A 114,710-nucleotide genomic window follows, 5' to 3' on the forward strand; every position below is an offset into this window, starting at 1 on the left:
CGTCGTCGTCGGCCGGGGCCAGCACGCTCACCTCGTGCCCCAGTTTCAGCAGCGCCTCGGCCAGGTCCCGGACGTGGTTCTGCACGCCGCCGGGCACGTCGAAGGAGTACGGGCACACGATGCCGATGCGTGGGTGCGCCAAGAACAGCCAGCCCATTGCCGTGAAGAAGCCGGGGATGAGCACGCTCAGGGTCATGGCGGCGGTGGTGGTGGTGGCGGTTACGGCGGTGGCGGTCGCTCCGGCGGCGGCCGCGGCGGCTGGTAATCCCCCGCACCGGTCCCCTGACCGGGCCTGACTGCAGTCTTTACGGACCTGGGCCCCGCGGCGAACCCGCGGGGCCCGGTCTTTTTTTGAACCCGCTTGCCACCGCTGGTACGCTGAGGCGGTATAGCCCGGGAGTCCGCATGTAGTCGGAGGGGGTTCGCGTGCACGACCGCCGACAAGTGAATGCCCGAACCGCCTTCACGCTCATCGAGCTGCTGGTGGTCATTGCCATCATTTCGCTGCTGATCAGCATCCTGCTGCCCAGCCTGGGCAAGGCGCGGGAGGCGGCGCGGTCGATCAAGGACGCGGCGAACATCCGCAGCATGCTGCAGGGGATGTTCATCTGGTCGGGCCAGCACGACGACTGCTACCCCTTGCCCAGCCAGGTGGACCGGGCGAACACGACGATCAACCCGGGCGCGCAGCCGAGCATCGTGAAGGACAACACGGGCAACATTTTCTCGCTGATGATCTACAACGGGTTCATTCCGCCGGAGCTGGCGGTGTGCCCGTCGGAGGTCAACGGGCGGATCATCAAGGACCCGCGGTACGAGTACAGCTTCCCCTCGACGGCGGTGAACCCCGCGGCGGCACTGTGGGACCCCGGCTTCGGCGGGTACCCGGGCGAGACCGGTAACGGCACACCGATGGGCGGGCGGCGGACGTACGGCGGCGGAGTGATGGGCTACGTGAGCTACGCGCACACGCCCGCGTTCGGTGAGCGGGCGCAGATGTGGAAGGGCACGCTGGACTCGCGCCAGGCGGTGCTTGGCAACCGCGGCCCGCAGTACGACGGCACGCCGGGGGCGTGGGGCCTGCGGCCGGGCGTCGGCGGGATCGAGAGCAACCGGCTGAAGATCTTCGGCGGGCCGCGCACGTGGGAGGGGAACCTGGGGTACAACGACGGGCACGTGACGTTCACGAACGTGCCGGACCCTGAGGGGATTCCGATGTCGTTCATGTCGCCGATCAACGGGATGCGGACGCACCGCGACAACGTGTTCGTCAACGAGGACCGGACGACGGGGCTGCCGCTGGGGGATCAGTTCGCGGACACGGGGTTCAACTGCTACCTGCAGGTGTACGGGGACGTGTTCGTGGTGCCGTCGGGTGTGGCGATCACGCCGTATATCGACTGAGCAGGAATAGGACTCATAGGAGTCATAGGACTCATAGGAGCCGGGGAGCTACTCGAAGCTCATTGCTGTGGTGTCGCCCTTTGGTGCGCGCTGGGTGAGCCAGCGGAGTTCGGGGAGTTTGAGGAACGCGGCGAACGCGGCGTAGATGATGCCGCCGGTGCCCACGAGCATGCAGAGGCGGAGCAGGTGCTTGGGCCAGGTCTCGTGGCCCGGGGGGATGCGGGTTCCACGTTCGACCACCCAGACGGCCGCGCCCATTATGGCGGTGGTGATGGCGATGCGTGCGAAGGCGGCGGTGGTGGCGCGGTCGAAGGGGCGAACGGCGAGCTTGCGGGAGCAGAGCGTTGCGAGGATGACGCACTGGATAATCGCCGAGATGGCGGTGGACCAGGCGAGGCCGGCCTCGCGCAGCCACCAGATGAGCGTGCAGTTGAGGGCGAAGTTGAAGGCGACGGCGAGCATCGCGAGGCGCATGGGCGTAAGGGTGTCGCCCTTGGCGTAGAACGCGCGGGTGAGGACGTGGTTGAGGGAGTAGGCCCAGATGGCGGGGGCGAAGCCGGCGAGGACCGCCGCGGCGCGGGTGATGTCATCGTGCGAGAAGCCGTGACGGCCGCCGCCGTAGATGACGGTGAGGATGTTCTGGCGGATGAGGAAGAGGCCGACGGTGGCGGGCAGGCCGATGAAGAGCGAGAGGCGCAGGCCGCGGCGGAGGTGCTGGACGAAGTCGGTGTTGTTGTCGCTGCTGCGTGAGAGGAGCGGGAACACGGCGGTGGCGACGGCGATGCCGAAGACGCCCAGTGGGAACTGGTAGATCGTCTGCGAGTAGCGGAGCACGGCGTTGCTCTTGTCATCGAGCGTGACGGCGAGGCCGAACGCGGTGGGGCCGACCCACACGGGCCACATGGCGAAGAGCAGGTCCATGAGGCTGTTGAGCTGGATGGTGCCCAGGCCGAGCATCGCGGGGATGAAGCGCTTGAGCACGCGGCGGGAGCTTTCCTCTGCGGTGTGCCAGGCGCGGGTCCAGGCGACCTTGCCCCTGAGGGCGTGCAGGGACCACAGGATCTGCACGATGCTGGCGAGCACGGCGGCGGAGCCGACGATGTAGGCCGCGGGGTTGGCGGCGTACCAGCCCCAGAAGAAGCCGGCGCCGGCGGCGATCTGGAAGAGGTTGAGGATGATGGGCGCGGCGGCTGGCGGGCCGAAGCGGCCGTGGGCCTGGAGTATGCCGCCGAGGATGGCCGTGGCGCACACGGCGGGCATCATCGGGAGCATGAGCATCATGAGGCGGAAGGAGAGGGCGCGCTCGGGGTCGGCGGGTGTGAGCAGGAGGAGCGCGAGGAGGATGAGCTCGATGACGAGCGTGAGGCCGCCAGTGACGAGCATCAGCGACCAGAGGGTGATGGAGGCGAGGGCGGAGGCGCGGGCGGGGTCGTCGCGGCGCAGGAGGGTGTACTCGGGGAGGAACGCGGCCGAGAGAGCGCCCTCGCCGAAGAGGCGGCGGAAGAAGTTGGGGAAGGCGTAGGCGGCCTGGAAGGCGGAGCCCAGCAGCCCCGCGCCGAACATGCGGGCGGTGATCACGTCGCGGGCGAGGCCGGCGAAGCGGGAGACGAGCGTGAGGCCGGAGACGACGCGGACCGCGCCGGCGAGGGGGGCGGCGGCGTGCCTGTCGTCGGCCGCTCGCGCGGTGGCGTTGGGCGCGGCGGGTTGTGGCGGCTCGGCAGTAATTGTGGCGGCCTCGTCCATGAGTCTCTGTGAGACTCTATCGGATCAGCAGCAGCCAGTGCACGGCGAGAATGGGCAGGAGGATCACCACCGCCCATCCGAGGTAGCCGAAGAAGGAGGGCATCTTGACACCCGCGGCCTCGGCGATGGCGCGGACCATGAAGTTGGGGCCGTTGCCGATGTAGGTCATGGCGCCGAAGAAGACCGCACCGGTGGAGATGGCCACGAGGGTGCGGTGGCCGCCGGGGAGGGCGAGGAGCTCCTGCACGCCCTGGGCGTCGATGGCGCGACCGCCGGGCATGGCGACCTGGAGGAAGTTGAGGTAGGTGGGGGCGTTGTCGAGCACGGCGGAGAGTGAGCCGGTTCCCCAGTAGAAGGATGAGGCGGAGTCGATGCCGAGTTTGGCGCCGTTGGCGGCGAGGTACCCGAGCGCGGGGATCATGGTGAGGAAGATGCCGATGAAGAGGAGGCCGACTTCCTTGACGGGCTCGAAGGTGAACTCGTTCTGCGAGAGGAGGGGCTTGGGGGCCATGAGGTAGGCGCCGATGGCGACGAGGGCCTGGAAGGTGGCGCCGATGGGGATGCCATGGATGCCGAACTGCTTGTCGAGGAAGGGATCGATGAAGACGCCGGCGATCATGAGGAGGAGGCAGACAAGGCCGGTGCCGCCCTCAATGCTGAGGCGAGCGGAGCCGTGCTGAGCGGGCTCGGTGCGGCGCTCGATGATGGTGTCGTACACGAAGAAAACGGCGAGGAGCAGGCCGACGGTGAGCAGCCAGTCCTGCCAGAGGGCGGTGAGGGTCCAGAAGAACGGGACCCCCTTGAGGTAGCCGAGGTAGAGGGGCGGGTCGCCGATGGGGGTGAGGCAGCCGCCGCAGTTGCTGACGATAAAGATGAAGAGGACGACGTGGAGCGGCTTGAGGCGGCCCTCGTTGAGGCGCATGAAGGGGCGGATGAGGAGGACGGACGCGCCGGTGGTGCCCACGAGGTTGGCGAGCACGGCGCCGAAGGCGAGCAGGAGGGTGTTGGTGAGGGGGCGGGCGCGTCCGGTGGTCTTGATGAGGATGCCGCCGGAGACGACGTAGAGGCCGCCGACCAGGGCGATGAAGGCGTAGTACTCGATGAGGCTGTGGAGGAGGGCGTGCCGGCCGTGGGCGCCGAAGCCGGCCAGGTAGTAGCCGGCGACCATGCCCCCCAGGGCGAAGGCGAAGTCGGGGTAGTGGCGGTGCCAGATGCGCTGGCTGACGAAGGGCATGAGGGCGATGCTGGCGAGCAGCGCGGCGAAGGGGGCGACGAGATACAGCGGGATGTGGGGGTGGCCCGCGGAGTCGAGGTGTGGCGGCAGGGCTTTGATGGCCAGTGCACCGGCGAAGAGGCCGAGCACGGCGGCGATGGCCCAGATGACGGGGCCGTGCCGGAACCTCAGACCTGACTCGTTGAGTGTGTCGTCGCCCTTCATGAGGGCAGGAGTCTAGGGAAGAGCGCGGCGAGCGGCTTGCGCAGGAGGAGCAGGAGCAGGGTCGCGCCGATGCAGCCGATGAGGTTGGCTCGCATGTCGGCCCACTCGCAGCTGCGGTTGACCCACTCGATAGCCTGGCCGAGCTCGTCCACGACGGCGTAGGCGCAGGAGACGAGGCAGCTGAGGACGAGGTTGCGCCAGGAGAGCGGGGGGCCGAACCAGCCGCAGGCCGCGCAGAGCACGGCCCACACGGCGAAGACGACGACGTGGATGGCCTTGTCGGTGCCCTCGGGGCCGGGGGCCTGGAGCTTGGGCCAGTGGGTGCCGATGCACAGTGCGATGGCGTAGGCCCAGAAGAGGACGAGGACCCAGCGGTGGCGATTGAACGGCGCGGCGGGGGAGGTCACCCGCCGACCTTGGCGACCGCCGGCATGGGCGTGGGCACCACCACGATGTTGGGCGCGGCCATCTCACGGCGCTTGGCGAGCATCTGGTCCCACTCTTTCAGCAGGACGTCGGCGAGGGCGTTGTAGTCCTCGGCGCCGCTGGCCTGCGGGGCGTACTCGAAGATGGTCTTGCCGAAGCTGGGGCACTCGGCGAGCTTGATGTTGCGGCGGACGGCGGGGCGGAGCACGCGGGCGTACTTCCACGGGGCGTCGCCCTTGCGGGCCTCGTCGAAGAAGCCGTCGAGGTCGGCGACGACCTCGCGGGTGTGGGTGCTGGCCGCGTCGTGCATGCAGAGGACGACGCCGGTGACCTTGAGGCGCGGGTTGACGCCCTGGCTGACGAGCTTGACCGTCTCGAGGAGCTTCCCGACACCCTGGAGGGCGAGGAAGTGGGCCTGCATGGGGATGAGGACCTCGCGGGCGCAGGCGAGGCCGTTGATGGTGAGCAGGCCGAGCGAGGGCGGGCAGTCGAGCAGGACGAACTCGAAGCGGTCGCCGAGCTTCGCGAGGGCACGCTCGAGGCGGCGCTGACGGTCGGGGGTGCCGGCGAGCTCGCCCTCGACGGCAGCGAGCGCGGTTTCGGCGGGGAGCACGGCGAGGTTCTTGCTGCGCTCCTGGACGATGCGGCCGATGTCGGCGTTCTCGTCCATCATCACGTCGTAGACCGAGCCCTTGAGGTTCTCGGGGTCGACGCCGAGGTGGAGGGTGGCGTGTGCCTGGGGGTCGAGGTCAACGACCAGGGTCGAGCGGCCGGCCTTGGCGAAGGCGGCGGCGAGGTTGACGGTGGTGGTGGTCTTGCCGACGCCGCCCTTCTGGTTCATCAGGGCGATGAGGCGGACGGGCTTGCTGGTCGGCTCGGGCATGGGCCGAGTATATCGGCAAGGTCGGCAGAAACTGCCGAGTTTGGAGGCGCAGGAATTCTCAGGAAGCTGTCGGTTCCTCGACGGGCTCGGCGGCGGCGTCTGCGACGGGGACGTTCGCGGTGACCGTGGTGGGGGAGGTGGCGGGCGATTGCGTCGCCACGGGGGTGGGGGCGGGCACCACCGGCGAAGTGATGGTGGTCTGCACCTTGGGCTCGGGCTTCTTGTCGTAGGCGGCGGCCTGGGCCTCGATGGCGCGCCGGCGGGCGATCTTGATGGCGGTGACGCCGATGTAAGCCGCGAGGATCATCGCGAGGAGGTAGATGATGCGGGCGCGGACGAGGCTCATCCCGACGCCCAGTGCGGCGAAGGAGGCGGCGATGCCGTAAAGGCAGAGGACCGCGCCCTTGACGCCGAAGGCGCGCCGGAGCATGTGGTGGAGGTGCTGGTCGTCGGCGGCGGAGATGCTCTTGCCCTCCATCTTGCGACGGACGATGGCGAGGGCGGTGTCGAGGATGGGGAGGGCGTAGATGATGAGCCCGGCGACGACGAGGTGTGTCTGACCCTTGTCGCCCAGGGTGAGGATGATCACGCAGGTGCAGAAGCCAAGGAGCAGGGAGCCGGCGTCCCCCAGGAAGATGGTCGCTGGGTTGAAGTTGTGGGGGAGGAAGCCCAGGCAGGCGCCGAGCACCGCGAGGCACATGATGATGCGCTGGGAGTCCCGCGGGCCGTCGTCGACCACTGCCAGGCCCAGCGCGACCACGAGCAGGCCGGCGGAGGAGATGGCGGTGGTTCCCGAGAGCAGGCCGTCGAGGCCGTCGATGAGGTTCGAGGCGTTGCAGAGGGCGAGCACTGCGACGGCGATGATTGCGGTGCCGGCCCAGTAGACGACGTCGATGGGGATGGTGTCGGCGCCTGCGATGGGGAAGGGCAGCGGGATGTTGAGGAGGATGGTGGGGGAGCCGCCGATGACCTTGGTGGCGATGCCGAGGGAGTCGGCGAGGGGGATGAGCAGTCCGGCGGCGAGCTTGACGCCGACGTTCTCGTAGGCGAGGGCCGCGGCGGCGAAGAGCTGGCCGCCGATCTTGACACGGGGGCTGATGCCGAAGACGTCGTCGAGGAAGCCGACGATCATGATGACGGTCATGCCCAGGAGCACGGAGATAGGCACGTGCTGGTGGTAGACGCCGTACTTCTCCTCGAGGTGGGCGGGCTTGACGGGGTGCCACTCAATGAGCCAGGGGAGCTTGAGGGCGAGCAGGCTGTAGAAGATGCCGCCCACGATGCCCACGAACACGGCGACACCGCCGAGGTAGGCAATGGGGATGCGGTGGACCTTGCGGGGGTCGCTGGGGCGGTCGATCACGCCGTTGGCGACTGCCAGCTTGCGCATGATGGGCGTGGCGAAGAGCGTGAGGACAAAGGAGACGATGAGGACGCCGATGTAGCCCTCGAAGACCGACAGGCGGGTGAGGAGGTTGGAGGCGGTGGTGGCGGCGTCGGTCGCGGTGTGTGTGGCGGCCTCCGCGGCGTCCGCGGTGGTCTCAGTCGCTGCTTGTGCCAGGATGGCCCAGACGCCTGTCACTGCTTGCCTCGCTTGAAGTCGGTAGAGAATGAAGCGGCAACGTCGAGGATGGTGCGTTCCAGAGGGATGCGTGGGGCGAAGCCGACGGCGGCGCGGAGGCGGGAGAGGTCGGGCCGGCGCTGGCCGAGGTCCTCGAACCCGCGGGTGTAGGCCTGAGTGTAGGGGATTTTGCGGACGCCGGAGGTGGAGCGCAGAGTGGTGATGACGGAGCTTGCAAGTTCGCCGATGGTGATGGGGGTGTCGGCGCCGACGTTGAAGACCTGGCCGTGGCAGGCGGGGTTGGCCATGAGGCGCGGCAGGACCTCGACCACATCGCGCACATCGCAGAAGCAGCGGGACTGTGTGCCGTCGCCGTAGACCTCGAGGTCGCGGCCTTCGAGCGCGGCCTGCACGAAGCGGGGCAGGACCATGCCGTACTCGCCGACCTGGCGCGGGCCGACCGTGTTGAAGAAGCGGGTGACGACCGCGGGCAGGCCCTGCTGGGCGTGGTAGGCAAGGGCGAGGTACTCGTCGACGGCCTTGGTGCAGGCATAGGACCAGCGCGACATCGTGGTGGGGCCGTAGACAACGTCGTCTTCTTCGGAGAAGGGCGAGCGGGTGGACTTGCCGTACACCTCGCTGCTGGAGGCGATGAGCGTGGGGACGCCGCGGCCTTCGCGGGAGCGGGTAGCGGCGAAGCGGAGCAGGGCGGAGGTCTGCTCGATGTTGGTCTCGATGGAGCGGATGGGGTCGGCGATGATGAGCTTGACGCCCACTGCGGCGGCCAGGTGATAGATCTCGTCGAAGGTCTCGCCCTTGCCGAAGGCGGCGAGGGCGTCCTTGAGGTCGGCCTCCACGAAGCGGAGGCGCTCGTGCATCGCGGGAAGGTTGCTGCGGCGGCCGGTGGAGAGGTTGTCGACGACGGTTACGTGGTCGCCGCGGGCGAGGAGGAGCTCGGTGAGGTGGGACCCGATAAAGCCCGCACCCCCGCTCACCACCACCCGGCGGTGTTCACCTGGGGTCGTGCTGGCGGGCGGGGGTGGGGTCATGGCTGAAGATTACCAGTGGGCCGGGCGCGGTGCTCAGGCCTGCTGGTACTCGTGGGCGGCGCGGATGTTGCCCTTCATGTAGCCGCCGCTGGAGGAGCGGACGGCGTTGACGACGACGCCCAGGAACTCGCTGCGGCCGTCGCTGAGCTCGTTCTTGACGCGGGCGATCATGCCGCGCTTCTCGGCGAGGGCGCGGACGACGAGGATGGAGGCGTCGCAGCGGTGGGCGAGGGCGACGCCGTCGCCGGCGACGATGGCGGGGGCGCAGTCGATGAGGATGAGGTCGTAGTCCTGGCGGGCGCGGTTGAGGACGTCCGTCATGGCGTCGGTGGCGAGGCGCTCGAAGACGCGGTGCTCCTTGCTGCCGGCGCTGAGGACGTCGAGGTTGGGCGTGGAGGTTGCCTGGATGGCGTCGGTCAGCTCTACGCTGCGGGCGAGGACGTCGGCGAGGCCCTTGCCCTCGCTGAGGCCCATGACGCGGTGCAGCGAGGGGCGGCGGAAGTTGGCGTCCACGACGAGCACGCGCTTGTCGGCGGCGGCGAAGGCGAAAGCGAGGTTGGAGACGGCGCTGGTGGCGCCGCTGCCCGGCATGCCGGCGATGACCAGGAGCGTCTTGTGGTCGGCGGCGGCGACGCGCTTGGCGACGCTGCCGCGGATCTGGCGGAAGCTCTCGGCGACGATGCCGCGGGGGCGGTCGCGGAAGGCGGTCTCGGTGGCGCCGACGCCCGAGGGGTCTTCCGACGCTTCGGGGACCCAGCCCAGGAGCTTGGTGCGCGGGATGATGGAGATGTCGGAGGGGCCCTTGACGCGCTGGTCGACGACCTCGCGCAGGACAACCAGGCCGCCGACGAGGCCGACGCAGAGGATCATGCCCGCGGGGAGCATGAGCTTCCACTTGGGGAAAGACATCTCGTTGGGGGTCTTCTCGGGCTGGAGCAGGACCACGCGGTTGAAGCTGCCCATCTGCTGGAGGCTGAGCAGATTCTGGAAGGATGCGGTGGTGTCCGCCTTACTCGCCATGATGGTGCGGATCTGGTTCTCGATGTCGTCGAGCTGGCCCTGCGCGGTGGTGAGGTCGGTGAGGCGACGCTTGTAGGCGCCGCTCTCCTGCACGAGCTTCTCCTCCTGGCTTTCGAGCTGGGCGACGCCCTTGGCGAGCTCATCGAGCTCGCCGGCGAACATCTTGGCGAGGCGCTCGCTCTTCACGCGCTCGAGGTTCTGGCGGGCGCCCTCGAGGTTGGCGTCCACCATGCGGACTTCGCGGTGGTCGGGGGAGAGGCCGCGGTTGAGCAGCATCTGGCGGGTGGTCTCGAGCTTGGAGATCATGGACTGGACCTCGAGCACCGCGGGGTCCTTCTCGATGTTGGCGAGCAGCTCAGGGGAGAAGCCGCCGGCCTGCTGCTGCTCCTGCATCTGGGTCAGGCGCTTGCGGGCGCTCTGGAGGGAGAGCGAGACCTGCTGGAGCTCTTCCTCGGTGTTGGCCAGGAGCATGCGCGTCGCGTTGGCGGCGTCGCGGATGGCGTCAAGGCTCATGGTGGTGACGAGGCCGTCACGCTTGCGGGCGAGGTTCTTGAGCTCGATGTCGTAGCGGTCGATCTGGTCGCGGATGGCCTTCACGCGGTCGTCGGAGAGGTCCTGCGTCTGGCTCTTGAGGACGAGGGTGTACTTCTCGCGCACGAGGCGGAGGATCTCGGTGGCGTCTTCCTTGTTGCTGTCGGAAACCGAGAGCTCGATCAGGTTGGTCTGGGGGAGGACGCGGGCGCCGACGATGTCGCGCAGCTCCTCGGTCATCTTGTCGTAGCGGGGGGCCTGCATGCCCGTGGAGCCGTCAACCTCCAGGAACTGCTTGGCCCAGCCGGAGGCCTTGTTGATCAGCTGGGGGTCCTCGGCGACCTTGGCGAGGACGATGTCGGAGGTCATCATGCGGACCTGCGTCTGCATGAAGCGGTCCATCTCCTGACCGCCGACGTACTGGGCGTTGGCGCCGCCGACGTCCTCCTGCGGGGGGAGGCAGTTGAAGATCGCGACGGGCGACCACTTGGGGGCGACGGTGCGCAGGACCAGGTGGGCGCCGACGCCCAGCACCGCGCCGGCGACGGCGGCGCCGCCCAGCACGAGCTTGTACTTGTTGAGCAGCTTGAGCGGATCGATGCTGCCGGCCTGCGCCGCGAGGGCGGCGGGCGGCGTTGCGGTCGAGCCCATGCGCGCGGGCTGGTTCATCACGGGTGCTGCACTGGCCGGAAGCGTCGTCATAGGTACATTCCTCTACTGCCCATCGCGGCCGGGTGACCGCCCCCACGCGCCGCGGCCCCGCAACAGGGCGCAGCGATCACAAACTGGCGTGAGTCTGCCTCGATACTGTCGGTCCGATACTCCCCTGACTTGCGTGAAGTTCGGATTCTCAGGCCGAACCGATCCGTTTCCTGACCTCTTCGAGGTCGGTCTTTGATTGGGCGGGAATAGCGGATGGGTTGTTTTCCTGGATTTTGACCGCGTCGGCGATCGCCTTGCGTGCGTCATCCTTGCGGCCGAGGGCGTCGAGGATCTCGGCCTTGTGCATGAAAACAGAGACCGCCGTGAGCGGCGACATCTGCATGCCCTCGGCGCGGGCGATGGTGGCGAGGGCCTTGTCCTTGTCACCGGTCTTGAGGTAGCACACCGCGAGCGTGTCGAGCACGTCGGCGGTGGGGTTCTTCTCGGCCACCTGCTGGGCGAGCTTGAGGGCCTCGGCGGGCTGGCTGGTGCGCTTCACCAGGGTGTAGGCAAGATTGTTCATCACCTCGAGGTCGTCGGGGAACTCGGCGAGGCCGGCCTGCATGGCGGCGGCGGCCTCGGGGTAGCGCTCGGCGGCGTAGAGGTTGCTGCTGTAGGTGCGGTGGACCATCTGACGCAGCGGCTTGTTCTGGGAGGTGCGGAGGAGCTGCTTCATCACCTCGAAGCCCTGCTCACGCACGGCGGTGTCCTCCATCATGAGCATGCCGCGGAAGAACGAGGCCCACTCGGTGGAGCGGCCGGAGTTCATGAGGTCCTCGAGGAAGCTGCGCTGGGCGGAGCGCTCGGGGAGGATGCGGCGGAGCTCGCCGTACCACTGGAGCATCATGCGAGGATCGTCCGAGGGGACGATCGCGAGGGCGTCGGCAGCGGAGCGGAGGGCCTGCGCCGACTTGTTCTGCAGCATGGCGATGCGGGCCTGCACCATGAGGAGGCCGGGGTTGCTGGCAACGCGGGCCTTGAGCTGGGCGGAGTTGAGGACGCGCTCGGCGTCGGCCGCAAAGGGCTGGGGCTTGGCTGAGAGCAGCGTGTCGAGGTAGCGGAGGGCGGTGGTGTCGCTCGGGTCGATGCTGTAGGCCCGCTCCATGAAGCGGACGGCCTGCGACCAGCGGTCGCGGATGGCGAAGACCTGCGCCACCATGGTGAAGGCGCCCACGTCGCGCTGACGCTTAGTGAGGGCGCGGTCGGCGACCTCCAGGGCCTCCTGCTCGCGGCTGTTCTCGAGCATGTAGGCGATGAGGCCGCTGAGCAGCTCGTTGTCGTGCGGGTAGATGTCGAGCGCGGCCTTCAGGTCGTTGATGGCCCTCTCGGGATCGCTCAGGTCCTTGTACACCATGGCGCGGAGGCGGAGGGCCTGCCAGAGCTGCGGGTTGAGCTTCACGGCCTGCGTCAGGTCGGCCTCGGCGGCGCGGAAGAGCGGGCGGGCCTCGTCGGCCTGCTTGCCCGCGGCCGACTCCATGATCGCCTGCCCGCGGCGCATGAACACGGAAGCGTCCTGGGGGAAGCGCGCCACGGCGCGGTCGAGCAGGTCCATGCGGCCCTTGGCGTCCTTCTGCTGGTTCTTGATCTCGGCGGCGACGAGGATGGTCACTGCGTCGAGGTCAGGGGCCGTCAGCATGGGGGTGACGATGGCCGAGGCTTCGGTGAACTTGCCGAGCTGGAGGTAGCACTCCGCGAGGCGCTTTTCGTAGATGCGGTTGGGTGTGTCGGCCTTGGCCGCGAGGATCTGGCGGCAGGCCTCGGCGGCGCGGTCGAGCTTGTTGAGGGCCATGCACGAATCGGCGATGGCGCGGTCGATGTTGGCGGTGGCCTTGTCCTGGAAGGGGCGGGCGCGGTCGAGGATCGCGAGGCCGCCCTCGACGTCCTGGCGCTGCATGAGGAACTGGGCGTAGGCGACGAACGAGTCGGCGTTGAGCTTGCCCGCGGCCTCCTGCTGCTTGATGTAGTTCTCGAAGACCTCACGGGCCCTGGCGGCGTTGCGGTCGGCCCAGTGCCACGCGGCGTCCAGGCCGACCACGTCAAGCCCGGGCGCGCGCTGCATGAGGTCGTCGATGATGGGCCGGGCCTTGGTGCGGTCGCTGTCCATGTGGATGGACGCGAGGGCGATGGCGTTGTCGCGGTCCTCGGGGGAGACCTGGTAGAGCTGCGTGCGGCGCTGGAGGGCCTTGGCGCGGTCGCCGCCGGGCACGGTGGCCTCGAGGATGAGCCACATGTGCACGAAGTCGCCGTCACCGCTGGCGAACTGCTCGTAGTTGCGGGCGCTGGTGAGGGCGTCGTCGAGCTGTCCCGAGCGCATCTGGGCGCTCACGAGGTCCTTGATCGCGCCGACGTCATCGGGGCGGAGGGCAAGGGCCTGGCGGAAGGAGGCGATGGCATCGGTGACACGCCCCGCCTTCAGCTGAAGGTGGCCGAGGAGGCGCCAGGTCTCGGGCTGCACGCCGCCTCGTCCTGTGGCCTGCTGCAGGACGGTGACGGCGGTTTCGGCGTTGCCCTTGGCGGATTCGAGGCGTGCGCGGAAGGTGGCCCCGTCGATCGCGTCTACGTTCTCGCGCTGGCCGCGGGCGGCGAGCTCCTCGGCGCGTGTCCAGTCCTTGTCCTCGACGGCGCTGATGAAGTCGATCTCGACCACGCGCTTGTCGTTGGGGGCTGTCTGCTTGGCCTTGTCGAGCGCGGCGCGGGCGTCGGCCTTCTTGTTGAACTCGGTGTAGATGTTGTACTCGTTCAGGAGGCGCTCGACCTCGTCATTGGCGGTGGCCATCCTGTTGAGCTCGAGGCGCTGCTTGAGCGGGTCGTTCTCGGCGAGGCTGACCTCGAAGTACCGCAGTTCGGCGTGGCCCGGGTTGGCTTCAAGGCCCTTGCGGATGGCGTCGAGTGCGCCGGCCTTGTTGTTGTTGCGGATCTCCGCCATGGCCAGCGTGCGGTACAGACGCGGGTCGGTGGACTTGAGGCGGTCCATGTCAGCTCGTACCTTCGCGACGACCTTGGCCGGGCCGGTGGGATCGTTTGAGAGCTCCCTGGTCATCTTGTCGACTTCGAGGACGACCTGGAGGATGGGGTCGGAAACCTGCTCACCCTTCACGTGGCCGCGGAGGACCTCGAGCTGCTGCTTGATCGCCTGGTTGTTGGGCTGGGTGCTCTGGACCCACGTGAGCAGCTGCTCGGCGCGGGCGTAGTTGCGGAGCATCATCTCCACCTCGGCGAGGCGGGCCACGGCGAGGATGTTGTTGGGCTGAGCGCGGACGACGTTCTCGAGCTGGGTCTTAGCGGCGCCGGGCTCGTTGCGCATGACCGAGACCTCTGCCGCGAGCATCATGGCATCGATCATCGAGCCGCGGGTGTCGCGGTTGAACTGCGTGAGCAGGCGGTCCGCCTTCGTCAGGTCGCCCTCCATGATGGCGAGCTGGGCGTCGGTGAGCATGGCGCCAGGCGTCGAGGCGTCTACCTGCGCGACGAGCTCATCGCGGAGCTTGCGCATGCGGGCGATGGACTTGTCGCGATCAGCGGCTTCGGTGATGCCGCGGTAGACCTGGAAGATCGCCTGGCCCTGGCGGACGCGGGCGTCGGCCTTCTTTGAGAAGAGCAGCTGGCCCTCCACCGAGAGCGGGGGCACGGGCATGTCGATGACTTTCTGCAGGATCCCGATCGCGTCCTCGTGCTCCTTGCGGGTAGAGGCGAAGTCGGCCAGAAGCATGTGCAGGTCGGCGTCGGCGGGGCGGGCCTGCAATGCGGCGCGGACGATGCCCTCGGTGCGGGAGAAGCCCGCGGCGGCGTCGATCGAGCCCTCGAGCTCGCGGAGCATCTGGATGCCGCGGAGTGGGAGCGTCGTGGCCTGGGCCCTGGCGAGCTCCGCGGCGGCCTCGATCCTGGGCTTCATGGCGGCGACGAGCTGGCGGTTGAGCTCCCGGACTTCGTCGGCGCTGGGCTTGTCGGTGCGCTGGGCGAGCTCGCGCATGCGGCGGTCGAGCTCCTGGCGGGTCTGCACGATAGTGGCGAGGGCGTTGCCGGGGTTCTTCGCGAGGAAGTCGGTGATGACTTTCTCGGCGCTCGCCATGTGCTTGTTGGCTTCATCGAGGTTGTTGGCGGTCGCGGCCTTGTTGGCGGCGAGGCCGTGCCAGACCGCGAGCCACTGGGCGGAATCCTGATCACCGGGCGCTGCGGCGAGCGCTGCCTCGAGGTCGGCCTTGGCGCCCTCGACGAGCTCCTTGGGAGCATCGGGGGTGTTAAGGGCGATTCGGAGTCGGGCCATGCCGCGGTAGCGACGGAGGGATTCGGACTCGGCGGAGGGGGCCGGGTACTTGGAGAGGATGAGGTCCGCGTCGGCGATGACGTCCTCGTAGCCCTCCTTGTAGAAGGGCATGGACTCGAGCATGTCCTGGCGGAGCTCGAAGTACTCGCGCTTGTCGGCGATCTGGTCGCTCACCAGGGCGAGCTGGCGGACGGAGAGGGCGAGCTCCTTGTGGAAGGCGTCGGAGTAGGAGCGCTGGGACTCGCGGTTGGTCTGCTTGAGGGCCGTGATCCACTTGCGGAGGAACTCGGTGTTGGTCTTCTCTTTGTTGACGGCCTTGGCGTAGGTGTCCGCGGCCTCCTTGTACTGCTTGGCGGCCATCTTCTGGTCGCCCATGCGGGCCAGGTCGGCGCCGGAGTTCTGAAGGAGGACGTAGGCGGTGTAGGACAGCCCGCCGATGACGACGGCGGCGCCGGCGGTGAGGCCAACCACGAACTTCGTATTCACGTTCCCGGCCATGGACAATGCTCCTGCCGGCGCGTCAGGTGCGCCGGTTCTCGAATCTCGCGCTCAGGCGTTGCCGCCGGGCGGTGTGCTTCCGTCGGTATCGGTGGGGGGTGGGTAGCGTCCGGCTTCGACCTCGACCCAATCGGGGGTGCAGCGCATGAGGTCGCCGAAGAGCTCGTCGAGCAGCTGGGCCGAAAGCGCGGCCAGCTCCTCCTGAGAGGTGACGTCGGGCGTGGTGACCTGCACCTTCATGTAGAACGCGTAGGTGGCGGAGAGGTTGAAGGCGAGCAGGCGGACGTCCTCGGCGCGGGCGACGCACCCGCCGTTGGCCACGAAGAAGTACCCCGCGTAGAGGTCCTTCCCGTGGTCGATGAACTTCATCGTGTGGATCTTGATGGTGTCAGGGTCGCGAGGCATGCGGACGTACACGCCGTCGCTGCTGCGGACTTTTGTGATGCGGCCCTTGAGCTGCTCGGGCACGTCGCGGTCGGGCATGAAGCGGGTGCGGTCGAGGGGCAGGGGGAGGTCCTGCGTGAGCGTGCCCAGCTGCATGCCGCCGGCGACGAAGCAGCGGTCGGCGACGTGGGGCACGGTGTCGATCATGCCGGTGTAGTACGCCGCGTGGAGGCTGATGCTGCGGGGCTTCTTGCCCTGGGCGGGAAACTTCTCGAGGTAGACGCGGGTGATGTAGTTCTTGGTGCCGAGGGTGGCCTCGACCTCGGCGGTCTCGCGGTGGTCGCCGGTGGTGCACACCCAGGAGCTGGTCTCAAAGGGGACGGAGGTGAGCAGGCGGCCGCCCTCGGGGTGGATGGGCAGCTTCTTGATGGAGATCTTGAAGTGGTCGATGGCGAGAGGCATCGCGATGGCGGCGATGGTGAGCAGGCCGAGCGCGACCACGAAGGGGACGGTAAAGAAGCGGCGGATGGGCTCAGGCACGGGTCACCCCGGCTTTCTTGATGGGCTTCTTGGCGTCGGGAGCCTCGCGGACGATACGGCTGAGGAGCCACTGGATGCCCATGAACATGGCGAGGCCGACGCCCAGCAGGACGGTGCCGATGACCATGTGGGCGTCGCCGGTGGCGAGGTCGGGCTTCCACAGGCTGAGCAGGCCGAGCACGGCTACGCGGAGGATGTTGTTGAACACCGCGACCGGAATGGCCAGCAGCATGAGGGAGACGCGCTGCCACCAGACCTTGGTCGTGAGGAGTGCAACCGCGCCGGCAAGGGCCATGAAGGCGACGACCATGCGCATGCCCGAGCACGCCTCGGCGACGTTGAGGGCCTTGCCGCCGACGGTGAGCGTGTTGCCGTCGATAAACACGACGAAGTCGGCGCCCAGGGCGCTGATCACCCGGAGCACGAGCCACGCGCCCTGCGCGGCGATCTGCTGTAGGGCGAAAGTGATCTTGATGATCACCTGCTCGGAGTTCGACACCGCGAAAACGAGGTAGGCGATGGGCAGGAAGATGACCTGGAAGATGGAGGGGCCCAGCAGCAGCAGGCAGAGGCCGGCCAAGGTCAGCACCATCGAGAACCCCATGAACATGTGGTTGGGGAACCCGACGATGAAGAAGAAGTAGCAGACGATCCCGAGGATGAGGGGGAGCAGGCCGGGCCAGAAGGTGCTGGCGCGGCGTTTCTGGAGCTCGGCCCGGTTCTGCCAGATCGCCCATGCGGAGATGAGCGGGACGACGAACGCGTGGCCCCAGTCCTCCATCGCGCCGGCGCTGTGGCGGGCCTGGCGATCAAAGAAGACCGCGAAGAGGCCTGCAAACGCGGTGAACAGAAGGACACCCTTCACCCATGCGAGGATGGTGAGGCCGGCGATGCCGGAGGCCCCTTGAGGGGCTGTGATCGCTTGAGTACCGCTGGTCGCCATAACGGGGGATCGACAGGAGGCCCGGACTACAACCCTGACAAACGCAGGCCGGGGTCCGCCATCGTACGTGCCCGTGCGACCCTCTGGTTCGCCCGGAGCCGCGCCTTGTGGCGAAACCCCCGCCCGTTCGGTCAGGTGTTAGGTAGTTCGGCCTACTGGCCCAGCGCGTTGAGCGGAGGCGGCCCGAACAGGTCGTTGCTGATGTTGCGATCCAGCACAAACCCGAACCCGTAGCTGGCGCGGAAGCCGTTCCGGATAACCGCGAGGGGCAGGGCCCACCATGTCGTGCCGACGTTGATGCGGTCGTTTGGCTTGAGCCAGACGTCGGGCTGGGTCTTCTGCCCGATCGCCTTGCCATCGAGCATGATCGTTGCCTCGCGGTTGTGGTCCAGGAGGCGGGTGAGGTCGATGCGCTCGGGGATGGCGAGGTTGCCGAAGCCGCCGGCGGAGTCGATCGCACGCATCAGCGTCAGACCGCCGCTGGTGGGCAGCTGGTAGGGGCCGGGGCGGGCGACCTGTCCGCTCACGTACACAAGGCCGCTGGGGGGCGCTGGGACGCGGATCACGTCGCCCGGGCGGATGATGATGTTGACGCGCTGCTCGCCCGCGAGGAGGTCGCGCATGCGGATGCGGATGACGCGCTGCGTGATGAGGTTCTCGGTCTCGCCTCCGGGGGCCGCGGCCTGGCGGGCGGTGCGTCCGCCGGAACGGACCCACTTGCCGTTGACGAAGATCCAGGCACCCTCGTCGGCGGTCTGCGGGATGCCCTCGGGCGCGGGCTGGGCGGTGCGGGCCGCGTCGTTCTCCGGGAGGTTGACGATGGGGGCCTGGCCGGTGGTGCTGGGGGTCGGTTCAGGCTGGAACATCCCGGGCGAGGTCGGGCGGGGAGCAGGGTCAGACCCGGGCAGCGGCACCGCCGGGGCCGGCGCCGGCGGCTGGGCCGGCTGCGCTGGATCCGCCGGCGCGGGCTGCGTCGGCTGCGGCGCGATCTCATCGATCAGGCGGTTGAGGTCCTGACCGGTGGGCTGCTGCGGCTGCGTCGGCTGCTGCGGGTTGGTGGGGGCCTGCGGGACCTGGCCCTGCGTGACCTCTTCCGACAGCGGCACCTGACGGATCACGTAGATCTCGTCGACGTTCTGGTCGAAGCGGCCGCCGGAGGTGAGGGCCTCGAGAAGGCGGTAGTCGGCACGAGGAATGAAGTACGGGCCGGGGCTCTGGACCTCGCCGATGATGTTGTACGTCTGCTGACGCTGGCCGCGGGCGTCGACGAGCACGAGGGGCTCGGCGACCAGGCGCTTCATGGCGTTGCGGATGACCTCGGTGGCCTCGTCGGTGGTAAGGCCGCCGATCTGGAGGCGGCCGAGCTGCGGGAGCTCGATGGTGCCGCGGGGGTCGACGGTGCGCTGGTAGGTCTCGGGGCGGCCCGTCTCGATGAGGTCATAGAGGGTGATGTCGAGCTGGTCGCCGGGGCCGATGCGGTAGGCCTGGGGCAGCGGGATGAGATCGGCCGGCACGGGCTCGCTGGTCTCGACCAGCTCCCCGGTATCGTCCTCGATCGCGGCGAGGCGGTCGAGGATGGGCATGACGGTGGGGGTGGGGTCCCACCGCCCGTTGACGCTGGGGTCCATGAAGGAATCGGCGCAGCCGCCGAGGAGGCCGGCGGCGGCGATGGCCGTGCCGGCGGCGATGCGGAGAACCTTGGCCTGACTCTTCACCTGACCGATCTCATTCTTCAAGACCCGCTCCTTTGACTTGGCCGCGGCCGCGTGACCCCTGGTCGCTAGCGTCCGCTCACCGGGCGTCCTACCCCGTCACTATGCCCCCGACTTGGTCGCCTTGCCGGACGACCTGGCGGAGGAGCCCATCATAGATCCCCCACCCGGTGTTTCCCCTTCCCAGAGGGAGGGGCCGACAACTACCGATCGTCCGATAGAGGCGGCTTCATGAGTTCGCCTGCACAGGCTATCGGAATGGGCGGCCTGACGGGGCGACCTGGTGAGGGGCCCGGGCGGGGGGACCGGCTGAGGGGACGGGGAACCCGGCAGGTACGCTGCCCGGGTCCAGCTGGTTTGCCCTAGAGTCCTTTCACATGACCGCCGGCCAGCCCTCTGCTCAACCTGATGTCGCTTCGCCCGCGGGCGCAAGTCCTGCCGACCCAATCGCCCGGACGCTCGCGCGTCACCCGCGCCCGCTGGGTGGCGATCCGCTGAAGATGGTCGATCGGCCGGTGCTGTCGCTTTCGGACCGGATCATCAACAACCAGGGCGGGGCCAAGGACCAGATCGCGGTAAAGCGCAAGCCGCCCTGGCTGCGGGCGAAGGTGCCGGGGGGCCCGGGGTACAACCGCCTGCGCGGGATCATGAGCGAGCACAAGCTGCACACCGTGTGCGAGGAGGCGGGCTGCCCGAACATGGGCGAGTGCTGGGCCCGCGGGGTCGCCACAATCATGATCCTGGGGGACACGTGCACGCGGGCGTGCGGGTTCTGCAATGTGAAGACGGGGCGGCCGCAGCCTCTGGACAAGGACGAGCCGCGCCGCGTGGCCGAGAGTCTCGCCCTGATGGGGCTCAAGCACGTGGTAGTGACGAGCGTCAACCGCGACGAGCTGCCCGACGGGGGCGCGGGGGTCTGGGCCGAGACGATCATCCGGAGCAAGGAGGCGTGCCCGGAGATGTCGATCGAGGTGCTGATTCCGGACTTCGAGGGGAACTGGGCCGCGCTGCAGATGGTGATCGATGCGCGGCCGCACATCATCAACCACAACCTGGAGACGGTGCGGCGGATGTACCCGGCGGTGCGTCCGAGCGCGAAGTTTGACCGGAGCGTGGAGCTGCTGCGGCGGGTGAAGGAGCAGGGGATCGTCGCGAAGACGGGGATCATGGTGGGGATCGGGGAGCGAGATGACGAGGTGCTGGCGCTGATGGAGGACGTGCAGGCCCGCACTCGCACGCGCGTGAACGGCGGGGCCGAGGACACGATGGACATCCTGACCATCGGGCAGTACCTGCAGCCGACGCGCAACCACCTGCCCCTGGACCGCTGGGTGACTCCGGAGCAGTTTGAGATGTTCCGGCGGGAGGGGCTGGCGCGGGGGTTCAAGGTGGTGGAGTCGGGGCCGCTGGTGCGGTCGAGCTACCACGCGGACCACCAGGCGGATGTGCTGACGGACATCATGAAGATGCGCTGCTGAGCCGTACGCCGATAGGACGCATAGGACTCATATGAGGCATAGGAGAGGCCATGGATGATGGTGCCTTCCTGAGGGCGTTCCGTGCGCAGCAGATTCCGGCCGTGGAGTGGACGCACCGGGCGCACGTGTGGGCCGCGTACCTGATGCTGCTGGAGATGCCGCTGGGGGATGCAGTCGCCGCGATGCGCGAGGGGATCAAGAAGCTGAACGCGGCTCATGGCCTGGTGGAAACGCCCGAGCGCGGGTACCACGAGACTCTGACGCGGGCGTGGGTGACGGTGATCGATTCGACTGTGCGATCGCGGGGGCGGGCGGAGTCCTTCGAGGCGTTCGCGGCGGAGCACCCGCACCTCTTGTGTGTACGACGCTGCGGCTGTTCTATTCGCCGTCGGGGATGCCGGCGCGGGCGCGGTATGAGTGGGTGGAGCCTGACTTGGCGCCGCTGCCGCGGTGAGCTCCGGTTTGGTTAGTAAGGGTCTGATCTGAACCGGGTTGCACCGCGAGGCGCTGCACGCTTGACTACGCAGGCCCGTTTGGCTAGTGTGCACTAACCCGCATCTCTCTCTGGAGAACACCGATGAAGACGCTGCTTGCTGCTTTGCTCGTCCTTGCCGCGATGATCGTGACCGGTTGCTCGACGCCCTCGCTGAACGCGCTGGCGTCGGATGAGACGGTCGTGGCTGACACGGGGATCGTGGGCACGTGGGAACCGGTGAACGAGGACGGCAAGGAGGCGGAGGAGTACTACGTCGTCTCGGATGCGGGCGAGAAGACGTACACGGTCAAGCTCGTCAAGGAGGGTGAGGAGAAGGGCATGCAGTTCTCGATGCAGCTGGTGAAGCTTGGGGATCACCAGTTCATCGATCTGACGATGACCAGGACCGACCGCGACGAGGTGGGCGAGCGGTTCGGCACCATGGCTGCGCCGATGCACAACTTTTTCCGCTGCAAACGGAATGGTGATGCCCTTCAGATCTGGCCCCTTGAGCACGACGCGCTCGAGAAGGGGCTGAAGGATGGGACGTTCAAGCTGGGGCACGCGGAGCACGGCAAGGAGAAGAAGGTCGTGCTGACGGCGTCGACCGAGGACCTGCAGGCGTTCTTCAAGGCCAACGCCGAGCACAAGGACCTGTGGGGCGACATCGGAACGCTCAAGCGGAAGGCGGCGAAGAAGTAAGCGGGTGGCTCGGAGCGCGCGGGCCTACAGCCCAGCCCGCTCGCGGATCAGCTTGTCCATCGTGGGCGGCACAGGCATCGCGCTCAGGCGGGACTGTTTGACCAGTGCGAATGACGCGAAGTGCTTGTCCGCCTTGAGCTCGGCGAGCGTGACCGGCGTCATCGCAGCTTTGACGGGCTTGAGGTCAACTACGGCGAACTTGGGCGATCCCTCTGGCGTGAGGCCGGGGCGATCAGGGTCCTCGTACGGGTTGCTTACCGCTTTCGCGAGACCGACCACGGCCTTCTCGTCCCCGGTGTGGTAGACGAGCACTTCGTCGCCCTTCCTGATCGAGCGGATCGCCTGCAAGGCCGCGGGGTTGGAGACACCTGACCAGCAGGTCTTCCTGTCTGTGACGAGGTCGGCGAAGCTGTACTCGCCGGGCTCTGTCTTGAGCAGGAAGGTTGGCATGGGCTGAGTCTAAGCGCAACGAAAAGGGCCCGCCTTGCGGCGGGCCCTGGGAAGAAGCTCAGGTCAGGTCAGCGGATCAGCAGTTGCCGCCGCCCAGGACGCGGAAGAAGGCCTCGATGTCCTGGTCGGTGCCGGCGTCGCCGTCGGCATTGAAGTCGGACCCGAGGTGCCAGCAGGTCTGGCAGCAGGTGCCGCCGATGCAGGCGAAGAAGGCCTCGATGTCCTGGTCGGTGCCGGTGTCACCGTCGCCGTTGTAGTCGGCGGTGCCGCAGGTGGCGGGGCAGGGGTTCTGGGCGGGCACGTTGTTGACGGTCCGCGTGGTATTGCCGGTGCCGATGGTGGAGCCGGCGACGCTCACGGCCACCGTGCCGTTGGCGTTCTCGATACCGACAGTGGCGCCGCTGATGGCGGCCGCCGCGACGGTGCCGTAACGGAACTCAACGTGGCCGGTGCCCTCGTGCAGCACGGCCTGGAAGGTGCTGCTGTTGTTGGGGGTGATGTTCCACTCGGTCACGTTGTTCCACTCGACGGTGAAGCGGCGGTTGGGGGCCACGCCGTCGGTGCGGTAGTAGCAGTCGCCCTGGTCAGCGAGGTCGTAGTCGTTCCAGGCGACGTAGATGGCGTTGTTGGGCACGTTGGCGTTGGGGATGGCGCCGTTCTGGTAGGAGACGTTCGCCGTTGTGCCGAACTGCAGGTAGCCGTTGGAGTGGATGTGCACCGAGCCGTAGTTGGTGCCGTAGAAGGGGAACGAGAAGGGCAGGCCGACCTGCTGCGAGCACTCATCGCAACCGCTGACGGTCGCGGCGGCGGTGGTGCCTGCCTGGCCGACGATGGTCGCGAAGCCCGAGCCGGTGCTGGTGATGGTGTAGGTGGCTGCTCCGCAGTTGCTGGCGTCGCCGCGGTAGGTGCCGCCGGCCTGGGTGCACTGGTAGGCGCTCTGGATGGAGCAGTTGCCAGCGATGCAGCAGCCGCCGCTGGGGGCGGCGGTCAGGTTGAAGTTGATGCTGCCGGTCGCGATCCGCGACTGGGCGTCGCTGGCGGTGAAGGTGACGCTGCGAGCGCCGGCGGTGAGGGGCTCGGGCAGGGTGGCCAGGAAGCTGAAGACGTTGTCCCCGGCGGTGACGTCACCATGGGTGCCGTCGTCGTAGAAGGCCTGCTCCGCGGAGCCGTTGATGTTGGTGAGGTTGCCGACCACGGTCACGCCCGTGCTGGTGGGATTGGTGGCGGGGATCACGTTGACGGTCAGCAGGGTGCTGCCGGTGATCTGGACGGTGCTGGGAGTGGCGGTGCCGCCGCCGTCGAGCGGGGCGGGGAAGGAGCCGGGGCTCTGGGCAGAAGCCAGGAACTGGCTGGGCGAGCCGGAGCGCCACAGGCCCATCTTGACGTTGCCCACGCCCGCGGGGGGGACGTTGGTGTCGAAGCGGAAGTTGTACAGCGTGCTCCAGCGGAGGGCGTTGGCGCGGATGTTCTGTGCCTCGGTCTCGCAGGCGAAGGTCAGGGCATCGTTGGCGCGGGTGGTGGTCCACGGCGCGTCGCTGAAGTTCTGGTTGCCGTCGCCGTCACCGCTGTGGTACTTGGGGCAGGTGAAGCCAATGTTGGTCACGGTCGCGGCGTCGGGAACCGGGATCGAGAAGCTGCCGCCGCTGCGGTGCGAGTTGAGGTTGAAGATCGCGTACTCGTAACGCCACATTCCGCCGCCGAGGTCGTAGGCCTTGGAGCCGACGATGAAGCGGCCGTCATTGGCGACGTCGACGTTGGTGAGGGTCACGCCGGGCTCGCACACGGCCCAGGCGCGGATCGCCGGGTTCATGCGCGACGTGTTTGCGACCGCGCCGGTCGCGGTGGAGAAGGCAACGCTGCGGTCCGTCGCGGTGCCGGTGATGGCGAGCTCGCGGTAAGAGGCGTTGTTGTTCTTGTTGCCGGCGGCGGCGTCATCCTGGGAGACGTATTGCGATTCACCGAAGTAACGCTCGGCGGCGGCGGTGCCGCCGGCGGAGTTGGTGACCTCCGAGAGGGCGAACTGGAGGCGGCGGTAGACGCTGCCGCTGCCGCCCGTGCCGGTGGCGGGGCCGCCGGTGGGGAACCAACCGGTGGAGGCGTTCACCTGGTACTTGGGCCCGAGGCCGTTCTGGCTCGCGTTGCGTTCGGCGGTGTAGGGGTCGGAGCAGCCGACGCCCAGCAGCGAGCCGCTTCCGGGGTTGTTGCAGGTGCAGCAGACGTTGCCGGTGAGAGCGGTGAAGCCGTGCTTCAGCCAGCTCTGGCCGATCTGCTCGAAACGGCCGGTGCCGTTCACCACTTTGTAGCGGTACATGTTCTGGGTGATGGCGGGGTGGGTGTTCGCCGGGAAGGCGTTCCAGAGCAGGTTCTGGTTGCCCAGGTTGCAGGAAGTGGTGGCCATCGAGAATGCATCGATGCCGCCGACGGGCGTGTAGTTCGAAGTGTTCGGGAGGTCGCCAACGATCACGTCGGGCCCCTGCGAGGGGGCGCCGCAGGTCTGCCCCATGGCCTGACCGGCGAGCGTGGTGAGCGTGGCGGCAACACACAGACCCAGGTAACGCGTGCTCTGATCCATCGATGCGACCTCTCTTGCAGGGCCCTCGGCTCACAGTGGACCAGCGCACCCCTGACGTCAGGCGACACTGCTTCCCTTGGGCAAACTCAATTGGCGAACGCCCGGGCGACTGCCCGGCGGTTCCAGCGTACCGCAACCCGGAGGCGGGCACAACAGGATTCGGTATCGGGTCTCGCCCCGTTCCGCTGGAGAGTGAAACTGGAGAATCCTGCAAGGGCGCCGATAACCGGCGACAGGGGCCCGGCTGGGTGGATACCCGGGTCGGGGGGCGTTCAGGTCACAGGTTGCCGCGACGGCCCTGCTCGATCTCCAGGGCCTCGAAAAGGGCCTTGAAGTTGCCCTTGCCGAAGGACTGGCTGCCGCGCCGGCAGATGATCTCGAAGAAGAGGGTGGGCCGGTCCTGGAGCGGTTTGGTGAAGAGCTGCAGGAGGTAGCCCTCGTCGTCGGCATCCACCAGGATGCCGAGCTTCTTGATGGCCTCGTGGTCCTCACGGACAGCGGGGTGCCCGTGGCTGGTGAGCATGGTGTTCACCCGGTCCCAGACCTTCTCGTAGTAGGCGTCAGGCAGGGTGAGGAAGTCCACGCCGCGGGAGCGGAGGGCGGCGATGGAGTAGAGCTCGTCGTCGGTGCGGAGTGCGAGGTGCTGGACGCCGGGGGTGTTGGCGTGCCAGTCGAGGTACTCCTGGATCTGGCTCTTCTTCTTACCCGGCGCGGGCTCGTTGATGGGCATCTTGATGAGGTGGTTGCCGCTGGCCATCACCTTGGACATGAGGGCCGAGTACTCGGTCGAGATGTCGGCGTCGTCGAAGTGCTTGAACATCTTGAACTCGAGCACGTTCTCGTACCACGCGACCCAGTGGTTCATCATGCCGAGCTCGACGTTGCCGACGAGGTGGTCGACGTACTTGAGGCCGCAGGGGTTCTTCTTGTTGTACTCGTTGATGGCGAGGACGGAGGTGCCCATCTGCGGGGCGCAGCCGGCCGCGGCGGGGCCGCAATCGCCGCCGTCGAGGCGCTTGAAGTTGGGCTTGAAGAGGCCGCCCTGCTTGACACAGGTGAGCTCGTAGTCGCCGGTGCGGGAGACGAAGGTGTGGTTGACGCGCCCGTAGGTCTTGATCCCCGCCATGGTGACGGTGCCGCGGCCGTCCTTGAAGGTGCGAGGCTCGTAGGCGGACTGCGCGCCGTTGCGGATGGCGCGCTCCCAGGCCTTCTCGGCGTCGAACACGGTGAAGGCGACGTCCTTGACCCCGTCGCCGTACATCGCGACTTCCATGGCCGCGGGGTGCATGGGCGAGAGGGGCGTGGTGAGGATGAATCGGATGTTGCCCTGGGTGAGGAGGTAGTGGGCCGCGTCGCGCTGGCCGGTGGTGAGGTCAGAGACCTGCTCGATCTGGAAGCCGAAGCAGTGGGCGTAGAAGAACGCGGCCTGCTTGGCGTTGCCAACGTAGAACTGCACGTGGTCGACGTCGATCAGCTGGAGCGGATCGGTGGAAGGAGCGGCTGTGGGGGAGGGCTGGCGGGAGATGGTGGTCATGGGGGCCTCCGTGAACTCAACCGATTGTAGTGCGATGTTGAGCGAAGGCGGCAAGGATTGAGGGATGACTTCCTTGGGAGAACTGTCCATGAAGTGCCCCTCGTGCAAGACGCCGGACCTGGTGATGTCGGAACGGCAGGGTGTGGAGATCGACTATTGCCCGCAGTGCCGCGGCGTGTGGCTGGATAGGGGCGAGCTCGACAAGATCCTGGAGCGGAGCGCCCGCGAGAGCGCGGGGGCGGCGCCAAGCGCGGCCCCGCCGCCGGGGTATGGGCAGCAGCCGTACCCGTACCAGGGGCGCAAGCCGGACGACAGCGGGGTGTACACGGCGCAGGGCGGGCAGTTTCCGCAGTACCCGCACCCCCACCCGCACTACAAGAAGAAGCACTGGCTCTCTGACCTTTTCGACTGATACTTTCAGGCGCGGTCGGTAGACTCCCGCGGCTTGCCGCAGGAGGTATTGATTGAGCCAGTCCACGAGTGAGCGTGCGTCCACGTCCGCTGCTGCCTCGACAATGCCCAGCGTAGGTGAGGCCGCACCGCCGCCGGTTGACTTCGTGTCGCCGCAGCTGACGTGGCGGTCGATCGTGACGAGCATCGTGCTGGGGGGCACGCTGAGCATCTGCAACGTGTACACGGGCCTGAAGATCGGCTGGGGCCTGAACATGTCGATCACGGGCATCCTGCTCGCGTTCGCGTTCTGGTACGCGGTGACGAAGGTGTTCGTGAACACGCGGATGTACGGGAAGCTGGAGAACAACGTGAGCCAGGCGGCGATTTCGGCCGCGGGCGCGGTGAGCAGCGCCGGGCTGGTGTCGGCGATTCCGGCGCTCACGTTGATCGACGGCACGGTGCTGCCGTGGTGGAAGCTGAGCGTGTGGGTGACGTCGGTGTGCTTCGTGGGCATCGCGGTGGCGATGGGGCTGCGGCGGCAGATGGTCATTGTCGACAAGCTGCCGTTCCCGGGCGGGCTTGCGTGCGCGTCGACGCTGACGGAGATTTACAACACCGGCGCGGAGGCGCTCAAGCGCGTGGGGATGCTGGGTATTGGGGCGGTGCTGGGGGGCGGGCTGAAGCTGGTAGACATCCTGCGGGCGGCGGCGGCGAAAAAGGTCGGAGCGACGGTGCCGCTCAACGACTTTGGCGTGACGATCTTTGGGAAGCCTGCCGGGAGCATGTTCGGGTTCGCGCTCGAGAACACGGGGCTGATGGTCGCGGTGGGCGGCTTGGTGGGCGTGCGGGCGGGGGTATCGATCCTGCTGGGCGCGATCGCGGGGTGGGTGGTGATCGGGGGGCAGCTGCTCGAGCGCGGCATTGCAAGCGACCGCAAGACGATCGGCGAGTGGATCCTGTGGCCGGGCGTGACGCTGATGGTGGTGGCGTCGCTGACGTCGTTCGCGTTCTCGATGCCTTCAATCCTGAGGTCGTTCCGGAGAACGAGCGGCGGGGCGGGCGGGGTCGGCGGGGACACGGGCGAGGTGTCACGCCGCTGGTTCATGATCTCGCTGGTGGTGGCCCTGATCATCGCGGTGTTCCTGCAGACGGAGTTCTTCAATATCGCGTGGTGGGCGGCGGTGCTGGCGGTGCTGCTGTCGTTTGTCCTGGCGGTGGTCGCGTCTCGAGTGAGCGGCGAGACCAACGTGGCGCCGGTGGGCCCGATGGGCAAGGTGACGCAGCTCATGTTCGCGGTGATCGCGCCGAACAGCCCGAGCGCGAACCTCATGACCGCCAACATCACCTCCGGCGCGGCCTCGCAGTGCGCGGACCTCATGCACGACCTCAAGTGCGGGTACTTGCTGGGGGCCGTCGCGCGGAAGCAGGTCGTGTCGCAGGTAATTGGCGCGATGGTGGGGGCGGTGGTGGCGTCGGGGTTCTACCTCGTGCTCATCCCCAAGCCGCAGGAGCAGCTGTTGACGCCGGAGTGGCCGGCGCCGGCGGTGGTGCAGTGGAAGGCGGTGGCGGACCTGTTCGCCAAGGGCTTTGAGTCGCTGCCACCGGGCGTGATCCCGGCGGTGTACATCGCCGCGGCGGTGGGGGTGCTCCTCCCGGTGCTCGAAAAGCTGCTGCCCAAGAAGGTGGGCGTGTGGGTGCCGAGCGCGGCGTCGCTGGGCCTCGCTTTCGTGATCCCCGCGTGGAACGGCATCTCGATGTTCCTGGGCGCGATAATTGGGCTCGGACTGCAGCGGCTGTTCCCGACGTGGACCGAGCGGTTCTTCGTGACGCTGTGCGCGGGTGTGATCGCGGGCGAGAGCCTTGTGGGCGCGGGTGATGCGATCCGACTGGTGCTCGCGGGGGCGGGGACGAAGTAAGTCCCGTCTCTACGCCGATGTGCGGCGAGAGTGCACCAACCGGACCGGTGGCTGCGCCGTCGCCGGATTTGGGGTGAACGCCCCCCGGGGTTGTCCGGCCTAACGACGCGCGCGGGGCGTGTTCGGTGCCGGTGCGCAACACGCTGCAATCGCAGGCATCTACGCGGCGCGGGCGGGAGTTGTTGGCAGGTTGTCCGCAGTGTTTGCACAGGGGGAAAGCCGAGCGGGGATCGGCTTTACACTCGCCGCTTCGTGCCGCGACGGACGTGGCGCGTTTCACACAGCAACCACGGAGGAGTCAGCCATGGCAGAGCCCACCAACACGACCGTCATCGGCGCGGACACGCACATCAAGGGCGAGATGCGGTTCGAGTCCACCGCCCGCATCCTGGGCACGTTCGAGGGGACCATCGAGGCCAAGGGCGAGCTGCAGGTGGCGAGCGGCGCGTCGTGCAAGGCCGCGGTCGAGGCGATCAAGGTCCTGGTCGACGGCGAGGTTGATGGCAACCTGACCGCGAAGGAGCGCGTGGAGCTGACCGCAAAGGCGAAGATGAAGGGCGACCTTGTGGCCGCGCGTCTGGTTGTCGCTGACGGCGCGTCGTTCACCGGTCACGTGAAGGTCGGTCCCGACGCCCACGGCAGCGGCACCGCCCACTCCTTCGCTGAGCACAAGCCGATGGGCTACGCCGCGCCCGGCGCGAACAAGGGCCCGGACAACCAGCTGAAGAAGTAAACGGGAGGTCAGCCGCTCGCCGGGCCGCTCGGTGCACATCGCTGTGCATAGCGTGCGACCCGGGGCTATGCCCATGGCCGATTCCGCGCCCAATCCCCGCACGATTCAGTGCTACCACTGCCGCCAGCGGTTTGAGATTGCCCGGCAGGCCCAGAGCACATCATGCCCCAAGTGCAGCCGGCAGCTGCGGCTTGAGGACGTGGTGGTCAAGACGCTCGAGGCCGTGCGGAAGATCCAGACCTGCGGGAAGGTGGTGGTGCAGAAGAAGGGCCGCATCATCGCGCAGTCGGTGGAGGCGCACCTGGGCGTCCACGTCGAGGGCATCATGGAGGCCAACGTGGTCAGCGGCGGCCCTGTGACGATCGGGTCCAAGGCCCAGTGGAAGGGCGACTGCGCCGCCCCGTCGGTGGTGATCGAGGATGGGTGCGTGATCACCGGCGGGTACTTCGCGTTCCCGGAGGATCGGCTGGGGCTGCACGTGGAGGTGAAGGAGCTGCCCAAGGGGGCCGTGGCGCCGCCGGCGTAGGTCGCATGGCGCCGGGATTCCCGTGGGTGTACGTCGGCTGGGAGGGCGCGGTAGGCTGCCACGCTGCATGGATGCACCTGAGTCTCCAAAGCCCATGAACCTGGTGTTCTTCGGCTCCGGCGCGTTCGGGCTGCCGACGCTGAAGGCGATCGCGCGGGTGCACAACGTGCGGGCGATCGTGTCACAGCCGGACCGGCCCGCAGGGCGAGGGTCGCAACTGACGCCCACGCCGATTGCGGAGTTCGCGGCGAGGGAGCTGCCGCACATTCCGGTCATCAAGCCCGAGGACGTGAACGTGCCGGAGGTGGCGCTGCGGATCCAGGGCTTCGGGGCCGAGGCCGCGGTGGTGATCGCGTTCGGGCAGAAGCTCTCGCCGGGGGTGCTGCCGCCGGAGGTGCCGGGAGCGGCGGTGACGTCGCGGGCCATCAACCTGCACGCGTCGCTGCTGCCGCGGTGGCGGGGCGCGGCGCCGATCAACGCGGCCATCCTCGCGGGGGATGCGGTCACGGGCAACTCCGTCATCACAATCGCTCCGCGGATGGACGCGGGTCTGGTGCTGGCGCAGTCGCGGCTGCCGATCGACCCGCTGGTTACCGCGGGCGAGCTGCACGACCAGCTCTCGGAGCAGGGGCCGGCGCTGATCCTCGATGTGCTCGCGCGCATGCAGAGTGGCACGCTCACCGGCGAAACCCAGGACGACGCGCTCGTCACGAAGGCCCGCAAGCTGCACAAGAAGGACGGCGTCATCGACTTCGCCGACGGCGCCGAGGCGTGCCGCCGCAAGGTCCACGGCCTCACCCCCTGGCCGGGCGTCACCGTCACCTTCCGCAACGAGCCCCTGAAGGTGCTGCGTGTTCAGGTGGTGGAACAGGGGCATAACGCCGCGCCGGGCACGCTGATCGATGCGGCCGCGGGGTTGGTCGCCTGCGGAGGGGGGAGCACCGGTCAGGAGACCGGTGCCACCAGAGGGGATTGCCTGCGGCTGCTGGAGGTGCAACCCTCCGGCGGCAAAAAGATGGCGTGGGTTCAGTTCGCCAATGGGCGGAGACCACCGCTGAAGGATCGCGAGATGCTCGGAGGAGGAGCACCGTCGTGATGACGCTCTGGGACTTGTTGAAGCCGTTGACCGATGCGCTGAGCGGGACCAAGCCCGTGAAGAAGCCACTGCGCGCCAAGGCGATCACCAAGCCGGTGAAGCCCGCGTCCAAGGCGGTCGCGGTTGCGGCCAAGCCCGCGGTCACCAAGCCCGCTGTTTCGAAGCCGGCGAAGCTCGGCCCGGCGGCCATGGCCAACGCGGGCGGCGCAACCCGCACCGCGCCCGCGGCCATTACCACAGCGACCAAGCGCCGCCCCCCCGCCCGCAAGCGCAAAGTGGCACCGGTCTCCCGGCCGGTGCTGGACGTCCCGAGCACCGGTCAGGAGACCGGTGCCACCCAATCCAAGGCCCCCGCGATCTCTATGGAGGAGCGCTACGAGGCCATGACCCGCGAGATGCTCGCCAAGTACAACGTCCGCGTCCGCAAGTGGCGCACGAGCATGTCCGGCATCGCGTGGTACGTCACCTACCGCGACGGCCACGTCCAGAAACTCATCGAGAGCCCCAAGCCCAAGGGCCCGATGTCCGCGGCCATCTTCCTCCACGAAATCGGCCACCACGCCATCGGGTTCAACGTCTACAAGCCGCGCTGCCTTGAGGAATACCACGCCTGGCAGTTCTCGCTCCGCGAGATGGAACGGTTTGGGTTCACGATCAGCGAGGGGGTGCAGCGGCGTGTGTTCCGGTCGCTGCGGTACGCGGTGGCGAAGGCGCAGCGGCGGGGCATCAGGGAGGTGCCGGTGGAGTTGACGCCGTACATACCGACGCCGGCGCGAAACAGGATTTGACTCGGAGAACGTTGGGAACGAGCCCCGAACGAAGTGAGTGGGCCTGACTCGCGCTTGAGCGCACGACGCGGTCGAGGAACCCCTCACTGCGTTCGGGGCTCGTTACTAACGGTTCACGCTGGTCGATGCAGCAGCGTTCGGAATGAACAGCCTCGCGAGCAGCACGACACCCAGCCCCGGCGCAAGCCACCATGTCTGCCGCTCGATGAAGCCCATCCAGTACATCGGCGACGCGGCGAGCACGGCGAAGGCGTAGACCTGGAGCGTGCGGCGGGTGAGGGGGCCGCGGTTGAGGACGCACAGCCACACGTACGCGGGGAAGGCGAGGCCGTAAAAGGCCATGAAGCCGCGGTAGACGAGTTCGGGGGCTGAGAGCGGGCCGCTGGCGCCGCGGTATGGCGGCACGTGCCAGGCGAGCAGCGCGAGGCCGAGGCCGATCAGCAGCGCGAGGAACGCGGCGTTGGCCGGTGCACGCGGGCCGGCGGGGGAGGGGCGGGCGTCGAGCCACGACTTGTGGACCATGACGGTGTAGATGAGCTGGACCGCCACGTGGGCGAGCAGCGGCAGGGCGACGATCGCGAGCAGGCCGGGGTGCACGTGCTCGGCGCGGGCGGTGGCGATGCCGAGTAGTGGAGGCGCGTAGTCGCGCGTCAGCAGGATCATGGCAAAGAAGAGCACGCCGAAGCCGATCACGAAAGCCGCGTTCCCGGCCCGCCCGGGCAGGTGCTGGCGTGCCTGGTGGAAGGTGAGGTCCAGGTAGGGGCAGAGGGCGAACCCAAACAGCACCACCGGCGCGAGCCACACGAGCTCGGCTTCGGGCAGATGCTGAGCGACCACGGATGAGGGCGGGTCGGAGGCGTACCACGCGGCGGCGAGGAAGGCGGAAGCGGCGAAGACCGCCAGCGCGAATGCGCGGGTCCAGAATGTCCTACGGCCTCGCACGGCCTGGCCGCAGAGGAGGATGACGCCGGCCGCGGGGATGATCACCCAGCGGCCCGCGTTGTCAGGCAGGCCGAGCACCATCCAGAAGAAGAAGAACCACTGGAACGCGGCCGTGACCAGCGAGAAGGCCCAGCACGCCCAGCCGTGGCGGGCGACGAGGGCTTCGCTCGCGCCGGGGCGGGCGAGGAGCACGCCCATGAGGGCCGCGCCGACGACGTTGGGGACCGCGAAGACCCAGAAACTCGCGGGGCCGAAGTCGCGCAGGAGGAAGACCGGCAGGAACATGCCGATGCACCACGTCCATGAGCAGGCGAGGAAGGCTGCCCAGCCGAAGATGCGGGTGAACGTGGGAGGATCGGCGGTGGTCACGCGCGGAAGGATAACACGCGCAGAGCGCGTGTTGTTCTGTAGCAACGTGTCGTGACGGACCACCGAGATGAAGACAGCTCGGTGGCACGGCCGCGGCTCAGCTGACCTTGCGCGTATCGCCGCGCTTGGCCTTCTGGTGAATCGTCGGCGTCACGTGGAACGTCGCTACGCACTTGCCCACCCGCCGCTCCTTGCTCGCCATCTTGGCCAGCAGCATGTCTTTCTTCTTGAGCTTGGCGAGGGTCTCGGGCACCACGGCCTGCTGCATGATCTCGAGGTCCAGCGTGGCGTTGAACTCCTTGCCGGTCGCGATCAGGGCCTTGATGTCATCGCGCGGGACGACGTTGTAGATCGCGGGACCCAGGCAGGGGCGGAGGAACTTGTACTCCAGGTGCTTGCAGACGATGGTGTAGTCCCCGCCCGTGATGCCGAAGATGTACATGCCGCCGGCGATTTCGCTGTTGGCGAGCAGGGCCGCGCCGGCCATGGCGTTGTACCAGTTGCGGTTAAAGCGGCGGAAGGGCAGCACGGCCGTGTAGGAGGTCTCGCTGACCTGCCGCATGCGGATGCCGCTCTTGAAGGCGTAGGGCAACCAGATGAGCGAGCAGACGCGGTGCCAGAAGTGGTTGCGGGTGGAGAGGCGGGCGACGAATGCTTCGACGCGGTCCATCAGCGAGAGCCGCACCTGGTTCTTGCGGTCCGCGGGGCTGGGCTCCATCGCGGCCTGTTCGAGCGCGGCCTCGGACATCTCCGGCTCGGTGCTCGGCTGGGCGGGCGTGGACATGGTGGGGGGGACGGGAGAGGCCGGGGCCGGAGCGGTGAAGGCTGTGGGGGAAGCGTTGGCGGTGAATGGAGAGGAGTTCCGCCCATCACCTGGCACGGCACGCTCGAACGGGTCTGGTCGGATCGCGGAGGTGGACATCGCGGTTCAAACTTCAACGTCTGTCGGTCAGTTGGCCTCTTTCGTACGAGGGCTGGAATGCTAGGTTGTGAACCGGGGCTCATTCGGCATGGTCGGCGGGCAGGAGGGGCTCGGGCCAGCTTGCCCAGACTCACAACCCGCTGGCGATGAACAAACGCGCGTCCAGCTCAGGGCTGGTCCTCCACAAGATCGAACCAGCCCTTGTCATTCGGACGGACCCGCCGCACTGGATTTCCTGGTTCGTGGTCCAGTACGAGCAGCCAGTCCCGTGCCGCGGCCTCGGTGAGGAACCAGCGGCGGGTCAGCATGCTGGTGTAGGGCTCGACGTCGTAGGCGAGGTTGTAGGTGGCGCCGACGTGGGCGGCGGTGGGCATGACGTCGGGGGTGAAGACGACGGTACGGCCGTTCGTGTCGGTGAACTTCACGGCCTGCTGGCCCCAAGTGTGGCCGGGCACCAGGAAGACGCTGATGCCGGGGAACCCGGGCAGCTCGCTCTCGCGCTGCTCGATGGTGAGCATGGGCATGGCGTCGCGGTCGGGGGCGAGGCCGGGGGCGAAGGGGCGGGGTGAGTCGATGGTGCGGACCTGGTCGCGGATGGGCTCGAGGTGGTCGACGAAGTACGTGCGGGTCATCACGCTCTTCTGGGCGAGGGCGTCCAGCCATTCGCGTTCCTGCGTGAACACCACGGCATTGGGGAAGGTGCGATTGACGGCGTGGTCAGGGCGGGCGGCGGCCATGCCGGAGGCGGGGCCGGTCCACTCGGGCGTTTCGCCCTCGCGGGTGAGGCGGGTAAGGCCGCCGGCGTGGTCGAAGTGGAGGTGGGAGCAGATGGCCGCGTTGATGGACTCGGGCGCGACGTTGACTTCCGCAAGGGCGTCGCCGATCCAGCGGTCTGACATCGCGAAGAGGTCTTTGGACTTCTGGTCGAGCTTGTTGCCGGTGCCGACCTCGATGATGACACGCTTGCCCCCGCCCTCGAGCAGCAGGCAGTTGTGCTGCACGGTGATGCGGCCCTTCTCGTCCGTAGGCACGCTGCGCGACCAGACCGTGCGCGGGATCAGGCCGAACATCGAGCCGCCGTCAAGCCTGAACTCGCCGGCCCGCAGGAGCCGCCACGAGTACGTCGGTGAACTCTCCATGAAGGCAGGGTAGCGGGTGCGCTGAGGCCCGCGCGATCGCGCCGCTCAGCCGCCCAACCAGCCACCACACTCCGAACCGCAGTTCACCCGGGACTCAGCGGTTCTGTGCTGGATGCATCGTACTGAAAGGGTGACGCCTGCCGGGTCGCGGACCGTGTCCCGAGCCCCGGAACCACGGCAACGACTCACTAGGAGCAGAACCATGAAGAACGTGACCAAGATCCTGGCCCTGCTGGCCCTGGCCCTCACGACCGTCGCGATGACGGCCTGCAACACCACCAAGGGCTTCGGCGAGGACCTGCAGAGCGGCGGCGAGAACCTCTCCGACGAGGCCCGTGACAGCGGCGCCCGCGACTAACCCGAACGCATCCGCGGCCAGCCCGGCGGTGTGTCGTTTGCCGCCGGGCAGCTTGTGAAAGGAGTCACCTATGAAGAAGTACATTGCTCGTCTGATGGCGCTCGCCTGCCTGGTTGGCGCCGCCTGCGTCCTCCCTGCCTGCAACACGACCCGCGGCTTCGGCGACGACGTCGACTCGCTGGGTGAGAACATCGAGGACGCCGCCGAGGACAACGGCGCCCGCGACTGATCCCTCAACACCAGCCCGGGCTCCGGCCCGGATTGGATCTGCACGGAGTACACCCGCCGCGCGAAAGCCCGGCGCCTGTGCTCCGTGTTCTCGTTTTTGGGATGGGCCGATCGAGAGAGCGGTTGCGCTCACTCGGGCTGTTCAGTGAGCTTTGCCAGCAGCGAAGCGGCACGCTCGTTCTGGGGATCGATCTCGAGGGCGAGCCTGAGTTGGACGATGGCGCCTTCCAGATCGCCCGCTTTGTAGAGCGCACGCCCGTACTTGAATGCCCACCCCTCCGGGTCATGATGTGCGGCGGTCTCGATCATGCGCAAGCCCTCGTCTCCTTCGTAAACGCATTGAAGGAACGCTCCGCAGAACCCGACGCCGTCCCAGTTCTCCGGCTCCGCGACTGCGGCGCGTCGGTACCACACCTCGGCCTCATCGAGCTCCCGGTTTTCCCACAGCCGGTTGCCGAGCTTTGCGAGCAGGTACAGGTCATTCGGCGCGAATCGAACCGCGCGGCGGAGAAGCGAGATTTGGTCCGCGATGGCCTCGGGGCACGACTCGTATAGAGCGAATGCCCGCCGATCCAGACGATCCGCCTGCTCGGCCGCGCTGCGTCGGTCGTGCCTGCCAGCGGCCCTCGTGGGCCGCCGGTGCGGAGGACGTTTCACGTTGTCGGGTTGGTGAGTGTCACGCCTCATGTCGCCGCCGGGCGGGGCAGTTGCACCCAGCTCGTCTGCGTGTGCCGCACGATCGCGCCCGTGGTCAGGTAGATCACCTGCTCGGCGATGTTGGTGCAGTGGTCGGCGATCAGCTCGCACATGGTCGCCACCTCGTGCAGGCGGAAGGCGTGCTCCACCGGCATGATCCCGCGGGCGATCTTTTCTTCGGCGTCGCGCAGAATGGCGTCCTTGAAGGCCGTGACGGCGTGCTGGCTCTGGAGCACGATGTTGGCCAGGTGGGGATCGTTACGCATGACCGAGGTGTTGACGTCCCGCAGGATGCCCACGACGCTGTTGGCCATCACGCGGAAGGTGTCGGGGATCGGCATGCGGATCGGCGCGATCGCGATCTGTCGGCCCATGTCCGCGAGGTCGCAGGCGACGTCGGCCACCCGCTCCATCTCGTTGTTCACCTTGGCAATCGTCAGCACCGCCCGCAGCTGGCCGGGGTTGAGCTCGCTGCCCTGACGCGTTGCGTCGGTCAGCATGTCAACGCATGCCCGCTCGATCTGCACATCCGCGGCGTCGATGATGTCGTCCTGGGCGATCACCACGCCCGCCCGCTCGACGTTGCCGGCGAAGATGGTGTCGAAGGCCTGCTCGAGCATGCCCTGCACGCGACGGCCCTGCTCCACAAGGTCGGCCTGAAGCTGAACCGTGCGTTTGATGAACCCTTCGGGTGAGGTCGGCATAGCGGCGTCCGTGATCGCTTGAGAACCAAACGATAGACCCCGACCCGGTGCCGGGAGGGATCGCGGGCCGCTCTTCATCCGGCGCTGCACGGGCCCTGCCCAAGTGGCCCAGGCGCGTGTACGCTTGCCTTCCCGCCGCAGACCGCTCACCGGCCGCGGCTCAACCAATGGGAGGCCGCGCATGTCCTTCGATATTCAGTCCATCTCCGCACGCCAGGTCCTCGATTCCCGCGGCAACCCGACGGTCGAAGTCGATGTGGTGCTCGATTCCGGGTTCCTCGGCCGGGCGGCGGTGCCGTCGGGCGCCTCAACGGGCGAGCACGAGGCGGTTGAGCTGCGGGACGGGGACAAGAAGGTGTACCTGGGCAAGGGCGTGATGAACGCCGTGGAGAACGTGAACGAGAAGATCGCCCCGGAGCTGCTGGGCCACGACGCCCGCGATCAGGAGGCGATCGACTACATGCTGAACCGGCTCGACGGCAGTCCCAACAAGGCGAACCTGGGGGCGAACGGGATTCTGGGTGTGTCGATGGCGGTTGCGAAGGCCGCGGCCCTGGCGAGCGATCTGCCGCTGTTCCGCTACTTGGGCGGGGCAGGCGCAAAGGTGCTGCCGGTGCCGATGCTGAACGTGCTCAACGGCGGGGCGCACGCGGACAACACGGTGGACTTCCAGGAGTTCATGATCCAGCCGTGGGGGTTCAGCAACTTCGGGGACGCGATGCGGGCGGGCGTGGAGATCTACCACACGCTCAAGAAGGTGCTGAAGGACAAGAACCTCTCCACGGCGGTGGGGGATGAGGGCGGCTTCGCGCCCAACCTCAAGGACAACGAGGACGCGCTGAAGCTGCTGGAAGAGGCCACCGCGAAGGCCGGGTACAAGTGGGGCGAGCAGATCTTCGTGGCTTTGGACCCAGCGACGAGCGAGTGCTGGAACCACGCGGAGAAGGCGGGCAAGAAGGGCTACATGCTCTTCAAGAGCACCAAGGACGTGCTCACGACTGACCAGATGATCGACCTATGGACCGGCTGGTGCAAGAAGTACCCGATCCGCTCCATCGAGGATGGGCTGGCCGAGAACGACTGGGAAGGCTGGAAGAAGCTCACCGCGGCCCTGGGGCAGAAGGTGCAGCTCGTTGGCGACGACCTGTTCGTCACCAACAAGAAGTTCCTCCAGCGCGGGCTCAAGGAGAACGCGGCCAACGCCATCCTCGTGAAGGTCAACCAGATCGGCACACTGAGCGAGACCTTCGACGCGGTGAACCTGGCGATGCGGAACCGCTACGCGGCGGTGCTCAGCCACCGCAGCGGCGAGACTGAGGACTCGACCATCGCGGATATCGCCGTGGCGACCAACTGCGGGCAGATCAAGACTGGAGCCCCGTGCCGCAGCGACCGCAACGCGAAGTACAACCAGCTCATCCGCATTGCCGAGCAGCTCGGCGAACAGGCGGAGTACGGGGCCAGCACCTGGTGGCGGTGAGGCAGCCACTACACCCGCGGCCGCACCAGCTCCTCGAGCTCCGATAACCCCCTCGCCACCGCCAGCTCCACATCGGGCACCACCGTGGACTGATCCAGCGCATCCCCCGCGCCCGCATCACGCATCGAGCGATACTGCTCACCGGTGACGCCCGCAACCAGCACCCGCCGCCCGGCCGCGCGCGCCTGCTTCAGCAGCGCCCGAAGCTCCAGGGCGGCGTTGTCGTCGATCACTGTGACATCCGTGAGGTCCAGGATGACCACCCGCTTGTCCAACGGCAGCCGCTCCCACCAGCGCAGCAGGTCGGGCAACCGGTGCACGCCGCCTTTACGGTCGCGGTCCTTGCGCAGGTGGTACAGGGCCAGACCGTACGGGAGACCAAACCCGCCGGAGCCCTCGACGAGTGTTGAGGGCTCGATCTCACAGATCGGCGTGCGTACGTCGTGCCACACGATCCAGAGCAGCAGCAGCACTGGGCCGAACATCGCCCACTCCGGCAGCCGCTCGTACGCGAAGGTCCCCACCCCCGCGCCCACCGCGAATGAGGCCACCACCGAGAACAGCAAAGCCAGGCGGCGCGCGGTCGGGTGCGTGCGCACGCTGTGGACGAGGGCCGTGGCGGGAGCGGGGGGGCTGCTGCGGTTGCGGTCGCGCAGCCAGTACAGGAACTGCACGAGCTCGAGCCCCAGGTCGGTGAATACGCCAGTCATGTGGGTGGTGCGGATCACGCCGCCCGAGATGCGCGTGATGGTCGCGTTCTGGAGGCCCATGGCCGCGGACGCAAGCCCGGTCATCACGTGCAGGCGTGCCCCCGTCTCTACCGACCCCGGCACGTGCGACCGAACCAGCCACGCGAACGCCGCGAGCATCGCGAGCTGGAGCGTGATGGGCAGCACGTAGATCGACTCCCAACCGCGCCGCCGCCCGGTCTCGGTGCACAGGGCCGACAGCACCGCGCCCGCGAAGAACGCCGCTAGCAGGAAGGAGATGAAGGCCGGCCAGCGGCCCTCCGCGAGCCGCTCGCCCCAAAGCGACACTGACCCTGTGACATGGCTCGTCACGGTCGCGCAGGTCAGCAGCGTCATGACGTTGGTGAAACCGGCCACCCACGCCAGGGTGATTGCGAGGCGCGCCTGCTGCGTGAAGGAGTGGGCCTGGGAGACCAGCATCGGTGCCGATCCTATCGGTCACCGGGTCGTGCTTTCAAAACTGGGGCAGGCGGCAAAAAAACACGAGCGTGCCGGGAGGAATCGGCACGCCCGTGTGATCGCGCAGAAGGGGTTTCAGTACGGTGCGCGGCTCAGCGGCGCCGGCGACGGAGGGCAACAAGCCCCAGGCCGGCCAACCCCAGCCCGGCCGTCCCGGGCAGCGGGATGATGACCGTCTGCCCGAAGCCCTGGTCGACGAACGACGCGGAAGCCGTGCCGCCCTCACCTGCGGCGAAGAAACGCACGTTCTTCACGACGTTGATGTGGGTGACGGGCTCGCTCGACACGAAGTCGTGCCCGTACACGTTGGGACCACCCTCGGTGGCCTGCACGTTGCCGGTGCCGATCAGCATGTCGGCGGCGGTGCGCATCGTCTCGTCCACGCGGGCGAACGAGCCGGCGCCGGTCGCGGCGCCGTTGAAGCGCAGCTGGCCGTGCGTGAGGCGGTAGCCCTGGGCCGCGAACTCAGGGGCCACGGTCACCGAGTAGGTGAGCATGAAGCCGCTGGGGTCGAGGTCGCCCGGGGTGAGGTCGTTGAAGGCGCCCGTGAGCCGGAAGCCCACGCCCGTCATCGGGTCGGCGTTCTGGAAGGAGCTGATGAAGATCTGGTTGGCGTTGAACTGGTCCGAGAGGAACGAGTTCTGGGTGAAGGTGAAGATCTTGTCGCCCACGCGGAATGAGTGGCCAAGGACGTTGGCCAGCGTCATGCCGGGTTGGTCGATGTCGATCATCGTCTGGGCGCTCGCTGCGCCCGCCAGAGACAGCGCCATGAGCACTGCGCCGGCAACTGCTTTCCTGTGCATCGATGTTCTCCTGCGTCCGAGTTAGAAGGCCGAGAGCTCGGCTGAGGAACCTGATGGCGGTGGGGGCTTTCCGAGCGAATCGCCCCCGCCCGCCGGGAGTGCTGAGTTAGCGACGGCGACGACGGATCGCCAGGGCGCCCAGGCCCGCCGCCGCGAGAGCGCCGGTGGTGGGCAGCGGGATGACGACCTGGTTGAAGGCCTGGTCGACGAAGGACGCGGCCGCGGTGCCGGTCGGGCCGTTGGCGAAGAACTGCACGTCCTTGACCAGCTTGAGCTTGGTCATGCCCAGCACGCTGGCGAAGGTGTCCTGGTGGTCGGAGGCGCCGCCGCCGATGGCGTAGACCGAGTGGTTGCCCAGGATCTGGTTGTTGACGTTCATCACCGTCTCGTCAACGCGGGCGAAGGAGCCGTTGCCGGTGGCCGAGCCGTTGAAGCGCAGGTCAGCGCCGGAGAACCGCATGCCCTGGGCGATGAACTGGGGCAGGATCTCGACCGTGTACTGCAGGATAAAGTCGGTGCCCACGCCGCCCGGGGCGTCGTTGAAGGCGCCGGTGAGGCGGAAGCCCACGCCCACGTTCGGGTTCGGGGTGCTCAGCGGGGAGATGAAGATCTGGCTGGCGTTGAAGTCCGCCGACTGGAACGCGTTGGCGGGCATGGTGAACAGCTTGTCGCCCACGATGAACTGGCGGCCGATGACCGACGCCAGGGTCGTGTTGGGCTGGCTGATGTCCACCAGCTGGGCCTGGGCCGTAGAGGCGAGCCCTGCGGCCGAAACGAGAACTGCTGCGAGAATCTTCTTCATGGTCGCGATCTCCTGTCCCCGTTTGTGGGGGCGACCCGGTGAATGAGACGGCGCGTGCGGACCGGGCGACGCCTGCGCCGGACGTCCTCCGTAACTTCCCGACTCACCTTTGACGGTGGGGAATGCGGACCACGAAGAGATACATCGTGCTGGTCGAGCCAACAAAAGTTTACCCGGTGACTGGCGCGAACCCGTGCGCAGAAGCCTGTAAACACAGGCCTTTTCGGCGTAGTAAAGGCAAACTATTCTGCCCCTGACCGCGCCTTCAATGAGCGCGTGCTTACACGTAATCACCCGGTTTGTTCATCGCACCCTCCCACCGTCTGTGCCGGATGAGTAAGCAACCCGCCCTTCTCATCGAACCACTGGAGTTCGTTTCATCCACCCGGCCTGAGAAGCGCCGGCGAGACCCACGGGAACCCACTCACCTCGTGCAACCGAACCCTCCAGCTGGCCGATGAGTAGAGGTACGGGCGCACGCCCCAAGTCAAAGCCCGGGTTCTCGGACCACCTACAGTCCGTTCCGACCCGGGCCGCCGCGGTTGGAACGCATCTCCCGGGACCTACAAGCATGTGCGGAATCGTCGCCTACGTCGGCACCAAACCCTGCCAGAACCTCCTCCTTGAGGGCCTCAAGCGCCTCGAGTACCGCGGCTATGACTCCGCCGGGCTGGCCACCATCGACGGCGGCAAGATCAAGGTCGTCAAGACCGTTGGGCGTGTTGCGAACCTTGAGGACAAGCTCGAGGAGATGGGCGGGCTCCCTGGCACCATTGGCATGTGCCACACCCGATGGGCGACCCACGGCGGCGTGACGGACATCAACGCGCACCCCCACACCGACGACAAGTCCGGCATCTGCCTGATCCACAACGGCATCATCGAGAACTACGCCTCCCTCCGCACGCTGCTGGAGGAGAAGGGGCACAAGTTCCGGAGCCAGACCGACACGGAGGTGCTGGCGATGCTCATCGGGGAGCTCTACGAGGGCGACCTCGAGGCGGCGGTGCAGGCGGCCCTCCGCGAGTGCACCGGGGCGTACGGCATCGTGGTGATGTGCGAGAAGGAGCCCGAGACGCTGGTGGCCGCCCGCAAGGGGTCGCCGCTGATGGTGGGGGTGGGAAACGGCGAGTTCATCATCGCGTCGGACGGCTCCGCGATCGTGTCGCACACGTCGCAGGCCTTCAACCTCGATGACTACCAGGTGGTGAAGGTGACGCCGAAGGGGTTCCGCACCTCAACCATTCACAACGTGCCGGTCACGCCCAAGGTCGAGCAGCTCGAGCTCGAGCTCCAGGAGATCGAGCTGGGCGCCTACTCGCACTTCATGCAGAAGGAGATCTTCGAGCAGCCCAAGGCGCTGCGGAACTGCTTCCGTGGGCGGTTCAACCCTGCTGATGGCAAGGTCGTCCTTGGTGGGCTGTCAAACCTCTCCAAGGAGCTGACCAAGGCGCGCCGCATCGTGCTGACGGCGCAGGGCACGGCCCTGCACGCCGCGATGATCGGCGAGTACCTGCTCGAGGACCTTGCCAAAATCCCGTCCGTCGCCGAGTACGCGAGCGAGTTCCGCTACCGCAACCCGATCATCGAGGACGGCACGGTGGTCGTCGCCGTCAGCCAGTCGGGCGAGACCGCCGACACGCTGGCTGCGCTGCATGAAGCCCGCGACCGGGGGGCGCTGGCTCTCGGCGTGATCAACGTGGTGGGCTCGTCCATTTCGCGTGAGACCGACGCGGGCGTGTACCTGCGTGTGGGCCCGGAGATCGGCGTCGCTTCCACCAAGGCCTTCACAGGGCAGGTGGCCGTGCTCACGATGATCACGTTGTTCATGGCCCGCCGCCGCTTCATGTCGCCGGACCAGTGCGGGGAGTACCTCCGCGCCCTCGACAGCATCCCCGAGAAGATCGAGCGTGTGCTGGCGCAGGACGAGAAGGTGAAGCGCGTCACAGAGAAGTACTGCGAGCGAGAGAACTGGCTGTTCCTGGGGCGCGGGTACAACTACCCAACCGCCCTCGAGGGCGCCCTCAAGCTCAAGGAGATCAGCTACATCCACGCCGAGGGCATGCCCGCCGCGGAGATGAAGCACGGCCCTATCGCCCTCATCAACGACGGGATGCCGGCGGTGTTCATCGCCAACCGAGGTCGCCAGTACGACAAGGTGATGTCCAACATCCAGGAGGTCCGCGCTCGGGGCGGGCACGTGATTGCCGTCGCCACTGAGGGCGACGAGCAGATCAAGAAGTACGCGGAGGACGTCCTCTACGTCCCCGACATCCCCGAGCCGCTCAGCCCCATGCTGACGGTCATCCCGCTCCAGCTCATGGCCTACCACGCGGCGGTCATCCGCGGGCACGACGTGGACAAGCCGCGGAACCTGGCGAAGAGCGTGACGGTGGAGTGACGCCGGGGCTGAACGGCGGGCCCATGCCGTCGATGTTCCCAAGCCGGTGAGGGTCGCTCATGACCGCCTCACCGAAGTCGTATGGGCAATCAGCGCCCGCGCGCCATCAATGCAGCATGGCCCTGCCCTTCGTCAACCGCGAGGACGCCGGCCGCCAGCTCGCGGCCGCGCTCGTCGCCTACGGCAATGACCCTGACTTGATCGTGCTTGGGCTGCCTCGCGGCGGCGTGGTGGTTGCATTCGAGGTGGCCGGGGCCTTGCACGCGCCCTTGGATGTGTTCGTCGTCCGCAAACTCGGGGTCCCAGGTTTTGAGGAGCTGGCCTTCGGGGCGATCGCCAGTGGCGGGCAGATCGTGCTGAACCAAGACGTCATGGCCGATGCCGGGCTGACCCACTCAGCCATGCAGCGGGTCATCGAGCTCGAGACGGCCGAGCTGGAGCGGCGCGAGCGGCTGTTCCACTCAACCGGAGTGCAGGTCCAGGACAAGATCGTGATCCTCGTCGACGACGGCCTGGCGACCGGCGCAACAATGCGCGTTGGCATTCAGGCGCTGCGGCAGATGCAGCCACGTCGCATCGTGGCCGCGGTGCCGGTGGGCGCTCCCGACATCGTTCGGTCCATCGGGAAAGAGGCCGACGAGATTGTGTGCGTGGAGACGCCGACGCCCTTCGGCGGCGTCGGCCGCTGGTACGACGACTTCTCGCAGACCACCGACACGCAGGTCCGCCACCTGCTCGAGCGTGCCCACGCCGGGCACGCGCACTGATTGGAGGAGGAAGCCGCATGGTCGCACTCGGAGGAACGGCATGGGACGTGGTAGGCGCAGTCAAGCGCGAGCTGGTCGAGCTCGATGGCGAGCACGACCTTGGCCCTATCCCGGAGTGGATCGGCAATGCCCGCATCGTCCTCATGGGCGAGGCAACGCACGGCACGCAGGAGTTCTACGCGTACAGGGCCGCGCTCTCGAAGCACCTGATCACGCGCCACGGGTTCAACGCCTTCGCGGTCGAGGCGGACTGGCCGGACGCGTACCGCGTCAACCGTTTTATCCGCGGCGCCAGCAGCGATCAGCATGCGATCGATGCTCTGGGCGACTTCAGGCGGTTCCCGATGTGGATGTGGCGCAACGACCAGGTGCTCGACCTGATCGGCTGGCTCCGCGAGCACAACGATGAACTGCCGCCGCAGCGGCGCGTCGGCTTCTACGGCCTGGACCTCTACAGCCTGCACGCCTCCATGAACGCGGTAGTGCGGTACCTCGAGTCGATCGACCCTGACGCGGCCAAACGTGCCCGCCAGCGGTACGCCTGCTTCGACCAGTTTGGCGAGGAGCCCTCCAACTACGGGCGCGGCACGCTCTTCGGGGCGGGCGAGAAGTGCGACCAGGAGGTCGTGGCGCAGCTGATGGAGCTCCGCGAAGACGCGGCGAAGCTGATCCATAGGGACGGCCCGGCCGCGGAGGATGAGCTGTTCTTCGCCCAGCAGAACGCCCTCGTCGCCGCCAACGCCGAGCGGTACTACCGCGTCATGTTCTCGGGGCGTGTGTCTTCCTGGAACCTGCGCGATCAGCACATGGCGCAAACCCTCGACGCGCTCGTCTCCCACCTCTCCCGGCGCGGCGAGCGGGCCAAGGTCATCGTATGGGCGCACAACTCGCACCTCGGCGACGCCCGCGCGACCGAGATGGGTGAGGACGGCGAGCTCAACCTCGGCCAGCTTGCACGTCAGCGGTACGGCGATCAGTGCTTCGCCTTGGGCTTCAGCACGTACGACGGCACGGTCACCGCCGCGCACGAGTGGGACGGACCGCACCTCCGCAGGCACGTGCGGCCCGGGCTGCCGGGCAGCTATGAGGACGCGTTCCATCAAACCGGCACGCGTCACTTCGCGCTGCGGCTCCAGGGCGATGAGTCCCGCGCCGAGCTCCGCCATCGTCTGCTGCAGCGCGCCATCGGCGTCATCTATAAGCCCGAGACCGAGCGTCGCAGCCACTACTTCCACGCCGTGCTCGCCGACCAGTTCGACGCGGTGGTGCACCTGGACCACACGCGGGCGCTCGAGCCCCTGGATCAGGTCAGCGAGTGGGAGCACGCCGAGGCCGAGACCTACCCCACCGGCCTGTAAACCTCAAGAAGGATGACGCCATGGTCGCACGCACCTCACGTTCCGCTCTCCGGCCAGACCCGGTGCAGGTACCCGCGGGTGTGATCGTGCTGGAGGGCGACCTCGCGGTCCCGCCCGGGGCCCACGGCGTTGTCCTCTTTGCCCACGGCAGCGGCAGCGGGCGTCACTCGCCCCGCAACCGTGCGGTGGCGACGGCCCTGAACGACCGCGGGTTTGCCACGCTGCTCCTCGACCTGCTCACGCAGCAGGAAGAGGTGGTCGACGACCGTACCGCGCACATCCGCTTCGACATCCCGCTGCTGGCGGGGCGCCTTGCTTACGCGGCCGAGTGGCTGGGGACCCAGATGACAACACGGACGCTGCCGCTGGGGCTGTTCGGCGCCAGCACGGGCGCTGGCGCGGCCCTCATCACGGCGGCACAGAAGCCCGACATGGTGAAGGCGGTCGTCTCCCGCGGCGGCCGGCCCGACCTCGCGCATGAGCACCTGCCGCGGGTGAAGTGTCCGACGCTCCTGATCATCGGCGGGCGCGATGAGCCGGTGATTGAGCTCAACGAGCAGGCCCGCGCCCAGATGACCGCGCCGGTCACAATGGAGATCGTCGCGGGTGCGACCCACCTGTTCGAGGAGCCCGGCACGCTCGAGAAGGTCGCCGAGCTCGCGGCCAACTGGTTCGACCAGTGGTTGCGGTGAGATGCGTCCTTAGCGTGCCAGCGCCATCAGCCGCGCGATCCGCTCTTGTATCGGCGGGTGCGAGGCGAACATCGAGTCAAGCCGCTGGTGCGCTTCGCGCATTTTGCGGAGCGGGTTGACGATGAAGAGGTGGGCCGTGCCACGGTTCGCCTTCTCGATCAGCGGCTCATTATCGTCAGCGAGCTTCGCCAGGGCCGACGCCAGCCCCTCCGGGTTCCGCGTCAGTTCCACCGCTCCTGCGTCGGCCAGGTACTCGCGCTCGCGCGAGTAGGCCATCTGCACCATCCGGGCCACGATCGGCGCGACGATGGACAGGATGATCGCGAGGATCAGCAGCACCAGCACGATCGCCCCGCCGCCGTCCTTCCCGCCCCGCCGCCCGCCCCGCCCCGGGCGGGTGTGCCGGAGGATGCGCCAGAACGCGTCCGCCGCGAACACGATGAGCCCGACCATGGTCGCCATCAGCATGGCGAAGCGAATGTCCAGGTGCCGCACGTGGGCCATCTCGTGTGCGATCACGCCCTGGAGCTCCTCGCGGTTGAGCCGGGCCCGCAGGCCCGAGGTAATCGCCACCGCGGCGTGCTGCGGGTCGCGCCCGGTCGCGAAGGCGTTCAGCGCCGTCTCCTCGATGATGAACACCCGCGGCATCGGCAGTCCGGCGGCGATCGCCATCTCCTCCACGACGTTGTACAGCTCGAGGTCCTCTTCGGGCGTGATGGGCCGCGCCCCCGACATCGACAGGATCGCCGAGGCTCCGCCGAACCAGGACCACGCCATGACCACCAGCGCGGCCCCCAGGCCGGCGACGCCGCCCATGACCGCCGAGGGCACAAGCTGCTCGGGTGCCGAGGCCCCGCCGTACGCCACCACCGCGGCCACGATCACGCACCCCATGAGCATCGCCAGGATGACCATGAAGATCATCAGCAGCGTGGAGGACCGCTTGTTTTTCGCGATCAGGTCGAGGTACGTGAGCGTCCCGGGGTACGCGCGGACCCGCTCCCGCATCTGCGGCTGCGCGGCGATCGCCTCCAGCGGCCTCGCCATAGGACCTATAGGACCTCTGGGACCTATACGACCTACGTCTTCACTCATGTGAACGACACCTTCGGCGCCTCACGCTCCACCGCGGCGGTGGTGTTGAAGTAGTCCTTCTTCTGGAAGTTGAACGCGCCGGCGATGAGGGCCGTGGGGAAGCTCTGGCGGGCCTCCTCGTAGCGTGCCACGGTGTCGTTGTAGTGCTGGCGCGAGAAGCCGATGCGGTTCTCCGTGCTCGTCAGCTCCTCCTGCAGCTTGCCGAAGTTGGCGTTGGCCTTGAGGTCGGGGTAGGCCTCGCTGATGGCCAGCAGCCGGCCCAGCGTCGCGCCCAGCATCCCCTCGGCCTCGGCCCGCTGGGCGACGCTCGCGCTCCCCCCCGCCAGGCTCACGGCCTGGTTGCGGGCCTGGATCACCGCTTCCAGCGTCCCCCGCTCGTGCCCGGCGTAGCCCTTTACTGTCTCCACGAGGTTGGGGATCAGGTCGTACCGCCGCTTGAGCTGCACGTCGATCTGCGACCAGGCGTTCTCCGTGTCGATCCGCTTGCGGACCAGCGCGTTGTACATCCCCATCACGATCAGCACCAGCACCACGAAGATGCCGGCGACCACCAGCCCGACGAGCAGCCCACTGCTGATTCCACCCATGGCGATTGTCTCCTGGCGCTGGCTGTGCACGCCGCGCCCTGTTCCATCATAATGGTTCGGCACCTGACCGGCCGGGTTTCGCCTAGGCTCCCCGGCCATAGGGCGGCAGGCCGGCACGTCAGGATGTAAGGGAGCAGCGCACGCATGGATCAGCAGCGGCGGAGCAGTGGGGGCAGCGGAGGCAGCGGGGGTGTTGGCGGTTGGCACCAGAGCGCCGGCATCGGCCTGGGCAGCCTCGGGTTCGCCGACCTCATGGCCACGCTCGTCTGGCCGCGCCTGCTCGCCGCCGCCCGCCTGGCCCTGCGCCCCGCGCGCCTGGGGCTGGGCGTGCTCATGCTCGTGCTGATCGGGCTGATCGCCCAGATCCCGCGGCTGTGGGTCCGCACCGGGGCCGACACCCCCTACGACGGCCCGCTCTCGATGGGGTCGGACCTCGCCCGCCGGGGGCTCTCAAAGATCATCCACGGCGTCTTCGACCTCTCGCCCAAGGACGCTGCGGCGGGGCTGTTTGACCTTTTCATCGAGCTGCCCCGCCAGCTGATCGACCAGTACCCGTGGGGGTCGCTGGCGGTGTTCGTGCCCGCGCTGCTGGTGTGGGCGGTGGGGGGCGGGGCGATTGCCCGCAGCGCGGCGACCGAGTTCTCGCTCGACCGCCGCACGAGCTGGCCCCGTGCCCTGGCCTTTGCCCTTTCGCGTTGGGGCTCGCTGTTCAGCTCCCTTGCGGCGCCTCTGCTGATCGTGGGGCTGCTGATTGGGCTCATGGCGGTGCTGGGTTTGGGGCTGCTGGGCATCGCGTACGTGAACGTCGTGACCTCGATGCTCTACTTCCTGGTGCTGCTCGCCGGGTTTGTCGCCGTCGTCATCCTGGTGGCGTACCTGCTGGCCACGCCCATGCTGGTGCCCGCGTGCGCCTGCGAGGGCACCGACGCCATCGACGGCATCCAGCGCTGCTACGCGTACGTGACCGGCCGCCCCTTCAAGCTCGTGCTGTACAGCGCCATCCTGCTGGTGCAGGCGGTGGTGGTGGCGGTGGTGATCGGGGCCCTGGCCCAGGCCACCATCAGCCTTTCGCTGTGGTCCAGCTCGCTGCTGCTGCCTGAGTTCTTTGGCTACGCCGTGCAGGCCCAGGGCGACCCGTCGATCACGGTGGACACCGCGGCTCTCTCGCCCACCGCGGCCTTCGCTACGCGGGTGGTGGGCTTCTGGGTCGCGGTGCCGGCGCTCATCGTCGGCGCGTACGTGGTGAGCTTCTGGTTCTCGGGGGGCACGGTGCTGTACCTGCTGATGCGGCAGGTCTGCGACGGCCAGGACACCGGCGAGCTCTGGACCCCCGGCCTGATCGCCGGGACTCATGCGACGCCCGAGGCCGAGCCGGCGCCCGAGGTGGACGAGGAGGAGTGAGGCCAAACACGGAGGCACGGAGAGCACGGAGGGGGCACGGAAGAGGAGTCTGACGCAAGAAGGCGGAAGCCTGATGCATCGCAGCGACGATTCGCTCTTTTATCCGACATCCGACATCCGACATCCGACATCCGACATTCCCTTCGCGCCTTCGCTCCCCTTCGCGACCTTCGCGTTCAAAAAAAGAAACGGCGTCCAAGGGACGCCGCTCCAGGCCCCGTGACCGCTTACGCCGTCACGAGCGTGTGGGGGTTTGGAAGGTGATCAGTCCTTCTTGGGCTTCTTCTCGCCCTCGGGCTTGCCCGCCGGCTTGTCGCCCTCAGGAGCGCGCTCGCGACGCGGGCGCTCGCCCTCGCCGCCGCCCGCGCCGGGGCCGCCGGGGCGACGCATGGCCGGCCCGCGGGGCACGCGCTCCTCGAAGGTCTTCATCTGCTCCTCGCTGAGCACGCCCTTGAGGGCCTTGCTCAGGTTCTCGCGGGCCTCGCGCCGGGTTTCCTGGGCCGCCTGCGGGTCCTCGCGCATCTTGGCGAGCACGCCCTGCTGGGCCACCACGAAGTCCTCGATGGCGTTCTGGGCCTGCTGCTGCTTGGAGGTGTCCAGCTTCATCTCCAGGATCACGTCGGTCATGCGGTCCCACGCCGGGCCGGTCATGCCCGCGGCGCCCAGCGAGCTGCTCAGCTTCGTGGCGTTCTCGCTCGACACCTTGGCGTCGGTCACGGCCTTGGCGAACTTCTCGCGGGTGGACGCTTCGACCTCGCGCATGGCCTCGAGCGGGTTGGTGCCCTCTCCGCGGTTGCGGCCGATCTCTTCCATCTTGGTGCGCAGCGTCTCGCGCGACTCCACGTACGCCTTGGCCACCGCGGTGGTCTGCTCGCTGGAGAGGCTCAGCCGCTTGGCCGCGGCGGTCGCCTGGGCGTTCCACGCGGCCTCCAGCTTCTCCTTGCTCAGCTGCTGACCCATACGCCGCTCGCCCCCGCCCTCGCCGGGGCCGCGACGCGGGCGCTCGCCCTCGCCGCCGTCACGCGGCTGGCCATCACGGGGCTGGCGCTCCCGCGGCCGCTCTCCCTCCTTCTTCTCCGGCTGCGCGAACGCCCCGGTGGTCAGGGCGCCAAGGGACAGGGACAGGAACAACGCCTTCGCTGCGGTCTTCATTCGAAACTCCGGGTTTGGCCCGTGGGTGCGGCCTTGGTTCGGTATGGGGGACGCCATCGGGCGGCCCGCCTGCTCACGAGTGAGAACTCCCCACGCCCGCGCCATTGTTACGCGGCCCCCGGTCAAACGCCGGGGCCTGGTGGTTATTGCTGGTTCCCAGCCGGGCGGGGAGGCGTTTGAACGCGAAGGCCGCGAAGGGGAGCGAAGGCGCGAAGAGGGAAGGCAGGTACGCGGAGTTGCGCGGAAGGGCGGAGTTTCGCGGAGAAGACGGGAGGAAGGCTGCCGGGTGCGCAGAAACGGCCCTTTGAATGACTCCAACCCAGGCCTTGGAAGCACTGTTCCATGCCTTGAACGGACTGTTTAAGGCCTTGAACGCTCTGCTCCATGCCTTAAGCACGCTGCTTAAGGCACAGAATGCTCTGCTCCAGGCCTTAAACGCGCTGCTTCATGCCTTGAACGCTTCGCTCCATGCCTTAGCCGTGCTCCTTAAGGCATCGAATGCTCTGCCCCAGGCCTTGAACGCTCCGACGCATGGCTTGTGCGCTCTGAATCATGGTTTGCGCGCTCCGAATCATGGCTTGTGCGCTCCGAATCATGGCTTGCGCGCTCTGAATCATGGCTCGCGCGCTCTGAGTAATGGCCTGCTCGGTGGGCAGAATGGCCGCCAGGACGCTCAGAAGCCCGTTCACGACCCGAACTCCGCGCACCTCCGCCCCCTCCGCGAAACTCCGCGGTAGTGCCTTGGCTTTCCGTTCAACCCTGCGGAACAACGGGCCGATGCTCAGGCGAGCGGCAGCAGGTCCGCCTGCGTGATGACCGGCGGCAGGTGGGCGAGCGTGCGCGCCCGCGCCACATCGAACTCGCCGCTGCGCGTCCGCCGCAGGGCCGTGAGCATGCCGCCGACGTTGAGTGCCGCCCCCAGGTCGCGGGCCAGCGAGCGGATGTACGTGCCCTTGCCGCACGTGATCCGCACCTGCACCAGCGGCCACTCGAACGACAGCACCTCGAACGCGTCCACACGCACCGGCCGCGCCGCCAGCTCCACGGCCCTGCCCTTGCGGGCGAGGTCGTAGGAGCGCTGCCCGCCCACGCTGATGGCGGAGAAGCTGGGCGGACGCTGCATGATGACGCCGGTGAACTGCTCGCGTGCGATGCGCTCAATGTCGGAGCGCGTGGGCAGCACCGCCGGCAGCGGCACTTCGGTCAGCGCCCCCTCCGCGTCGTCCGTCGTCGACGTGCGGGCGAGGTCGATGCTCGCCTCGTACACCTTGGTGTCCGCCATGTACCGGTCGCACAGCTTGGTGGCCTTGCCCACCAGCACCACCAGCAGCCCTGTGGCGAGCGGGTCCAAGGTCCCAGCGTGCCCGACCTTGATCCGCTTGGGCACGTGCGGCCCCGCCTTGCGCAGGCGCGAGCGAACGATGGCGCACACGTCCATGGAGGTATAGCCCGTGTCCTTGTCAACGAGCAGGATGCCCGCGGGGGGAAGTTCGGGAGTGACGGAGTGACGCAGTGACGAAGTGGTGTCGTCACCTACGCCGCCCGATTGTCCGCCACTCTCCGTCACTTCGTCACTCCGTCACTTCGTCACTGCCCCTCATGGCCGCACCGCCGCGAAGCACAGGTGCACCACCCGCCCCTTGGAGTAGTTGAACCCCGACACCGTCGTCACCGGGATGTACTTGTTCTGCGCTACCAGCATTGTTCCCGGCACCACCGCCAAGCCCTTGGGGTTCTCCGCGAACCAGGCGTCCAGCTCCGCGGGCTCGATCCGCTGCACCCGCCCGCGCGTCTCGAACACCAGGCTGTCCTCGTGGAAACCGATCAGGCCGCGCGAAGGGTCCGACCCTACGGCCGCGAGCGGGAACTGCCCGCCGGGGTCCAGGTGCCGCAGCTGCGCCGCCAGAGTCCGCGAGACCCAGAGGCCACTGAGGCGCGGCATGGCCCCGCCCAGCACCGCGGCGCTCACGGCGAAGGTGAGGATGGCGACGCCGACCACGCGGGGCCAGTCACCCCGCTGCAGCCCGCGCCACGCGAGGGCCACGAAGACCGCCGCGATGCCCAGGCCCAGGACCGCCGCGCCCGCGGCTCCGGCTTTGCTCGGCAGCACCGCGTACGCGAGCACGCCCGCGGCGATCAGTGCAAACAGCGGCACCGACACCATCCACAGCGCCACCGCCCACCGCACGATGCGTTTCTTGAGCAGCTCGCGCAGCTCCGTCGCGCTGATGACGCACGCCCCGGCCGTGAGCACGGCCAGTATTGGGTACACGGGCATGGTGTAGTGGGGGAGCTTGGTGCCCACGAGTTCCATGAGGATCCACGTGGGCACGACAAAGCACAGCAGCAGCTTCCCGGGTGGCCCGCCGCTCCGCGGCGGTGCCTTGAACCCCTGTGAAGCAGATTGCTCGCGGTGTGTTGGTGCACCCGAAGAGCCGCCGCGGAGCGGCGGGGTACCCAGGGCCCGCCACACGCCCACCCCTACGAACACGCTCCCCGGGAACAGCAGCGCGGGGAGCAGCAGCGTGTGGTAGCCCGGGAACCCGCCGTGCCCCTCCTTGGGCTCGAGCGAGCGGCCCAGCGTCTCATCGAGCACGGTCTTCCACCACACCTCGAACCCGACCTCCCGCGCCACCATCCAAACCCAGGGCAGCACGCATGCGGCAACGATGACGACTCCCAGCAGCGGCCGCAGCCCCAGCACCCAGCGCCACTCCCGCCGCACGATGCAGACCGCCAGCACGCCGAGCGCCACGACCAGCAGCGTCACCGGCCCCTTGGTCATGACACCCGCGCCGACGGCGAGCCAGAGGAGAAGTGACGAAGTGACAGAGTAACGGAGTGACGCCGTTTCCCGGCCACTCGTGCTCTGCCTTCTCACCTCGTCACTTCGCCACTTCGTCACTCCGTCACTTCTGACCACCAGCCACACCGCCACCACCGTGCACAGCACCAGCACCATGTCCGCCCGCGCCTGCCTCGCCTCCCACCAGAACACCGGCGCCACGGCGATCATCGCCCCCGCCAGCACCCCCGCGAACGGGCCGTACAGGCGCGCGCCCATCCGCCACGTCACCAGCACCACGCCGATGGCCGCGAGCAGCGAAGGGACGCGGTACATCCACACCTTGTCCTTGGAAACGTCCCCGCCGGTCAGCACCCACGCCGATCCCGCCTGCATCCAGTAGATCAGCGGCGGCTTGTTCAGCCGCAGCTTCCCCTGCACCCGCGGCACGACGTAGTCCCCCGACTCCAGCATCTGCCGCGACGCCTGCGCAAACCGCGATTCGTCGCGGTCCACCGCCGGTGTGCCCGCGAAGCCGGGCAGGTACACTGACAGGCACAGCACGATCAGCAGCGCCGCTGCCGACCACCCGCGCCACAGCCCCGAGCCAGTCCAGCCCGGAACCTCAGCCACCTGCATGCCCGACCCGTCCACACGCATCGAGGCCGATGATACGAGCATGGGCGGCGTCGCCCCGGCGCGCCTGTCGGTGCGGCGCGTCGTGATCATCCTGTCGCTCACGCTCGCGGCGATCGCCGCCCTTCTGCCCCTCGATGGCGCTGTCCTGCGCTTCACGGCCCGCTTCCAGCCTGGGCAGGACCTTGCACTGGGTGGCGACCTGCGGCGCGAGCTGCTGTTCGTGCAGCAGTGGGGGGACGGCGTGTGCATCTTCCTGGTGCTCACCGGCGCGTACCTGCTCGACCCCCTGCGCCGCCGAAGACTGTGGGACGCCCTGGGCGCGGTGGCCGTCACCGCCATTGCCTACCAGTCGCTCAAGATTCTGGTGGGCCGCCCCCGGCCCAAGTTCGACGACCCCCTCCGCTTCTTTGCGTCCATCGACCCCTACCCGCTCGCTATCGATGGCGAGCCGGTCACCCGCTACTCCTGGGAGTTCTGGCGCGGCATCTCCTCGGACCTTTGGTCCATGCCCAGCAGCCACACCGCCGCGGCCATGTGCCTGTCGGTCATCCTTGCCCGCTTTTACCCGCGCCTGACCCGGCTGGTCATTCCCCTCGCGTTTGTGGTGGGGGCGTGCCGCGTGATCTTCGCGGCCCACTACCCGACTGATGTCATCGCGGGGCTGTGCGTCGGCTACCTCGCCACCTCACTCGCCCTCGATCGCCGCTGGGGCACACGCCTCGCCGCCCGTCTCGGCCTGCTCAAGCCCGCCTGAGCCGGCCGCTACCCGCCAGCCCCGGAAACCGCCGACACACCCGCCTAAACTCGCTTCCCAATCAGCCGGAGAGGTGTCCGAGAGGCTGAAGGAACGCGACTGGAAATCGCGTAAACGGGCAACCGTTTCGGGGGTTCGAATCCCCCCCTCTCCGCTTTGCTCCTTGGTGGCCCCGGTCTCCTGACCGGGGCTCGCGGCCACCCACACGGACGCACCCCCCGCTTGTCAACCGCCGCACCCGCCGCCATCATGCCCGCCATGCTCAAGGCCACCCTGAAGTGGGCCCTCATCCTGGCGTGCCTCCTCGCGGTCGGCCCACTGGTCGCCGAGCTCTTCACCCGCGTCCGCGACGTCGACGGCGGTCGTGCCATCACCATCCTCGTCAACGGCAACCTCGGCGCGGCCCTCGCCGCCGCCGGTGCTCTGGCGCTGGCCGTCATCGTTGTTGGCCTCGTCGCCGCCAAGCTCTACACGTTCGGAACGGCGATGGCGTGCGCGGGCTTTGTCATTGCGTGGGGCGCGTCCGCCGAGGGCAACCTCGAGTCCATTGTCCGGCGTGCCGGCGACGGACAGGACCTGATGATGCTCGCCGTCGAAGGCCTGCTGGTCACGCTTGCGGCCGCCGCGGCCGCCGCACTCTTCGCCAGCGCCGCCCCGCCCCTGCACACGGGGCAGCTGCAGCCCGCGACGAAGGGCCCGCTCGCCCTCCTCGTCCGCGGCGACACCCGCGACAACCCCATACCCATCATCATCGCCGGTCTGGCCGCCGGCGTGCTCGTTGCGGCTGCCGGTGTGTGGCTGTTCGCCCTCAGCGGCGCCCGCAACCAGACCCTGGCGGCGGCCATCTTCGCCGGCATCGCCGCGGGGGCGGTCAGCCATGCGGTGACCCACGGCCGCTCGTTCACGCTCACACCCGTCGTCCCGATCCTGTCGATGGCGGTGCTGGCGTTCATTGCTCCGGTCCTGGTCAAGACCATCGAGGGCCAGAAACTGCTCGCGAAGGTCTACGACGGCTCTGTGCTGAACCTCGCCCGCCCGGTTTCGCTCGACTGGGCCGCGGGCGCGCTCATTGGCGTGCCCCTGGGCATCTCGTGGGCGGGCTCCTCGGGCCAGAAGCCGTCGAAGTGAGAGCGGCGACGCATCCAGCGGGCCTTGTGAGCCCGAATCCACTTCACCCAAGCTGGTGAGCGGACTTTCACTTTCTCAACCCCGCTCCTACCCTCACCCGGAGCCACCATGACCACCAAGCCGCGCCCACAGCCGATGCCCGACGTGCAGGCCTCCCAGGACCCGCGCAACATCGCCATCGACCGTGTGGGCGTCAAGGACATCACCTACCCCATCAAGCTCCGCACCTGCTGCGGCGGCGACCAGACCACCGTCGCCAGCATCAACATGTACGTCGCCCTCCCGCACCACCAGAAGGGCACGCACATGTCCCGCTTCCTCGAGGTCCTGAACGAGGAGACCAGCGAGCCGGTCACCCCCGACCGCATCCCCCAGATCACCCGCGCCATCTGCGAGCGTCTCAACGCCGAGGTTGCCCACTTCGAGGCCGAGTTCACCTACTTCATCAAGAAGCTCGCGCCGGTTACGCAGATGCCCGGCCTGATGGACTACCGCGTGCGCTTTGAGTGCACCGCCAACGGCGAGGAAGACTTCGTCATGTCCGTCGCCGCCCCCGCGGCCAGCCTTTGCCCCTGCTCCAAGGAAATCAGCCAGTACGGCGCCCACAACCAGCGCTGCCGCATCGAGGCCAAGGTCCGCATGAACTCAATGGTGTGGATTGAGGATGTGGTGAAGATGCTGGAGGAGGCCGCCAGCTGCCCCGTCTTCGCGGTGCTCAAGCGGCCCGACGAGAAGTACGTCACCGAGAAGGCCTACGAGAACCCCAAGTTCGTCGAGGACATCGTCCGCGACCTGGCCCTGCTGCTCGAGCGCGACGACCGCATCACGTGGTACTCGATCAACTCGGAGAACTACGAGTCGATCCACAACCACAACGCCTACGCCCAGATCACCCGGGCCAAAGAACCGCTGCAATGACCATTCGGGCCGGCCCGGTCCGGCGCAAGTTCTGTTGCACCCCCGCCCCACGCAACTTATCCTGACCGGCGAATCCTCTGGAGGAGTCGGGTATGAACAGGTGGGGTGTTCTGCTGTGCGCTGCGCTCGTGATCGCGCTCCATGCCCGTTGCTCACACGCGCAGAGCTGCCCCCCGCAGTGGCTGCTCGGTGACGGGCTTCCGGGGGCTCTCGGAACCAGCGGCGCGGTCCTCAACGAGATGGCCTGGTGGGATGCTGACGGCCCCGGGCCGCAGACCCGCAAGCTGGTGGTCGCCGGCTATTTTCAGGTCATTGGAAACACCGCGGCGCAGAACATCGCTCTGTACGACCCTGCGACCGGTAACTGGTCCCCGCTCGGCGCCGGGATCATCGAAATCGTCTCGGGCCTCGCGACCATGCCGAATGGTGATCTGATCGCTTCGGCGTACTCCACGAGCCTCGGCAACTACTCCGGCAAAGTCGTGCGGTGGACCGGTTCGGACTGGGTTTCGCTGGGGCCGGTTCCAAACGCCGCGGTGTTCGATCTGGCTGTGGCATCGAACGGCGACCTCGTCGCGGGCGGCAACTTCACATCCATCGGCGGGGTTCCTGCAAACTCGATCGCGCGCTGGAACGGCTCGGCTTGGGCGCCTGTGGGCTCCGGCACCATCGGCGCCATTCACATGCTCAAGGTGCTCGCCAATGGCGACCTCACCGCGGGGGGCACCTTCACGTCCATCGGGGGCGTTCCGGCCAACAGGATCGCGCGATGGAACGGCTCCACGTGGGCTGCGCTCGGCACCGGGCTCAATGGTGTTCCGCTCGACGTGCACGAGTATCCGAACGGGCAACTCGTCGTGGGCGGCCAGTTCACGACAGCCGGGGGTGTTACCGCTCTCGGAATTGCGGCGTGGGACGGCGCGAACTGGTCTCCGTTGAACTCCAGTCTGGGGGGCACCTTTACGACCGTGGAGTCGCTCCTGATGCTGCAGAGTGGTGACCTGCTCGTCGGTGGCATCTTCTCGAGCGCGGGCGGGCAGCCCGCCACCGCCCTCGCGAGTTGGAACGGTCAGGCGTGGACACCCTTCACAGGCCTGACCCGCATCGACTACCCGCGTGTCTATTGCACCGCCCAGGTCGAAAACGGGGACCTCATCATCGGCGGTGCATTCGAGAAGGCCGGCGGAACACCGGTGCTCGACCTCGCCCGCTGGGACGGCGAAGCCTGGAACCCCCTGGGCACAGGGATGAACAGCACCGTGCTCACGGTTGCGGCACTCCCCGACGGCAGCGTCATTGCGGGAGGGCACTTTGAGACTGCCGGCGCGGCGTTCGCGAAGTACATCGCTCGTTGGGACAGCACGGGCTGGTCGTCGCTCGGCACGGGTTTGAACAGTTCTGCGTACACAGCGCTCCCCCTGCCGGACGGCCGCCTGGTCGCCGGGGGTGCGTTCACGGCCGCGGGCGACACAGCCTGCGGCCGGGTCGCCACGTGGGACGGCGCTCACTGGTCACCCCTTGGCGCAGGGATGAACGGAACCGTGAGGGCTCTTGCGCTGGCGCCCAGCGGCGACATCATCGCCGGTGGCTCGTTCACGTCGGCCGACGGCCTACCCGCGAACCGCGTCGCCCGCTGGAACGGCACCACGTGGGCACCCCTTGGCGGCGGCGTCTCGGGCGGCAACGGCAATGTGTTCGCGGTCTGCCCACTCCCCAACGGCGACATCATCGTCGGGGGCAACTTCACGACCGCCGGGACGACGGGCGCCACGAACATCGCGCGCTGGGATGGAACGGCATGGTCGCCCATGGGCGCGGGCTTCAACGGCACGGTCTATGCGCTGGCGGCACTCCCAAACGGCCAGATCGTCGCGGGCGGTTTGTTCAGCGCCTCTGGAACCGTCAATGTGGGCAGGATCGCCAGGTGGAACGGCACAGCGTGGTCGAGCATCGGTGGCGTCTCCTGGCTCGGGAACACTCCGCCCGCGTCGGTGAACACGCTGCTGGTGCTCCCCGACGGTGACCTGATCGTGGGCGGCAACTTCACAACCTCGGGCCAGACGTCCGCGAACAACATCGCCCGGTGGAACGGGGCGGCCTGGTCCCCGCTTGGTGCAGGCGTCGATCGAGCGGTCAACGCGGTCACGCGAATGCCCAACGGCGATCTGTTCGCCGGCGGCAGCTTCTACACCGCGGCGGGGCAGGCGTCGTCTTTCTGGGCGCGCTACGCCTCGGGCGCGCCTCTCATCACAACACACCCGACCTCGACCAGAATCTGCCCGCCCGGCGGCGCCGCGGTCAGCCTCGTTGCCGCGAGCGCTACACCCGTCCTCGCGCAGTGGCAGCTCAAGACCGACGCGAGCACCTGGATCACCCTCGGCTCAGACCCTACGCCTCTCCCGTGCGGCGGCGCTGCGTCCGTGAGCCCACCGATGAGCACCGAAGCCACCATCACCCTCACCCCGTGCCCCGGCGCGAGCAGCGTGGAGATCCGGTGCGTTGTTTCCAATGACTGCGGCAGCGTGACCAGTCTTCCGGCCGTGCTGCGCTTCAACACCGCCGACTTCAACGGCGACGGCGATATCGGCACCGACCAGGACATTGAGGCGTTCTTTGCCTGCCTTGGGGGGACCTGCTGCCCCGCCTGCGGCACCGCCGACTTCAACGCGGATGGCGACACCGGGACCGACCAGGACATCGAAGCGTTCTTCCGTGTCCTCGGCGGCGGCACCTGCTGAGACTCATACCTTGTGGTACGGCTACTCCCCTCCGCCTCCCTCGAAGCTCTCGCCTTCTTCCTCACGCCCCAGCCTGAACAGCTCCCCGATGTGCCTGTCGAGGAACGCCTGCACGTCCTCCTCCGACATCCGCTCGCGCAGGTAGGCGAACTTGTGGGAAGTGCTGGTCAGGAACAGGAGCATCATCGCTCGTTGCCAGGGGTGCTCTGGCAGTTCCTCCTCCCCGCTCATCACCGCGTCGAGCAGCGTCGAGGCCGTCGCTTCCAGCTGCTCGCCCGTATGGGCAGCGCGAACGTCCGCATCCATCTTCACCTGCGTCGCACGCATGAGCTCCTGGGCGTGGCGGATAAAGTCCTCGGCGTTGGGAAACTCGCCCATGACCCGCCGCAGTTCCGCGAGCCACGCGGCCTGTTCCGCCGGCAAACGCGTCGCCATCCACTGCGCCTTATAGGTTGCCCGCTCCGGCAGCGCGTCCAGCCAGTCGGGCTCGCGGGCTCCGCCGGGCTGAGGCTGCTGGCTGCCATCTCCACCAGAGGACGCGGGGGGCTGTTCGTGCGGGTCCATATGAGAGTTATCGACCATCAGCCCCGGCTGCTTTCGCGCCTCGGCGCAGCTTTCGGTGTGTGCGACTACAACCCGGCGACCGCACGCACCTCGGGGCTCATCGCGATCTGCCCGTCCAACGCCGTGCGCATCGCCTCGAACAGCGCCTGCTCGCCGTCACCCTTGGAGACATACCCCCATGCGCCCGCCTCGATCGCGCGGTCGATGAGGTCCCGCCGCACCATGCCGCTGTACATCAGCACGCGCGTCTCAGGGCAGCACGCCGCGACCTGCGAGATGGCCGTGAAGGGGTCCATGCCTGGCATGTCGATGTCCAGCAGGACGATCTCCGGGCAACCCATGGCGCGCACATTGGCACACAGTTGATCGGCGTCAGGCACGCACCCTGCCCAGTCGAACTCCCCCGAGCGCAGCACGAAGAGCCGCAGCGCATCGCTCACCAGCGGGTTGTCGTCCGCGCAGAACACCCGGGCTTTCGCGCCGCTGGTCGGCAGGACGTTCATTGAGCTCATGCGTTCACACCTTGGAGCACTGACTGCAGCCGCACACGCAGTTCGGGCAGCGGTGTCGCCGGGTCAACCACCGTGATTCTACCGCCGCCGCGCGTGTTTTCCGGCGGCTGACCCAGCAGCACGACGCTGCCCGTCCACTCCGCCGGCACCTCGCCCAGCACATCCGTCACCCACAGGCCGTGATCGACCCCGGCCGCCGCCGGCGCGTCCACCGCGCAGTTCAGCCCGGTGAGCACGTGAGAGATGAGCGCCCGCCGGCGCGGCTCTCTCACCGTCACCACCGCCCGCGTCCGCTCCACCTTGACCGCCTCCGCGACGGGCAGCACCAGCGTGAACCGGCTCCCCTCACCGATCTTCGATTCGAGTTTCAGCTCACCGCCAACCCCCTCGACGATTCCCTTGACCAGCGGTAGCCCCAGCCCCGACGAGATCCGACGGGTCTTGGTGGTGAAGTACGGCTCAAGACACCGCTGCTGCACCACCTGGTCCATGCCCGGCCCGTTGTCCGCCACGCTCAGTTCGATGACCTCGCCGATCGCGCGGGCCTCCACACGAATGCTCGCCCTCGGCATGATCGGCGATCCTTCGGGCGCGAGCGCCTGGCCCGCGTTCTGCACCAGGTTGAACACCGCCTGCATCAGCAGTGGTTTGGAGAGCCTCACGGCCGGCAACCCCTCGGGCACAACGCCCTCCAGCAGGATCCCACGGCCCAGCATCGGCCGCAGGATGGGCTCCATCTCCCGCCACCAGCCGCGCAGCTCTGTCGGCGAACCCTCCACGATCCGCGCGGGGTCTTGCGCCAACATACGCAAACTAGTGCTGAGGTTCTGCAGGTACTCCGACGCCCGCGAAATGGCCGCGAAGTCCGGGTCGTCCTCCCGTGCGTTCACGCGCGCACGGATCGAGTGCAGGTGCGCCCGCAGCGGCATCAGCAGGTTCCCGATGTCGTGCCCCAGCCCTGCGGAAAGAGTACCCAGGCTCGCCATCCGTTCCGATTGCCGCAGCCGGGCCTGCGCCTCCAGCGCTTCGCGCGTCCGGCGCGTCACCTCCTGCTCCAGCATCTCGCGGTGGTTCCGACGCAGCGCCTCGGCCTCGCCTAGCCGCTCGACCATCGTGTTGAACACGTCCGTTAGCGAACCGAGTTCATCCTCCGAGACCTTCCGCGCCCGAATCGAATAGTCCTCGCGGGCGGCTAGCGCCGCGGCCGCATCCGACAGCTCCCGGACTGGCCGCAGCAATGCCCGCTGCACGGCTCGGGCCCCGGCGTAGGCGAGCCCCATCAGCACCAGCGCTACGCCCACCGTTACCGCCACGTCGATGAGCAGCCGCCGACGGAGCGGCCCAAAGTCATACAGAAGGCGCAACTCGCCAGTCTGCTCGTCATCCCGCACGACGGGCTGCACAATCCGCAGCCAGCGTCCCTCAATCCCTGTCCGCACATCCGTCCCGAGCGACCCCGCCCCCGACGCAGGTTCACGCTCGAACACCGCGAACGGCGCCCCGTGATCCGACGCCCGACTGACCTCCGCGCGCACATACTCCTCTACCGCCCCCAACGTCCCGAGCGTGTCCGTCGCTGCCTTGGGGTCGTCAAAGTCCAGCGCTGCCGCGAGGTCCGCCGCGAGCACCCGCGCCGTCGCGCTCACTGATTCCACCGCCCGCCCGCGCACCCGACGGAACTCCAGCGTCACGTGCGCCACCGTCACCAGCACCAGTGCCGCGGCGGTGAGCGCCGTCATCAGCCACGTCAATCGCGCCGCGAAGGAACGGGAAGTGCTCACCGTGAGCCCTCCTTCCCGCCATCGTCGCGCGGGCGGCTGTCCTCTTCCCGTGCCGGGGACCGCACGATCCGTGCCAGCTTCAGCAAGCGCGAGCTCAGCTTCAGCGCCGTCGCCTTCACCGCGTCCTCGTTGGCATCGATCGCGACCCGCTTCTCGCGGACCACCATCCCCAGCATCCCGCCCGCCTCGGCGAAGCCCCCGAGGTCGCTCATTGTGAGGACATCCGCCCCCTCCAGCTTGCGAAGGCTCTCAGTGACCCGCGTCGACTCCGAGCGCCCGAAGAACACCGCGTGCGACCCGCGCAGGCTCGCGTAGTACGCGTCGATGTCCTCCTGACGGGGGGCCGTCTCATCGCGCCGCGCCGTGGGGTAGCTCACCTGCCGCAGTTCGATCTCCCGCCCGCCGATCGTCACTCCGCGCACCGCGTCTGCGAGCGCACTCGCAAACCCCGTGTCGCCCGCCAGCGTCACCACGATCGGCGCCTTCCTGTCCTCAGCGTCCTTGAAGGACCCCGAAGGCCAGGTCGTGTACCGCAGAAAGTTCACCACCATCCCGGCCTTGATGGCGGCGACCCGCGCTGCCTCCCGCTGCTCCGCCTCGCGGCTGCCCTGCTGGGCGCTTGCCGGGCAGACCGCGAGCACCGCCGCGATCCCGCACAGCCCAATCAGCAGCAGCCCTCGGCAGTTCCCCAGATTCACGGCCTGACAGCCTCCTTGCCCATCTAAAAACGAAGCGTCGCCACCACGTACGCCGACCGCTCCACCTGGAGCGACGAGAACTCGTTGTGCCTGGGCTCCAGCAGGTTCTGCCCCCAGATCGACACGTCGAAGTTCGGCGTCACCCGCCACGTCAGCCCGATGTCCACCCGCGTATAGCTGCTCGCGCCCTGGCTCTCGACCCGATCAACGAAGTACGCCGCGGCGTTGAGCTCCAGGTTTTCGGTGATGTCCAGGAACGACTGCAGCTGCGCCATGTTGTGCGGCGTGTTCCCTTCATCGCTCAGCGACACCGGCCCGCTGACGTTCACCTCGGCGTAGCTGTACGCCCCGCGCAACCGCCAGTTGTCCGCCGCCTGCCACACCACCGCCACCTCGCCCCCGTACACCTCCGCCTCGCCGTTGTTGTTGAAGCTCCCGCCTACCGCGGGCGTCGGAATCGAAATCAGGTCGTCGTACTGGCTGAGGAACGTCGCCACATCCAGCGTCACGCGGTCGCTGAACCGCCGCCGGTACCCCAGCTCGTACACCAGCGCCTTCTCCGAATCGAGGTTCGGGTTCCCGCTCAGGCCAAACGGCACGATCTGCCCCGTCGGCGGCCCGCCCGCCAGCACACCCGGGTCCGCGAAGAAGAAGTTGATGAACCCGTGCTCCTCGAAACGCGATGGCGTCCGCACCGCCCTGGACACCGCGCCCCACACCGTCTCGCGGTCCGTCGGCGTCCACCACAGCCGCGCGCTCGGCTGCACCTCGACGCCCGTCAGGTCGTTGTGCTCCACCTTGCTGCCGAGCATCGCGAACCAGCGGTCCTCCTGCAGCGTGATCGTGTCCTGCACGAACGCGCTCACCGTGTTCATGCTGTCAGCGGCGGGCGACCCCGGGGTCAGCAGCGTGCTTGACCCGGGCACCAGCCGGTCGGTCGTGAAGTAGTACTCGATGCCGGTCGCCAGCGCGTGCCGCTCGCCCAGCATGAAGTGGTACCGCGCGTCGATCTCCGCCGAGTCCCGCTCCGCCTCCGAACCCGTCAGGGCCCGCTCCGTGCGATCGTAGTACGCCAGCACGCTCCAGCCCTCGTTGTCACCGGTGAAGCGCTCCGCCCGCCCCAGCACGTGCCCGCCCCGCACGTCGTTCTCGAAGATCCGCCGCTCGGTCGTCGCCGTGGGCGCCCGCACCGGCACCCGCGCCGCCGCTCGCGCCCCAAAGCTCGAGTACGCGTCCGCCTCGAACATCAGCTTGAGGTCATCACCCGCATCGATGTCCGTCCGGAACCGCGCGTGTGTCAGGTCGAAGTCGCTGTCGCTGTCCAGCGGCCCCGCGGCCTCCAGCGGCGCACGGTTGAAGTACTTCGCCCACACCGCGTACGTCGCCTTCTCGTTGATCCGCCCGCCGTACCGCACGCTCCCGAACCCGCGCTCGAAGGTCCCCCCACCCGCCTCCAGGAACACGCCCTGCGTGTCCGCCGTGCTCTTGTTGACGATGTTGATCACGCCGTTGATCGCGTTGGCCCCGAACAGCGTCGCCCCCGGCCCGCGGATCACCTCGATCCGGTCCAGGTCCTCCAGCAGCACGTCCTGCACATCCCAGAAAGTCCCCGCCTGGATCGGGTCGTACACCCGCCGACCGTCCATCAACACAAGCGTCTTGTTCGCCAGCCCACCGCTGAACCCCCGCGGCCCCACCGACCACGACGACGTGTTGCTCTGCCCGACGTACACCCCCGGCGCGAGCCGCAAGGCCTCCGCAACCCATCGATGCCCGGTCCGCCGCACCTCATCCTCGTCGATCACGGTGATGGCCGCGGGCGTGGTCAGCACCTGCTGCTCCACCCCCGCCACGCTCGTGACCTCCATGCCCATGAGCTCTTCGATCGACAGTTGCGCCGCCCGCTGCGGGTCGATCTCCTTCTCACGCGTGGGCGTGATCGCCTGCTGCCCCAGCGCGCACGGCGTCACCCCCGCCGCAACACTCGCGAGCACCATCAGCACCGCCGCACTGTGAAACTTCATCCCCACGCGGCTCCTTCACCCCAGCGCACACACTCTCCGCAGCCCCGGGTCAGGGGAACCGCAGTGTAGTGCCGGGTGAAAAAACCGCCCGCGTCATGAAGGAGTTTTCATTGCTCGCGCGACCCCTCAGCAGGTCCCGCCGCCGATGACGCGGAAGAACGCCTCGATGTCCTGATCCGTCGCATCGTCGCCGTCGCCGTTGAAGTCCACCAGGCACCCTTCGCAGCAGTGCCCGCCCATGCACGCGAAGAACGCCTCGATGTCCTGGTCCGTCGCGGCGTCGCCGTCGCCGTTGTAATCCGAACTCCCGCACGGCGGTGGGGGCGGCGGCACCCAGGCAATGCCGCGGTAATCGCCCGCGTACGTCACACCAGGCGTGAATGGCCCCAGCACCCCTGTCGACGTGTTGACCGTCCACACGGTGTCGCCGGTATTGGCCGGTGAGCCTGACCCTACCACGATTGCTGTCCCATCGGGACGCAGGCCCACGTCCTGGAGGTACATCGGTGTCTGCGTCACCGGCACCTGCTGTGCCACGCTCCACGTGCTCCGCTGTATCCGGTGCAGCGCCGACGTGCCCACCGACCCGTTCACCGACACCCCCAGCACCGAACCGTCGGGCATGAACGTCATGCCCTGCAGCGGCGTGCTGTTGATCTGCGCGATCTGCTGGCAGTGCCCGTTCGCGCTATTCACTACGTGGATCGTGCGGTGGTACGTGTTGGTCACGTGGACGGCCGCGTACAGCACGCCCTCGCCATCGAACGCCAACGCCCGCACATTCTCGACATTCAGCTGCACGTACTCGGGCGCAAACCCCTTCAGCGGGTCCAGCCTGTACAGCCTGTCCGCCCGCCCGTTTTGGTAGCTCGTCACCCACACCTCGCCCGTCACCGGCGACCGCGCGATGTTGTTCGCCCCGCCGCCATCGGGTAGGAACCACTCGTGCGTGATCGCTCCGGTCGTTTCGTTCACCCGGAACGTCCGCCCCTGGTGCCACGAGACAATGACGTAGTCGGCCTGTGCTTGCGTGCCACAAACGACCGCGAGTGCTCCGACCACAAGCGCAACAGCACGTTGCATCCTGATCCTCCTGCTTGCTTCCAAAGCGAGCTGCACTCGGTTATACCACGGCATCCCGGGCCCAATCCAGCCTTCCCTGCTGTCATTTCTTGCGCACCCACGCTCCTTCGCGACTTCGCTTCCCCTTCGGGCCCTTCGCGTTCAACGCCTTTCCACTTGCAGAATCCTGCCAAATCTCTATCGTGGACCCCGCGTGACCAGCGGCCCCCTCCCGCCGCAGTGGCCGCGCATGAGGGGGCTCGCCATGTCGGTCCAATCTGCACCTGCCCGCGACCTCGGGGCTGTTGCCGTTACGGGCGCCTCCGGCTTCATCGGCAGCCACCTGATCTCCAAGCTTCTCGCCGAAGGCCACTCCGTCACCGCCGCCGCCCGCCCCAACTCCCGCACCGATTCGGGCAACCTCGCCCACGTCGGCCCGCACCGCAACCTCCGCGTCATCCGAGCCGACATCCTCGACCCCTCCGACGCCCGCGCCATCACCGAGGAATGCGACACTCTGTTCCACCTTGCCGCGCAGGTCGACGTCGCCCACTCGCTCAAGTCCCCATCGCTCTTCCTCCAGACCAACGTCACCGGCACGTACAACATGCTGGAGGCCGCCCGGGTGCAGGGCGTGCAGCGCATCGTCGTCACGTCTTCCGCAGAGGTTTACGGCGGCTCGCCCGAGCCACTCACCGAAACCTCGCCGCTGATGGCCAAGTCTCCCTATGCGGCGAGCAAGATCGGCAAGGAGAAGCTCGCCGAGTCCTACTACCACTCGTACCGCCTGGGCACGGTGGTGGTCCGCCTTTTCAACACCTTCGGCCCGCGACAGTCCAACCGCGCCGTCATCCCCTGGATCATCAACCAGGCGATCACCGGTGAGGAGCTCCACCTCGGCAACACCAACGCGCGGCGAGACTTCATGTTCGTCGAGGACACCGTTGACGGCCTTATCGCCGCGGCCACGCGAACCGGCGTCGAAGGCCGCGTCTTCAACCTCGCCACCGGGCGCACTCACGCCATCCAGGAGGTCGTCGACCGCGTCATCGAGCTGCGCGGCCGCCCTCTTCGCGTCATCACCGAGGCCGACCGCGTCCGCGGCACCGAGGAGGTCTGGACCCTTATCGGCGACAGCTCCGCCGCGGCTCGCGACCTCGGCTGGCGCGCTCAGGTCCCTTTCGCCGAGGGCCTCCGGCGCGTCTACGAGTACTTCAAGAAGACCCGCGAGGCCCGCGCATGACCCCTCCGCCACCTATCGCCATGATCATGGCCGGCGGCAAGGGCCACCGGATGCACCCCTTCACCGAGGCAATGCCCAAGGCCCTGCTCCCCGTTGGCAACACGATCCTGCTCGACATCCTCGCCTCACAACTTCACCAGGCCGGCTGCCGCGACCTCGTCATCTCCCTCGGCCGTCTCGCCCCCGTCATCCGCGCCTACTGCGGCGGCCGGACGCTGCCGCTCCCCGTCCGCTTCGTCGAGGAGACCTCGCCCCTGGGCACCGCCGGCGCTCTCGCACTGCTTGACGCCGCGCCGCATGGCGTGCTTGTGATCAACTGCGACGTCCTCACCGACGCCCGCTTCGCTGATTTGATCGCCCGCCACCACGCCCGCGCGGCCGACATCACCGTCCTCGGCGTCGTGCACACCCGGCGCCTCCAGTTCGGCGTGCTCGAATCCAACCCCGACGGCCGCCTCACCGGATGGCACGAAGGCCTGGAGCACCGCTATACCGGCGCCGCCGGCGTTTACATGATCGGCCCCCGCGCCCTCGCCCTCATTTCCGACGGCGAGCGCCTCGACATGCCCGAGCTCGTGCACCGAGTCATGGAGTCCCGCGGCCTCGTGCAGGTCCACACCCACGAGGGCGCCTGGTACGACCTGGGCACCCCGCCGATCTACGACGAGGGGGTTGCAGCGTTCACCGCATCGCCGGAGCGGTTCGGCGTGCCGCGTCATGCCTGATCGCCCCGTCCGGCCTGCCGCCGCGCCCGCACACCGCCGCGTAGGTCTCTTCCAGCAGCAGCCCGATCCGCGCGGGGTCGTACTCCTCCTTCGCCCACGCGAAGCCCCGCTGGGCCATCGCCTCCCGCTCACCCGCGCTGTGCTCCGCCATCTGCCGCAGCCCTTCCGCCAAGCCCTCCACCGAGTTCCGTGTCCGCACCGCCGCGCCTTCGCGCGTCAGCTCGCCGGCGAGTGACAGGTTCTCGGTGACCACCGGCGGCGTGCCGCGGCTGATCGCCTCGAAGAGCACGTACCCGAAGCTCTCAAGGCGCGAGTTGAGCACGAACGCGTCCGACGCCGCGAGCCCCTGCAGTTTCTCCTCGTTGCTGATCCAGCCCGCGAACACCACTCGGTCCGCGACCTTCAGCGCCTCCGCCCGCCGCTTGAGCTTCCCGACATAGCCGACTTCTCCCGTCCCCAGCAGCAGCAGCCGGAACCGCTGGTCGTTCGCCGCCGCCCGCGCGAACGCCTCGATGGTCATGTCCACGCGCTTGATCGGGTGCAGCCGCCCCAGGAACGCGAACGTGAACGCGTCGTCAGGGATGCCGAACCTCGTGCGCCCCACGGGTCGCAGCGCGGTCCGATCGGGGATCGCCTCCGGCAGGATGATCGGGTAGCCCACCAGGAACCGCCGCTCCATCGGGATCGATGCGGGGTACGCCGAGTTGTGCAGCCCATCAACCGTCTCGGTGATGAACCCGCTCGCCCGCCGCAGCGCCCGCCCCAGCCCCAGCCGCAGGAACACCTGCTTCTTGAGCTTCTTGTAGTCCATGGCGGCGTGCAGCAGCATGCCGTGGCTCTGCCAGAGCGTGGCGATGCCGAGCCGTTGGGCCGTGCGTGCCGCGTGCACCAGGTCCGGCGACCAAAGGCCGTGCAGGTGCACCACATCCACCTTGCCAGCGTGCAGGTCGGCCGCGACGCGCAGCCCCAGGTTCCCCGGCCGCACGATCCGTCCGACGGACTCCGCCAGCACGTAGCGCTGAGGGTCGCGTTTGATCCGCGCCCACACCACGTCGTCCTCCTTTGGACGCGGGAAGTAGCTGGTGGACTCCACCCGCCCGTCCAAGGTCGCGAGCGCGTCGAGGATGCTCAGCAGCGCCGTCGCCGTGCCGCCCGCCCCCGCCTCCGCCCGCTCGATCACGTGTGCGACCCGCAGCATGGGCTGGAGCATACCGGATCGTGCCGTGCGCAAATAGAGCGATTTTCGCACGGCCCCCCATCCACCAACAAAAACAAGGGCCCCCGCCCGCGCGGGAGCCCTCGGAATCAGCACCTATTCAACCACTCAGGCGAACTGCTTCTTCGCCTCCAGGATCTTCTTGTCATACGCCGTCTGCGTGGCCTCCAGGGCGGAGATCTCTTTGTCGCAGTACGCGTAGTGCTTCTCCAGGCTGGCGAGCAGCGGCTTGATCTTGGGGTCGCTGATCGCCGGGCCCAGCCGCTTCTTCAGGCTGTCCAGCGCCACCAGCAGCGTCTTGACCTGCGCCCGCACGGCCTTGGTCTGCTTCACATAGTCGGTCGAGCGCTTGAACTCGATGTCGGCCAGCGGCTTGGTCATCTTCTTCGTGTTCATGCCCACCACGAACTTCTGCATGGTGTCCAGCTGGGTCTTCCGGGTCTTGACCTCCTCGGTCATCTTTTTGAACTCGTCCTCGCGGGCCGCGATCTCCTTAGCCATCAGCTTGGTGTCGGCGGCCTCGCCCACGCCCGCGCCGCTGCTGCCCGCCTCGGCCAGGTCCCACGCGCGCTTGACGAACTCCTCGATCTTGACCTTCTGGTCCTTCAACGCCGCGACCTTGGCGATCATCGGGGCGCGGTCCTTCACGAACTGCGCTTCCACGGCCTTTGCAACGTCCGCGCCCAGGGCGGCGGGAGCCGTCTTGGTGTCGGGCCAGCACGAGGCCCGGAACCCCTGGTGCGCCTGCAGGTCGGACTGGAGCTTCAGCAGCTTCTTGTGGTTCCCATCGACCTCCTCCGCCAGCTTCACCAGGGTGGCCTTGGGCCCGCCCGCCTCGATCTTCTTGACCAGGTCCTTGCTCGCGGCGTGCAGCTCGCCCACCTGCTTGACGTAGTCCTCCTCCTCCTTGAAGTAGATGTCCATCATCCGCGCGATCTCTTTCTCGCAGTCGGCCTTGCACTTGGACTGAATGCCAGGGACGGCGCGGGCGCCGCCCATCTGCTTCTTGGCCTTCTCAATGTCGGCCACGGCCTTCTGGATGATGACTTTGAGCTTGGCGGGAAGGTCGAGCGTGGTGTACGGCAAGGCGATTCTCCTCCAGTAGAATTGGGTTTACAGGTTACGCAACTCCTTCCGTGACCGCAAACGCCCGTCCGCCGTTGTGAGTTGTCTGGAGGGCCGGTTGTGTCGCCCGCCAAGGGGCTGCCGTCGGGGCTGCTCTCACCCGCCCCCGGACTGCAGGGCAGCCCGGACCTCATCGCGCCCGCGTACATCAAACGGGCCCGGCCAAACCCGCTCAACCACCCCATCCCGCACCAGCAGCACCAGCGGCACGCCCGGAATCCGCCCGATCGATGACTGCGGGAACTCCCGCACCCCCAGCACGGGCATCGACAGCTCCGCCTCCGCCCCGCTGTCGGCCTTGCCGTCCGTCATCAGGCAAACCGTGCTCACATTGCCCGCCACCGCAGCCGCGCTCAGCTCGACCCAGAACGGCTTCGCCGTCGCGCACGACGTGCACTGGGATGACCCGATCATGACCAGCCGCCGCCCCGGCGCGTCCAGTGGGACCTGCACCTCCCGCCCCGCGCTATCGACGGCCGTGAGCGCCGCCACCCGATCGCCCGCCTTCAGCACCTCCGGCCCTCCCTGGCCGGCCCCCCGCTGCGCCGCATGCTCCGCCGCCGCGAGCTCCGCCCGCAACTCCCTGTTCTGTCGAGACAGCACCACGACGAGCACCGCCAGCCCGACGCACGCTACCAGCAGCACAGCCGTGAAGAAGGGAAACCGACGTGTCCCACTACTCGTGTCCATCAGCTCCTCTCCCTCCGCGACCCCGCGTCTCCGCGAGAAATCACTCGGCGAGAACAAAACCAAGCGGCCGGCCCTTCCGGACCGGCCGCCTCAAGTTCAGCATCAAACCACAGGTCGGATCAGAGCTCCTCGACCGGCGGGTCGTACAGCGGCACGCAGTTCGTCTGCCCCGCGCACCCGGCGTAGCACGAGTTCGAGTACACCACGCCATTGGGGCACAGCACCGGCATGTACACGTCGATGCACAGGCAGGGGTTGACCGGCGGACGCGGCGGACGCGCCGCCGAAGCCGTTGACACACCCACGCCCACCGCCGCCAGCAACCCGGCCACCACCGCCACTTTCCCGACCTGAACGAGCTTGCGCATCACCAGATCTCCTTTGACGCGGCTGCACGACTCACCGCAGGACCAACTGCCCGCGGGCGAACACCGCCCGCGGCACGCGCCAACGTTCTAACGCGCGCGGGCGCGGCGCACAAGGGGTTTGTCGCTCCGGGGTGCGTAATTGGTGGAAAGTGGTAAGGTCCGCAATTGGGGGCAGGCCCCGCCTGCGTCTCTCACAGCGCCATCAGCGCGTCATACCCACCGCTCAGCCCCCGCGGGTAGAACCCGCCCGCGTTCGCCCCCGGCTTCCCAAACACGATGTTCGCCACCTGCCGTGGCTTGCGGGCGAACGCCACGCCGTAGCTGTCGCACGGCACGATGTTCGGCTTGCCCTCAACCTCGATGCCCTGGTCCAGGTCCTCGGGTCCATCGAGCCGGTCGCGCAGCTCCGAGATCTTGTTGGCGTACTCGCGGGCCTCGCTGCCCATGTTGTACAGCAGGGCACGCACCATTCCCATGTGGTACGCCTCCACCGCCAGCACGCCCGCGGCGTTGCCCAGCAGCGTGCGGTCGGTGATGAACGCCGACGCCCCGCGGTACGCAGTGATCCCCGTGTCCTCGAAGAGCATGCCGCCGAGGTAGAACAGCATCTCGTCCTCGAAGGGATCGACGCGGGTGCCGGGGGAGACGATCCCCGCGGCCGCGAACACCGCGCTCATCCCACCGACAAAGTCGATTTCCGGCCGGTCCACGGCCTGCCCGCGCAGGATGCGGTGGTAAAACCGCACGTGCGCCGCCTCGTTGAACGCCAGCTCCTCGGCGTACGCCTGGTGCGTCTCATTGCTGAACCGCACCTTGCGCCCGCCGTTCACTTCGCCCGGCTTACGCCCAATCGGAGCGCCCCGTTCCTGGATGCCCTGCCCGTACGCCCCGCGCGTGTAGTACTCCGCCTCCATGTACTCGAGGTTGAGGGCGAAGTTGAAGATCTCGTCGTCGAGCATGTCCGGCTGCGCGATGGCCTTGTTGTTCGTGTCCGTGCGGCCGGTCTTGGTCTGTGGGGCGGCGCATGCGCCGAGCGCGAGGCCGGCGCCAACAGTCGCGCCGACGGTGCCCAGGGTGGCGAGCAGTTCACGCCGCGAGGGAGAAGGAGTGTGGCTCATGGATGGTCCTCAACTTGAAGTGATGAAAGCGGCGAACAACACAGAATCGCCGCGGCAACCCGCATCCTTCTTGGACCATACCGCGTGCCAGCGACTTTGCTACCTCATGAAGACCGTGCTGATTGCCGCAATGCTGCCGAGGTACATGACACTGCGCTCCGGCGGCCGCTCACCATGCGATCATTCGGGCTTCAGCAGCCCGAGCCGCCGGCGTCTGCGCCGATGAGCGACGAGATGGAGCGGGTAGGTCGCCCACAGGAGCGCGCCCAGGCATGCAGACACGCACAGCAGCGCAAGATCAGAGCTTCCGGATTGGTACGGGTCGTGGGGCCCACGGTAACCGAGGTCGGCGTAGCACTCGGAAGGGTCCTGCACCTCATACCAGACCTGCACGAGCCCGACACGGTTCAGGTCGCTCTTGAGCTGCCGCGCCTTGAACGACGGCACGCGCCCGCCGCCGCGTCCGAACTCGGTGCCGCTGTAGGTGCGGCCCTCGACCTCGAACTCAAACACGCCGTGTACTTCGGTATCCTCGCGAGGACGCCCGCCCCGGCCAGCGATCCAGACTGGACTGATGGTGACGTTGCGGACGCGCGCCATCGTGGTTGAGAACGTCGCGCCCCGCCAGTTTCGCCAGTCACGCCACAACTCTCCACGGGAGTACAGCAGAATCAGGCCGACTATGGCCGCGGCAATCCAGGCGATCGTGATGTGGACGCGTCGCAGGTCGCCCGGCCTGGGCCAGCCGCCGACCCCCGGCACCCATGACACGCGTCGGGGGAGCGCTGAGCGTCGCTGTGGAAGATTGATGCGACGGCCCATCTCGGCATGGTACCGGCGCGTGCGGGGCCGCAATAATCCGCCCCATGGCCAACGCTCCCGGATCGTTCAACAACCGCCGCAATGTCCTCATCGTGGTCGCGCTTATCGCGATTGCGATCATCCTGCTCCTGCTGGTGCGCTGCCGCGGGCAGAAGCCGGTCACGCAGCCGGTGCCCGCACCTGTGACTGGCACAAACAATCCGCCCGGGAAGGCACCCGACATGCCCGCTCCCGCCGCAGCTCCGGCTGAGGTGCTGAGCGCGGCCACGGTGCAGGCCCCGGCGCAGGTCCCCGCTGGTTCGGCGTTCACCGCCTCGTGGACCGGGCCCAACAACAGGGGCGACTTTGTCACCATCGTCGCCGCGACCGCCGCGCCCGCGGCCTACGCCAGTTACAAGGAAACCCAGCACGGCCCCTCGCTCGAACTCACCGCGCCGATCGAACCGGGCAAGTACGAGGTCCGCTACGTCACCGGCCAGAGTAAGACCGTGCTCGCCCGCGCCTCGATCGAGGTGCTCGCGGCCGGTGCAATGCTCGAAGCACCGGCGGAGGTCGGCATCGGCGCCCCGTTCAGCGTTACCTGGGCCGGGCCGAACAACACCGGCGACTTCGTGACCATCGTGCCGACCGGGGCTCCCGACGCCGAGTACGCGTCGTACGCGGAAACGTCCAAGGGCTCGCCCGCGTCGCTCACCGCGCCCGTGAAGGCCGGCGAGTTCGAGGTGCGCTACGTGACCGGCCAGGCGAAGAAGGTGCTCGCCCGGCGCGCGATCAAGGTCATCGAGGCCGCGGTGACGATCACCGCGCCCGAGCGTGCCATCGCGGGCACGACCATCGACGTGACCTGGACAGGCCCCAACAACAAGGGCGACTACATCACGATCGTCGCGTCCGGCACCCCCGACGGCCAGTACGCCAACTACACCGAGACGAGCAAGGGCTCGCCGCTGAAGCTGCTGACGCCGATCATGAAGGGCGCGGCCGAGCTCCGCTACATGACCGGTCAGGGCCGGCGCGTCCTCTCGCGCCGCACCATCGAGATCACGCCCGCGGAGGTGACGCTCTCCGCGCCAGAACGGGCCAATGCCGGCGCAGAGGTCAGCATCACGTGGACCGGCCCCAACAACACCGGCGACTACATCACGATCGTCACCAAGGGCACGCCCGACGGCCAGTACGCCGCGTACACGGAGACCAAGAAGGGCTCGCCCCTGACCGTCAAGGCGCCCGCGAAGGCGGGCGAGGCCGAGGTGCGGTACATGACCGGGCAGGGCAACAAGGTGCTGGCGCGTGCGCCGATCGTGGTCGAATAACGACGCACGAGCCCTTCTTCCAGCAAATCGGCTTGTGCGGCCTCTCCCCAGCCTGCTAGGCTGCCCTCATGCGTATGACCGTCACGCCCATTGCCTGCATTCTGGGTCTTGCGTTTGCGGCCGCGCCGTCGGCAGCCGATGCCACCCTGTTTGACTTCGATGATCTCTCGACCCTCCCCGCCAACGCCGGCATCCCCGCCAACTTCTACGCCGCCCGCGGCCTCACCGACCTCAGCTTCACATCGCCCCAGGTCGGCGTGCACAATGACGGCCGCATGATGCAGGCATGGTCGCTCACCGCACCCGGGAGCGGCTGGGGCATCATGGCCCACGCCAACCTCGCTGGCTGGCTGGCCGACTTCCAGATGACCTTCAGCCAGCCGCAGGTGCTGCTCACGATCGACGCCTTCGAGTCCGTCGGCTTCACCGGGCAGGGCCCGCTCACCGTCCGCGCGTACAACGGCGCGACGCTCGTGGGCTCGGTGAGCTACGCCGTGGACCCCGCGCGGGTCTGGCTGCCCGTGCGGCTGCAGGTGCCGCTGGCCACGCCCTTCACGCGCGTGGTCTTCGACCTTGACAACAACTCCAACCACCCCGACAACCCCAACTTCGGCCCGGTCCTCTTTGACAACCTGATGGTGGACACGGTGCCCGCGCCGGGTGTGTGCGTTGTGCTCGCCGCCGGCGGTCTGCTCGCGACGCGCCGCCGCCGCTGATCGGGCCGGGTACGCTTCGGCCCCATGCCCGCGACCACGGCCCTTGCCCTCTCGCTCCCGGAACTCCAGGTCCTGCTGCAGGCCCTCTCCGCGTCCGCCATCGCGGGATCGCTGATCTACACGGCCGTGCAGTTCAGGAAGCAGCGTCAGGTGCAGTACGTCGCGAACTTCACCAAGCTGGTGGAGATGCAGATGCACCTGCGCGAGATGCGCGTGCGCGAGCCCTCGCTGGCCGAGGTCTACCCGCGCGACATGGTGTGGGCGGCGGGGCTGACCGGCGAGACCCGCGAGCGGGGCATCCGCTCCTACTACTTTAACCTCATGCAGCTCAGCGTGTACGAGATGGTGTGGTTCAGCTGGCGGCAGGGCCAGATCGGCGATGACTACTTCCAGTCCTGGCAGATGCGGATGCACGAGATCGTGGCCGAGGAGAGTTTCAAGGTCATGTGGAACTCGCCCGCGATGAAGTTCATGCACGACGACTTCGCGCGGCACATCCAGCAGATGATCGACACGTGCCCGAAAGGCAAAGACTAGCCACAAAGACACAGAGGCACAGAGGAAGGCAAAGGAGTTGATGATGGGAACCGGGACCGTCCGTCTGCACCGAGTGTTCAAGGCCCCGCGCGAGCGGGTGTACCGCGCGTTCCTCGACGGCGCGGCCCGCGAGAAGTGGCTGCCGCCGCACGGCTTCACCGGGCGGATGCACAGCGACGACCAGAAGGTCGGCGGCCGGTACTCGATGTCGTTCACGAACTTCTCGACGGGCAACTCGCACAAGTTCGGCGGCACGTACACGGAGCTCACGCCACACGAGCGCATCCGGTACACGGACAAGTTCGACACCACCGAGCCTTCGATGATGGGCGAGATGCAGGTCACGGTGACCCTCCGCGAGGTCATGTGCGGGACCGATGTCGAGATCGTGCAGGCCGGCATCCCGCCCGCCATCCCCGCGGAGATGTGCTACCTCGGCTGGCAGGAGTCGCTCAACTAGCTCGCCAACCTCGTTGAGCCCTCGATCCCGGACTGAGGCAGAAACGCATCCACCACCGAGACACAGAGGGGCACAGAGGCGCATAGAGGAAGGCCGAAGGCGGGTTTGAAGAAGAAGCAGGTCAATGGAATGAGTGAGAGACTCTCGAGCTGATCCGATTCACTTCTGATCGCCTTTCTCTGCGCAACCTCCGTGCCCCTCTGTGTCTCTGTGGTGGAAAGATCGGCTCTCGGCAGTCGGTGACGAGGAGTCAGCGCGATGGCCACTATGACGAAGGCGCAGAAGCTCGCAGCCCAGCTCGACAAGCCCGCCACAAAGATGGGCGACATCAAGAAGCTCGGCGCGGAGATCAAGAAGGACCACGCGCTGGCCATGGAGCTATGGGGCACGGGGTTGTTCCACGCGCGGCTCCTGGCAACGCTGATCTTCGACAAGAAGCTGCTCACGCAAGAGGCGATCGACAGGCTCGCCGCCGACCTGCGCTCGCACGAAAACTCCGAGCGCAACAACATCTCCGAGTGGCTGCTCGCCAACCAGCTGATGAAGGACGCCACGCTGACCGCGCTGGTCGAGGGGTGGCAGGACGCGAAGTCGCCCACGCTGCGGCGCCTCTTCTGGTACCACCAGGCCCGCCTCCGCTGGACGGGCCAGGCCCTCAAGAACCCGCCCGCCAACACCGAGGCGCTGGTGGCCGAGCTCGAGAAGACGATGGGCAAGGCCGAGCCCGAGGTGCAGTGGGGGATGAACTTCTGCGCGTGCTGGATCGCGCTGCACGAGGAGAAGTTCCGCCCCCGCGTGCTCAAGCTCGGTGAGAAGCTCGGGCTCTACAAGGACGACCTGGTGCCCAGGAACTGCACGCCCGCGTACCTGCCCGAGTTCGTGCGCGTGGAACTCGCCAAGCGGACGCGGCATGCATGACGCCCGAGCATGGCCGCAGCGGCTGCGCTTGCCCCTCTTCCCGTACTTTCCATTGACAAGGCGGTGCCGTCCCGGGTAGGGTCCCGGTGGAGAGCTCCCGTGTCTGTGCGCGCGGGGCTTCAGCGGTGCGACAGCGAGCCGGCCGGAAGGCCGGCGGAGAGGGAGCCATGTCCGACATGACCAAGCATGCTGGCCCGTTCCGCGCCAGGGCGGCAGCACTCGCCGCGATCGGTTGCGTACTCGGGTGCGCGGTCCCGTCCCACGCCCAGTGGACCGTGACCTTCCTGACCCCCGCGGGTGCGAGCGAGGCGCACGCCCGCGCCGCAGCGGGGCCGCAGCAGGCGGGCTCCGCCGCCTTCGGCGCGGCCCCCCATGCCGGGCTATGGAACGGCACGGCCGCTTCCTGGGTTGACCTCCACCCCGCCGGCGCCCACGCCTCGCAGGCGCACGGCGCCTTCGGCAATCAGCAGGTTGGTTACGCGACCTTTGGCGGTCTGCAAAGCCGCGCCAGCCTGTGGAGCGGCACCGCCGCGTCCTGGGTTGACCTCAGCCCCGCCGGCTCCATCGATTCCGCCGCGACCGCCACGTCGGGCGCGCAGCAGGTGGGCTCTGCCCGCTTCTTCGGCGGACAGCACCACGCCGGGCTCTGGAGCGGCACCGCGGCATCCTGGGTTGACCTCAACCCCATCGACGCCTCGAGTTCTTCCGCGCGCGGCACCTCCGGGACCCAGCAGGTGGGCTACGCGTCCATTTCGGGCGTGGAGCGCGCCAGCCTGTGGAGCGGCACGGCGGCCTCATGGGTGGACCTCTCCCCTGTCGGCGCGACCACGTCCCACGCTTACGGCGTGTCCGGGGGGCAGCAGGTGGGCTTCGCGAGCATTGGCGGCCAGAACCGCGCCGGCCTGTGGAGTGGCTCCGCCGCATCCTGGCTTGACCTCCACCCCGCCACAGCCTCCGACTCTCAGGCCAGCGGCACCGACGGCGTGTACCAGGTGGGCTATGCCTCCATCGCCGGCGCCGCCCACGCCAGCCTGTGGAATGGCACGGCCGCATCATGGGAGGACCTCTCGCTGGCGCTCCCGGGCTCCTGGTTCTACACCCGCGCCGAGGGCGTCTGGAGTGACGGTGCCACCGTGTATGTCACGGGCTACGGCTTCAGCGCCACCACGCTCCGCAATGAGGCCCTGCTCTGGACCCGCCCGGTGCCCGCGCCCGGCGCGGCCGCGCTCCTGGGCCTGGCCGGCCTGATCGCCGCCCGCCGCAAGCGGCGGAAGGACTGACCACCAGCGCGCTGGCCAGAGACGAGGCCCGCTTAGAAACGCGAGGGCGGGGCCGGAGATGGAGCAGGAGAGCGGATTGAACCCGCTCTCGTCAAGTCCACTCCAAGCGCCTTTCTCGGTGCCCTCTGTATGCTCTGTGTTGTAAACCGCCTTTACGCCGCCAGCCTCGCCTCGCCCGCAGCCATGGCCGCCGCGCCCAGCTGCACCGTGAACGGCGCGCACAGCGGCCCCACCGTGCCGCCGCGGCGGGCCTGTACCACGTACTGCACGCGCCCCGCGCCCGCTGGGATCGTCCCGTCGGTGAAGCGCTTGGCGGCGGTCAGGTCCAGCTGCGCGTACTCGCCCCACGCGTTCCAGCCGCCCCCCTGTGCCGGCAGCCGCCGCAGCACCTGGTAAATCGTGCCGTGCGCGTTGTTGGGGTTCTTGCACTTCCACTGGATCGTCAGCGAGCCGTCGCTGTTGAGCTGGGCACGGAACCCGGTGCACTCGCCGGGCGCGGCCATGACGCCGGGAGTGTTGGGCGGGGACAGCTCGGCGGCGCTGTACAGGGCCATGGGGTCGGGCGAGGCGGCGGCGGTGAGGTCGATGATCTCCACGCACCGCGTCATCTGGCGGTTGAGCTCGCGCAGCCGCAGCGCGGCCCGGGCCGCCGCCAGCTTCCACGCCTGCTTGGCCGCGTCCACCGCCGCAAGCGCGTCCTGCGCCTCCTGGGCCGCCGCGGCGTACGACGCGGCGTCCTGCGGGCTGAGCCCCAGCAGCGGCGCGTTGCTCACGAACGGCCCCACGTGCCGCTGCGCGAAGCCCACGGCCTCAGGACGGGGTGAACGGATGATGCGTGGCGTGTGGTTCGACATGATGCACGGAGCATCGGCGTGAGGAGTGGAGGGGTTGAGCCGACGCTGCCGTTTTTGACACGGAGCCCCGCCGGGGCGCTGGACGCGGCCCAAACCGCGCAGAAACGGCCCGGAACGCCGCTCAAATCCCCCGCAACCGCCCGCCCCGCGTGCCCGACGCCGCCGATTCCGTACCGATCCCCCCGCCTCGCCTACGCCCCGCCGGTGATTCCGTACGCCAGCCCCCGCGCCTTGTACGCCGCCGCCCGCGTGGCGTACGCAACGCCCGCGATCCCGTACGCGAAGCCCGGGAAGCCTTACGGAAAAAGTGCCGTCGCGTAACGAACGCGGCGCGCGGCGTACCGGGCGGGCGACATGGCGTAGCACAATCGTGCCACCACCATTCGGCTCTGCGAATGGTGGTGCCCTCGCCTCGAGTCACGCCCAACCATTACCTTTCGCAAAGCCGAAAGGTGATGGCACGATGTTGATGTCACACGCCGCGAAGGTGGTGCCACCTGCCGTAGCGGGGCAGTTCGTAATGGGTGCAATCAATCGCCGCGGGCAGTGGCCCCGTGCCCAGCCCGTGACGCGGCCCGAGGCGCATTGATGGTCTTTCCCGCGACCCACGCCCGACCATCGATTGCGCCGTCCAGAGCGACGGCGAATCGATGGCACCCCGCGGTGATTGATGCCACCCGCCTCAATCGCGCGGCTGTGAGGCCGCGGGGGAGCCGTGGGCGGGAACAACACTGACTGTGCTTCTGGGATCAAGGCGGCGGAGCGCTTCGGCGATCAACTCCGGCGCAAGCCCTCCCGCGTCATTCCCCAGGATAACTGCATTAGGCAGTCGCCCGTCCCACTTCTGCAGCAGTGACAGCAAGAGCTTGTGCGGCGAGTTTTCCTCGGAGGCATCGAAGGCTTCACGGTTCGCCTTGGCCTCAGCGAGCCGAGCCGCCGCGAGTTTGGACTTAGAGTCAAGCTCCAGCGCGTCCGCGTCAGCCTTCTTGGCGATGGTCTCCTTGCGCATGACCTCGGTCTGCTGCTTGGTGGCTTCGGCCATCCGGGCCTGCTGAATGGCCGGATTGATCTTCATGCGGTATCCGAGGGAGTGGATCGAGATGCCGAGCTGCGCAAGCGCGCCTTGTCCCGAAGCGTCGCGGAAGGAGTTGCTCGCTGCGGACATGATCGCTTCGCTGATCTTGGTGGGCGAGGCTTCAAGATCTTGGAGCGAATTGTTCGCCACGACCTCGCGAGTCGCATTCCGGCAGATGTCCGCGATCAGTTTCTCGATCTTAGCAGTGCCGTACTCCGTGCTGGAGCGGCCGAACTCGCGGACAAATGCGTGGACGGTGTGTTGATCTTTGACGAGGTGGTAGCTCGTTTCAAGAACGATCGAGACCGGGACACGGTCCTTCGATTGCACTTCGATACTTTCCTGGAAGAGTGCCGCGACTTCCGCCTTGCCGGCGATCACATTCTTGTCTGTGATCAGCAGGAACTGAAGCGTGGCCGGATAGCGACGGATCTGGTTGAAGTAGGGCCAGTAGAAGTAGATGCCCGGAGGCAAAGGACCATCAATGACCTTGCCGAAGTTGGTGACCATCACCAGTTCGTCTGCGTGAACTGCGGTGTACGCAATCCCGGCCACAGTCGCGGCTAGCGAGATGGTCGAAACGGCCACGACCTTGCCCACCGTCGTCAGAAAGACCGCTCGACCCACTGCGGCGAGGAATCGAATCACCCGCCGCTTCTTCGTGGTCTTGGCAACATGGACCGGGTTGGCTTGGGACGGTGTGGTCGCAGCGGTCATGCGGGGTGCTCCAAATGTTTGTATTACACGAGGTCTCCCCAGGGTTATTCGGGGCAAAGTCCACTTGGATTCGGAAAACACCTGCCACATCGGCAGCCTCATCCCCTGCCCGGCGTTCGGCTGGCAGGGGCGGGGGGGATGGGCGGCGGGGTGGGGGGTTCTAAGTGGTTGCGGGCGGGGTGGTTGGGGTGGGGGGCGTGAGTGGCACTCCGGTTGCCATAGGGTTGGCCAGACCCGTGGGCTGTCGGTGCCGACCGGCTGGACGCGGGGAATACCGGTCGGGAGACCGGTGGGACCAAGAACACCGGTCGGGAGACCGGTGCCACCAAAGGCAGGACTTAGGACCCAGGACCCAGGACTGGTTTTTCGAGGAGCTTCGATCCCATGGCAGCCAAAGAACTCGTGTTTGATGTCGATGCGCGTCAGTCCCTTCTCGCGGGCGTGGAGAAGCTGGCCCGGGCGGTGAAGGCGACGCTGGGGCCGCGGGGGCGGAACGCGGTGCTGGATAAGAGCTGGGGCGGGCCGACGGTGACCAAGGACGGGGTGAGCGTCGCCGAGGAGATCGAGCTCAAGAACAAGGCGGAGAACATGGGGGCGCTCCTCGTCAAGGAGGCCGCCAGCAAGACGAGTGACGCCGCGGGCGACGGGACCACGACGGCGACGGTGCTGGCCGAGGCGCTGTTCCGCGAGGGGCTGCGGCACATCGCGGCGGGCGTGGACGCCAACGCCCTGATCCGCGGGATGAAAGCGGCGGTGGAGACCGCGGCCGCGACGATCGACTCGCTGGCGACGCCGGTCAAGGGCAAGGCGGACATCCAGAACGTGGCGACCATCTCGGCCAACAACGACGCCGCGATCGGCAAGATCATGGCCGACGCGTTCGAGAAGGTGGGCAAGGACGGCGTGATCACGGTGGAGGAGGGCAAGAGCCTGGACACCATCGTGGACGTCGTGGAGGGCATGCAGTTCGACCGCGGCTACCTGTCGCCCAACTTCGTGACCGACCCCGACGCGATGAAGTGCGTGTTCGAGAAGTGCCTGGTGCTGGTGCACGAGGACAAGATCGATTCCATCACCAAGCTCGTGCCCGTGCTCGAGAAGGTGATGGCGACAAAGAAGCCGCTGCTCATTATCGCGGAAGAGGTGAGCGGTGAGGCGCTGGCGACGCTGGTGATCAACAAGCTTCGCGGCACGCTGCAGGTGTGCGCGGTGAAGGCCCCGGGCTACGGCGACCGCCGCAAGGCCATGCTGGAGGACATCGCGATCCTGACCGGCGCGACGGCCGTGATGAAGGACCTGGGCCTGGAGCTCGACAAGGTCGAGATCAGCCACCTGGGCTTGGCCAAGCGGATCGAGGTGGACGCCGAGAACACGACGGTGATCGAGGGCGCGGGCGACACCAAGGCCATCCAGGCGCGGATCCAGCAGATCCGCAATGAGATCGAGGGCGCGACCAGCGACTACGACCGCGAGAAGCTGCAGGAGCGGCTGGCGAAGCTCGCCGGCGGCGTGGCCGTCGTCAAGGTCGGCGCGGCCAGCGAGGCGGAGCTCAAGGAAAAGAAGGCCCGCATCGAGGATGCGTTGCACGCGACGCGGGCGGCCGTGGCCGAGGGGATTGTGCCCGGCGGCGGTGTGTCGTTCATCCGGGCGCGGAAGGCGCTGGAGAACCTGAAGGACTACTCGCGCGTGTTCGGCAAGGAGGGCACGGGCGATGACAAGAGCTCTGACGAGGTCGGGCGGAACAAGTTCGACTACGCCGCGGGCATCCGCACTGTGGTGACGGCCCTGAGCGTGCCGCTGCACACCATTGCGGAGAACGCGGGGGCCAAGGGCAGCGTGGTCGTTAACAAGGTGATGGAGGGCGGCACGGGCAAGAACTCGGCCAACTTCGGCTACAACGCGCTCACCGGCGAGTACGGCGACCTGGTGGCGATGGGCGTGATCACGCCCGCGAAGGTGGACCGCATGGCCCTCCAGAACGCGGCCAGCGTGGCGACGGTGCTGCTCGCCGCGGACTGCATCATCACCAGCAAGCCCGAGGAGAAGGACGCGGGTCATTCCCACGGCGGCGGTGGCGGCATGCCGGGCATGGGCGGCATGGGCGGGATGGGTGGCATGGGGGGCATGGGCTTCTAAGAGAAAGTGGCGGAGTGGCAAAGTGGCGAAGTGGCAAAGTGAAAAGGCCCTTCGCTTCCTGACCCCACTTTGCCACTCAGCCACTTTGCCACTTGTTCAGCCTTTGACGACGAGCCCGCAGCGACCCAGCCACAACAGATGAGCTCCGACCTCCCCATCACCAGCCGCAACTACCACGCGAAGATCGTGCTGATCAGCGGCACGCGCGTGGTGCTGCGCGAGGTGCTCTTCGGGGAGCAGGTGAAACTCGCGGGCAACCGCTTCGCCACCGAGGTCACGCCCATGCAGCACGGGCGGTTCCGGCTCATCCAGGACAAGGGCGGCGTGCGTGCGCCGGTTGACCTGCGGGCCCAGAATGTCGACCGCCTCACCCGGCGCGGGGCCAACGCGCCGGCGGGTGGGCTGGGGCCAATGCCCAAACCCTCGCCCGCGGACGCCGACGTGTTCGACCTCTCGCACGCGGGCATCCCGTACAGCGGGCGGATCGAGGTTTTCAATGGGCGCGGGGCGCTGCACGGCACCGACGAGGCCACGGGCGAGGCGCAAGTCATCCTGCTCCGCGATGTGCAGGTGATGGAGGTCCGCCGCCGCAAGGGCGAGGCGCGCCAGGCCTCGGCCGAGGAGGTCGCGGCGTACTACGACCGGCCCGACGAGGCGCGCGAGGGCGCGTCGGGGTCGGTGATCGAGCCCTGGCCGCTGCCCGGCGTCAGCACTGCTGATATCAACACGGCGGCCAGCGGCGGCACGAGTGAGGAGCACGCCTGATGCAGGAGTTCCTCACCCAGGCCCAGGAGTTCTTCAAGGACCTGCCCGGGTTCCTTGACGCCTTCATCCGCAACCACGGCGTGTGGGTCTACGCCCTGCTCTTCGCGATCATCTTCGTGGAGACCGGGCTGGTCATCATGCCCTTCCTGCCCGGCGACTCGCTGCTGTTCACCGTCGGCGCCCTGGCGGCCCGCGGCTCGATGGACGAGTGGGGCGGGGTGTGGGCGATCAGCGGCCTGCTGGTGGTCGCGGGCGTGCTGGGCGACTCCGTCAACTACCACCTCGGCAAGGTGATCGGCCCGCGCGTCTTCCGCGGCGAGAGCAACGTTGGGTTCATCGGGCGGGCCCTCAACAAGCAGCACCTGGACCGGGCCCACGCGTTCTTCGAGAAGTATGGCGGCAAGGCGGTGATCCTGGGCCGCTTCGTGCCCATCGTGCGGACGTTCGTGCCGTTCGTCGCCGGCGCGGGGGCGATGACGTACTCAAAGTTCTTCGCGTACAACGTGCTCGGGGCCGTCCTGTGGATCGGGGTGTGCACCGGAGCGGGGTACTTCTTCGGGAATATCGAGTGGGTGAAGCGCAACTTCGAGGCGGTGGTGATCGGCATCATCGTCGTGAGCGTGCTGCCCATCGCGATTGAGTTTGTGATCGAGAAGCGCCGGCGGAAGGCCGCGGCGCTCGCAGCTGGAACCGTTTCAACACAGAAGGAGTGAGTCATGGCCGTCATGCCAACTGAGGATCGTGTGCTCGTGAAGCCCATCGAGGCGGAAACCAAGACCGCGAGCGGGATCTACCTGCCCGAGAGCGCGAAGGAGAAGCCGGTCAAGGGCCAGGTCGTCGCGACCGGCCCGGGCAAGCGGCTGGAGAACGGCAAGCGGGCGGAGATGTCCGTCAAGAACGGCGACACCGTGGTGTACGGCAAGTACGCGGGCACCGAGGTGGAGATCAAGGGTGTCAAGCACCTGATCATCCGCGAGTCTGAGCTTCTCGGTGTGATCGGCGGGTGAGTGATTGAGTTCGCGTCGCGAGCTCTAGAAAGGGACAGAAGACAATGGCTACGAAGCAGATCATGTTCGAGGACGCGGCCCTTCTGGAAATGAAGAAGGGTGTCGATCGCCTCGCTGATGCAGTCAAGTGCACCATGGGCCCCAGCGGGCGCCACGTCGTTATCGAGAAGTCCTACGGCGGTCCGCACGTCACCAAGGACGGCGTTTCAGTCGCCAAGGAGGTCTCGCTCCCCGAGCCTTTCCAGGCAATGGGCGCGAAGATGGTGAACGAGGTCGCCAAGCGCACCGCCGACAAGGCCGGCGACGGCACCACCGCGGCGACCGTGCTCGCCCAGGCGATCTTCACCGAGGGCCTGCGGCACGTGACGGCGGGCGCGAACCCCGTTCTGCTCCAGCGCGGCATCAACGCCGCCGCGGAAGCCGCGTCGAAGGAGATCGACGCGATGGCCACCAAGTGCAAGGGCAAGGAGGACTACAAGAAGGTCGCGACGGTCTCCGCCAACCACGATGCCAACGTTGGCGAGCTGATCGCCGAGGCGATCTCGAAGGTCGGCGCCGACGGCGTCGTCGAGATCGAGGACGGCAAGGCCGCCAACACGACGCTGGATTACGTCGAGGGCATGCAGTTCGACAAGGGCTACCTGTCGCCCTACTTCATGACCGACCTCAAGACCGGCGAGGCCGTGCTGGAGGACGCGTACATCCTGATCTATGAGAAGAAGATCAGCAACCTGCCCGACCTGCTGCCGCTGCTCAACAAGGTGGTGGTGGCGAACAAGCCGCTGCTGCTCATCGCCGAGGATGTGGAGAGCGAGGCCCTTGCGGCCCTCGTCGTCAACCGCATCCGCGGCATGCTGAAGGTGTGCGCGGTGAAGGCCCCGGGTTTCGGCGACCGCCGCAAGGCCATGCTGGGCGACATCGCGACGCTCACCGGCGGCACGTTTATTGCCGAGGACCTGGGCCGCAGCCTCGACGGCGTTGAGCTGAGCGAGCTCGGTCGCGCGAAGCGGATCGTCATCACCAAGGACGACACGACGATCATCGAGGGCGCGGGCAAGAAGAACGAGATCAAGGCCCGGGCCGACCAGATCCGCAGCCAGTGGGAGAAGTCCACCAGCGACTACGACAAGGAGAAGCTGATGGAGCGCCTCGCCAAGCTGACCAGCGGCGTGGCGATGATCAGCGTCGGCGGCGCCACCGAGATCGCCATGAAGGCGACCAAGGACCTCGTGGACGACGCTCTCAAGTCCACCCGCGCGGCCGCGAAGGAGGGGTATGTCCCCGGCGGCGGCGTGGCCCTGCTCCGCACGCAGGCGGCTATCCAGGCCGCGGGCAAGAAGGCCAAGAGCGACGACGAGAAGCTCGGCTTCGACATCGTCGCCAAGGCGGTGGAGGCCCCCATCAAGCAGATCGCCGAGAACGCCGGCTTCGACGGCGACCTCGTGGTCGACAAGGTAAAGGACTCTAAGGGCAACAGCGGCTTCAACGCTGCGACCGGCGAGTACACCGACCTCGTGAAGGCCGGGATTATCGACGCGGCTCTGGTGGCCAAGACCGCCCTGATCAACGCGGCCAGCGTGGCGGGCCTGATGCTCACCACGGACGTGCTGATCACGGAGCTCAAGGACGAGAGCAGGACCGAGGCCGGTGCGGTGGCCTGAGGTCGCTTCAGCCGGGGCGGACGGCTCCGGAGTTGAGTAGAACGCAACGGGCCCACGAGTCGAGAGACCGTGGGCTCGCTTTCCGAAGTGGAAGAGAAGGCAACCACAAAGACACAGAGACACAAAGGAAGGCATGGAAGGGGCATTCGAGCAAGAGGATCCGCTGACCCGAGAGATCATCGGGGGCGCGATCGAAGTGCATCGGGTGCTTGGGCCTGGCCTGCTCGAATCAGCGTATGAAGAGTGTCTCGCGTCTGAGTTGTCAGACCGTGGGCTGCAGGTCCAGCGTCAGATCGGCGTTCCGGTCGTGTACAAGGGACGGCGTCTCGAGTTGGGGTACCGGTTAGACCTCCTCGTGAACGAAAGCGTTATCGTCGAGTTGAAGACAGTCGACAAGGTGCTTCCGGTTCACGAGGCACAGCTCATGAGCTACTTGAAGCTCATGAACAAGAGAGTTGGCCTCCTCCTCAACTTCCACGTGCCCGTGCTGAAGGATGGAATCGTGCGGCGTGTCCGTTGATGGTCTCTTCTCTGTGTCTCTGTGTCTTTGTGGTTGAATCACATGCCAACGACCCGCGACTACTACGAGATCCTCTCCGTCGAGAAAACCGCCGACGGCGAGGAGATCAAGCGCTCCTACCGCCGCCTGGCGATGAAGTACCATCCGGACCGGAACCCGGGTGATGCCGAGGCGGAGGTGAAGTTCAAGGAGTGCGCCGAGGCGTACGAGGTGCTCTCGGACCCTGAGAAGCGCAAGCTGTACGACCAGTACGGGCACGAGGGGGTGCGCGGGCGCGGGGCCGCGGCCCATGACTTCTCGCGGATGGATGTCACCGACATCTTCTCGATGTTCAACGACATCTTCTCTGGGGGCGGCGGGTTCGGCGGGTTCCAGGGTCAGGGCCGGCGCGGCGGCGTGCCGCGGGGCTACGACCTTGAGACCGAGGTGACGCTCTCGCTCGAGGAAGTCGCGAGCGGCGCGACCCGTGACGTCGAGTTCACGCGCCTCGACGTGTGCGACAAGTGCACGGGTACTGGGGCCAAGCCCGGCAGCAAGCCGATGAAGTGCCCCACGTGCGGCGGGCAGGGCAGGGTGCAGCAGTCGGGCATGGGCGGGATGTTCCGCATGGTCACCGCGTGCCCCGCGTGCCACGGGCGCGGGCAGATCATCAAGGACTTCTGCGAGGGCTGCCGCGGGAAGGGCCGCGTGCCGCGCAAGCGCGAGCTGACGGTCAAGATTCCCGCGGGTATCCAGGACGGCCAGGCCGTGCGCGTTCAGGCCGAGGGCGAGCCGCCGCCGCCGGAGATGTCGCAGACGGGCGAGGGCCAGCGCGGCGACCTGCACGTGGTCGTGCGCGTCGAGCAGCACGAGATGTACCACCGCGAGGGCGACCACCTTGTACTCGAGATGCCCATCGGCTTCTCGCAGGCCTCGCTCGGCGCGGAGCTCCAGGTGCCGACGCTGGAGGGGCCCGCGCCGCTGACCATCCCCAAGGGCACGCAGTTCGGCGCGACGTTCAAGATCAGCGGCAAGGGGCTGCCCAACCTGCGCAGCGGGCGCAAGGGCGACCTGGTCGTGGTGGTGAAGATCGAAATCCCCAAGAAGCTGACCAAGAAGCAGGAGGACCTGCTGCGGCAGTTCGCGTCCACCGAGGACGCGGCCGTGCTGCCCGAGAGCCAGGGGTTCCTCAAGCGCATGGCGGACTTCCTGGGCAAGAAGTGAGCGGCAAACGTTCTGAGCGGGCGTTCCAAGCTGGACCGATGACACACTGACCGAGGGCGAACAATGTGGCCATGGAAGAAGTCGGGCGACTCACCCGGCCAGCCGGGCCCGGGCCCGCAGAATACGGACGGGAGCAACGACATGCCTGAAGACACACAGCATTCAGACATGACCGATCACGAGGGTCAGCCGGAAATGGGCGGCGAGCACATGGACGGCGGGGGTGAGCATGATCAGCGGATCGCGCAGCTGGAGGCCGAGCTGGAGGAGGCGAAGAGCCGCACGCTGCGGCTGATGGCCGACTTCCAGAACTACCAGCGCCGGGCACTGCAGAACGAGGTGGTCGCCAAGCAGATGGGCGTGGCCGCTGTGGCGACGACGCTCACGACGGTGGTCGACCACTTCGACACGGCTCTGACGCAGACCAGCGCGAGCACCAGCCCCGAGCAGATTATCGCGGGTCTCAGGCTCATCCGCGATGAACTCGTCAAGGGGCTTTCGCAGCACGGCGTCTCGATCATCAACCCCGCGCCGAACGAGCTCTTCGAGCCCGGGCGGCACGAGGCCGTGATGCAGCAGAAGGCCGAGGGTGTCGAGCCCGGGCACGTGGTTACCACCTTCCAGGCCGGTTATGCCCTCGCGGGAAGCGGCGGCGTGCCCGAGCGCGTGCTACGGCCTGCGAAGGTCGTGGTCGCGCCGACTGAATAACGCGGAGGAGCACGGATGCCCACCTACGAGTACAAGTGCAACGCATGCAAGAAGAAGATGGAGATTTTCCAGTCGATCAAAGAAGACCCCAAGCGCAAGTGCCCTGAGTGCGGCAAGAACGCGCTGGAGCGGCTGATCGGCACGGGCGGCGCGATCATCTTCAAGGGCTCGGGCTTTTACCAGACCGACTACCGCTCCGAGTCGTACAAGAAGGCCGCGGAGGCGGACAAGCCTGCCGAGTCGACGTCGAGTGATGCAAAGGCCGACAGCAAGACCGAAGCGAAGACCGACGCCAATCCTCAGACCAAGGCCGAGAGCAAGCCGGTGTCCGAACCCAAGGCCAAGGCCGACAAGCCCGCGAAGGCCGAGAAGAAGGCCAAGAAGGCCAAGAGCGAGGCCTGATGTCGAGCGGCCCGCGCACCCTCGCCCACGGCATCGATATGGTCGAAGTCGCGCGCATCCGCGCCATGCTGGAGCGGCACGCGGAACGCTTTCTGGAGCGGGTGTTCACGAAGGACGAGGCCGCGTACGCGGCGGACCACCAGCGTCGCCCCGAGCACCTCGCGGCCCGCTTCGCTGCGAAGGAGGCCGTGCTCAAGGCGCTCGGCACTGGCTGGAGCAACGGCGTCGCATGGACGGAGATCGAGGTCTGCCGCGAGCCCTCGGGCCGCCCCACGCTGCGCCTGACAGGCCGCGCGGCATCCCTCGCGCAAGACCGCGGCATTTCCGAGTGGCTGATCTCAATCACGCACACTGAGCAGCTCGCGTGTGCCTCAGTGATCGCCTTGGGCGAATAGCCGCGCTCAGTCCGGCCGCTTCGTCGGAGGAGTCGCCGGAGCCGCGGCCTGCGGCCGGGCGGCCGCGAGCGCCTTCGCCTCCGCGTCCTTCTGCGCCCGGTATGGCTTGAACTCCTTGGCGTACCAGTCCTGCCACGCCAGCACGTCCCAGCCGAAGTCGACGGTCTTGCCGTCCATGCCCTGCGAGGCCAGCCGCTTGAGGCCGTTGTTCAGGTCCAAGTTGTACGACACCACGGCGGCGTCGAGCACCCGCAGGATCACGCCCTCGGTCACCACCGCCAGCTGCGGGTCGAACGCGACCGCGTTGGGGCCGACCACCGGCGTAAGGTCGCTCACGTACGCGGTCTGCGTGCCGACGAGGATCCATGCGAGGGCGCCGTTACGGTTGCCGTCACCACCCCCGCCGCCGCCGCCCTGGCCCGCGCCGCTGCCGCCGAACTGCACCTGCCCGGCGATCATCCACGGGATCGCCTCGAACATATTGAGTTGCACGGCGAGGTTGGCGGCCGACGCCATCGCCGCAGTCTCGCCCGAGCGGATGCCCTCGAAGGTAACGAGGCGCACGCCGTCGGGCGTGCCACCCTCCTGCTTGATGCGCTTGTTCAGCCGCTGGATGGCCGCACTCCGCACTTCCGGGCTCTTGTCGAAGATGCCGATCCACGTGAGCGTGGTGTCGCCCTCGGGCGTGGCGGAGTCGGCGAAGATATCGAGCACGGCCGAGCGGACGTCGTAGTCCTCGCGCTCGAAGACCTCGACCAGCACCGGGAACAGCGCGGGGTCGGTGTACTCGCGGAGCTTGAGGATGCCCTCCTGGCGGATGTCGGTCTTCTTTATGTCGCCGAAGTGCTTGACGCGGAGCTTGCGGAGCTCCTTCTCCTTCTCCTTGCGGACCTTCTGCTGGGCCGCGTACTTCTTTGCCTGCGAGCTCTCGGGATCGATGGCGAGCTTCTTCACCCACTCGGGCACGCCCGCGCCGGTGGTGACGCCCTCCTGCGCCAGCGCCGGCCCCGCCAGCCCGCACAGCGCCACAACCGAGCAGAAAGCGATGCGAGCAGCACGGCCGCGGAGGGGGTGACCCGAGTAACCGGTCATTGGTCGTTTCCTTGTGCCGGGGCGAGCGGTGGTGGGGGTGGGGGGGTGGCCCGCGGTGCGGGCTCAATCATCCCCGAGTGTGCACGCCGCGTGGGCGTGCCGACAGCCCGGTGTTCTGGTTTATACGCCCAGCCTACCGGTCAGTTCCCTTGAGCGGGGCGTGCGGCAGGCGTTCGGGTTATTCGACCGTGGTCACAACCGCGGTCCTGCTGACCCCCTGCCGGAACTGGTCGGCCTGGGCCCGGGTGGCGAAGCGGCCGACCTGCACCGCATACAGCGTCCGTCCCTTGCGGTCGCGGATGGGCACGGTGCGGGTGGCCGCCTTGGCAGCGAACTTCTGGGCTTCGCGCTTGGCCTTTGCCACGGTGGAGAACGCGCCGGTCTGGACCGTGTACTTGCCTCTGGGGAACTGCTGGCCGGGCTTCTCGTTGAGCAGCGGCCCGCCGCCTGCCAGCCGATCCGCGATCTCCGCCTTCAGCGTCGATTGATCGGTGACGAGATTGCCGGCCTTCTCGAACGCCGCCTTCGCCTCGGCGGCGCGGCCCTCGGCACGCAGGGCGTCGCCCGCGTACATGAAGGCGCTCGCGGCGTCGTCGCCGCGGAGTTTGCTGCCCGCATGCAGGAAGTGGCGTGAAGCCTCGCGGTACCGCTTTTCCTCGTAGGCGATGGCGCCGAGGGCCGCGGAGGCCTGGCCGGCGATGCTGGGGTTGGCGTTCGTGGCGACGGGGACAAGGTAGTGCTTGGCGTCCGCTGTGCGGTCCAGTGAGCGGGCGGAAAGCCCGGCCACCAGCGCCGCCTGATCACGGTCGATGGCGTGCATGGACCCGGCGATCTTGCTCGCGGCGTCGTAGCTCTCGGCGTACTTGTGCTGGGCGAAGAGCGCGTTGTAGTCGGCGGCCTCCGCCTTGGGGTTCGCGCAACCACCCAGCAGCAGCGTGAACGCGAGGATGATGAGCGGCAGGATGGTGCGGAGGAGGGTCAGGCGTGGCATGGTCATGTCCGGAATCGCGGGAAGTCGTGCACCCCAAACAAACCCGAACTCGGCAGGTGCGAACGCCATCCGTTAGCATACTTTTCTCGGAATTCCGGCCCCTGCAGCATGACAACCGGGGCGTGAACGCCTTTCCGGAGCCTCTGTGAGCATCCACTGGCCCATCATCAAGCGTCTGGCCGCGTCCCCAACGCGAGCGGCCATGGTTGACGACCGCCGCACCTACAAGGCAGTGGAGCTGCTGGTCGGGGCCCTGCACGTCGCCGCGGCGGTGCGGGCCAAGTGCGGCACGCAGACCCTGGGCATCATGCTGCCCACCAGCGGGGCCTTCCCGATCGCGACGCTGGCGGGCTGGATGCTCGGCAAGACGATCGTGCCGCTGAACTACCTCCTCAAGAAGGAGGAGCTCCAGTACGTCGTTGACGACTGCGGGACCGACACGGTGATCTCGTCGCGGCTCATGCTCGAGCACATTGCCGCGCCGAACGCCAGGAACATCCTGTGCCTCGAGGATGTGTCCTTCGCCGGCGTGCCCGAGCCGATCTGGCCTGCGGGCGCGGAGGACGATGATCTCGGCGTACTGCTCTACACCTCCGGCACCAGCGGCCGCCCCAAGGGCGTGATGCTGACGCACGGCAACATCTCGGCGAACCTGCAGCAGATCCTTGAGTGGATCAGCATCACGCCGCGCAACGACGTCATTCTTGGCGTGCTGCCGCAGTTCCACACCTTCGGGCTGACGGTGCTCACGCTGCTGCCGATGCTCGCGGGCGTGAAGGCGGTGTACACGGCCCGGTTCGTGCCACAGAAGCTGATCCGACTCATCCGCGAGCACCGGCCGACGATCTTCGTGGCCATTCCGAGCATGTACAACGCGCTGCTGAGCGTCAAGGACGCCAAGGCCGAGGACTTCACCTCGCTGCGGCTGGTGGTGAGCGGCGGCGAGCCACTGCCCGATGCGGTGGCCGACAAGTTCCGCGAGCGCTTCGGGGTCACAATCAACGAGGGCTACGGGCTGACGGAGACCGCGCCGGTGACGAACTGGTGCCGCCCCTACGAGTTCCGCCCGCACTCGGTCGGCAGGCCGCTGCCGCGGGTGGTGGAGCGGATCGCAGACATCAACACCGGGGCCGTGCTGGACCCCACGCACGAGGGCGAGATCCAGATCGCCGGGCCCAACGTGATGCGCGGCTACTACCACCTGCCAGAGGAGACCGCCAAGGCGTTCACTGCCGACGGGTTCTTCCGCACTGGCGACATTGGCCGCTTCGATGATGACGGGCACCTCTACATCACCGGGCGGCTGAAGGAGATGCTCATCATCGGCGGCGAGAACGTCTTCCCACGCGAGATCGAGGAGGTGCTGAGCCTGCACCCCGCGGTGGGGGGGTGCGGGGTTGTAGGCAAGCAGGATCCGATGCGCGGCGAAGTGCCGATCGCCTTCGTGGAGGCCCGCGAGGGCATGACCCTGGAGCCCCGAGAGCTGATCTTTCTCTGCCGCGAGAAGCTGGCGGGGTACAAGGTTCCGGCGGAGGTGCGGGTGCTGCCGGCGTTGCCGCGGAACCCCACGGGGAAGGTGATGCGGCGGGAACTCAAGAAACTGGTCTGAGGGGCACGCCGCTTCGAGGCATCCCCTATGTCCGGGAAACGCGCCTGAAACACAGCCTCTGCACGGAGTTACAGCTTCGCGCCGAAAGTGCAGCACGGTAGACTGACCTTCCAATAACACTGGCCGACCCCCTGCCCAGAGTGCATCGTACAGTGTGCGTCTTCCAGCCCGTGCCTGAACGCGCGGGGGCCGCTGTGCCGATGGAGGACCTGTCCCCTGTCCGTGGCGTGATCCCTACGAGGTGCCCATGCTGAGCCGACTTCTCCGTTCCCGCTCCGGCAACCCTGCTCCCTTCGAGAACCTCGAGCAGCGCACGCTGATGGCGGCGGACCTGACCGTCTCGGTCGGCGGCCTGCAGACCGTGAACGCGAACGGCGCAACGAACCTGCGGATGCCGGTGACGGTGTCAAACGTGGGCAACACACCGCTCGTGGGCGGCGGGCGAGTCGAGTTCTACCTGTCGAGCAACCGCACGCTGGACGAGAACGACTTCCTGTTCGAGTCGCGCCCGCTGCCGCGCCTCGGCCGGCCCGGCAGCGCCTCGCGCTTCACGCTGGATGCCCCGCTGCCGGCCAACCTGGCCCCGGCGGTGGGCCGCCCGCTGGCTGCGGGCAACTACTTCGTGATTGCTCGGGTGGTGCCGACGCGTGCCAACGCCGACACCCGCACCGCCAACAATGTGGCCGCGAGCACGACGACGGCGAACGTGTCCTACGACTTCGGTACTGTCAACGGGCGCTCGGATGTCTTCCTGAACCTCACCCTGCCTGACGGCGACATCGTCCGCATCGGCCTCAATGGGCCCGGCACGGGTCGCGTCGTCAACGTTGGCAACCGCCTGGTGGTGGTCGTCAACGGCACCAACCACCAGTCCATCCTTTCGATGACGCCGGTCAGGGGCGACCCGACCCTCAACGGCCTGGACATTAACGGCACGATCAAGGACATCATCGCTGACCGTGTGCACATCGACGGCGACATCGATATCGCCGGCTCGGTTGGCAGCGTCACCCTCGGCAATGTCAGCAACTCGAACTTCGTGGTCCGCGGCTTCGGCAACTGGGGCGCGACCCTCGGCAACGTGACGAACACCACGATCACCTCCAACCTCAGCCCCCTGCGTGGGCTGCACGTGAACCAGTGGGTGGACAGCGACGGCGTGCGCGACGTGATCGCCGTGCCCTACATCGGCACCCTTGCCAGCAACGGCGACTTCGCCGCCAGCCCGCGGATCCTTTCGAACAACAAGGGCTTCGCGATCGAGAAGGTGGACATTCAGGGCACCCTCCGCGCTGGCGCCTGGCAGATCAACAGCTCGGTCGAGACCATCAACGTCGGCGCCATCGCCGCCGACTGGGGCGGCAGCATCCGCGGCGAGGTGAACCAGTTCAACGTCGGCCGCAACCTGTCCGGCACCCTCGCGATCGGCAGCGTTCGCCGGCTCATCATCGGCGGCAACGTGACGAACGCCAACATTCTGGTGGGAGCCAATCTCGGCGCCGATGGTCGCCTCGGCGGCACCGGCGCGAACCAGGACACGTTCCAGGCCGGCGCTGTCGGCATCCTGGAAATCCGCGGCGGCGTGAGCAACTCGGTGATCGCGGCCGGGCTTCAGACGACCGACGCTACGCTGCTGGACGAGGACGACCGCGTGATTCAGGGCGGCTTCTTCAGCGCCATCAATGTCCGCCGGCAGGTCACCAACAGCAAGTTCGTTGGCGAGACTATCCCGCAGCGGGCCCGGATCAACGGGCGGGTGGTAAACACCGCGAACAACGCGATCTTCGTCCGCACCTTGGGCGCGCCGTAAGGACCACGTCTGCGACGGCCCGGGTCGGTTCGCGCATCCTTCTGCAGATGGAGGGCGGCCACACGGTGTAGCCCGGGGGCGTTGTCCCGGGGCTTGCGGTACACTCCGCCCCTTCTCAGCGGAGGTTCGCCGGAATGCTCAAGGCCTGTGTTCTCGCCGTCGCGTCGGTTCTCGGCGCGCTGCCCACGACCGTTCTCGCCCAGCCCCAGCCGCGGCCGGATGCCCAGCCACAGGCGGCCGCGGGCGTGCAGGGGTATTACCGCCAGCCCGCAATCCACGGCGAGTTGATCGTGTTCGTCTCCGAGGGGGACCTGTGGAAGGTGCCCCTGCGCGGCGGGGTGGCCTCGCGCATGACGACCCACGCCGGCGCGGAGGGCTCGCCGCGTATCTCGCCCGACGGCACGCAGGTGGCGTTCGTCGGGACTTACGAGGGGCCGACTGAGGTGTACGTGATGCCCGTGAGCGGCGGCGTGCCCAAGCGGCTGACCTTCGATTCTGAGCGCGCGGCGGCGGTGGGGTGGCATGGCGACCGCATCCTGGCGAGCACGACGCGGTTCTCGACACTTCCCGCGACGCAGCTCACGCTGATTGATCCCAGGAGCGGCGGGCGCGATGTGATCCCGCTGGCGCAGGCGAGCGACGGGTGCTTTGACGACAAGGGCCGGCTGTACTTCACGCGGCTTGCTTTCCAGGGCAGCCAGACCAAGCGCTACCAGGGCGGCACGGCCCAGAACCTATGGCGGTGGGACCGCGGCGACAACGAGGCCGTGCCGCTGACCGCCGATTACAAGGGCACGAGCGCCACGCCCATGTGGTGGAAGGGGCGGGTGTACTTCCTCAGCGACCGCGGCGGCATGATGGAGCTGTGGTCGATGACGCCGGAGGGCAAGGAGCTCAAGCGGCACACGAACCACGACCGCGGCGCGACGGTGGGCTTTGACGTCAAGAGCCCGAGCCTGTCTGAGGGCCGCATTGTCTATCAGCTCGGCGCCGACCTGTGGGCGTACGACATCGCTAAGAACACGGACACCAAGATCGCGGTGACGCTGGACTCGGACTTCGATCAGATGCGGGAGAGCTGGGTGAAGAACCCGTTCCAGTATCTGTCCGCCGCGCACGTCTCGCCGGATGGGGACCGGGTCGTGCTGACGGCGCGCGGGCAGGTGTTCGTGGCGCCCAAGGGGCAGGGGCGGCTGGCGGAGGTCACGCGCAAGGGCGGGGTGCGGTATCGGCAAGCGCGGTTCATGCCCGACGGCAAGTCGCTCGTGGCGCTGTCGGATGAGTCGGGTGAGGTCGAAGTATGGACGCTGCCGGCCAACGGAATCGGCAAGCCCGAGCAGTTGACCACCGACGGCACGGTGCTGCGGTGGGAGAGCGAGCCCAGCCCTGACGGCAAGTGGCTGGTCCATACCGACAAGAACCAGCGGCTGTGGATCATGAACCTGGAGACCAAGGAGCAGAAGCAGGTCGACGAGAACAAGTGGGATGATGTGGGCGGCATCGAGTGGTCGCCCGACAGCCGCTGGTTCACATACGTAACGCACGCGTCGAACCTCAACCGCATCGTGCGGCTGTACAGCGTGGAGACGGGGGCGCTCACGCCCGTGACGACCGACCGCTATGACAGCTTCGCGTGCTCGTGGAGCCCGGATGGGAACTGGCTGTACCTGCTGAGCGACCGCAACCTCAAGAGCGTGGTGGGCTCGCCGTGGGGCCAGATGGCGCCGGAGCCGTACTTCGACAAGAAGACGAAGGTGTACCAGGTGGCGCTGCGAAAGGGCGTGCGCTCGCCCTTCACGCCGGCGGATGAGCTCTCGGCTGAGAAGAAGGACGAGAAGAAAGAGGAGAAGACGAAGGAGGAGAAGCCCTCTGAAGAGAAGCCCGAGACGAAGGACGAGAAGTCCGACGCGGCCGAGAAGGGGTCATCCTCGGAGAAGAAGGGCGACGCCGAGAAGAAGGCCGACGCCGAGAAGAAGGGCAAGGCCGACAAGAAGCCCAAGCCCGTCAAGATCGACCTCGACGGCCTCTCCAACCGCCTCGCCGAGATCCCGGTTCCTCCCGGCCGCTACAGCGGCCTGAGCGTGACAGACAAGCGACTGTACTTCTTCGACCGCGACGACGATAAGGCGAACCTCGCGTTCCTGGAGATCAGCAACAAGGACCACGAGGTCAAGACGCTCGCCAAGGACGTCACGCAGTACGAGCTGACGCTGGACCGCAAGTCGATCATGCTCCGCAAGGGCAACGCGATCCACATCGTCGACGCGGCGGCCGCGGCCAACGTGGGGCTGGACGACAAGAACATCGTCAAGCTCAGCGGCTGGACCTTCCCGGTCACGCCGCGTGAGGAGTGGCGGCAGATGTTCGTGGAGGCGTGGCGTCTGGAGCGCGACTACTTCTACGACACCAAGATGCACGGCCTGGACTGGGGCGCGATGCGCGACCGCTACCTGCCCCTGGTGGACCGCATCAGCAGCCGCGAGGAACTGAGCGATCTCATCGCGCAGATGGTGGGGGAGCTGTCGGCGCTGCACATCTTCGTTCGGGGCGGTGACGTTCGTCAGGGCTCGGACACTGTGACAGCGGGCTCGCTGGGCGGGCTGCTGGTGCGGGACGAGGCCGCGGGGGGGTATCGGGTTGAGCGGATCTACCAGTGCGACCCGGATATGCCCGAGCGGCGGTCGCCGTTGCTGGCGCCGGGCGTTGACATCGAGCAGGGTGACGTGATCTTGGAGATCAACGGGCGCCCGACGCTGTCGGTGCAGGACTGCGCCCTGCTGCTGCGGAACCAGGCGGGGAAGCAGGTGTTGCTGAAGGTGAAGCCAAAGAACCCGCGCCCGGTGCGGGCGGCCGATGAGGACACGGGCGAGAAGGCGGACACGTCGGACAAGGCCGACAAGGACTCCGGCGAGGAGAAGGACAAGCCCGACGCCACTGACACCGCCGACGGCACGCGCCTCGCCGTCATCGTACCAATCACCCCCCAGAGCGAGAACGACCTCCGCTACCACGACTGGCAGCACAGCCGCCGCATGATGGTGGAGGACATGGGCAAGGGCGACATCGGCTACATCCACCTGCGGGCGATGGGCAGCGAGAACATCGCCGAGTTCGCCCGCGGCTACTACCCCGTCTTCAACCGCAAAGGCCTGATCATCGATGTCCGCAACAACCGCGGCGGCAACATCGACAGCTGGATCCTCTCGCGACTGCTCCGCAAGGCGTGGTTCTTCTGGCAGCCGCGCGTGGGCGAGCCCTACTGGAACATGCAATACGCGTTCAGGGGGCACGTCGCGGTACTGTGCAACGAGAGCACGGCCAGCGACGGTGAGGCCTTCGCCGAGGGCATCAAGCGGCTCAACATCGGCAAGGTTATCGGCACCCGCACGTGGGGTGGGGAGATCTGGCTCTCCAGCAGCAACTTCCTGGTGGACGGCGGCATCGCCACGGCCGCGGAGATTGGCGTTTTCGGCCCCGAGGGGCAGTGGCTGATCGAGGGGCACGGCGTCGACCCCGACATCGTGGTGGACAACCTGCCCCACGCGACGTTCAAGGGGAAGGACGCCCAGCTGGAGGCGGCGGTGAAGCACCTCCAGCAGCGGATCAAGGACGAGCCCATCCCCGAGCCCAAGGCCCCACCGCATCCGGTGAAGGCCTGGAAGCCCAGTGAGGAGCCTGCCCGCTAGAATCAGCACTCAGGCCGGCTTAGCTCAGCGGTAGAGCAGCGCTTTTGTAAAGCGCAGGTCGCGGGTTCAAATCCGGCAGCCGGCTTATTCCGTTGGCCTGAAGGTAGTCTGGGATCGGGTGCGATAACCGCGCCACGCCCACCCGCGCCGGCAAAGCAAGGGCGGGAAACGTCCGAAGAATCAGCACGGGGCGGGGAGCCCCATTCCTTTGCAGCAGGACGCGTGCCGATGCGAGTGACAGTTGGTCCAAGGCCCCCGCTCGCCGGCAAGTTCTTCGCGCTCAACCGCGACATCCCTGCGTCTTCGCACTACCTGTGCAGCCTGATGATGCGCGACCCGCGCCTCAAGGGGCGGGTGCTCGACGTGGGCTGCGGCGAAGAGCCCTGCGGCGTGCCCTGGTTCCACCCCGCCTACAAGATGGCGCGCCAGCTCGACGGCGTCGACCCCTTCCCGGGCGTGCTCAACCACCCGTGGCTGACAGAGAAGTGGTGCGGTGAGTTCGACACCGCGCCGATCCCGGAGAACGCCTACGACGCGATGATCTCGATCAACGTCGTCGAGCACGTGAAAAACCCGCCCACCTTTCTCGCGGCCATCTGCCGCGCCCTCAAGCCCGGGGGCGTGTACTACTCGGTGACGCCGCACCGCCTGCACCCCTTTTCGTACGCGGTGCTGCTGGTAGAAGCGCTGAAGCTCAAGGAGATGGCCGCGGACCGGGCCGAGGGTGAGCACAACATCAACCGCTACCCCGCGTACTACCGGCTCAACTGCCGGCGCGACGTGATGAGGGCGGCGGAGGGGCTGGAGTTCGAAGCCGCCGAGTTCCACTACCACCCGGTGACGCAGTGGAAGCAGTACTTCCCGAAGCTGCTGCGGTTCATCCCGCAGGCGTACGACTTCGCGATCGGCGTGCGCTTCCTGCGTGCCTCCCAGCAGTTCATGTTCAAGCTCGAGAAGCGCGGCACGTGGGAAGGGCTCAAGGACGCCCCCGCGTCCGCATCGACGGCCGCGCCCTGAAGTTCCCCCGGCGTAGCCACCACCAACTCGGTGACTGGGTTTTCACCGCCTCCTTTACGGACGCAAAGGGCGGGGCTGTACGTTTGGGGCGAGTTGAAGGGGTACACGAGTGCGGCGGGGGCCGGGCCCCCGTGGGGCCGCCCGTCCGCAGGATGCGGGCGGCCCCGGACCTCGATGGCTCGACTACGCTCTCCCATCGACGGTGAACCTATGAGCGAGCCGAAAGTCAGAGACGACGGGTTGCCGCCCGGGTCGTTCCGCGAAAAGGCGACCGAGTACTTCATCCGCGAGCTGGGCGAGCCCGTCCATATCCAGGTCAAGGAAGGGACGATCTTCCGCTGGACCATCCGGCGTCGCGACAACATGGACCTGGCGATCTACATCACGCTCGACTCGCCCGAGATGCCTGACATCGCGCACGTCATGATCTCCGACCCCGGCTGCATTGACGCCGAGCCCATCAAGTCGTACACCCTGCGCACCGAGGACGAGTTCGCGATGGCCCTGGGGGAAATCCGTCGCCGCATGAACGGCGGCCAGTGCCAGATCAACCTCTAGTCAGACATCGATGTTCGATGGTGCGGCGGGCGCCCGCGCACGCCCAAGGCAGCAGACCGCGAATGCCAGCGTGGTCGCGATCAGCATCTGCCACGGATACGCAAGGTTCAGCGTGAGCAGGCGCGGGGCCTCGTCGGCCGGGATGTCGAGCCACTCGCCGATCTGTCGAGCGATGCCTGGCCACGCCTGCATGGCGGCGATTGCGCCGAAGCCGGTCACCAGCGCCCCCAGCGCACTGCGGTTGCTCCCGCGCCGCGTGAAGATGGCGCACAGGAACACGGCCAGCAGCCCGGCGTAGGCGAAGGTCATCACCTGCAGGGCGAAGTCGATGAGCGTGGTCTGCGGGTTGGCCTTTCGCCAATAGATGCACAGCACGGCGAAGCCGCCGATGAGGACGCCCCACGCGGCGGTGGCAAGGCGGCTGACGCCCAGGTAGTGCCGGTCGGAAACGGAGGCATCGCTCGCGCCACCGCACTCGGGGCAGATCGCCACGGCGTCGAGGCCAGCGCGGTTGAACCCGCAGTGGCCGCATGTGCCCGGCCTGACCGAGCGCGACTTGAAAGGGATGTAGAAGTCGCTCACGAACGTCGCCGCCATGGCGTTGATCGCCGAGTTGAGGCTCCCCAGCCCCGCCGCGAACAACCCCGCCAGCATGAGCCCCTTGAGCCCCGCGGGCATCTCGTCAAGGATGAACGCGGGGAACACCTGCCGCCCGCCGGCGAACTCCGCCAGCGGGGCCTCGCCGCGGGCGGAGGCGCCTGTCTTGTAGAACACGAACAGCAGCGCTCCGATGGCCATGAAGATCATGGTGATGGGCAGGCTCATCAGGATGGCGCTCCAAGCCGAGCGGCTGCCCTTCAGGGAAGACTTGCACGTAAGCATCCGCTGCGCCAGGTCGTGGTCGGTCCCGTAGGCCGCCATGTTGATGAGCGAGAACCCGAAGATGGCCGTGAGCAGCGTGTAGGTCTGCGAGGGGTCGAAGCCCATCATGGGCTTGCCCGCCTCCAGCCCCGCGCGGGCGAGCGTGGTCTTGGTGGTGCCATCGGGCAGCGGCTGCTGGAGCACCCCCCAGACCTCGCCCAGCGGCAGGTCGATCTTGTGCAGCAGGACCAGCACCGCCCCGATGGCCGCGCCGACAAGAACGAGCGTCTGCAGCACGTCGGTCCAGATGACGCTGGCAATGCCGCCGATGAGCGTGTACGCCACTGCGACGAAGCTCAGCAAGGCGATGGACGCGATCAGGTGCATAGGGCTGCTGGCCGCGTGGGCTCCGAACAGCACCATCGAAAGCGGGATCGCGGCGATGTACACCCGTGCCCCGCTGGCGAACAGCCGGCCCACCATGAACGCCCCGCTCGCGGCCCTCTTCGTCCCCGGCCCAAAGCGCTGCTCCAGCAGGCCGTACACCGTGGTCACGTTGGCCCGGTAGAAGGCGGGGATGAAGAACGCCGCGACCACCGCCACCGCGATCACCGAGCCGAGCGTGGTGGACATGAAGGTCATGTTGCCCTTGTACACCGACTCGGGCACGCCGATGAACGTGGCCACCGAGAGGCTGGAGGCGATGACCGAGAACGCGACGGCCCACGCGGGCATGCGGCGGTTGGCGAGGAAGTACTCGCCGGCGCCCGAGGGCTCGCGCCGGGCGAACCAGATGCCCGAGACCAGCATCAGCAGCAGGTAGCCGCCGACCACCACCCAATCCAGACGCGACAGGCTCAACTCCGGGCTCGACTCGGCAATCAGTAGCATCGGCGTCATGTCCCTCCCTGGCACCCGCACATCCCTCGTCGGTGTTCCTGCCCAACGCGCTGCAGAATACCGGCGATCGGGCCTCGCGCCCGCACTGCTCGGCGCGGGCGTGCTCGCGTTCCTGGCCGGCTGCAAGAGCTCCGCCCCGACCGCAGCCCCGCAGCCCAACCCTCCGTCCTCCGCACTCAGCGCCCCGTCCCCCCCGCGCCCCGTCCCCGGCACCCCCGCCGCCCGCCTGGGTGACGAGATCATGATCGCCGGACAGCTTTTCCACACCGGCGCGCCCGTGATCCTCTGGACCGACCCCGGGGGCTACGACGCCTACCGCGTCGAGCGGCGCTTCGTGCCGTGGGAGGAGGCCTCGTGGGAGGCCACGGCCAAGAAGGGCGGAATCGACACGCCCAACCGCTACGGCGTCCGCCGCCACAACCTCAACGACGAGGAGTTCGAGCGCATCCGCGCCGGCGGCTGGGACCGTGCCACGCTCCAGAAGGCCGTGGACCAGTTCGTCATCCACTACGATGTCGCGGGCACCAGCCGTCGCTGCTTCCGCGTGCTGCACGACGCCCGCGGCCTGTCGGTCCACTTCATGCTCGATGTCGACGGCACCATCTACCAGACGCTTGATGTCAAAGAGAAGGCCTGGCATGCGACCACGAGCAATGACCGCAGCGTCGGCATCGAGATCGCCAACATCGGCGCCTACCCCACGCCCGACGCCGCGCCCCTGACGCGCTGGTACGCGCCGGCGGACAACGGGCAGCACACGGTGAAGGTGCTCCCTGAAGAAGTGCGAACCGCTGGCCCCTTCTCACCCGCCCGCCCGGGGCCAGTCCAAGGGACGGTGCAGGGCCAGACCCTCTACATGCACGACCTGACACCGCAGCAGTACGACTCGCTTGTAAAGCTCACCGCGACGCTCTGCACCGCGCTCCCCGCCATCCGTTGCGACTACCCCCGCGACGGCGCGGGCCAGCTGATCACGACCACGCTGCCGCAGGAACAGCTCGACACCTACACCGGCCTCCTCGGCCACTACCACATCCAGCAGAACAAAATCGACCCCGGGCCGGCGTTTCAATGGGAGAAGGTGATCAACGACGCCCGCGCCCTCATGGGCCAGTCACCGCTCACGCCGGCGCTGTCATCCGCGAGGCCCGCTCAGTAGAAACAGAAACACCGGAGCACTGGCCGTACCTGCCAGCACACCGGTGTTTCACTCAACCCGGGCGCGTGAGCGCCCGGAACCCGCGATCACTCAGACCTTCAGGGAGAAGGTTTACTCGTTGCCGCGCCCGCCGCCGGAGCCGCCGCCCGAGCGCCCGCCGCCCTGGCCGCCGCCGCCGCTGCTGTCGCGACCGGGGACGTTGCCCTGGTTGCGGTTCTGCACATCGGTGCCGCCGAGGTCCTGATCCTTCTGCTGCTGGCCGAAGCCCTGGTTCTGGCCCTGGTTCTGCCCGCCGATGTTGCCCTGGCTGCCCATGCCGCCCTGGCCGCCGATGTTGCCCTGGCTGCCGCCGCGGTTGAGGTTCTGGCTGCCGCCCTGGTTCATGCCGCCCTGGCTGCCGCCGCCCTGCTGGTTGCGGTTCTGGTTGTTCTGATTGTTCTGGTTGCGGTCGTTCTGGTTGTTCTGGTTACGGTTCTGGTTCTCCGCCATGTGCATGCACCTCGTTGGATCGGGCCGTCGCCCGCGGACTCAGCGCGGCCCCGCCGTTCCTATTGGCGGTCGGCCGTGCTTCTGCCCGAAGATGCCTGCGCGGTCCAGTCCCCGGTGAGCGCAGGATCAAAGCCCGGTGGCCCGTCTGACACCCAGCTTGAAAAGCCAAGTGACTCCAGCTGGCGCTGCACGCGTTCAGCTGGGGTGCAAGGCTCCCGGGCGGCCTCTCTCATCTGCTCTCAAAGAGGCTCGGCGCATCGACCTCGCGCCCGCCCTCGGCCGTCGCGACCGCGAACTTGCCGCCCGGGTAGAGCGAGCAGCCGCCGTACGCCCCGTCCTTGCGCAGGGCGTAGAACTTCAGATCAAAGTCGGGCTTGCCGCCGGCGCGGAGCAGCCGCTTCTCCTTCGTGTGGTCCGCCACGCGCTTGGCCGCCGCGAGGCACGCCTCGGTCGGCGTCATCCCGCGCCCCATGCACTCGACGATGTAGAAGCTCGAGAGATTGGCGAGGTTGGCCTCGCCGCGCCCGGTGCTGCCCGCCGCGCCGATCGCGTTATCGCAGTAGTTGCCCGCGCCGATGATGGGCGAATCGCCCACGCGCCCGGGGATCTTCCACGACAGCCCGCTCGTTGAGGTGCACGAGGCGATGTCGCCCTTGGGCGTCACGACCGAGCAGTGCACGGTGCCGGTGGTGTAGGCGAGGGCCGCGCGTTCGATCGCGGCGCGGCGCTTCTGCTGCTCGGGCGTGCCGTCCTGCCAGTGCTTCCCCACGGGCTCGTCGCGCTCGTCGTCGTTGAGGCGGTCGTCGTCCTTGCCGAGGTTCTCGCGCCACTTCTGCCACTCCAGGCGCGACTCCTCGGTGAGCAGGTCCTCCTCCTTGAAGCCCATCTGCTTGGCGAACCGCAGCGCTCCATCGCCGACGATGAGGCAGTGGTCGGTGCGGCGGAGCACTAGCAGGGCGACCATCGCAGGGTTCTTGATGTTGCGCAGTCCGGCCACGGCGCCGGCCTTGTGCGTGGGGCCGTACATCACCGAGGCGTCGAGCTCGACGATACCGTCCTCGTTAGGCAGCCCGCCCAGGCCCACACTGGTGTCGCTGGGGTCGTCCTCGATGATCCGCACGCCCTGCACCACGGCGTCGGCAGGGTCGTAGCCCTCCTTCACCAACTCCATCGCGCGGACGGTCGCCCGCAGGCCGTTAAGCGAGGCGATCGAGCAGGGGCCGCGGTGGTCGTCGCCGGTGTTCTTCGGGGCCTTCGCGGGCTGTGCATTCTCCGTGCCGGGCTGGCGGGCAAGGGCCGCCGGCCCCAGCACGCCTGCGCTGCCCGCAATCGCCCCTGCCGCCGCGATGAAGTGACGCCTGTTGAGCTCGCTCATGGCCCGGGTATAACACGCCAGCGGTTCGCTGTCGAGGGTGAGTAGGGGGCGCTTGTGGCGGCGGTGTGGGGGCCGCGTCTTCCACATACCCTCCCGCATGCATGGCAGTATCCGCCCGGCGATCATCGGCGCCGGCCCCATTGGATTGGAGGTAGCGTGGGCGCTGCGGCGCGAGGGGCTCGACCCGCTGCACTTTGACGCCGAAGCGATTGGCGCCACGATGGGCTGGTGGGCGCCGGGCACGCGGTTCTTCTCCAGCCCGGAGCGGATCGCCATCTGCGGCGTGCCGCTGCTGACACCCCACCAGGACAAGGCGACACGCGAGGAATACCTCACGTACCTCCGTGGCGTGGCGGCGCAGTTCGGCCTCCATGTTCGGACCTTTGAGCGCGTCGAGCGAATTGAGCCGCCCGCGGGCGAGGGCGCTCCGTTCCACCTACACACCCTCACCGCCGCGGGTGAGCACACCTACGAGGCCTCGCACGTGATCGCCACCATCGGCGACATGCACCGCCCGCGACTGCTGAACATTCCCGGTGAGGACCAGCCCAACGTCAGCCACTACTTCCAGGACCCGCACGTGTACTTCGGGCGGCGCATTTTGATCGTCGGCGGGAAGAACTCGGCGGTGGAGGCGGCGATCCGCTGTTACCGCGCGGGCGCTCGCGTGACCATCAGCTACCGGGGTGCCGAGTTCGACGACAAGCGCGTGAAGTACTGGCTGCTGCCCGAGCTGAAGGGGCTGATCAAGGATGGGCACATCGCCTTCCTGCCGCAGACGCTGCCGACCGCCATCAATGCCACGCGTGTGGAGCTCGCCCGGACCGACGCCAACGGGCAGCCCACCCCGGGCACGCTCACGCATGAGGCCGACGACATCCTCCTCCTCACCGGCTACGAGATGGACGGCTCGCTCCTGGCCGCGGCGGGCGTCACGCTCCATGGCCTCCAGCACGCGCCCACCTTCGACCGCCGAACCATGGAGACCAACGTGCCCCGCCTGTACGTCGCGGGCACCGCCACCGCCGGCACCCAGTCCCGCTTCCGCGTGTTCATCGAGAACTGCCACGACCATGCTCTCAAGATCGCGGCCCACCTTACCGGCCGCACGCCGCCGCGGGAGCCCGAGCACCGGCCCGAGGCCCTGCTCGAGACCTGACAGATTTCTTCGCTGAGGCAAGAACCAAGGGCGGCCCGGCCCGGTCTAATCCAGTGACAATGCCCGACGACCCCGACCTGCCACTGCTGCAACGGTTCGCCAAGGGTGACAACGCCGCCCTGGGCGAGCTGGCGCGCCGCTACGAGCAGCCGCTGCTCGGGCTGGCGCTGGGCATCGTCAACAACCGCGAGCTGGCCCGCGACGCCGTGCAGGACATGTGGGTGCGGGTCATCCGCGCGGCCGCGAGTTTCCAGGCCCAGAGCAGCGTGAGGACGTGGATGTACCGGATCCTGATCAACCGAGCGATCACCCTGCGGCAGGCCGCGGCCCGGAAGCCGGTGTCTACCACCTTCCCCGAGGCCGACGCGGCTACTGCGGTGCACGCGGGCGAAGAGGCGGAACGCATCCGCACGGCCGTGCGCGAGCTGCCTGAGAACCAGCAGCTCATCCTGCTGCTCGCGTACCACGAGGGCCTCACGCACGAGGCCGCGGCCGACGTGCTGGGCATCCCGCTGGGCACGCTGAAGTCGCGCCTGCACGCCGCGCTCACGGCTCTGCGCGCCAAGCTCGGCGCGGAGGTGGTCGCATGAGCATCGATCAGAGCAGTCTGGAGGCCACCTTGACATCGATGACCGCGTGGAACGACCCAGCGCAAGGGGTGTGGCAGACTGCGCTCGCGGCGACGCGGCCGGTGCGGCGGCAGCGGCTGTCGCGCCCGTCGAAGCTGGTGAGTGTGCTGGCCGTGCTGGTGCTGGTGGGGCTGGCAGTGGGGATCATGCTGCCCTCGCTGGGCAAGGCGCGGTCGTCCCGCAGAGTGGCGAGTGAGATGTCCGTGGCTTCAGGCCCGCCGCCCGCGGCCAAGACGGCCGCCCGTGCCCGCGGCGGTGAAAGCACGAACTATGCGATGGCAGGGGGGCCGCCGCCTCCAGCCTCCGCAGCCCCAGCCAGCCCACCCCCGCCGCCCCAGCCCGCGATCGACGCGCCTGCCGACCGCATGGTGATTCGGAAGGCCACCGTCGAGCTCAAGACGCCAGATGTGCGGGCGGCGTTTGCCAAGGCCGCGCAGGTGACGAGCGAGGCCCAAGGCGAGTACATCGAGAGCTCCTCGCTCACCGGCGAGGGCGACGAGATGCAGGCCACGATGACGCTGCGGGTGGCCGCGACGCGACTGTCGACGGTGCTCAACCAGCTGCGGGGCCTGGCGGAGGTGACCAGTGAGAACAGCACCGGCGAGGACATCACCGACCAGTTCGTCGACCTCGATGCCCGCCTGCGGAACGAGCAGCGGATCGAGACCGAGCTGCTGGAGCTGCTCGCCTCGCGTAAGGACGCCCCACTCCGCGAGGTGCTGGAGCTGCGGGACTCGATCAGCCGCGTGCGGGAGTCGATCGAGCGCATGACCGCGCAGCGCGAGCGGCTGTCGCGCCTGGTGTCGCTGGCCACCGTGCTGGTGATCATCCGGCCCGACAGCACCAAGCCGCCGCCGATACCCGACGGGCTGGGCCGCTACTTCGTGAAGCAACTGCGGAGTGCGTGGCAGGGCTCGCTGACCTTCCTGGCCGACTCCATCGCGCTGCTCGTGCACATCATCATCGGCGGGGCGGTGTTCTGGATCGCGGGGGCCCTGATCCTCGCGGCCATCCTGACCGCACGACGTCGCGCCACCCGCCGCCTGGGCCAGGAGCCAGCGCCGTCTCTGTAAAAACCTATGCTCGCTGTGCTCCGGCGCCCCACTCGGATTGAACCACAGAGCACACAGAGAGCACAGAGGAAGGCGCTTGGATTCGAGGCAGGGCAGGTAAGCCATCCAGGCGCCGAAGGTGGAAAACAAAAAAAAGGCGGATCGGACTTTGCTGGTCCAACCCGCCGTCTTTGTCTTTCTCTGTGCTCTCTGCGTGCTCTGCGGTTCAATGCGAACCACGCCGACAGAGGGTCATTCAGCCGATTCCTTGTCCCGCGCCTGGCGCTCGGCCCGCTTGCGGAGGCTCTCGTCCAGGATCTTCTTGCGGATGCGGATGCTCTTGGGCGTGAGCTCCACCAGCTCATCATCCTCGATGTATTCCATCGCGGCCTCGAGGCTCATCTTGCGGGGCGCCTTGAGCACCACGGTGGCTTCCTTGCTGGCCGCACGCATGTTGTCCAGGTGCTTGAGGCGGGTGGCGTTCACGGTCAGGTCGTTATCGCGGTTGTGCTCGCCCACGATCTGCCCGCCGTAGACCTTCTCGCCGGGGGTGACGAACATCACGCCGCGCTCCGCCAGCTCCTTCAGGGCGTAGGTCGTCACCGCGCCCGTCTCCAGGCTGATCAGCACGCCCGCGGCCCGGTGGGGGATCGCCCCGCTCACGGGGTCAAACCGCAGGAACGAGTGGTGCATGATGGCCTGGCCCTGGCTGGCGGTCAGGATGCGGTTACGCATGCCGATCAGAGAGCGCGAGGGGATCTCGAACAGCAGGTGCGACTGGTTGGTGCCGCGAGGCTCCATCTTCTTGAGCTCGCCCTTGCGGGCGCCCACCAGCTCCATCACCGAGCCTACGACGTCCGTCGGGCAGTCGATCACCAGCTCCTCGACGGGCTCGTGCGCCACGCCGTCGATGTCCTTGATGATCACCTCGGGCTTGCCCACGGCGAGCTCGAAGCCCTCGCGGCGCATGGTCTCAATCAGAATGCCGAGCGACAGCGTGCCGCGCCCGGAGACCATGAACTCGTCGCTGGTGCGGCCGGGCTCCACCCGCATGGCTACGTTGCGCTCCAGCTCCCGCATCAGCCGCTCGCGGATCTGGCGGCTGGTGACGTACTCACCCTCCAGCCCCGCGAAGGGCGAGTCGTTGATCTTGAAGAGCATGGTCATCGTCGGCTCGTCGACGCGAACCGGGGGGAGCTGCCGGGGGTTCTCAACGTCCGCGACCGTGTCGCCGATGTCGATGGACTCAAGGCCCACGATGGCGCACAGGTCGCCGGCGTCTACGCTGTCGACCTCGCCGCGCTTGAGCCCCTGAAACTGGAGCAGCTGCGTGGGCTTGGTCTGCACGATCTTGCCGTCGCGCTTGATGACCGCGACCGGCTGGCCGGTCTTGATCACGCCGTTCACCACGCGCCCGATGCCGATGCGGCCGACGTACTCGTTGTAGTCGATGTTGGTGATCAGCACCTGCAGCGGCTTGGTGGTGTCGGCCGGCGGCGCGGGCACCTCGTTGACGATCGCCTCGAACACCGGCCGAAGGTCCTTGGGCGCGTTCTCGCCCGTCGCGATCGGGAACTCCTTGCTCGCCCAGCCGTCACGTCCCACGGCGTACACCACCGGGAACTCCATCGCGTACTCCTCGGCCCCCAGCTCGAAGAGCAGGTCGAACACCTCGTTCACCACCTCCTGCACGCGCTGGTCCTGGCGGTCGATCTTGTTGACGATCACGACCGGCTTGAGGCCCTGCTCCAGCGCCTTGCCCAGCACGAACTTGGTCTGGGGCATCACGCCCTCGGAGCTGTCCACCAACAGGCAGCAGCCGTCGGCCATGCGCAGCACGCGCTCGACCTCGCCGCCGAAGTCGGCGTGGCCCGGCGTGTCCAGGATGTTGATGCGGTAGGTCTTGCCGTCCAGCGCGGTGTAGTTCACCGCGCAGTTCTTGGCCAGGATGGTAATGCCGCGCTCGCGCTCGAGCGGGTTGCTGTCCATGATGAGGCCGTGCTGCCCGCCCTCGAGCTTCTCGAGCTCGCCGGAGCGGAAGTTGCCCGACTGCTTGAGCAGGTTGTCCACCAGGGTCGTCTTGCCATGGTCGACGTGCGCGATGATCGCGACGTTGCGGATGCCCTGGTTGCGGGGGGTGGTGTCGACCGGCTTGATGGAGGGGGTGGTCTGGGTCATGGTCGGTGCGGCGGCGGTGCTCATAAGGGTCACGTCGGGTCCGTTCAGCGGGCTCGGCGGCGAGGTGCTGGCTCTATGGATCGTGGGAGGGATTCCAGGGGCATTCCACCCCTGTGGGGGGCGAAGTATAGGAAGCCACTTGCGCCCATTCCGAGGGTGTTTGACCCCTTCGCAGGGGTGGGAGGGCGGGTTGAACACGGCCTTGACATGCCCAGGGCGGTGCGCGACAGGCTATCGGCCCCTCACACCCGGCACGCCCGGCACAGGCCGCACGACTTGACGCCCCGGCACACCCGGCACAGTTGACGCGGTGGGCTTTGTATCCCGGCTGTGGCAGATTCCCCGGGAAGGGCCCTTGAGGGCCTGCACGCCAAGCGCACAGACGAGCAACCGGCCCGAGCCGGAGCACGCGGGTGTACCCCGCGGCCGCTCTCCCTGCGCGCACAACCGGAGAGAGGTCGCCCATGAAGCTCGCCGCCGCATCGCTCGCGCTGCTCGCCGCCGCCGGACTCGCTCAGGCCGACGTGACGTTCTATTCCAACGACTTCGAGGCTCAGACGCTCGGGCCGGAGTGGAGCAGCAACTCGGTGCTGTCCACGCTCACGCCCTTCACCCGCTACAACGGGCGTTACTCCAACGGCTACACGCAGCTGACGCTCGGCTTCCCGACGATCGGCACGAACACGCTCATGAGCAACAGCGGCGGGGGCAGTGGTGAGGGCGGCGGGGGTGGTGGGGGTGGTGGGGGTGAGACGCACCTGCTGTTCCGCCTCACCTTCGACTTCTTCGCGATCGACTCATGGGATGGCGATGCCAACTACATCAACTACCAGGGCGTCCGCGCGGGGCCCGACTGGCTCGACGTGAACGTCAACCAGACCAACATCTTCCGGGAGACCTTCAACAACCGCGGGTACACGCAGACGTTCCGCGAGCCCGACCAGCTGCGCGTCAACCTTGGGTACGTCCCCGAGTTCCAGGACGCCATCTACCGGTCGATCACGCTCGAGTTCACAGCCACGCCCAACCAGCCCCTCGTCATCCGCTGGCAGGACTCGGGCCTTCAGGGGCTCGCGGACGAGTCGTGGGGCATCGACAACGTCAACTTGTCGTACACGGTCATTCCCGCGCCGGCGTCACTCACCTTGGCCGCGGGTGGTCTCGCGCTGGGCGCCCGCCGTCGGCGTCGGTGATGCAAGGAGCTTGAGGTTGAGCTCGGCGTTGATCGTCCCCTCGACGTAGCCCTTGGACTCGCGCACGATGCGTGAATCGACGCGGTCGAGCCACCGCAGGGCGCGCCGGTTCACCGGAACACCGGCGCTGGCCGAATCGGTCACCGGCTTCGACGCTTCCATCAGTGCCATCATGCGGCGCGGCTGCACCACCAGCCGGAACAGGGTTGACTGGTCGCGCATCGCGCCGTGGGCGAGGTGGCTCGCCGTCCGCCGCACCATCGCCTGCGGTTCCTCGCCCTCGCCGAACCGCACCGACAGGACAAGCCAGCCGGGCGTGCTCTCCGCCTGCAGAACCCCGCCCGCGGCTGCGTAGCACCAGGCGGCCCGACCGTCGCCGCTGATCATGCCGCCCAAAGCGGGGGCACGCTCCGCACCAAACGTGCAGTGGCGGATGCCGTCCACCGTTGGGATGTTGGTGTCAGTCACTGGCATGCCCGCGACGGAGCACGCCCAGGCGTCGGCCGCGTTCACGGCTGCTTCGATACTGCGCAGCGGCAGCGCGATGGTCATCGAGCCACCGGTGCTTTCGGGGGCGTGCACGGCCACGATCGCCGTGCCCTGCAGGTTCTGCCGCACCTCGGCGGGCAGGCTCATCATCCCCAGCAGGCTGCTCATCAGCGTCGCGGGCTTGCCGTGTGTGAAGGAGGGTGAACCGGCTACCAGCAGCGTCGCGTCCTGCTCCAGGGCGTCAACGGCCTCCGAGGGCCATGCAACAGGTGACGCGTCGATTCCGACGATCCCGCCGTCGACCACAGCGTCGCTGGCGAGGAACCGCGCTGTCCAGCCGTGGGACGTTACGGTCCCGGAGAGCGCCAGGAACTCGTCAGGCCGGGTGCCGCCGGCGTCACGCCCGCGTGCGAGGAGGAACAGGTCGGAACTGGTGAGCGGCTCGATCCGGGCCCACTCCGGGCGAGCGCCCAGCGTTCCAGCACGACCGGCTGTACCGAGGGAGCCCATCACGCCCTCAAACAGAGGCTTGTCGGAGGAGAGGACCAGCTGAGACCACGCGCCCTCATCCACACCGGGCAAGCCCGCGGGCATGGCGAGCTGGAACGCCCCGCTCTCAACCGCCAGCACCGGAACGTTGCCTGCAACCGAGCGCGGCACGGCCCCCAGCCGCCCACCGAGTGCCCGCCGCTGCTCCGGCCTGATGAGGGTGATCACCACAAAGCGCAACGGGCTGTCCTGCTCCGACGCCCCGTCCACCGCCAGCACGGCCGCGTTGCCGAGGAGCGAGTCGATCGCCTGCTCGGCGCCGAAGTCCATCCGGCGGGAGAGCTCCATCCAGGCGCTGGCGGTGCGGGCCCAGTCGCTGCATTCAGTGAGGAACCGCTCAAGGGCGCGTCCCTGCGGCTTCTCGCGGATGCTGCTGAGGCCGCGGACGCTCATGACCAGGTCTACCTGGTCCGGCAGCGACTCGACGGTCTTCGTTGGGGTTGGCACCACTTGCGCCCGGGCGGCGGGAACCGCCGACAGCAGCGAGGCTCCGATCACCGAGCCGAGGATGATCCTGCGGTTCATCAACTGACCGCTCCCACCACGAGCCGACCTTTACCGTTCACCTTCGGCGTCGTCCTTCGCTTCGTCCTGCTTTGCCGCATCCGGGCCGAAGAGCACGATTCCGTCCGCGTTCACTTCGAGCTGCTCGAGCAGCGGGCGGCTGCGCACGGACGTGCTCCGGCGCGGCTGCTCATACAGCAGCAGCGGAGCCCCCGATGCCCGATCAGAGCCGCCGATGATAGTGACTCGCGCTCGGTTTGCTTTGTCGGCGGCCTGCTGGGCCATCAGCCGCTCCATGAACCCGGTCTTTTCCGCCGCGGCGATGCGCGTCTGCGAATCGGCCAGGATCCACCCCGGCTGCTCGAGCTTGTGAGGGAGCTTGACGCTCAGGTCCGCCTCGTACGCGCTGCTTTTGCCAAGCCGCAGCGGCTCGCTGGGGTCGTAGACGACTCCGCGCGGCCGGCCAATGACATTCCCCACCGGGGCCGTGATCTGGCCCTTGATCTCATCCACCATCGACGCGAGCGAGCGCACGCTGGCAACGGCGTCGGCCCGTGAAGCTTCTACGACGCCGCTGACCGCGCCGGGCTGGGCGCCCTGCGGCGTCACCTGCGGGTACATGTACTGGAGCGTCATCAGCAGCGACGCCGTCATCACAATGCCCGCGGCGATCGCGACGCGGGTGGCCGAGATCTGCTTCCGCACCCGCGGAGAGAGGAATGGCCGCAGGTAATCCACTTCGGTGAGAACCTCGACGCGCTGGTCGGGCACGAACACGGGCTGGCGAAGGGACTTCACCGCCGCGCGGGTTGCCGCCAGGCGGGCGCCAAAGCCCGGGTGCTGGGCCGCGCCCTTGCGGATGAGCTCCAGGGCGCGGGCGTCATCGCCCTCGGCCTCGGCATCGATCACCTCGTTGACGAGGGACTCAAGCGTGTCGTCGGGCGGGGGAAGGCTGAAGGAGGGGCTCG

At 67.8% G+C, this 114,710-nt stretch carries 100 protein-coding genes and 2 tRNA genes (1 of these 102 running past the window's edge); 52 read left to right on the top strand and 50 right to left on the bottom strand.

The window, feature by feature from the left end; all coding sequences use genetic code 11:
- A partial coding sequence (locus VD997_00005) for a glycosyltransferase (GenBank protein HYE60350.1) occupies positions 1-184 on the bottom strand: 184 nt, incomplete at its 3' end.
- A gap of 242 nt (positions 185-426) precedes the next feature.
- Between VD997_00005 and VD997_00010 the strand changes: the two genes are divergently transcribed.
- A complete protein-coding gene (locus VD997_00010; GenBank protein HYE60351.1) occupies positions 427-1,404 on the top strand; it encodes a prepilin-type N-terminal cleavage/methylation domain-containing protein in 978 nt (325 codons plus the stop codon).
- A gap of 48 nt (positions 1,405-1,452) precedes the next feature.
- Here VD997_00010 and murJ read toward each other — a convergent pair whose 3' ends face one another.
- The 11 genes from murJ to VD997_00065 form a co-directional block, all read right to left on the bottom strand.
- Positions 1,453-3,147, bottom strand: a complete 1,695-nt coding sequence (murJ, locus tag VD997_00015) for a murein biosynthesis integral membrane protein MurJ (GenBank protein ID HYE60352.1) — start codon at positions 3,145-3,147, stop codon at positions 1,453-1,455.
- Between the two features lie 16 nt (positions 3,148-3,163).
- Positions 3,164-4,585 carry a sodium:proton antiporter gene (locus VD997_00020; protein HYE60353.1) on the bottom strand — a complete coding sequence of 474 codons (1,422 nt, stop codon included), beginning with the start codon at positions 4,583-4,585 and terminating at the stop codon, positions 3,164-3,166.
- Positions 4,582-4,992, bottom strand: coding sequence for a VanZ family protein (locus tag VD997_00025; protein HYE60354.1), 411 nt, complete (start codon positions 4,990-4,992; stop codon positions 4,582-4,584). Before VD997_00025 ends, VD997_00020 begins: the two co-directional genes overlap by 4 nt.
- Positions 4,989-5,894: an AAA family ATPase gene (locus VD997_00030; GenBank protein ID HYE60355.1), complete on the bottom strand. Its 906-nt coding sequence runs from the start codon at positions 5,892-5,894 to the stop codon at positions 4,989-4,991. Before VD997_00030 ends, VD997_00025 begins: the two co-directional genes overlap by 4 nt.
- A 58-nt stretch (positions 5,895-5,952) precedes the next feature.
- The gene (locus VD997_00035) at positions 5,953-7,476 is read right to left on the bottom strand and encodes a hypothetical protein (GenBank protein ID HYE60356.1); all 1,524 of its coding nucleotides are present in this window, start codon (positions 7,474-7,476) and stop codon (positions 5,953-5,955) included.
- Positions 7,473-8,504, bottom strand: coding sequence for an NAD-dependent epimerase/dehydratase family protein (locus VD997_00040; GenBank protein HYE60357.1), 1,032 nt, complete (start codon positions 8,502-8,504; stop codon positions 7,473-7,475). The genes VD997_00035 and VD997_00040 overlap by 4 nt, the downstream gene beginning before the upstream one ends.
- Positions 8,505-8,537: 33 nt before the next feature.
- The gene (locus VD997_00045) at positions 8,538-10,757 is read right to left on the bottom strand and encodes a polysaccharide biosynthesis tyrosine autokinase (GenBank protein ID HYE60358.1); all 2,220 of its coding nucleotides are present in this window, start codon (positions 10,755-10,757) and stop codon (positions 8,538-8,540) included.
- Positions 10,758-10,905: 148 nt separating this feature from the next.
- Complete coding sequence (locus tag VD997_00050; GenBank protein HYE60359.1) at positions 10,906-15,519, bottom strand: tetratricopeptide repeat protein; 4,614 nt, start codon at positions 15,517-15,519, stop codon at positions 10,906-10,908.
- A 51-nt stretch (positions 15,520-15,570) separates the two neighbouring features.
- Positions 15,571-16,443: a hypothetical protein gene (locus tag VD997_00055; GenBank protein HYE60360.1), complete on the bottom strand. Its 873-nt coding sequence runs from the start codon at positions 16,441-16,443 to the stop codon at positions 15,571-15,573.
- Positions 16,436-17,308 carry an exosortase/archaeosortase family protein gene (locus VD997_00060; protein HYE60361.1) on the bottom strand — a complete coding sequence of 291 codons (873 nt, stop codon included), beginning with the start codon at positions 17,306-17,308 and terminating at the stop codon, positions 16,436-16,438. The genes VD997_00055 and VD997_00060 overlap by 8 nt, the downstream gene beginning before the upstream one ends.
- Positions 17,309-17,538: 230 nt before the next feature.
- Positions 17,539-19,122, bottom strand: coding sequence for a polysaccharide biosynthesis/export family protein (locus tag VD997_00065; GenBank protein HYE60362.1), 1,584 nt, complete (start codon positions 19,120-19,122; stop codon positions 17,539-17,541).
- Between the two features lie 353 nt (positions 19,123-19,475).
- Between VD997_00065 and lipA the strand changes: the two genes are divergently transcribed.
- The 3 genes from lipA (at position 19,476) to VD997_00080 (ending at position 21,753) form a co-directional block, all read left to right on the top strand.
- Positions 19,476-20,576, top strand: a complete 1,101-nt coding sequence (lipA, locus tag VD997_00070) for a lipoyl synthase (protein HYE60363.1) — start codon at positions 19,476-19,478, stop codon at positions 20,574-20,576.
- 50 nt (positions 20,577-20,626) lie between these two features.
- Positions 20,627-21,046, top strand: a complete 420-nt coding sequence (locus tag VD997_00075) for a hypothetical protein (protein HYE60364.1) — start codon at positions 20,627-20,629, stop codon at positions 21,044-21,046.
- Positions 21,047-21,153: 107 nt separating this feature from the next.
- Positions 21,154-21,753, top strand: coding sequence for a hypothetical protein (locus VD997_00080; protein HYE60365.1), 600 nt, complete (start codon positions 21,154-21,156; stop codon positions 21,751-21,753).
- A 24-nt stretch (positions 21,754-21,777) separates the two neighbouring features.
- Here the strand turns inward: VD997_00080 and VD997_00085 are convergent, their stop codons facing one another.
- The 3 genes from VD997_00085 to hppD all read right to left on the bottom strand — a co-directional run bounded on the left by VD997_00085 (position 21,778) and on the right by hppD (position 26,309).
- Positions 21,778-22,203, bottom strand: coding sequence for an EVE domain-containing protein (locus tag VD997_00085; protein HYE60366.1), 426 nt, complete (start codon positions 22,201-22,203; stop codon positions 21,778-21,780).
- Between the two features lie 76 nt (positions 22,204-22,279).
- Entirely contained in the window at positions 22,280-24,775 is a 2,496-nt protein-coding gene (locus VD997_00090) for a choice-of-anchor X domain-containing protein (protein HYE60367.1), read from the bottom strand.
- Between the two features lie 277 nt (positions 24,776-25,052).
- Positions 25,053-26,309: a 4-hydroxyphenylpyruvate dioxygenase gene (gene hppD / locus VD997_00095; protein HYE60368.1), complete on the bottom strand. Its 1,257-nt coding sequence runs from the start codon at positions 26,307-26,309 to the stop codon at positions 25,053-25,055.
- Positions 26,310-26,397: 88 nt separating this feature from the next.
- Between hppD and VD997_00100 the strand changes: the two genes are divergently transcribed.
- From VD997_00100 to VD997_00125, 6 genes are all read left to right on the top strand, one after another.
- The gene (locus VD997_00100) at positions 26,398-26,721 is read left to right on the top strand and encodes a zf-TFIIB domain-containing protein (GenBank protein ID HYE60369.1); all 324 of its coding nucleotides are present in this window, start codon (positions 26,398-26,400) and stop codon (positions 26,719-26,721) included.
- 52 nt (positions 26,722-26,773) lie between these two features.
- Entirely contained in the window at positions 26,774-28,618 is a 1,845-nt protein-coding gene (locus tag VD997_00105; GenBank protein HYE60370.1) for an OPT family oligopeptide transporter, read from the top strand.
- Between the two features lie 304 nt (positions 28,619-28,922).
- On the top strand, positions 28,923-29,351 hold the full coding sequence (locus VD997_00110; GenBank protein ID HYE60371.1) for a polymer-forming cytoskeletal protein: 429 nt from the start codon (positions 28,923-28,925) through the stop codon (positions 29,349-29,351).
- Between the two features lie 73 nt (positions 29,352-29,424).
- The gene (locus VD997_00115; GenBank protein HYE60372.1) at positions 29,425-29,877 is read left to right on the top strand and encodes a polymer-forming cytoskeletal protein; all 453 of its coding nucleotides are present in this window, start codon (positions 29,425-29,427) and stop codon (positions 29,875-29,877) included.
- A 67-nt stretch (positions 29,878-29,944) separates the two neighbouring features.
- Positions 29,945-30,973: a methionyl-tRNA formyltransferase gene (fmt, locus tag VD997_00120; protein HYE60373.1), complete on the top strand. Its 1,029-nt coding sequence runs from the start codon at positions 29,945-29,947 to the stop codon at positions 30,971-30,973.
- Positions 30,970-31,761 carry a hypothetical protein gene (locus VD997_00125; protein ID HYE60374.1) on the top strand — a complete coding sequence of 264 codons (792 nt, stop codon included), beginning with the start codon at positions 30,970-30,972 and terminating at the stop codon, positions 31,759-31,761. Before fmt ends, VD997_00125 begins: the two co-directional genes overlap by 4 nt.
- 105 nt (positions 31,762-31,866) lie before the next feature.
- Here the strand turns inward: VD997_00125 and VD997_00130 are convergent, their stop codons facing one another.
- The 3 genes from VD997_00130 to VD997_00140 all read right to left on the bottom strand — a co-directional run bounded on the left by VD997_00130 (position 31,867) and on the right by VD997_00140 (position 35,133).
- Positions 31,867-33,072 (bottom strand): hypothetical protein, encoded by a 1,206-nt coding sequence (locus VD997_00130; GenBank protein ID HYE60375.1) that lies wholly within the window; start codon positions 33,070-33,072, stop codon positions 31,867-31,869.
- A 97-nt stretch (positions 33,073-33,169) separates the two neighbouring features.
- On the bottom strand, positions 33,170-33,856 hold the full coding sequence (locus VD997_00135) for a hypothetical protein (protein HYE60376.1): 687 nt from the start codon (positions 33,854-33,856) through the stop codon (positions 33,170-33,172).
- 305 nt (positions 33,857-34,161) lie between these two features.
- On the bottom strand, positions 34,162-35,133 hold the full coding sequence (locus VD997_00140; GenBank protein ID HYE60377.1) for an MBL fold metallo-hydrolase: 972 nt from the start codon (positions 35,131-35,133) through the stop codon (positions 34,162-34,164).
- A gap of 202 nt (positions 35,134-35,335) precedes the next feature.
- Here VD997_00140 and VD997_00145 point away from each other — a divergent pair, with 202 nt between their 5' ends.
- Together VD997_00145 and VD997_00150 are read left to right on the top strand one after the other, a co-directional pair.
- Positions 35,336-35,491, top strand: coding sequence for an entericidin A/B family lipoprotein (locus VD997_00145; protein HYE60378.1), 156 nt, complete (start codon positions 35,336-35,338; stop codon positions 35,489-35,491).
- 70 nt (positions 35,492-35,561) lie between these two features.
- Positions 35,562-35,720, top strand: coding sequence for a hypothetical protein (locus tag VD997_00150; GenBank protein ID HYE60379.1), 159 nt, complete (start codon positions 35,562-35,564; stop codon positions 35,718-35,720).
- Between the two features lie 128 nt (positions 35,721-35,848).
- Here VD997_00150 and VD997_00155 read toward each other — a convergent pair whose 3' ends face one another.
- Both VD997_00155 and VD997_00160 read right to left on the bottom strand, forming a co-directional pair.
- Positions 35,849-36,376, bottom strand: a complete 528-nt coding sequence (locus VD997_00155) for a tetratricopeptide repeat protein (protein HYE60380.1) — start codon at positions 36,374-36,376, stop codon at positions 35,849-35,851.
- Between the two features lie 26 nt (positions 36,377-36,402).
- The gene (locus VD997_00160; protein ID HYE60381.1) at positions 36,403-37,119 is read right to left on the bottom strand and encodes a PhoU domain-containing protein; all 717 of its coding nucleotides are present in this window, start codon (positions 37,117-37,119) and stop codon (positions 36,403-36,405) included.
- 181 nt (positions 37,120-37,300) lie between these two features.
- On the opposite strand from VD997_00160, the gene eno reads away from it, so the two are divergent.
- On the top strand, positions 37,301-38,599 hold the full coding sequence (eno, locus tag VD997_00165; protein HYE60382.1) for a phosphopyruvate hydratase: 1,299 nt from the start codon (positions 37,301-37,303) through the stop codon (positions 38,597-38,599).
- Between the two features lie 8 nt (positions 38,600-38,607).
- Here the strand turns inward: eno and VD997_00170 are convergent, their stop codons facing one another.
- From VD997_00170 to VD997_00180, 3 genes are all read right to left on the bottom strand, one after another.
- Entirely contained in the window at positions 38,608-39,768 is a 1,161-nt protein-coding gene (locus tag VD997_00170; GenBank protein ID HYE60383.1) for a DUF1275 family protein, read from the bottom strand.
- 131 nt (positions 39,769-39,899) lie between these two features.
- Complete coding sequence (locus VD997_00175; GenBank protein ID HYE60384.1) at positions 39,900-40,610, bottom strand: hypothetical protein; 711 nt, start codon at positions 40,608-40,610, stop codon at positions 39,900-39,902.
- Positions 40,611-40,716: 106 nt separating this feature from the next.
- The gene (locus tag VD997_00180) at positions 40,717-41,412 is read right to left on the bottom strand and encodes a hypothetical protein (protein HYE60385.1); all 696 of its coding nucleotides are present in this window, start codon (positions 41,410-41,412) and stop codon (positions 40,717-40,719) included.
- A 571-nt stretch (positions 41,413-41,983) separates the two neighbouring features.
- Here VD997_00180 and glmS point away from each other — a divergent pair.
- The 4 genes from glmS to VD997_00200 all read left to right on the top strand — a co-directional run bounded on the left by glmS (position 41,984) and on the right by VD997_00200 (position 46,630).
- Positions 41,984-43,813, top strand: a complete 1,830-nt coding sequence (glmS, locus tag VD997_00185) for a glutamine--fructose-6-phosphate transaminase (isomerizing) (protein HYE60386.1) — start codon at positions 41,984-41,986, stop codon at positions 43,811-43,813.
- Between the two features lie 116 nt (positions 43,814-43,929).
- Positions 43,930-44,580, top strand: a complete 651-nt coding sequence (locus VD997_00190; GenBank protein ID HYE60387.1) for a phosphoribosyltransferase — start codon at positions 43,930-43,932, stop codon at positions 44,578-44,580.
- A 17-nt stretch (positions 44,581-44,597) separates the two neighbouring features.
- A complete protein-coding gene (locus tag VD997_00195) occupies positions 44,598-45,938 on the top strand; it encodes an erythromycin esterase family protein (protein ID HYE60388.1) in 1,341 nt (446 codons plus the stop codon).
- Positions 45,939-45,958: 20 nt separating this feature from the next.
- Entirely contained in the window at positions 45,959-46,630 is a 672-nt protein-coding gene (locus tag VD997_00200) for an alpha/beta family hydrolase (protein HYE60389.1), read from the top strand.
- A gap of 9 nt (positions 46,631-46,639) precedes the next feature.
- Here VD997_00200 and VD997_00205 read toward each other — a convergent pair whose 3' ends face one another.
- Positions 46,640-47,677 carry a M48 family metallopeptidase gene (locus VD997_00205; protein ID HYE60390.1) on the bottom strand — a complete coding sequence of 346 codons (1,038 nt, stop codon included), beginning with the start codon at positions 47,675-47,677 and terminating at the stop codon, positions 46,640-46,642.
- 44 nt (positions 47,678-47,721) lie between these two features.
- Complete coding sequence (locus VD997_00210; protein ID HYE60391.1) at positions 47,722-48,312, bottom strand: LemA family protein; 591 nt, start codon at positions 48,310-48,312, stop codon at positions 47,722-47,724.
- Between the two features lie 144 nt (positions 48,313-48,456).
- Between VD997_00210 and VD997_00215 the strand changes: the two genes are divergently transcribed.
- Entirely contained in the window at positions 48,457-49,713 is a 1,257-nt protein-coding gene (locus tag VD997_00215; protein ID HYE60392.1) for a hypothetical protein, read from the top strand.
- A 264-nt stretch (positions 49,714-49,977) separates the two neighbouring features.
- On the opposite strand, the gene VD997_00220 is transcribed toward VD997_00215, so the two are convergent.
- The 3 genes from VD997_00220 to VD997_00230 all read right to left on the bottom strand — a co-directional run bounded on the left by VD997_00220 (position 49,978) and on the right by VD997_00230 (position 54,310).
- On the bottom strand, positions 49,978-50,865 hold the full coding sequence (locus VD997_00220) for a hypothetical protein (protein HYE60393.1): 888 nt from the start codon (positions 50,863-50,865) through the stop codon (positions 49,978-49,980).
- Between the two features lie 781 nt (positions 50,866-51,646).
- Positions 51,647-52,432: a tRNA pseudouridine(55) synthase TruB gene (truB, locus tag VD997_00225; GenBank protein HYE60394.1), complete on the bottom strand. Its 786-nt coding sequence runs from the start codon at positions 52,430-52,432 to the stop codon at positions 51,647-51,649.
- A 30-nt stretch (positions 52,433-52,462) separates the two neighbouring features.
- On the bottom strand, positions 52,463-54,310 hold the full coding sequence (locus VD997_00230; GenBank protein HYE60395.1) for a glycosyltransferase family 39 protein: 1,848 nt from the start codon (positions 54,308-54,310) through the stop codon (positions 52,463-52,465).
- Between VD997_00230 and VD997_00235 the strand changes: the two genes are divergently transcribed.
- The 5 genes from VD997_00235 (at position 54,288) to VD997_00255 (ending at position 59,827) form a co-directional block, all read left to right on the top strand.
- On the top strand, positions 54,288-55,043 hold the full coding sequence (locus tag VD997_00235) for a phosphatase PAP2 family protein (protein HYE60396.1): 756 nt from the start codon (positions 54,288-54,290) through the stop codon (positions 55,041-55,043). The two genes, VD997_00230 and VD997_00235, sit on opposite strands and share 23 nt — an antisense overlap.
- Positions 55,044-55,110: 67 nt before the next feature.
- Positions 55,111-55,197: transfer RNA gene (locus VD997_00240), tRNA-Ser, on the top strand.
- Positions 55,198-55,301: 104 nt separating this feature from the next.
- Positions 55,302-56,171, top strand: coding sequence for a hypothetical protein (locus VD997_00245; GenBank protein ID HYE60397.1), 870 nt, complete (start codon positions 55,302-55,304; stop codon positions 56,169-56,171).
- A gap of 108 nt (positions 56,172-56,279) precedes the next feature.
- Entirely contained in the window at positions 56,280-57,089 is an 810-nt protein-coding gene (folE2, locus tag VD997_00250) for a GTP cyclohydrolase FolE2 (protein HYE60398.1), read from the top strand.
- A 92-nt stretch (positions 57,090-57,181) separates the two neighbouring features.
- Positions 57,182-59,827 (top strand): hypothetical protein, encoded by a 2,646-nt coding sequence (locus tag VD997_00255; protein HYE60399.1) that lies wholly within the window; start codon positions 57,182-57,184, stop codon positions 59,825-59,827.
- 21 nt (positions 59,828-59,848) lie between these two features.
- Here VD997_00255 and VD997_00260 read toward each other — a convergent pair whose 3' ends face one another.
- From VD997_00260 to VD997_00285, 6 genes are all read right to left on the bottom strand, one after another.
- Positions 59,849-60,391: a hypothetical protein gene (locus tag VD997_00260; GenBank protein ID HYE60400.1), complete on the bottom strand. Its 543-nt coding sequence runs from the start codon at positions 60,389-60,391 to the stop codon at positions 59,849-59,851.
- Positions 60,392-60,456: 65 nt separating this feature from the next.
- Complete coding sequence (locus VD997_00265) at positions 60,457-60,903, bottom strand: response regulator transcription factor (GenBank protein ID HYE60401.1); 447 nt, start codon at positions 60,901-60,903, stop codon at positions 60,457-60,459.
- Positions 60,900-62,684, bottom strand: coding sequence for an ATP-binding protein (locus tag VD997_00270; protein ID HYE60402.1), 1,785 nt, complete (start codon positions 62,682-62,684; stop codon positions 60,900-60,902). Before VD997_00270 ends, VD997_00265 begins: the two co-directional genes overlap by 4 nt.
- Entirely contained in the window at positions 62,681-63,382 is a 702-nt protein-coding gene (locus VD997_00275; GenBank protein ID HYE60403.1) for a YfiR family protein, read from the bottom strand. Before VD997_00275 ends, VD997_00270 begins: the two co-directional genes overlap by 4 nt.
- 23 nt (positions 63,383-63,405) lie before the next feature.
- Positions 63,406-65,406 (bottom strand): TonB-dependent receptor, encoded by a 2,001-nt coding sequence (locus VD997_00280; GenBank protein ID HYE60404.1) that lies wholly within the window; start codon positions 65,404-65,406, stop codon positions 63,406-63,408.
- A gap of 126 nt (positions 65,407-65,532) precedes the next feature.
- Positions 65,533-66,489 (bottom strand): hypothetical protein, encoded by a 957-nt coding sequence (locus VD997_00285; GenBank protein ID HYE60405.1) that lies wholly within the window; start codon positions 66,487-66,489, stop codon positions 65,533-65,535.
- Positions 66,490-66,733: 244 nt separating this feature from the next.
- Here VD997_00285 and VD997_00290 point away from each other — a divergent pair, with 244 nt between their 5' ends.
- Positions 66,734-67,711 (top strand): GDP-mannose 4,6-dehydratase, encoded by a 978-nt coding sequence (locus VD997_00290; GenBank protein ID HYE60406.1) that lies wholly within the window; start codon positions 66,734-66,736, stop codon positions 67,709-67,711.
- A complete protein-coding gene (locus tag VD997_00295) occupies positions 67,708-68,436 on the top strand; it encodes a sugar phosphate nucleotidyltransferase (GenBank protein HYE60407.1) in 729 nt (242 codons plus the stop codon). Before VD997_00290 ends, VD997_00295 begins: the two co-directional genes overlap by 4 nt.
- Here VD997_00295 and VD997_00300 read toward each other — a convergent pair.
- The 6 genes from VD997_00300 to VD997_00325 form a co-directional block, all read right to left on the bottom strand.
- Positions 68,393-69,634: a glycosyltransferase gene (locus tag VD997_00300; GenBank protein HYE60408.1), complete on the bottom strand. Its 1,242-nt coding sequence runs from the start codon at positions 69,632-69,634 to the stop codon at positions 68,393-68,395. The genes VD997_00295 and VD997_00300 overlap by 44 nt on opposite strands.
- Before the next feature lie 126 nt (positions 69,635-69,760).
- The gene (locus VD997_00305; protein ID HYE60409.1) at positions 69,761-70,738 is read right to left on the bottom strand and encodes a hypothetical protein; all 978 of its coding nucleotides are present in this window, start codon (positions 70,736-70,738) and stop codon (positions 69,761-69,763) included.
- A 135-nt stretch (positions 70,739-70,873) separates the two neighbouring features.
- The gene (locus VD997_00310; GenBank protein HYE60410.1) at positions 70,874-71,467 is read right to left on the bottom strand and encodes a hypothetical protein; all 594 of its coding nucleotides are present in this window, start codon (positions 71,465-71,467) and stop codon (positions 70,874-70,876) included.
- 119 nt (positions 71,468-71,586) lie between these two features.
- Positions 71,587-71,835, bottom strand: a complete 249-nt coding sequence (locus VD997_00315; protein HYE60411.1) for a hypothetical protein — start codon at positions 71,833-71,835, stop codon at positions 71,587-71,589.
- A 191-nt stretch (positions 71,836-72,026) separates the two neighbouring features.
- Complete coding sequence (locus VD997_00320) at positions 72,027-72,953, bottom strand: ferritin-like domain-containing protein (GenBank protein ID HYE60412.1); 927 nt, start codon at positions 72,951-72,953, stop codon at positions 72,027-72,029.
- A 180-nt stretch (positions 72,954-73,133) separates the two neighbouring features.
- Positions 73,134-73,775, bottom strand: coding sequence for a hypothetical protein (locus VD997_00325; GenBank protein ID HYE60413.1), 642 nt, complete (start codon positions 73,773-73,775; stop codon positions 73,134-73,136).
- Positions 73,776-73,819: 44 nt separating this feature from the next.
- Here VD997_00325 and VD997_00330 point away from each other — a divergent pair, with 44 nt between their 5' ends.
- The 6 genes from VD997_00330 to VD997_00355 all read left to right on the top strand — a co-directional run bounded on the left by VD997_00330 (position 73,820) and on the right by VD997_00355 (position 78,999).
- Positions 73,820-75,088 (top strand): hypothetical protein, encoded by a 1,269-nt coding sequence (locus tag VD997_00330; protein HYE60414.1) that lies wholly within the window; start codon positions 73,820-73,822, stop codon positions 75,086-75,088.
- Positions 75,089-75,156: 68 nt separating this feature from the next.
- Positions 75,157-75,804 carry a hypothetical protein gene (locus VD997_00335; GenBank protein HYE60415.1) on the top strand — a complete coding sequence of 216 codons (648 nt, stop codon included), beginning with the start codon at positions 75,157-75,159 and terminating at the stop codon, positions 75,802-75,804.
- Positions 75,805-75,828: 24 nt separating this feature from the next.
- Positions 75,829-76,341 carry a hypothetical protein gene (locus tag VD997_00340; protein ID HYE60416.1) on the top strand — a complete coding sequence of 171 codons (513 nt, stop codon included), beginning with the start codon at positions 75,829-75,831 and terminating at the stop codon, positions 76,339-76,341.
- A 43-nt stretch (positions 76,342-76,384) separates the two neighbouring features.
- Positions 76,385-76,801 (top strand): SRPBCC family protein, encoded by a 417-nt coding sequence (locus VD997_00345; GenBank protein HYE60417.1) that lies wholly within the window; start codon positions 76,385-76,387, stop codon positions 76,799-76,801.
- Positions 76,802-77,059: 258 nt separating this feature from the next.
- Complete coding sequence (locus VD997_00350) at positions 77,060-77,719, top strand: hypothetical protein (protein HYE60418.1); 660 nt, start codon at positions 77,060-77,062, stop codon at positions 77,717-77,719.
- A 167-nt stretch (positions 77,720-77,886) separates the two neighbouring features.
- Positions 77,887-78,999, top strand: coding sequence for a hypothetical protein (locus VD997_00355; protein ID HYE60419.1), 1,113 nt, complete (start codon positions 77,887-77,889; stop codon positions 78,997-78,999).
- 152 nt (positions 79,000-79,151) lie between these two features.
- On the opposite strand, the gene VD997_00360 is transcribed toward VD997_00355, so the two are convergent.
- Entirely contained in the window at positions 79,152-79,853 is a 702-nt protein-coding gene (locus VD997_00360; GenBank protein ID HYE60420.1) for a hypothetical protein, read from the bottom strand.
- A 682-nt stretch (positions 79,854-80,535) separates the two neighbouring features.
- Positions 80,536-81,645 (bottom strand): SPFH domain-containing protein, encoded by a 1,110-nt coding sequence (locus VD997_00365; protein ID HYE60421.1) that lies wholly within the window; start codon positions 81,643-81,645, stop codon positions 80,536-80,538.
- A gap of 384 nt (positions 81,646-82,029) precedes the next feature.
- Here VD997_00365 and groL (VD997_00370) point away from each other — a divergent pair, with 384 nt between their 5' ends.
- The 10 genes from groL (VD997_00370) (at position 82,030) to acpS (ending at position 90,442) form a co-directional block, all read left to right on the top strand.
- Entirely contained in the window at positions 82,030-83,781 is a 1,752-nt protein-coding gene (gene groL, locus VD997_00370) for a chaperonin GroEL (protein HYE60422.1), read from the top strand.
- Positions 83,782-83,919: 138 nt separating this feature from the next.
- On the top strand, positions 83,920-84,546 hold the full coding sequence (locus VD997_00375) for a hypothetical protein (protein HYE60423.1): 627 nt from the start codon (positions 83,920-83,922) through the stop codon (positions 84,544-84,546).
- Positions 84,546-85,259 (top strand): VTT domain-containing protein, encoded by a 714-nt coding sequence (locus tag VD997_00380; protein HYE60424.1) that lies wholly within the window; start codon positions 84,546-84,548, stop codon positions 85,257-85,259. Before VD997_00375 ends, VD997_00380 begins: the two co-directional genes overlap by 1 nt.
- A 3-nt stretch (positions 85,260-85,262) precedes the next feature.
- Positions 85,263-85,553, top strand: coding sequence for a co-chaperone GroES (locus VD997_00385; GenBank protein HYE60425.1), 291 nt, complete (start codon positions 85,263-85,265; stop codon positions 85,551-85,553).
- A 44-nt stretch (positions 85,554-85,597) separates the two neighbouring features.
- Complete coding sequence (groL, locus tag VD997_00390; protein ID HYE60426.1) at positions 85,598-87,214, top strand: chaperonin GroEL; 1,617 nt, start codon at positions 85,598-85,600, stop codon at positions 87,212-87,214.
- A 133-nt stretch (positions 87,215-87,347) separates the two neighbouring features.
- Positions 87,348-87,734, top strand: a complete 387-nt coding sequence (locus VD997_00395) for a GxxExxY protein (GenBank protein ID HYE60427.1) — start codon at positions 87,348-87,350, stop codon at positions 87,732-87,734.
- Between the two features lie 42 nt (positions 87,735-87,776).
- On the top strand, positions 87,777-88,937 hold the full coding sequence (gene dnaJ, locus VD997_00400) for a molecular chaperone DnaJ (protein HYE60428.1): 1,161 nt from the start codon (positions 87,777-87,779) through the stop codon (positions 88,935-88,937).
- A 168-nt stretch (positions 88,938-89,105) separates the two neighbouring features.
- Entirely contained in the window at positions 89,106-89,645 is a 540-nt protein-coding gene (locus VD997_00405) for a nucleotide exchange factor GrpE (protein ID HYE60429.1), read from the top strand.
- Between the two features lie 15 nt (positions 89,646-89,660).
- Positions 89,661-90,047 carry a zinc ribbon domain-containing protein gene (locus VD997_00410; protein ID HYE60430.1) on the top strand — a complete coding sequence of 129 codons (387 nt, stop codon included), beginning with the start codon at positions 89,661-89,663 and terminating at the stop codon, positions 90,045-90,047.
- Complete coding sequence (gene acpS, locus VD997_00415) at positions 90,047-90,442, top strand: holo-ACP synthase (protein ID HYE60431.1); 396 nt, start codon at positions 90,047-90,049, stop codon at positions 90,440-90,442. The genes VD997_00410 and acpS overlap by 1 nt, the downstream gene beginning before the upstream one ends.
- Positions 90,443-90,448: 6 nt before the next feature.
- On the opposite strand, the gene VD997_00420 is transcribed toward acpS, so the two are convergent.
- Both VD997_00420 and VD997_00425 read right to left on the bottom strand, forming a co-directional pair.
- Positions 90,449-91,534 (bottom strand): hypothetical protein, encoded by a 1,086-nt coding sequence (locus VD997_00420; protein HYE60432.1) that lies wholly within the window; start codon positions 91,532-91,534, stop codon positions 90,449-90,451.
- A 178-nt stretch (positions 91,535-91,712) separates the two neighbouring features.
- On the bottom strand, positions 91,713-92,525 hold the full coding sequence (locus VD997_00425; protein HYE60433.1) for an SPOR domain-containing protein: 813 nt from the start codon (positions 92,523-92,525) through the stop codon (positions 91,713-91,715).
- A 145-nt stretch (positions 92,526-92,670) separates the two neighbouring features.
- Here VD997_00425 and VD997_00430 point away from each other — a divergent pair, with 145 nt between their 5' ends.
- The 6 genes from VD997_00430 to VD997_00455 all read left to right on the top strand — a co-directional run bounded on the left by VD997_00430 (position 92,671) and on the right by VD997_00455 (position 101,205).
- Entirely contained in the window at positions 92,671-94,134 is a 1,464-nt protein-coding gene (locus VD997_00430; GenBank protein HYE60434.1) for an AMP-binding protein, read from the top strand.
- A gap of 247 nt (positions 94,135-94,381) precedes the next feature.
- Entirely contained in the window at positions 94,382-95,944 is a 1,563-nt protein-coding gene (locus tag VD997_00435) for a hypothetical protein (GenBank protein HYE60435.1), read from the top strand.
- A gap of 134 nt (positions 95,945-96,078) precedes the next feature.
- Entirely contained in the window at positions 96,079-99,630 is a 3,552-nt protein-coding gene (locus VD997_00440) for a S41 family peptidase (GenBank protein HYE60436.1), read from the top strand.
- A gap of 13 nt (positions 99,631-99,643) precedes the next feature.
- Positions 99,644-99,715, top strand: a tRNA-Thr gene (locus tag VD997_00445).
- A 143-nt stretch (positions 99,716-99,858) separates the two neighbouring features.
- Positions 99,859-100,647 (top strand): class I SAM-dependent methyltransferase, encoded by a 789-nt coding sequence (locus tag VD997_00450; protein ID HYE60437.1) that lies wholly within the window; start codon positions 99,859-99,861, stop codon positions 100,645-100,647.
- 210 nt (positions 100,648-100,857) lie between these two features.
- Entirely contained in the window at positions 100,858-101,205 is a 348-nt protein-coding gene (locus VD997_00455) for a hypothetical protein (protein ID HYE60438.1), read from the top strand.
- Here VD997_00455 and VD997_00460 read toward each other — a convergent pair whose 3' ends face one another.
- Positions 101,206-102,966, bottom strand: a complete 1,761-nt coding sequence (locus VD997_00460) for a sodium:solute symporter (protein ID HYE60439.1) — start codon at positions 102,964-102,966, stop codon at positions 101,206-101,208.
- On the opposite strand from VD997_00460, the gene VD997_00465 reads away from it, so the two are divergent.
- The gene (locus tag VD997_00465; protein HYE60440.1) at positions 102,965-104,125 is read left to right on the top strand and encodes an N-acetylmuramoyl-L-alanine amidase; all 1,161 of its coding nucleotides are present in this window, start codon (positions 102,965-102,967) and stop codon (positions 104,123-104,125) included. The two genes, VD997_00460 and VD997_00465, sit on opposite strands and share 2 nt — an antisense overlap.
- A gap of 111 nt (positions 104,126-104,236) precedes the next feature.
- On the opposite strand, the gene VD997_00470 is transcribed toward VD997_00465, so the two are convergent.
- Together VD997_00470 and VD997_00475 are read right to left on the bottom strand one after the other, a co-directional pair.
- A complete protein-coding gene (locus VD997_00470; protein ID HYE60441.1) occupies positions 104,237-104,614 on the bottom strand; it encodes a hypothetical protein in 378 nt (125 codons plus the stop codon).
- Between the two features lie 229 nt (positions 104,615-104,843).
- Positions 104,844-105,989, bottom strand: coding sequence for a N(4)-(beta-N-acetylglucosaminyl)-L-asparaginase (locus VD997_00475; GenBank protein HYE60442.1), 1,146 nt, complete (start codon positions 105,987-105,989; stop codon positions 104,844-104,846).
- Positions 105,990-106,086: 97 nt separating this feature from the next.
- On the opposite strand from VD997_00475, the gene VD997_00480 reads away from it, so the two are divergent.
- The 3 genes from VD997_00480 to VD997_00490 are packed head-to-tail and all read left to right on the top strand — an operon-like array spanning position 106,087 to position 108,850.
- Positions 106,087-107,148 carry an NAD(P)-binding domain-containing protein gene (locus tag VD997_00480; GenBank protein ID HYE60443.1) on the top strand — a complete coding sequence of 354 codons (1,062 nt, stop codon included), beginning with the start codon at positions 106,087-106,089 and terminating at the stop codon, positions 107,146-107,148.
- 59 nt (positions 107,149-107,207) lie between these two features.
- The gene (locus tag VD997_00485; GenBank protein ID HYE60444.1) at positions 107,208-107,738 is read left to right on the top strand and encodes a sigma-70 family RNA polymerase sigma factor; all 531 of its coding nucleotides are present in this window, start codon (positions 107,208-107,210) and stop codon (positions 107,736-107,738) included.
- Positions 107,735-108,850: a DUF4349 domain-containing protein gene (locus VD997_00490; protein ID HYE60445.1), complete on the top strand. Its 1,116-nt coding sequence runs from the start codon at positions 107,735-107,737 to the stop codon at positions 108,848-108,850. The genes VD997_00485 and VD997_00490 overlap by 4 nt, the downstream gene beginning before the upstream one ends.
- A 231-nt stretch (positions 108,851-109,081) precedes the next feature.
- On the opposite strand, the gene typA is transcribed toward VD997_00490, so the two are convergent.
- Positions 109,082-111,031 carry a translational GTPase TypA gene (typA, locus tag VD997_00495; protein ID HYE60446.1) on the bottom strand — a complete coding sequence of 650 codons (1,950 nt, stop codon included), beginning with the start codon at positions 111,029-111,031 and terminating at the stop codon, positions 109,082-109,084.
- A gap of 440 nt (positions 111,032-111,471) precedes the next feature.
- Here typA and VD997_00500 point away from each other — a divergent pair, with 440 nt between their 5' ends.
- A complete protein-coding gene (locus tag VD997_00500; protein HYE60447.1) occupies positions 111,472-112,200 on the top strand; it encodes a hypothetical protein in 729 nt (242 codons plus the stop codon).
- Here the strand turns inward: VD997_00500 and VD997_00505 are convergent.
- Together VD997_00505 and VD997_00510 are read right to left on the bottom strand one after the other, a co-directional pair.
- Entirely contained in the window at positions 112,144-113,763 is a 1,620-nt protein-coding gene (locus tag VD997_00505; GenBank protein ID HYE60448.1) for a hypothetical protein, read from the bottom strand. The two genes, VD997_00500 and VD997_00505, sit on opposite strands and share 57 nt — an antisense overlap.
- 30 nt (positions 113,764-113,793) lie before the next feature.
- Positions 113,794-114,710 carry the 3' portion of a hypothetical protein gene (locus VD997_00510; protein ID HYE60449.1) on the bottom strand. It continues 4 nt past the right edge of the window, so the window shows 917 of its 921 coding nt (coding positions 5-921); its start codon lies off the right edge, out of view; it ends in the stop codon at positions 113,794-113,796.

Source organism: Phycisphaerales bacterium, from assembly GCA_035627955.1.
Taxonomy (GTDB): Bacteria; Planctomycetota; Phycisphaerae; order Phycisphaerales; family UBA1924; genus JAEYTB01.

What these genes read in the sequence shown, in the direction of transcription:
- VD997_00450 (HYE60437.1), top strand. Translation starts at nt 99,859, where the DNA reads ATGCGAGTGACAGTTGGTCCAAGGCCCCCGCTCGCCGGCAAGTTCTTC.
- VD997_00455 (HYE60438.1), top strand. Translation starts at nt 100,858, where the DNA reads ATGAGCGAGCCGAAAGTCAGAGACGACGGGTTGCCGCCCGGGTCGTTC.
- VD997_00115 (HYE60372.1), top strand. Translation starts at nt 29,425, where the DNA reads ATGGCCGATTCCGCGCCCAATCCCCGCACGATTCAGTGCTACCACTGC.
- hppD (HYE60368.1), bottom strand. Translation starts at nt 26,309, where the DNA reads ATGACCACCATCTCCCGCCAGCCCTCCCCCACAGCCGCTCCTTCCACC.
- VD997_00380 (HYE60424.1), top strand. Translation starts at nt 84,546, where the DNA reads ATGCAGGAGTTCCTCACCCAGGCCCAGGAGTTCTTCAAGGACCTGCCC.
- VD997_00435 (HYE60435.1), top strand. Translation starts at nt 94,382, where the DNA reads ATGCTGAGCCGACTTCTCCGTTCCCGCTCCGGCAACCCTGCTCCCTTC.
- VD997_00475 (HYE60442.1), bottom strand. Translation starts at nt 105,989, where the DNA reads ATGAGCGAGCTCAACAGGCGTCACTTCATCGCGGCGGCAGGGGCGATT.
- VD997_00340 (HYE60416.1), top strand. Translation starts at nt 75,829, where the DNA reads ATGCCCGCGACCACGGCCCTTGCCCTCTCGCTCCCGGAACTCCAGGTC.
- typA (HYE60446.1), bottom strand. Translation starts at nt 111,031, where the DNA reads ATGAGCACCGCCGCCGCACCGACCATGACCCAGACCACCCCCTCCATC.
- VD997_00290 (HYE60406.1), top strand. Translation starts at nt 66,734, where the DNA reads ATGTCGGTCCAATCTGCACCTGCCCGCGACCTCGGGGCTGTTGCCGTT.
- VD997_00295 (HYE60407.1), top strand. Translation starts at nt 67,708, where the DNA reads ATGACCCCTCCGCCACCTATCGCCATGATCATGGCCGGCGGCAAGGGC.
- VD997_00405 (HYE60429.1), top strand. Translation starts at nt 89,106, where the DNA reads ATGACCGATCACGAGGGTCAGCCGGAAATGGGCGGCGAGCACATGGAC.
- folE2 (HYE60398.1), top strand. Translation starts at nt 56,280, where the DNA reads ATGACCACCAAGCCGCGCCCACAGCCGATGCCCGACGTGCAGGCCTCC.
- VD997_00220 (HYE60393.1), bottom strand. Translation starts at nt 50,865, where the DNA reads ATGAAGACCGCAGCGAAGGCGTTGTTCCTGTCCCTGTCCCTTGGCGCC.
- VD997_00160 (HYE60381.1), bottom strand. Translation starts at nt 37,119, where the DNA reads ATGCCGACCTCACCCGAAGGGTTCATCAAACGCACGGTTCAGCTTCAG.
- VD997_00395 (HYE60427.1), top strand. Translation starts at nt 87,348, where the DNA reads ATGGAAGGGGCATTCGAGCAAGAGGATCCGCTGACCCGAGAGATCATC.
- VD997_00375 (HYE60423.1), top strand. Translation starts at nt 83,920, where the DNA reads ATGAGCTCCGACCTCCCCATCACCAGCCGCAACTACCACGCGAAGATC.
- VD997_00465 (HYE60440.1), top strand. Translation starts at nt 102,965, where the DNA reads ATGTCCCTCCCTGGCACCCGCACATCCCTCGTCGGTGTTCCTGCCCAA.
- VD997_00050 (HYE60359.1), bottom strand. Translation starts at nt 15,519, where the DNA reads ATGGCCGGGAACGTGAATACGAAGTTCGTGGTTGGCCTCACCGCCGGC.
- VD997_00490 (HYE60445.1), top strand. Translation starts at nt 107,735, where the DNA reads ATGAGCATCGATCAGAGCAGTCTGGAGGCCACCTTGACATCGATGACC.
- VD997_00075 (HYE60364.1), top strand. Translation starts at nt 20,627, where the DNA reads ATGGATGATGGTGCCTTCCTGAGGGCGTTCCGTGCGCAGCAGATTCCG.
- VD997_00320 (HYE60412.1), bottom strand. Translation starts at nt 72,953, where the DNA reads ATGAGCCACACTCCTTCTCCCTCGCGGCGTGAACTGCTCGCCACCCTG.
- VD997_00360 (HYE60420.1), bottom strand. Translation starts at nt 79,853, where the DNA reads ATGTCGAACCACACGCCACGCATCATCCGTTCACCCCGTCCTGAGGCC.
- VD997_00470 (HYE60441.1), bottom strand. Translation starts at nt 104,614, where the DNA reads ATGGCGGAGAACCAGAACCGTAACCAGAACAACCAGAACGACCGCAAC.
- VD997_00350 (HYE60418.1), top strand. Translation starts at nt 77,060, where the DNA reads ATGGCCACTATGACGAAGGCGCAGAAGCTCGCAGCCCAGCTCGACAAG.
- VD997_00080 (HYE60365.1), top strand. Translation starts at nt 21,154, where the DNA reads ATGAAGACGCTGCTTGCTGCTTTGCTCGTCCTTGCCGCGATGATCGTG.
- eno (HYE60382.1), top strand. Translation starts at nt 37,301, where the DNA reads ATGTCCTTCGATATTCAGTCCATCTCCGCACGCCAGGTCCTCGATTCC.
- VD997_00110 (HYE60371.1), top strand. Translation starts at nt 28,923, where the DNA reads ATGGCAGAGCCCACCAACACGACCGTCATCGGCGCGGACACGCACATC.
- VD997_00045 (HYE60358.1), bottom strand. Translation starts at nt 10,757, where the DNA reads ATGACGACGCTTCCGGCCAGTGCAGCACCCGTGATGAACCAGCCCGCG.
- VD997_00280 (HYE60404.1), bottom strand. Translation starts at nt 65,406, where the DNA reads ATGAAGTTTCACAGTGCGGCGGTGCTGATGGTGCTCGCGAGTGTTGCG.
- VD997_00480 (HYE60443.1), top strand. Translation starts at nt 106,087, where the DNA reads ATGCATGGCAGTATCCGCCCGGCGATCATCGGCGCCGGCCCCATTGGA.
- fmt (HYE60373.1), top strand. Translation starts at nt 29,945, where the DNA reads ATGGATGCACCTGAGTCTCCAAAGCCCATGAACCTGGTGTTCTTCGGC.
- VD997_00170 (HYE60383.1), bottom strand. Translation starts at nt 39,768, where the DNA reads ATGCTGGTCTCCCAGGCCCACTCCTTCACGCAGCAGGCGCGCCTCGCA.
- VD997_00310 (HYE60410.1), bottom strand. Translation starts at nt 71,467, where the DNA reads ATGGACACGAGTAGTGGGACACGTCGGTTTCCCTTCTTCACGGCTGTG.
- VD997_00440 (HYE60436.1), top strand. Translation starts at nt 96,079, where the DNA reads ATGCTCAAGGCCTGTGTTCTCGCCGTCGCGTCGGTTCTCGGCGCGCTG.
- VD997_00135 (HYE60376.1), bottom strand. Translation starts at nt 33,856, where the DNA reads ATGTCCACGCCCGCCCAGCCGAGCACCGAGCCGGAGATGTCCGAGGCC.
- VD997_00345 (HYE60417.1), top strand. Translation starts at nt 76,385, where the DNA reads ATGGGAACCGGGACCGTCCGTCTGCACCGAGTGTTCAAGGCCCCGCGC.
- VD997_00385 (HYE60425.1), top strand. Translation starts at nt 85,263, where the DNA reads ATGGCCGTCATGCCAACTGAGGATCGTGTGCTCGTGAAGCCCATCGAG.
- VD997_00215 (HYE60392.1), top strand. Translation starts at nt 48,457, where the DNA reads ATGGATCAGCAGCGGCGGAGCAGTGGGGGCAGCGGAGGCAGCGGGGGT.
- VD997_00265 (HYE60401.1), bottom strand. Translation starts at nt 60,903, where the DNA reads ATGAGCTCAATGAACGTCCTGCCGACCAGCGGCGCGAAAGCCCGGGTG.
- groL (HYE60422.1), top strand. Translation starts at nt 82,030, where the DNA reads ATGGCAGCCAAAGAACTCGTGTTTGATGTCGATGCGCGTCAGTCCCTT.
- VD997_00145 (HYE60378.1), top strand. Translation starts at nt 35,336, where the DNA reads ATGAAGAACGTGACCAAGATCCTGGCCCTGCTGGCCCTGGCCCTCACG.
- VD997_00245 (HYE60397.1), top strand. Translation starts at nt 55,302, where the DNA reads ATGCTCAAGGCCACCCTGAAGTGGGCCCTCATCCTGGCGTGCCTCCTC.
- VD997_00365 (HYE60421.1), bottom strand. Translation starts at nt 81,645, where the DNA reads ATGACCGCTGCGACCACACCGTCCCAAGCCAACCCGGTCCATGTTGCC.
- VD997_00200 (HYE60389.1), top strand. Translation starts at nt 45,959, where the DNA reads ATGGTCGCACGCACCTCACGTTCCGCTCTCCGGCCAGACCCGGTGCAG.
- VD997_00355 (HYE60419.1), top strand. Translation starts at nt 77,887, where the DNA reads ATGTCCGACATGACCAAGCATGCTGGCCCGTTCCGCGCCAGGGCGGCA.
- VD997_00180 (HYE60385.1), bottom strand. Translation starts at nt 41,412, where the DNA reads ATGAAGAAGATTCTCGCAGCAGTTCTCGTTTCGGCCGCAGGGCTCGCC.
- murJ (HYE60352.1), bottom strand. Translation starts at nt 3,147, where the DNA reads ATGGACGAGGCCGCCACAATTACTGCCGAGCCGCCACAACCCGCCGCG.
- VD997_00040 (HYE60357.1), bottom strand. Translation starts at nt 8,504, where the DNA reads ATGACCCCACCCCCGCCCGCCAGCACGACCCCAGGTGAACACCGCCGG.
- VD997_00315 (HYE60411.1), bottom strand. Translation starts at nt 71,835, where the DNA reads ATGCGCAAGCTCGTTCAGGTCGGGAAAGTGGCGGTGGTGGCCGGGTTG.
- VD997_00175 (HYE60384.1), bottom strand. Translation starts at nt 40,610, where the DNA reads ATGCACAGGAAAGCAGTTGCCGGCGCAGTGCTCATGGCGCTGTCTCTG.
- groL (HYE60426.1), top strand. Translation starts at nt 85,598, where the DNA reads ATGGCTACGAAGCAGATCATGTTCGAGGACGCGGCCCTTCTGGAAATG.
- VD997_00210 (HYE60391.1), bottom strand. Translation starts at nt 48,312, where the DNA reads ATGGGTGGAATCAGCAGTGGGCTGCTCGTCGGGCTGGTGGTCGCCGGC.
- VD997_00030 (HYE60355.1), bottom strand. Translation starts at nt 5,894, where the DNA reads ATGCCCGAGCCGACCAGCAAGCCCGTCCGCCTCATCGCCCTGATGAAC.
- VD997_00460 (HYE60439.1), bottom strand. Translation starts at nt 102,966, where the DNA reads ATGACGCCGATGCTACTGATTGCCGAGTCGAGCCCGGAGTTGAGCCTG.
- VD997_00505 (HYE60448.1), bottom strand. Translation starts at nt 113,763, where the DNA reads ATGAACCGCAGGATCATCCTCGGCTCGGTGATCGGAGCCTCGCTGCTG.
- lipA (HYE60363.1), top strand. Translation starts at nt 19,476, where the DNA reads ATGACCGCCGGCCAGCCCTCTGCTCAACCTGATGTCGCTTCGCCCGCG.
- dnaJ (HYE60428.1), top strand. Translation starts at nt 87,777, where the DNA reads ATGCCAACGACCCGCGACTACTACGAGATCCTCTCCGTCGAGAAAACC.
- VD997_00410 (HYE60430.1), top strand. Translation starts at nt 89,661, where the DNA reads ATGCCCACCTACGAGTACAAGTGCAACGCATGCAAGAAGAAGATGGAG.
- VD997_00325 (HYE60413.1), bottom strand. Translation starts at nt 73,775, where the DNA reads ATGGGCCGTCGCATCAATCTTCCACAGCGACGCTCAGCGCTCCCCCGA.
- VD997_00255 (HYE60399.1), top strand. Translation starts at nt 57,182, where the DNA reads ATGAACAGGTGGGGTGTTCTGCTGTGCGCTGCGCTCGTGATCGCGCTC.
- VD997_00020 (HYE60353.1), bottom strand. Translation starts at nt 4,585, where the DNA reads ATGAAGGGCGACGACACACTCAACGAGTCAGGTCTGAGGTTCCGGCAC.
- VD997_00205 (HYE60390.1), bottom strand. Translation starts at nt 47,677, where the DNA reads ATGGCGAGGCCGCTGGAGGCGATCGCCGCGCAGCCGCAGATGCGGGAG.
- VD997_00425 (HYE60433.1), bottom strand. Translation starts at nt 92,525, where the DNA reads ATGCCACGCCTGACCCTCCTCCGCACCATCCTGCCGCTCATCATCCTC.
- VD997_00335 (HYE60415.1), top strand. Translation starts at nt 75,157, where the DNA reads ATGCGTATGACCGTCACGCCCATTGCCTGCATTCTGGGTCTTGCGTTT.
- VD997_00500 (HYE60447.1), top strand. Translation starts at nt 111,472, where the DNA reads ATGAAGCTCGCCGCCGCATCGCTCGCGCTGCTCGCCGCCGCCGGACTC.
- VD997_00300 (HYE60408.1), bottom strand. Translation starts at nt 69,634, where the DNA reads ATGCTGCGGGTCGCACACGTGATCGAGCGGGCGGAGGCGGGGGCGGGC.
- VD997_00420 (HYE60432.1), bottom strand. Translation starts at nt 91,534, where the DNA reads ATGACCGGTTACTCGGGTCACCCCCTCCGCGGCCGTGCTGCTCGCATC.
- acpS (HYE60431.1), top strand. Translation starts at nt 90,047, where the DNA reads ATGTCGAGCGGCCCGCGCACCCTCGCCCACGGCATCGATATGGTCGAA.
- VD997_00230 (HYE60395.1), bottom strand. Translation starts at nt 54,310, where the DNA reads ATGCGTGTGGACGGGTCGGGCATGCAGGTGGCTGAGGTTCCGGGCTGG.
- glmS (HYE60386.1), top strand. Translation starts at nt 41,984, where the DNA reads ATGTGCGGAATCGTCGCCTACGTCGGCACCAAACCCTGCCAGAACCTC.
- VD997_00085 (HYE60366.1), bottom strand. Translation starts at nt 22,203, where the DNA reads ATGCCAACCTTCCTGCTCAAGACAGAGCCCGGCGAGTACAGCTTCGCC.
- VD997_00100 (HYE60369.1), top strand. Translation starts at nt 26,398, where the DNA reads ATGAAGTGCCCCTCGTGCAAGACGCCGGACCTGGTGATGTCGGAACGG.
- VD997_00140 (HYE60377.1), bottom strand. Translation starts at nt 35,133, where the DNA reads ATGGAGAGTTCACCGACGTACTCGTGGCGGCTCCTGCGGGCCGGCGAG.
- VD997_00285 (HYE60405.1), bottom strand. Translation starts at nt 66,489, where the DNA reads ATGCAACGTGCTGTTGCGCTTGTGGTCGGAGCACTCGCGGTCGTTTGT.
- VD997_00485 (HYE60444.1), top strand. Translation starts at nt 107,208, where the DNA reads ATGCCCGACGACCCCGACCTGCCACTGCTGCAACGGTTCGCCAAGGGT.
- VD997_00190 (HYE60387.1), top strand. Translation starts at nt 43,930, where the DNA reads ATGGCCCTGCCCTTCGTCAACCGCGAGGACGCCGGCCGCCAGCTCGCG.
- VD997_00235 (HYE60396.1), top strand. Translation starts at nt 54,288, where the DNA reads ATGCCCGACCCGTCCACACGCATCGAGGCCGATGATACGAGCATGGGC.
- VD997_00150 (HYE60379.1), top strand. Translation starts at nt 35,562, where the DNA reads ATGAAGAAGTACATTGCTCGTCTGATGGCGCTCGCCTGCCTGGTTGGC.
- VD997_00260 (HYE60400.1), bottom strand. Translation starts at nt 60,391, where the DNA reads ATGGACCCGCACGAACAGCCCCCCGCGTCCTCTGGTGGAGATGGCAGC.
- VD997_00195 (HYE60388.1), top strand. Translation starts at nt 44,598, where the DNA reads ATGGTCGCACTCGGAGGAACGGCATGGGACGTGGTAGGCGCAGTCAAG.
- VD997_00330 (HYE60414.1), top strand. Translation starts at nt 73,820, where the DNA reads ATGGCCAACGCTCCCGGATCGTTCAACAACCGCCGCAATGTCCTCATC.
- VD997_00090 (HYE60367.1), bottom strand. Translation starts at nt 24,775, where the DNA reads ATGGATCAGAGCACGCGTTACCTGGGTCTGTGTGTTGCCGCCACGCTC.